The following is a 111,040-nucleotide window of genomic DNA, read 5'->3' as shown; positions in this document are numbered from 1 at the left end:
TAATAGATGTCGAGATTGCCGTCCTGGGCAAGCACAATGCCGCCGCTATCGGCGGCGCGGACGGCCGGCAGTGCGTTGTCCATAGTCGGCGATGCCATGGCGCTGGACGTGAGCAGCCCGGCGGCGAGCACCGAAAAGGCAAGGATCGTGCGGAACATGGTGGTCAAACTCTCCGGTACTTACAGCGCAGCGCGTCCGTTTGGACGCGCAAAGGACGCTGTAACACTTCATGTCTGCGCATGATCCTTTCCGAAAATCGAATTTCGATTTTCGGGGTCATGCGTAATTGCCGCCGCCCGGCAGTGTTCCCACCAGAACGTTCTCGCCACCGTTTGGATGCGCAAGGAACGCCCTGATCGTCAAAAGCCTGCAGGCAAACCCCTTCGCCAGCAAACCACAACATAAGCTTTCCAACATGAACCGGGCATGAAGATGGCGGATTACTGGTTGCTACAGGCCCAATTCCTTGCGCGTCTGCCTCGTCAGCTTGAGGACGACGAGGCGGTGGCTTTCGCCGAGATAGTCCTTCAGCGCATCATCATCCATGCTCTGGCTTGTCTGACGCTGGATCCATTTCATGCCGCGCGAGGCGAGATAGGGCGCCGGCCGGCAGCCGGGCTGATCCTTCAGCACGTCATATGCCATCTCAGAGCATTTGAAGGTGACGAAGACGCCACCCTCCCGGTCATGGCCGGCGATGGTGAAGACCTTGCCACCGACTTTCCAGACATCGGCCCCGCCCCACTGCACGACGTGCGTCGTCTGCGGCAGCGAGGCGCAGAAGCTGTTGTAGTCGTCCAGCGTCATCTGCACCCCCGTCAAAGGATTGTTGTTTCATAAGAAAATGCCGCGCGTCCGGTCGGACGCGCGGCGTTGGATCAGGCTGCCGCGTCGGTCGGCACCACAGTGGGCCTGGACCGGAAATTCAACCGGTCGGAGCCGGCGGTGACCTTGACGGTCGAGCCGTCGAGTATCTCGCCAAGCAGGATTTTTTCCGCCAGCGGATCTTGCAGGTCCTTCTGCATCACCCGCTTCAGCGGCCGCGCGCCATAGGCCGGGTCGTAGCCCTTCGCCGCCAGCCAGTCGATCGATTCCTGGTCGAGCGACAGTGTGATCTTGCGGTCGGCGAGCAGGCTTTCCAGCCGCTTGAGCTGGATCTCGACGATGCGGCCCATATCCTGCCGGCGCAGCCGGTGGAACAGGATCACCTCGTCGACGCGGTTGAGGAACTCCGGCCTGAACGAGGCTCTCACCACGCTCATAACCTCGTCGCGCACGGCATCGACATCCTGCTCTTCGCCGAGATTGACCAGATATTCGGCGCCGAGGTTCGACGTCATGACGATCAGCGTGTTGCGAAAGTCGACCGTGCGGCCCTGCCCGTCGGTCAGCCGCCCGTCGTCGAGCACCTGCAACAGGACGTTGAAGACATCCGGATGCGCCTTCTCGATCTCGTCGAACAGCACGACCTGATAGGGCCGGCGCCGCACCGCTTCGGTCAGCGCACCGCCTTCCTCATAGCCGACATAACCGGGAGGCGCTCCGATCAGCCGGGCGACCGAGTGCTTCTCCATGTATTCCGACATGTCGATGCGCACCATGGCGCTCTCGTCGTCGAACAGGAAATTGGCCAGCGCCTTGGTCAGTTCGGTCTTGCCGACGCCGGTCGGTCCGAGGAACATGAACGAGCCGATCGGCCGGTTCGGATCCTGCAGCCCGGCCCGGGCACGACGCACGGCCTTGGACACCGCCTGCACCGCTTCGCCCTGGCCGACGACTCGCTTGCCGATCTCGTCTTCCATGCGCAGCAGCTTGTCGCGCTCGCCCTGCAGCATCTTGTCGACCGGAATGCCGGTCCAGCGCGACACGATATGGGCGACGTGGTCGGGCGTGACCACCTCTTCGACCATGCCGGCCTTGCCGTCCTGGGCTTCGGCTTCCTTCAGCTTCTTTTCCAGTTCCGGGATCTTGCCATAGGCAAGCTCGCCGGCGCGCTGGAATTCACCCTTGCGCTGGGCAATGGCGAGGTCGTTGCGGGCCGCGTCGAGCTGCTTCTTGAGGTCAGCGGCGAGGCCAAGCTTCTGCTTCTCCGACTGCCATTTGGCAGTGATCTCGGTCGATTCCTCCTCGAGGCCGACGAGTTCCTTTTCGAGACGCGCGAGCCGGTCCTTTGACGCCTCGTCCTTCTCGACCTTCAGTGCCTCGCGCTCGATCTTGAGCTGCATGATGCGGCGATCGATTTCGTCCAGCGCCTCGGGCTTGGAATCGACCTGCATCCTCAGCCGCGACGCGGCTTCGTCGACAAGGTCGATCGCCTTGTCCGGCAGGAAACGGTCGGCGATGTAGCGGTTGGACAAGGTCGCCGCCGCGACCAGCGCCGAATCCGAGATGCGCACCTTGTGGTGCTGCTCGTACTTCTCCTTCAGGCCACGCAGGATCGACACGGTATCTTCCACCGACGGCTCGTTGACGAAGACCGGCTGGAACCGGCGGGCAAGGGCCGCGTCCTTCTCGACATGCTTCCTGTATTCATCGAGCGTGGTCGCGCCGACGCAGTGCAGTTCGCCGCGCGCCAGCGCCGGCTTCAACAGGTTCGAAGCGTCCATGGCGCCATCGGCCTTGCCGGCGCCGACCAGCGTGTGCATCTCGTCGATGAACAGGATGATGCCGCCGGCCGCCGAGGTGACTTCGTTGAGCACGGCCTTCAGCCGCTCCTCGAACTCGCCGCGATATTTGGCGCCGGCAATCAGCGCGCCCATGTCGAGCGCCATCAACTGCTTGTCCTTCAGCGATTCGGGCACGTCGCCATTGACGATGCGCAGCGCCAGACCTTCGGCGATCGCCGTTTTGCCGACGCCCGGCTCGCCGATCAGCACCGGGTTGTTCTTGGTACGCCGCGACAGCACCTGGATGGTGCGGCGGATCTCGTCGTCACGGCCAATCACAGGGTCGAGCTTGCCGGCGCGGGCATCGGCGGTGAGGTCGCGCGCGTATTTCTTCAGCGCGTCATAGCCCTGCTCGGCGCTCGCCGAATCGGCGGTACGGCCCTTGCGGACGTCGTTGATCACCTGGTTCAGCGCCTGCGCTGTGACGCCGGCCTTGGACAGGATATCGGCCGTCTTGGCCGACTTCTCCATCGCCAGCGCCTGCAGCAGCCGCTCGACCGTGACAAAACTGTCGCCGGCTTTCTTGGCCAATTCCTCGGCGGTCGAAAACACCTTGGCCAGCGGCTGCGCCAGATAAAGCTGGCCGTTGCCGCCTTCCACCTTGGGCATGGCCTCAAGGGCGGTCTCGACGCCAAGCTTGACGTCGCGCACGTTGCCGCCGGCGCGCTCTATCAGCGAGGCGGCCAGCCCCTCGTCGTCATCGACGAGGACCTTCAGCATATGTTCGGGAGTGAATTGCTGGTGATTGCGCGAGAGCGCCATGGTCTGGGCGGACTGAATGAATCCGCGGACGCGCTCGGAGTATTTCTCGAGGTTCATATCTGTCTCCTTCCATCACCGGCCCGCTTTGCGGCACCGGATCAGATTGCGGTGACGGACCCGCTCATCCGAGCCGGGTCCAGTTCACGCCAGATATGGGGCGCAAGCCATTGCCGCTCAAGACGTCCGGCTGATGATATTGCATGGCCGAGCAAACGAAAACGGCGGAGATTTCTCTCCGCCGTTTCATCGACTTATGTCTTGTGGGTCAGTTGTTGGCGTCGACGGCGAACGGGTCGCCGGCAGAGCTTTCGGCCGGCGCCGCATCAACCACGTCAACAGCGGCAGCGGTCTCGCCGGCGCCATCCACCACCTGGCCACCACCAGACTGTTCGTCACCGACCTGATCGGCATTGTTGCGCGGGCGGCGCGGACGCCGCGGGCGACGGGCAGCGCCGCTCTCGGCGGCTGCCTCATTGAGTTCGGCCCGGGCGGCAAGAGCCGCCGGCGACAGGTTTTCGTACAGCGGCGCCGGCTCAGAGAAACCACTCTCGGCTTCGGGCTCAACCGCGGAAACGGTTTCCGCCTGTGCCGGGGTTTCGGTGAAGCGCTGCTGGTCGCCGCGCTGGCCGTTCTGCTCGCCACGCTGGGCAAAGTCGCCACGCTGGTCGTTCTGGCCATAGCCGCCATTGGGGCGGCGGTCACGGTTGCGGCCATTGTTGTCGCGGCCGTTATTGTTGCGGCCATTATTGTCACGGCCACTGTTGTTCTCGCGGCCGTTTTCCTGGCCGTATGCGAGTTCGGCCGGCGTGCCCTCAATCGTCGGCTGCGGACCGTTGCCGTGGTTGGCCATCGGCGCTTGCGTCTCGCCGCCATTGCCGCTGCCGGCATTGTCAAAATCGTCGCGATCTTCATCGTCGTCGAATTCGTCGCGGTTCTGCGGGGCATTCTGGATCGGCATCTGCGCCTGTGCGGCGGCAATGATGCGGTTGTAGTGCTCGGCGTGCTGGAGGTAATTCTCCGCCATAACCCGGTCGCCGGAGCTTTGCGCGTCACGGGCCAGAGTGGCGTATTTTTCGGCGATCTGCTGAGCCGATCCACGGATTTTCACGTCCGGGCCGTTGCTCTCGTAGTTGCGCGTCAGGGGATTTGGGCCCTTGCGGTTGTTGTTATTGTTATTGTTGTTGCCACCGCCGCCGCCATTGTTGTTGCGACCGCGCATGCGCCTGTTCTGCTGTTGTGGCCTCATAAGACTCTCTTCATTTTGAAATTTTCGAAAAACGTTTCACGAACGGAGGCGCTCATGCAGCCAGCCGTTTCGTTTCTTCACCGGCGTTCGCCCGCATCAATTGCGTTGGCGCCACGTGTCATCCTGTTCCGGTTACATCACTTGCCGGACGATTCCCGCACGAAGCTTGGGCGTCGTTTGCGCAAGAAGGCAGCTATTTCCAAGGAAAACCGAATCGCTAAGAGCACTGCCTGCTTCGTCTCATCCGGTTAGGGCGGACCCTAGCCGCATTCCCCGGCATTGCCAAGCGCTTTTTTGCACTGCGTCAAGGCTTTCCCTGTTCAAACATAAGAACCCTGTCGTTTCCGCCAAGATCGACAAATGCCCCGGCCAGCCTGTAGCCGGCTGCCGCGAATATGTCTTTGACCTCATTGCGCTGCGTGTGGCCGATCTCGACCGCTATCTTGCCTTGTGCTTCCAGAAACTTTGCCGCCTCGGCAGCGATGATCCTGTAGGGGCCAAGACCGTCCACACCGCCATCAAGGGCTCTGTGCGGATCGAAATCGCGGACCTCGTCCTGCAGATTTCCAATGTCTCCAGTCGGTATATAGGGAGGGTTTGCGGCAATTACATGGTATCGGCCCGAAACTTTTTCGAACCAGTCGGACTGCAGCCCCACGAACCGGCCGGCGAGTCCGAGTTGCTCGGCATTGCGTATCGCGGTTGCCAGCGCGCCTTGTGAAATATCGACCCCGGTGGCCGTCGCGGCCGGAACCGCGCTGAGCAGCGCCAGCGCAATCGCGCCGGTACCGGTGCCGAGATCGAGGATACGGCATTCCCCCAGCCTTTCGGCCGTCGCGCCGGCAAAAGGCAGGATCGCCTCGACCAGCGTTTCGGTGTCCGGCCGCGGCTCCAGCGTTTCCGGCGACAGCGACAGCCGCAGGCCGTAAAACTCGCGAAACCCGAGGATGCGGTGCACCGGTTCGCCGGCCATGCGGCGCTGCAGAGCAGCGCCGATTGCGGCAACCGCACCCGCATCGACCGTCCGTTGCGGGTCGGCGATCGCCTGCGTACGGTCCGTGCCGGAAAAATGCTCGACGATCAGCCTGGCATCCAGCGCCGGGTCGGAAAGGCCGGCCGCGGCAAGCCGCTCCCGCGCCACCCGCAACAACGGCCCGAGCGCGCCGGGCAACATGTCAGCCATCGAGGCCAATATCGGCGAGCAGCTTCGACTGATGGTCGGCAATCAGCGCATTGATGACCTCATCGAGCTCGCCCATCATCACCCGGTCGAGCTTGTAGAGCGTCAGGTTGATACGATGGTCGGTAAGGCGGCCCTGCGGGAAATTGTAGGTACGGATGCGCTCCGAACGGTCGCCCGAACCAACCTGCGATTTGCGTGACTCCGAGCGCTCCTCGTCCGCCTTGCTGCGCTCGAGGTCGTAAAGCCGCGCACGCAGAATCTGCATGGCTTTCGCCCGGTTCTGATGCTGCGACTTCTCCGCCTGCACCACCATGATACCGGTCGGCAAATGGGTGATGCGCACGGCCGAATCGGTGGTGTTGACGTGCTGGCCACCCGAACCCGAGGCGCGCATCGTGTCGATGCGGATGTCTTCGGCGCGGATGTCGATGTCGACCTCTTCGGCTTCCGGCAGAACGGCCACCGTCGCCGCCGAAGTGTGGATGCGCCCGCTGGCCTCGGTCGCCGGCACGCGCTGCACGCGGTGCACGCCGGATTCGAATTTCAGATGGGCAAAGACGCCCCTACCGGAAATGGTGGCGATGATTTCCTTGAAGCCGCCGGCATCGCCGTCGCTGGCCGACACCGTCTCGAAGCGCCAGCCGCGTTCGGCGGCATAGCGCTCATACATGCGAAACAGGTCGCCGGCGAACAATGCCGCCTCATCGCCGCCGGTGCCGGCGCGGATTTCAAGGATGGCGTTCTTGTCGTCGGCCGCGTCCTTGGGCAACAGCAGGATCTGGATGTCCTTCTGCAGCTCTTCGATTCGCGCTTCGACGCCCGGCAAATCTGCCTCCGCCAGGGCCCGCATCTCTGCGTCGGTGCCCTTGTCGGCAAGCATCGCCTCGAGGTCGGCTTGCTCGCGCTCGACTGAGCGCAGTTCCCTGACCTTGGCCACCATGTCCTGCAGCTCGGCATATTCGGAAGCCATCTTCACATAGGCATCGGCTGCCGGGCCGGCCGACATCTGCGCTTCGAGCATCTCGAAACGCTTGACGACCTGATCCATACGCTCGCGGGGAAGATTGACCATGGCTAATGCTATAGCGGGATGGAGCGGTCGTCGGCGAAGGCCTGCAGCAGCGCCCGCATCGGCAGCCCTTGAGCTGGCGCCATCAGATTGTCGGCAAAGAAAGCCTCCAATTCCTCCAGTGGCAGTTCGGTCAACATCGCCTTGACCGGGCCGATCGAGGCTGGAGACATCGAGATCGAGCGGTAGCCGAGGCCGATCAGCGCCATGGCGGAAATGGGTTTTCCGGCAAGCTCGCCGCACAGCGTCACCGGCGTGTGGTTGCGAACCCCGGCGTCGGCGATCTGCTTCAGAACCCGCAGGAACGGCGTCGACAGCGTGTCGAAGCGGTCGGAGAGCTGCGTGTTCCCCCGATCGACCGCCATGACGAACTGGAACAGGTCGTTGGAGCCGACCGAGACGAAATCGACCGCCTTCATCAACTCGTCGAGCTGGAACAGCAGCGACGGCACTTCCAGCATGGCGCCCACCTTGAGGCTGGTCGGCAGATGGTGGGCAAAGCGGGAGAGATGCCGCACTTCGCGGTCGATGATCTCGCGCGCCTGGGCGATTTCGCCGAGCTCGGTCACCATCGGCAGCATCAGCTTCAGTTCGCGCCCGCCGCAGGCCTTCAGCAGAGCGCGGATTTGGGTCCTGAGCAGACCCGGCCGGTCGAGCGTCAGCCGGATCGCGCGCCAGCCGAGCGCAGGGTTTTCTTCCTGGACAGCGCCCTTGAAGTAGGGCAGCACCTTGTCGCCGCCGATGTCGATGGTGCGGAAGGTGACCGGCTTGCCACGCGCCGCGTCCAGCACGTCGCGGTAGAGCCGCTCCTGCGCCTCGGCGCGCGGGAAGGTCGAGGCGACCATGAACTGCAATTCGGTGCGGAACAGGCCGATGCCGGCCGCACCCGCCTCGGCCAGCTGCGGCAGGTCGACGGCCAGGCCCGCATTCATCAGCAGGTCGACCTGGACGCCGTCCTTGGTCACCGACGGCTTCTTGCGCAGTTCCCGGTAGACTTCCTGCCGGCGCGCCCGGAAGCGCACTTTTTCGGCATAGGCAGCTTCGAGGTCGGGCTGCGGCCGCAGATGGATGGTGCCTTCCTCGCCGTCGACGATGATGGCATCGCCGTTTTCCGCCATGGAAACGGCGCCCTTCATCTGGCCGGCGACCGGAATGCCCATGGCGCGCGCTACGATGACGACATGGCTGGTGGCAGCGCCGTCTTCCAGCACCACGCCGCGCAGCTTGTCCCTGGGATAATCAAGCAGTTCGGCCGCGCCCATCGAGCGCGCGACCAGGATGGCATCCTTCGGCAGTGACGCCGCGACGTCGTCAGGCCCGCGCCCCATCAGCTGGCGCAGCAGCCGGTTGGCGAGATCGTCGAAGTCGCTCATCCTCTCGCGCAAATAAGGATCGGTCATGTGCAGCATGCGGGCGCGCATGTCGCTCTGCACCTTTTCCACCGCCGCTTCCGCCGTCAGGCCGTTGCGGATCGCCTCTTCCAGCCGGCGCACCCAGCCGCGGTCGTTGGCAAACATGCGATACGCCTCGAGCACCTCGCGATGTTCTCCCTCGAAGGCGACATCGCGCCGCTCCAGCATGTCGTCGATGGAAAGCCTGAGCGAACCGAGCGACGTCTCCAGCCGGCGCACCTCTTCCTCACTGTCCTCGTTGAACAGATTGGTGACGACGATGCGTGGCTCATGCAGCACGACATGGCCGAGGCCGACACCCTCGTTGAAGGACAGGCCGGTAAAGCTGACGGGACGGCGCAGGTCGAGTTCGAGGCCGGGCCGGGTCAGGCGCGCGAGATCGCCGGTGGCGATCATCTCGGCGATCACCATGGCGGTCGTTTCCAGCGCCTCGACCTCGTCGTCGCGGTAGTGGCGCATGGTCTTGTTCTGCACCACCAGCACGCCGAGCGTGCGCCCTGCCCTTAGTACCGGCACGCCGAGGAAGGAATTGTAGATCTCTTCGCCGGTCTCCGGCAGGTAGGCGAAGGCCGGATGTTCCTGCGCATTGGAGAGGTTGAGCGGCCGCGCGCTGGCGGCAATGGTGCCGACGAGGCCCTGCCCCAGCCGCAGCTGCGCCAAATGGACGGCGTTCGGGTTCAGACCTTCGGTGGCATAGAGTTCGAGCACCGAATCGGCGCGCAGCACATAGAGCGAGCAGACCTCGGCGACCATGTTGGAGGCGATGTCGCGCACGATCCGGTCGAGCCGCTCCTGCGGCTCCAGCGGCTCCTGCATGAGCTCGCGGAGCCGTTTCAGCAGAACGCGCGGGCCACTGGCCGTATCACGCATCGCGGCTTCTTCTCCAATGGGCATTTTGCCCGCCGCAGTTTCCACTGCCACCGGCGCACACGCAACAACTCAAATCGCTCTCGCTACTGCTTATCCAGACCGTACACGGAATGCAAAGTGCGAACCGCGAGTTCCGTGTAGGGACCGTCGATCAGTATCGAAATCTTGATCTCGGAGGTGGTGATGGCGCGGATGTTGATCGCCTTGTCGGCCAGCGCCTTGAAAGCGGTGGCGGCCACACCGGCATGGCTGCGCATGCCGATGCCGATGACCGAAACCTTCGACATGCCGGCTTCCGACTGCACCACGTCATAGCCGATCGAAGCCTTCAGACGCTCCAGCACGGCCAGCGCCTTGTCCACGTCGCCGGACGGCACGGTGAAGGTCATGTCGGTGAACTTGCCGTCCTCTGAGATGTTCTGGACGATCATGTCGACATTGATGTTGGCCTCGGCCAGCGGGCCGAAAATGCCGGCGGCAACGCCCGGGCGGTCGCCGACGCGGCGCAGAGAAATCTGCGCTTCGTCCTTGGCGTAGGCAATTCCGGTGACGACCTGCTGTTCCACGATCTCTTCCTCGTCGCAAATGAGCGTTCCCGGAGGATTGAGCAAATCCCCCATTCCGGGCGCATCGGGATCGTCGAAGGACGACCGCACGAACGTACGCACCCTGTGCACCATGGCAAGCTCGACCGAGCGCACCTGCAAGACCTTGGCGCCGAGCGAGGCCATTTCGAGCATTTCCTCAAACGAAATCTTGTTGAGCCGCCGCGCCTTCGGCTCGATGCGCGGATCGGTGGTGTAGACGCCGTCGACATCGGTGTAGATGTCGCAGCGGTCGGCCTTGACCGCCGCGGCAATGGCCACCGCGCTTGTGTCGGAGCCGCCGCGGCCGAGCGTGGCGATGCGGTTGTCCGGGCCGATGCCCTGGAAGCCGGCGACGACAGCCACCTGGCCCTCGCCGAAGCGCTTGATCAGGAACGCGCCGTCAATGTCGAGGATGCGCGCCGCGCCATGCGCGTTGTCGGTCTTGATCGGGATCTGCCAGCCCTGCCAGGAGCGGGCATGGACGCCCATATTCTGCAGTGTGATCGCCAGCAGGCCGGCAGTCACCTGCTCGCCCGAGGCGACCACGGCGTCATACTCGCGCGCGTCGTGCATGGGCGAGGCTTCGCGCGTCCAGCCAACCAGTTCATTGGTCTTGCCCGCCATCGCCGAAACCACGACAGCGACCTCATGGCCGGCATCGACCTCGCGTTTGACGTGACGCGCCACATTGCGGATGCGGGCGATGTCGGCGACGGAGGTTCCGCCGAATTTCATCACGATGCGCGCCATGGAAGCGAAATGCCTTTGACTGAAGCCGGCCCAGGACCGAAAGGGGAAGTAAGCGCTCGACAGAAGCCGGCCGCTGAATGCGCGCCTCCTTAGCCAAATGATCACGGTTTCGCAAGGCTGGCGGCGGATGCCGGCTTCAGGATCGCGGCATATTGCGTTCGGCCCCGCCGCCGCTTACCAAATGCTGCCTGCGGGAAACTCCTTTTGGTCCGGCATATCGAATGATTGTTCGCCTTCGACGCGCCATGCGGTGGCAATCGCTGCCGCTGTTCATCGGCTTCGCCGTGCTGGCGTTGATCGTCGGCACACGCGCCGTGCTGGTCGAGACCCAGAGAGCCAATCGTGAGGCCGCGCGCGAGGCGGTCGAGTATCAGGAATTGCTTTCCGGTTTGCTTGCGATGGCTCAGGAGGCCGAGACCAGCCAGCGCGGCTATCTCCTGACCGGCGAGAAATCCTACCTCCAGCCTTATCGGCAGGCGGTCGACGCCATTCCGGGCCAGCTTGCCCGCATCGACGGCATGACCGCGCCGGACGACGAACTCGTGCAGCAGATCAACCACGTCAAGGACGCGCTTTCACAAAACCAGGCCGAATTGGCTGAGACGATTGCACTCTACGATCGCGGCGATGCGGCAAAAGCTCTGGAACTGGTCCGCAGCGGCCAGGGCAAGGCCGCCATGGACCAGATCCGGGCCAGCATGGACACGATCCGGCGCATTGGCGGCGCAGCCATCGCCGCGCGCGACGCTCATACCGACCGGGTCGAAAACTGGCTGCGAATCGGCTCGATAGCGGCGCTGCTGGCGATCTTCCTGCTTGGCGCCTACACGGTTCGCCTTTCGCGCCGCCGGTTCCGCGCAGTGGCGATCGCCCAGGAAGAGCTGATGCGCAAGAACATCGAGCTCGGCAACGAAATCCAGACGCGTGAAAAGGCCGAATCGCAGATCCGCCAGATGCAGAAGATGGAGGCTGTGGGCCAGCTGACCGGCGGTATCGCCCACGATTTCAACAACATGCTGGCGGTGATCATCAGCGCCATGAACCTCGCCCAGCGCAAGCTGACGCGGGGCGAGCACGACATCATGAAATTCATCGAAGCGGCGACCGATGCGGCGACCCGGGCCGCAAACTTGACGTCACGGCTGCTTGCCTTCTCGCGCCAGCAGCCGCTCGCGCCTCAGGTTGTAGACGCCAATCGTCTGGTCGCCGGCATGTCGGACCTGCTTCGGCGGGCGCTCGGCGAAACCATCCGCATCGAAACCGTGCTGGCTGGCGGCCTGTGGAAGACCCATGCCGATCCGAGCCAGCTCGAAAATGCCATTCTCAACCTGGCGGTCAATGCGCGCGACGCCATGGGCGAGGACGGCAAGATGACCATCGAGACCGCCAACAGCCACCTCGACGAGGGCTACGCCGCCACCCATGCCGAGGTCAAAGCCGGCCAGTATGTAATGATTGCGGTCAGCGACACCGGCGCCGGCATGCCGGCGGACGTCATGGAGCGGGCTTTCGAGCCATTTTTCACCACCAAGCCAGTCGACAAGGGCACCGGCCTCGGGCTGAGCCAAGTGTTCGGCTTCGTCAAACAGTCCGGCGGACACGTCAAGATTTACTCGGAACCCGGCCAAGGCACCACGATCAGGATCTACCTGCCGCGCTTCTTCGGCCCGGAAGAGGCCGCGATATCTTCGGAACGAGCCGGAAATCCTGCCGTGCCGGTCACCGAAACCATCCTTGTCGTGGAGGACGATCCACGCGTGCGGGCTTCCACCACGGATGCCATGCGCGAACTCGGCTACACCGTCATTCATGCCGCAAGCGGCCAGGAAGCGCTGGAAAAGCTGGGCGACAACCCTGGTGTGGCGCTCATGTTCACCGATATCGTCATGCCGGTGATGAATGGGCGCAAGCTCGCCGAGGAGGCGCTGGCGCGCATGCCGAAGCTGAAGGTAATCTTCACCACCGGCTTCACCAGGAACGCCGTCGTCCACAATGGCGTGCTCGACCATGACGTGCATTTCCTGGCCAAGCCCTTCACCATCGAGCAGCTGGCGGCGAAATTGCGCGACGTGCTGGACGCAAGATGACCGAGACCCTGGAAATCGTCACCTTTCGCCTCAAGCCTGGAGCGGAAGCGGCCTTTGCCGCCGCCAACAACCTGGTCGCCGACTGGCTGGCGCGGCAACCTGGTTTCGTAAACCGCTGCCTGGCGCGGCGGGACGATGGCGGATGGGTCGATGTGGTGCGCTGGCGAAGTCGCGAGCAGGCTCTCGCCGCCGCGGGCCGCATCATGGCCGAGATCGGCGATTGCGAAGCGATGCGGGCCATCGATCCCGCAAGTGTTGCGATGGAACATTCGGCAATTGTGATCTCGAGGCCATAGGTCGACTAGCCAGCAGTCGCAAAAACCGTCCTTGACTTTCTTGCCCCGGCACCCGACTTCCTAGCGTCCGAGGAGACCCGCACCATGCCAGAGGCCCGACGATCGACAATCGATGCCGGAGAAGTGGAACGCTTTTCCGCGCTTGCCGCCGAATGGTGGAACCCGAACGGCAAATTCCGTCCGCTGCACAAATTCAACCCGGTCCGGCTTGCCTATATCCGGGACCAGGTGGCGGCGCGCTTTGGCCGCGATCCGCGGGCGGCGCGGCCGTTCGAAGGCCTGCGTTTCCTCGATATCGGCTGCGGCGGTGGGTTATTGTGCGAGCCGATGGCAAGGCTTGGCGCCGAAGTGGTCGGCGCCGACGCCTCGGCAACCAACATCGAGGTGGCGAAGCTGCACGCGGCCGAAGGCGGCGTGACGGTGGATTATCGCGCTACGACCGCTGAGGATTTGGCCGATTCCGGCGAGAAATTCGACGTCGTCCTCAACATGGAAGTTGTCGAGCATGTTGCCGATGTCGACCTGTTCATCGGCAAGTGCGGCGAGATGGTCAAGCCCGGCGGCATCATGTTCGTGGCTACCATCAACCGCACGCTGAAGGCACTGGGCCTGGCCATCATCGGCGCCGAATATGTGCTGCGGTGGCTGCCGCGCGGCACCCACCAGTTCGGCAAGCTGGTGCGGCCCGAAGAGCTTGAAAAGGCGCTCGGCAGCGCCGCCATGACCATCATCGACCGTACCGGCGTGACCTACAATCCTCTCGCCGACCGCTGGGCACGCTCCAAGGACATGGACGTCAACTATATGGTGCTGGCGGAAAAACGATCGGTCTGAACGAAGGGGCGGCCGTGGACACTATGAGGGCCCGAGAGCTGGCGCTCGATCTGCCCGAAACGGTCGAGCAATCGCATTTCGGCAAGGCTGACTTCCGCGTCCGCAACCGTATCTTCGTCTCGCTGCCCGAAGCCGACCGTGCTGTCGTCAAGCTCGACCGCGACCAGCAAGAGATGATGGCCGCGGCTGAGCCATCGGTTTTCAGGCCCGTGACAGGCGGCTGGGGCCAAAAGGGATGGACGTCGATTATGCTCGAAGCCTGCGACGAACAGACATTCCGCAGCGCAGTTCGGACGGCCTGGCGAAACGTCGCCCCGCCGGCGCTACGGAAGCGCCTCGACGCGAGCCAAATTTGAGCTTGAGCAGTTCGAGCAAAGTGTGAAGCGGTTTTCCCGGGAAAAGCGCATAGCGCTTTGCCTAGGGAATTGCGTAAACCAAAGACCCTATGCCTTCTGGCTCTGCGCCTTGGTGGTGATGATCACGCCGATGGTGATGATCACCGCGCCGGCCCAAGTCAGCAACTGGTAGTGCTCGCCGAGGAAGATGGTTCCGGCAAACAGGCCGACGGCCGCCGCCACATAGCCGATCTGGCTGAGATAGACCGGACCGCCCACGGCCTGCAGCCGGAAGAAGAAGGCAAACATCGCCGAGGCCGAAGCGACTTGCGCCACGACAACCAGCGGCACGGCCCTGAGCGGGGCGAAAGCGCCAACGCCGAACAGCGTGAGAATGCCGATCAGCAGCAGCGTCGCCGAGGCCAGGTGGCTGCCGACGGCCAGTTCGATCGGACCGGTGCCTTCGGGCCAGTCGACGGTGCGATAGATATTGCCGGCGGCAAGGCTGACCGGGATCAAAAGTCCGACCAGTACCCAGAAGAAATCGGCCGGCTGGCCGGCCTCGCCGCGAGTCACCGCCACCATGACCGCGCCGATGAAGCCGACGGCGATACCGATACTGCCGAGCATATTTGGCCGTCGAACGCCGAGCAGGATCGAAAACACCAGTGTGATGACCGGCGACAGCGTGAACATGATGCCGGTATAGCCGGCGCCGAGATGCGGGATAGCCGAAAACATCAGCAGATTGGGCACGGCGTAGGACACGGCGGCGGTGATGAAGAAATAGCGCAGTCTGTGCGAGGTGAGCCGCATGCGCTCGCCGTTCGCGAGCAACGCGCACAGCAGCACGCCCCCGGCGCCGAACGAGATGACGAAGGCCCAGACCATGGCCGGAACGCCGGCAGCCGTCGCCAGCTTGCCGAACGGCAGGGTCAGGCCGAGCAGGCCGCCGGTGACGACCAGCAGGCCAAGCGCCGATTCCCAGAGAAATTTCATCGGATGGTCCCGTCACTCACTTGCGGCACTGGGTCGAAACTGTATCTTGAGGTAGCATACCACAAAGATTCTTAAGGTCAAGATACTTAGCGGTGAGACAGATGGATCGCGCGGCAAAGGCGGTGGAGCAATGGAAGCGGGAACGGCCGGACCTGGAGGTGTCGCCAATGCTGGTGCTTGGGCGGCTGAACGAAGCCTCGTCGCTAATCGCCCGCGAGCGCCTCGCCCCGCTGTTTGCCCGTTTCGGGCTGCAGGCCGGCGAATTCGATGTGCTGGCGACGCTGCGCCGCTCCGGCCAGCCCTACGCGCTGACACCGACCGCTCTATACGAGGCGACGATGGTGACCTCTGGGGCCATGACCAACCGGCTCGACCGGCTGGAGAAGGCCGGACTGATCCTGCGCGGCCCGCACCCCAACGACCGGCGTGGCATTGTCGTGCAACTGACCGAAAAAGGTCTGGCCTTGATCGACGAAGCCCTGACCGCCCACGTCGCCAACGAGCATGAAATCCTCGCCGGGCTCACCGGCACGGAGCGGGGGGCACTGGCTCAGTTGCTTGGCAAATTGATCGATAGCGCCAGCTGATCGCTCAATTGCGCTCCTCGGGAAAACTCGGGATCGGCATGAAATCGATGCCATCCTCGGCCAAGCTCTTGGCTTCGTCCAACGTCGCCTCGCCATAGATGCCGCGCGCATCGCTCTCGCCGAAATGGATCTTGCGCGCTTCTTCGGCAAACTTGTCGCCGACATAGTCGGCATTCTCGCGCACCTTCTCGGCCATCGCCTTCAGTTGCGCCAAAGCCTGCTTCTGGGTTTCGCCCATGGCCAGCGCAATTGTTTCCTGCTTCCGCGCGGTGGAGACGGCTGGCGCCATCAGCGCCTTTTGCACCTTGTGCGAGCCGCAGCTCGGGCAATCGACGAAGCCGCGCTTCCTCTGCGTGTCGAAATCGTCATTGCTGCGAAACCAGCCCTCGAATTCGTGCTCGTGCTCGCAGATCAGGGCAAAGCGGATCACGAAGCCGCGCCCCTGAGCCGCGGCACTTCAGCCGTGCCGGCATTGACGGCAAAATCGCGCGCATTCCTAAGGTTGGGGATTTTTTTGCGCGCGGCCGACGACTGTGCGGTATCGATCTCGCCGATAATCACGCCCGGCTCGGCATGGACGGCCTCGGCGATGATGCGACCCCACGGGTCGACGATCAGCGAATGGCCATAGGTCTCGCGGCCATCCTCATGCAGGCCACCTTGTGCTGCAGCAACCACATAGGCGCCGTTCTCGATGGCGCGGGCTCGCAGCAGCACATGCCAGTGCGCCTCGCCGGTCTGGCGGGTGAAGGCGGCAGGCACCGACAAGAGGTCGGCGCCGGCCATCGCCTCGGCGCGGAACAGCTGTGGAAAGCGTAGATCGTAGCAGACGGCAAAGCCGAGACTGGCGCCGTCGATCTCGGTGACGACGGCCTCGGTGCCCGGCTCATAGGCGGCGGATTCGCGCCAGCTCTCGCCATTGTCGAGGTCGACATCGAACATGTGGATCTTGTCGTAGGTGGCAAGGGTGGCGCCGTCCGGCCCAAACAGCAGCGCCCGGTTGGCGAGCTTGCCGTCGGTGCGCAGGATGGCGGTCGAGCCGATGTGCAGGAAGACGCCGAGTTCGCTGGCGAGCTTGCGCGCGGCCGCCACAACGATGTCCTTGTCTTCCAAGGTGAAGGAAGCAGCCCTGGCTTCCTTGTCGCGGATCAGCGCACCGGTCATTTCCGGGGTCTGGATGTAGGTTGCACCGAGGCCTGCCGCTTCGCGCACCAGCCGTTCGAGATCGACCGCGTTGCGCTCGGGGCTCTCGCCCGAACGCATCTGGATCGCCGCCGCCTTGAAAATACCCATCGTCACGTCCTCTTTGAGCAATTCCAGGAAAAGTGTGTAACGGTTTTCCGTCCGGAATTGCCTAAAAACAAAGACATAGAGCGGCGCTACGAACCGCTCTTTGTCGTCGAGCCGTTGGCAAGCAGCCTGTCCAGTTGGCCCCGCGCCTCCAATTCGTGGAGGTCGTCGGAGCCGCCGACATGCGTGTCGCCGATGAAAATCTGCGGAAAGGTCGAGCGGCCATGCGCCCGCGAAATCATTTCCTGGCGCAATTCCGGCGAAAACGAAGCGTCATGCTCGGTGTAAGCGACGCCCTTGCGGTCGAGCAGCCGCTTGGCCGCCGCGCAATAGCCGCACATCATACGGGTGTAAATCGTCACATCGAGCATCGGTCCGTGCCTTTCCTCGACCTTATATAGTCGCGGACTCGTCGGCCCGAAAGTCCCCCGGCAGGACACGCGCGAAGGTCAGCACATCGACCGCTCCGGCGCCGCCCTTCTTCAGCGCCCTGGCGACCGAGCGCACGGTGGCGCCGGTGGTGTAGACATCGTCGACCAGAAGCACGCGGCGCCCAGTGATCTCGATTTCGGCTTCCGCAGGCACACGGAAGGCGGCGCGGACATTGGCCTCGCGCTCCTGCCGCTCCAGCCCGACCTGCTGGCGCGTGAGCTTGACGCGCCGGACCGCCGAGGGCGAGAAAGGCAGCCCGCTAAGCTGCGCAACCGCCCTTGCCAACTCCGCCGACTGGTTGAACTGCCGGCGAAAGAAGCGCCGCCAGTGCAGCGGCACCGGTACGACGACATCGGCGTCTGCAATTAGCTCAGCGCCGGCGCGCAGCATCCAGCGCGCCATCCACGGCGCCAGATCGGTGCGATCCTGGTATTTCAGACCTTGCACCATCTGGCGGGCGACACCTGAATAGGCCACGGCCGCCCGCGCCCGCTCGAACGGCGGCGGATCGGCGATCGCCTCGGCCGACAGGAATCCCTCGCCCATATCGTGCGTGAATGGCGTGCCCATCACCGCGCACCATGGCCGCTCCAGCAGCCTGAGTTTCGGCCAGCAGGCACCGCACAAAACGCCGGGTTGCGAGACGTGCCTGCGACAGCCGGCACAGACCGGCGGGAACAGCATCCGCGCCGGCCAGTCCAACATGGCCAGTTTCAACATGGTTTGAGCGAGGCTCTTGATCTCCATCACCGGATCGGCCACGTGGTTTTGTCGTCCGCGCCAGGATATCACTAGACGGACAAACAGGGATGTCTACCGTTGCAGCCGATCATCGATACTGAACTTTGGCTGGTGCGCAAGCGCAGGGCGCTGGCCCACCCCGTAGCCGGCGCGGATTTTCTGATGCGGCGGGCGGCGGAAGACCTTGCCGACCGGCTCGGCGCGGTCGAGCGGAAATTCGGCAAGGCCGCGGTGCTGTTTTGCCAGACGCCGGACGCAACGGACGTGGTCGCTGCAAGCGGCAAGGCAGCGGAGATCGTGCGCGTCGAGGCAGATCCAGCGTTTCTGGACGGCCGGCCAGGGCTGATAGCACCGCTGGAAACAGTGCCGTTCCAGCCGGAAAGCCTCGACCTCGTCGTTTCGCTCCTGTCGCTCCAGGCGATGAACGACATTCCCGGCATGCTGGTGCAGATCCGCCGCGCGCTCAGGCCCGACGGGCTTTTCCTCGGCGCCTTTGCCGGCGCCGGCACGCTTTCCGAATTGCGCGAAAGCCTGCTCGCCGCCGAGACCGAACTCTATGGCGGCGCCAGCCCGCGTGTCATCCCCTTCACCGATGTTCGCGACGCCGGCGCACTGCTGCAGCGCGCCGGACTGGCGCTGCCGGTGGCCGACGTCGAAACGGTGACCGTCCGCTACGATACCCTCTTCGACCTCATTGCAGATCTCAGGGCGATGGGCGAAACCAGCGCGCTGACCGATCGCAGCCGGCGACCGGGAGCGCGAAAGCTTTTTACCCGTGCCGCCGAAATCTATGCCGAACGCTTTTCGGACGCTGATGGCCGCATCAGGGCAAGCTTTTCCATCGTCTGGATGTCGGGCTGGGCGCCCGATGCCTCGCAGCAAAAGCCCTTGAAACCGGGTTCGGCGAAGGTCTCGCTGAAGACGATACTGGAAAACCCCGGCGGGCGGTGACGGCGCTCCGGATCAGTGCTCGGCGAAGGCGTTTGCGAGCCTGCTGTTGTTGTCGCTGAACAGAAACTGGATCGCATTGCTGGCCTTGCCGACACCCCCGACGATGGCAAGCGACAGCACCGCAACGATCAGGCCATATTCAATGGCCGTGGCGCCTGTTTCGTCCTGCAAAAATCGGCGCAGCAATGGCTTCATGATCGTCGATCCCTCTCATCCCCGACCATATCGCCGACCTGTTAAGAAAGGTTAACGGCACAAGCTTAACAGGCTGTGAAATGGGCCTGCGTTGAGGAAGTTCTCAAGCTGGTGTCGACCTTGTTGGTCAGCAGTCGCCGCTGCGTTGGCCGTCGGCGCGGATGATGCAGACTGAGCTCGGTGAGGGCTGCAGCACGCTTCTGCGCAGCGTATAGGTGGCCCGCGAGCCGATCGAACCCGTGCTCATCGGGTCGAGACCGCCTGCAAGAGCATCGCGGCTGGATGATCGCGTCTGGTTGTCCAGCACGGGGACCGCGATCAGCGCCAGCGCCACTGCGGCCGAGCCGAACAACAGCGTGACGCGCAATAAGCCGACGCCGGCGGCGCGAAAGCTGCGATCTGGCCGGATCGAGTCCCATTCCCTGTCGAGGCTCATGCAATCGCTCCCCGCGAACCCGCTTTGCCGCAATTTTTCACGACGAGATAAATCTTCCATTAACGCTGGCTAGATCAGACCGCGAAATGGCTTTGTATCACAACAGGTCGATGAGGAACTGGATTAGCGGCGCGTCGGCCGGCGGCATGGGATAGTCGCGCATCTGCTTTGGCCGCACCCATTTCAACGCCTGCCCTTCCCTGGGCTGCGCGATGCCGCGGAAGCGGCGGCAGACGAACAGGGGCATCAGGAGATGGAAATCATCATAGGAATGGCTGGCGAAGGTGAGCGGCGCCAGGCAAGGAATGTCGGTCTCGATGCCGATTTCTTCCTGCAGTTCGCGGATCAGGCATTGTTCCGGCGTCTCGCCTGGCTCTACCTTGCCGCCGGGAAATTCCCACAGGCCGGCAAGCTGTTTGCCCTCGGGCCGCTGCGCCAGAAGCACCCGCCCATCGGTATCGACCAGCGCGCACGCGGCGACCAGCAGCAGGCGTTTGCCGGTGATCTCGCTCATGCGCCCGGCGGCCGGCGATAGTGGTAGCGATAGACTTCGTCGAAGCCCAGCGAGCGATAGAGCGCCAGCGCCGGCGCATTGCCGGCCTCGACCTGCAGCCAGGCTTCGCGAGCGCCACGCAGCCTCGCCCACTTCAGCGCCGACAGGATCAGGTTGCGGCCATGGCCCTGATTGCGCGCCGACTTGGCGGTGGCGATCTCGAACAGACCGGCAAGATCGCCGTCATGGACGCAGATCAGCACCGCCAGAGGGTCGGCCCCTTCCTCCAGCGCAAACAGCCCGACTTCGGGTTGGATAGCGCCGATGATTTCCGAAAGACCGGGCCGCAGCGATGCATCCGAGCCGCTGACCTTGAGCGACGCGCCGAGAAAGCGGCTGATATCCTTCAGCGGAATCTGGTCCATGGCCGGCGCCAGTTGCGCGTCCGCCAGCGGCAGCCGCATCACCAGGGATTCGTCGAATGTGCTCCAGCCCTCATTGTCGAGATGCTTGGCTAGGTCCGGCCCCGACAGCGGCGAGATGCGGAAGGTCAGCGGCCTGCCATAGGCGTCGAAGCGCCGGCTGGCGCGGCCGATGCGCTCGGCAATGTGCTGGGTGTCGCCGGGATCGAGCGGGTTGACCGAGTTCAGCCGCTTGGCCGGATGGCCGGCTGTCAGCCGCACCACCCAGGTGCCGTCATAGTGCACGGCCGCCGCCGGCCAGGCGCGAAACCCCGCAGCCTCGTAGCGGCGCACGATGGCGAGCATGCTTGCCGGATGCCTGGAAGCCAACTCCATCAGCTCCGGTAATCGCCATTGATGGCGACATATTCCTTGGTGAGGTCGCAGGTCCACACCGTCGCCTTGCCGCGGCCGATACCGATATCGGCGCGGATGCGAATGTCGTCGCGCTTCATATAGGCCGAGGTCGCTTCCTCGGAGTAGCCCGGGTCGCGTTCGCCCTCATGCGCCAGACGGTTGTCGCCGAACCAGATCGACAGCCGGTCGCGATCGGCCGGCTCGCCGGCCTTGCCGACGGCCATGACGACGCGGCCCCAATTGGCGTCCTCGCCGGCAACCGCCGTCTTGACCAGCGGCGAATTGGCGATGGACAGCGCGATGCGCTTGGCCGAGCGCGCCGATTTGGCGCCGGTAACGGTGACTTCGACCTGCTTGCGGGCGCCCTCGCCGTCGCGCACCACTTGCAGCGCCAGCGATTTGAGCACCTTGCCCAGCGCCCGGCGGAAGGCGCCGAGACGGGCATCCTTGGGATCGCTGATGGCGGGCGCGCCGCGCTTGGCAGCGGCTCCGGTGGCGAACAACAGCAGCGTGTCGCTGGTCGAGGTGTCGCTGTCGACGGTGACGGCGTTGAAGGTCTTGGCCGTGCCGCGCGACAACAAGTCGTGCAGCACGGGGGCGGCGATCGGCGCATCGGTGGCAATGAAGGACAGCATAGTCGCCATATCGGGCGCGATCATGCCGGCGCCCTTGGAGATGCCATTGATGATGACGTCGGTGTCGCCGAGCTTGACCGTCGCTGTCGCCACTTTCGGATAGGTGTCGGTGGTCATGATGGCCTTTGCCGCCTCGGTCCACAGATCCGGCTTGCCGTCCTTGACCAGTCCGGCCAGCAAATGGCTGAATTTGGTGGTGTCGAGCGGCTCGCCGATTACCCCGGTAGAAGCGAGGAACACTTCGCCTGGCGTGCAGCCTGCGGCCTTGGCCGCGGCCTCGCCGGTCAGTTGGGTGGAGGCGCGGCCCTTCTTGCCGGTGAACGCGTTGGCGTTGCCGGAATTGACGACCAGCACCCGCGCCTTGCCGGCGCCAAGGTTCTCGCGGCAGAAGTCGACCGGCGCCGAGGGGCATTTCGACTTCGTGAACACGCCGGCAACCGCTGTGCCGGCATCGAAGACCATGGCCAAGAGGTCGGTACGGTTCTTGTACTTGATCCCGGCCTCGGCGGTGGCGATGCGCACGCCCTCGATGGCAGGCATTTTGGGATATTTCTTCGGCGCGAGCGGCGAAATCGTTGCGGACATTGGAGACCTCGGGCGAGGGAAAAACGCTGGGCGAAGGCCGGTTTGCCCGATAGCACGGCCCGGCGCAAGGGCGTTTTCTTGGCCGCCGCTGTCGGCAAGCCACCAGGGATTAAGCTTGCATTTCAAATCCGTTGGCGTCGGCGGGGCCTCTGGCGTTATGATATCGGCCATGGGCAGGCTGGTGATCTTGGCGGTGGCGTTTATGGGGCTTTTGCTCCTGAGCGCCGATGCGCAGCCGGAACGGCGCGTGGCGCTGGTCATCGGCAATGGCACCTATGCCGAAGCCGGCACGCTCACCAATCCGGTCAACGATGCCCTCGATATTGCCGGCAAGCTGCGCTCGATCGGCTTCGACGTCATCGAGGGCAACGATCTCGGCAAGCGCGAACTCGAGCGCAGGATCGGCGAATTTTCCGATGCGCTGGAAGGCGCCGGGGTCGGGCTGTTCTATTATGCCGGCCACGGCCTGCAGGTCGAAGGGCGCAACTACATCGTGCCGGTCGACGCCCGGCTCGACATGCCGGTCAAGCTGCAGCTCGAAGCCGTGCCGATCGACGAAGTCCTCGACATCATGGAGCAGCAGACCAAGGTCAGCCTGGTGTTCCTCGATGCCTGCCGCAACAATCCCTTTGCCCGCAGCCTGAGCCGCACCGCCACCACGCGCTCGGCAACGGCGCTTGCCGGTCTGGCCCAGTTCGATTCGACGCGTGGCTCCTTCATCGCCTTCTCGACGGCGCCAGGCGCTGTCGCCATGGACGGCACCGGGCGCAATTCGCCGTTCGCCGCCGCCCTGCTGCGACACATGGCCGAGCCCGGCCAGAGCATCAACGACATGATGATCGCGGTGCGCCGCGACGTGGTCTCCGAAACGCGCGAGGGACAGCGCCCATGGGAACAGGGTTCGCTGCTCGAACGGTTTGAGTTTGTGCCCGGCGGCGAAACGGTTGCACAGCCGAAGCCCGCCGTCCCCCCGGCGCCCGAAACAAGGGTTGCGGCACTCGAACGGTCTGTAGGCGACGACAAGACCGCAATCGAGAAATTCCTGCGCGACGACTATCTTGCGCCCGATGCCGCGGCGATCGGCGAGACCGTCAAGCGGCTCTATGCGCCTTCCGCCACCATCTTCGGCACGCGCTATGACAGCGACGCCGTCGTCAAGCTCAAGACGGACTGGTTCGCGCAATTTGCATCCTGGTCGTTCAGTCTCGAGCCCGGCAGCCTCAATGTGACGCCGCAGGGCGAGAACCGCGCCGAAGCCGTGTTCGCGATGAGCTACGACTATATGTCGAAAGACAAATCGGCGGCGCGCATGACCGGCAAGGCACGAGTCACGCTTGGGCTGGTGAAGAGCGACGGCCAGTGGCGGATCGACTCGGAAACCTCGCAAGTGATGAACTGAAAATCCCCGCGAAGGGCGGATGTGAGACCCGCTTCTACAAGCGCTGGAAACGGGCCGTTTCGTTTGCCTGCCAGCTCACCTATATTGTCGGCGAGATTGTTGGCCAGGATTGCCGGCGAGATTGTTGGCGAGGACAGACATGGGCGAGGATCCGGCGCGCAGATCGATCGGGGCGCGGCGCAACCCAGACAGCGCCGAGGCCATTCTCGAGGCCGCGGAGGCGGTGCTGGTCGAGGCCGGCTATGCCGGCTTCTCCATAGAGGCCGTGGCGCGGCGGGCGCGCGCCGGCAAACCCACGATCTATCGCTGGTGGCCGAGCAAGGCGGCCCTGCTGTTAGAGGTCTACAAGCGGCAAAAGCGTGTCGACGTCCCCGATACCGGCAGTCTCGAAGACGACCTCGTCGGTTTCCTGAGGAACCTCTTCGCGCATTGGCGCGACACATCCTCGGGCAGCGTATTCCGCTCGCTGATCGCCGAGGCCCAGTCGGACGAAGCGGCGGCCGCGGCCCTGACTGGCTATGCCGATGGGCGCGTGTCCCACACCGCTCGGATCATCGAGCGCGCCAAAGCGCGCGGCGAGGTTGCGGCCGATATCGACGCAGCGCTGGTCGCCGACCTCATCGCTTCCTATGCCTGGAAACACCTTTTGACCAACCGGCTGGACGAAGATGAGGCGACAATCCTTGCCACTGTCCGCTATGTGATGTCAGGCATCTCCCGCAATTGAAAAGGGCGCCGAACGGCGCCCTTTGCATGTTTTCGGTGCCGGCCTTACTTGCCGGCTTCCATCGTGTCGACGGCCTTCTTCAGATTGGCGTCGGGGATTTCAACCTTTGCGGCGCCGCGCAGCTGCTTGACCAGTGCGAAATACTTGTCGCGGATCACCGCCTGCTTGGCCTGGTCCTTGACGTCGTCGAAGGCCGGCGGCTGTTTGGTGCGCTTGTCCTCGAGCTTGATGACATGCCAGCCGAATTGCGTTTGCACCGGCTCCTTGGTGTATTTGCCGATTTCGAGCGCAACTGCCGCCTTGTCGAATTCCGGCACCATCTGCCCCGGGCCGAACCAGCCGAGATCGCCGCCATTGGTTTTGCCCGAGGGATCGCTGGTATGCTCGTTGGCGAGCTTCTGGAAGTCGGCACCGCCATCGAGCTGCTTGATAATCGCCTCGGCCTCTTCCTTCGTCTTCACGAGGATGTGACGGGCATGAATCTCATTGACCGGCGGCGTGCTGGCGATTTCCTGATCGTAGCGGGCGCGCACCTCGGCATCGGTAACCTTGTCGACGACGCCCTTCTCGACCATCTCGCCATGCAGCGCGCGCTGCTGCAGGAACGCCATGCGGCGCTGGAATTCGGGATCCTTGTCGAGCCCAGTAGCGACCGCCTGGGCGGCCATGACGCGGATTTCGATGGCCGCCGAAAGGGCGGCGGCGCGGCGCTGCTCGGGTGGCAACTGCGAGAACTGCTGCGACAGCTCGCCCTCGGCAAGCCCAAGGTCCGCCTCGGTCAGCTTCTGGCCATTGACGGTAGCGATAACGGCGTTCGGATCGACGGGGGCTGCCGCCGGCGCTGCTGCGGCATCGGCCGGGGCGGGAGCGGCTTCCTGGGCCATCAGCGGAGACAGCGACAGGGCCGACAGGCCGAAAGCCAAGCCAAGGCTGGCGAGCGACGCACGGCGAAACAGTAAGGACATCAAGATTAACTCCAAGGGGGGATTGGTAGGCTTGCAGATCAGCCGGATTGTGGCGGAATTTGGCGCTGCCCATAGGGCTAACGCGGCGTTGACATCAGTTGAGCCCCCTCTTATCTGTCCAACGACTTTGCGTCCAGAACCGTTTTCCGGGCGCTTTTTGTGTTTGTCCGCGTTTCACGCGGAATTGATGGGGCCGGCCGGCGCTCATCTCAAAATTGAGAATTCTATCGAAAGGACCATCGGATGGTCAGTCTCGGCGGTCTCGCCCGTAAGGTTTTCGGTTCCTCCAACGATCGTCGCGTAAAATCGACCCGGCCGCGTGTCGAGGCGATCAACGCCATGGAAAACGAGATGCGGGCGCTGTCCGACGCCGAGCTTCAGGCCCGCACGGAAAAATTCCGCCAGGATATCGCCAACGGCGCCACGCTCGATGACCTGCTGGTGCCGGCCTTCGCCACCGTCCGCGAGGCATCCCGCCGCGTGCTCGGCATGCGCCCGTTCGACGTGCAGCTGATCGGCGGCATGGTGCTGCACAATGGCGGCATCGCCGAAATGCGTACCGGCGAGGGCAAGACCCTGGTCGCCACCCTGCCCGTTTATCTCAACGCGCTTGCCGGCAAGGGCGTCCATGTCGTCACCGTCAACGACTATCTCGCCACCCGCGACTCCGAATGGATGGGCCGCGTCTACAAATTCCTCGGCCTCTCGGTCGGCGTCATCGTCCATGGCCTGTCCGACGAGGAGCGCCGCGTCGCCTACGCGTCCGATGTTACCTATGCCACGAACAACGAGCTCGGCTTCGACTATCTGCGCGACAACATGAAGTATGAGCGCGCGCAGATGGTGCAGCGCGGCCACAATTACGCGATCGTCGACGAAGTCGATTCCATCCTGGTCGACGAGGCGCGCACGCCGCTGATCATTTCCGGTCCGCTCGAGGACCGTTCAGAAATGTACAACACCATCGATGCCTTCATGCTGCAGCTCGGCCCAGCCGACTACGAGATCGACGAGAAGCAGAAGACCTCGATCTTCACCGAGGAAGGCACCGAGAAGCTGGAAAACCTGCTGCGCGCGGCCGGCCTGCTCAAGGGCGAGTCGCTCTATGACGTCGAGAACGTCGCCATCGTCCACCACGTCAACAACGCGCTGAAGGCGCACCGGCTGTTCCAGAAGGACAAGGACTACATCGTCCGCAACGACGAGATCGTCATCATCGACGAATTCACCGGCCGCATGATGCCGGGGCGCCGCTATTCGGAAGGCCTGCACCAGGCGCTCGAAGCCAAGGAGCATGTGGCGATCCAGCCGGAAAACCAGACGCTGGCATCCGTCACCTTCCAGAACTATTTCCGCCTCTACAAGAAGCTGTCCGGCATGACCGGCACGGCGCTGACCGAGGCCGAGGAGTTCGGCAACATTTACGGCCTCGAAGTCACCGAGATCCCGACCAATCTGCCGGTCATCCGCAAGGACGAGGACGACGAGGTCTACCGGACGGTCGAGGAGAAGTACAAGGCGATCGTCAAGGAGATCAAGGAAGCGCGCGCCAAGGGCCAGCCGACGCTGGTCGGCACCACCTCGATCGAGAAATCCGAGCAGCTGGCCGAGCGCCTGCGCAAGGAAGGGTTCAAGGATTTCGAAGTGCTGAACGCCCGCCATCACGAGCGCGAAGCGGCCATCGTCGCCCAGGCCGGCAAGCCCGGCGCCATCACCATCGCCACCAACATGGCGGGACGCGGCACCGACATCAAGCTCGGCGGCAACGCCGAGATGCGCATCGAGGACGAACTGGGCGACATGCCTGCTGGTCCCGAGCGAGAGGCGCGCGAAAAGGAAATCATTGCCGATGTCGAGCGCCTGAAGGAAAAGGCGCTGGCCGCCGGCGGCCTCTACGTGCTCGCCACCGAGCGCCATGAATCGCGCCGCATCGACAACCAGCTCCGCGGCCGCTCCGGCCGCCAGGGCGACCCCGGCCGTTCGAAATTCTTCCTATCGCTGCAGGACGATCTGATGCGCATCTTCGGCTCCGAGCGCATGGACGGCATGCTGCAGAAGCTTGGCCTCAAGGAAGACGAGGCCATCATCCATCCGTGGATCAACAAGGCGCTGGAAAAGGCGCAGAAGAAGGTCGAAGCGCGCAACTTCGACATCCGCAAGAACCTGTTGAAATACGACGACGTCTCGAACGACCAGCGCAAGGTGGTGTTCGAGCAGCGCATCGAATTGATGGACGGCGAAGGCCTGTCCGAGACGATCGCCGAGATGCGCGAAGGCGTCATCGAGGAGATCGTCACCAAGAACATCCCCGAAAACGCCTATGCCGAGCAGTGGAACGTCGCCGGCCTCAAGGCCGAAGTCGCCGAATTCCTCAATCTCGACCTGCCGGTCGAGGACTGGGTCAAGGAAGAAGGCATTGCCGAGGACGACATCCGCGAGCGCCTGACCAAGGCCGCCGACGCCGCCGCCAAGGAGCGCGCCGAGCGGTTCGGCCCAGACGTGATGAGCTATGTCGAACGCTCGGTGGTGTTGCAGACGCTCGATCATCTGTGGCGCGAGCACATCGTCAACCTCGACCATCTGCGTTCGGTCGTCGGCTTCCGCGGCTACGCCCAGCGCGATCCGCTGCAGGAATACAAGAGCGAGGCGTTCGAGCTGTTCCAGGCTCTGCTCGGCAATCTGCGCCAGGCCGTCACCGCGCAATTGATGCGCGTCGAACTGGTCCGCCAGGCCGCCGAAGCGCCGCCGCCCGAAGCGCCTGAAATGTTCGGCAGCCACATTGACGGCACCACGGGCGAGGACGATTTCGAGGGTGGCGAGACCGCACTTCTGGTCCGCCAGGAGAGCAACGCCATCGTCGCTCCCGAAGACCGCGATCCGAACAACCAGGCGACCTGGGGCAAGATCGGCCGCAACGAAGCCTGCCCCTGCGGCTCCGGCAAGAAATACAAGCACTGCCACGGCGCGTTTGCTTGATCATTAGGTCGGCGGGGCAGCACCCCCCTCTGGCCTGCCGGCCATCTCCCCCTCAAGGGGGGAGATCAGCAGCTTCGGCGCCGTAACTTCTTTCAATTTCGACAATTGGCGAAAGCCACAGTGACAGCCAATCTCCCCCCTTGAGGGGGAGATGTCCGGCAGGACAGAGGGGGGTGCGAAGGATCGCGACCTCTCGGTCCAACCCTCGTCAAAACCTCACAACAACCCCGAATCGCGCGCGGTCGCTGTCGCCTCGCCGCGCGACACCGCATCCAGCTTGCCCAGCACCGCCGAGACATGGTGATCGACCGTCTTTGGCGAAATCGTCAATTGCTCGGCGATCCGCTTGTTGGAGAGGCCGCGTTCGATCAGCTGCAGCACCTGCATCTGGCGCAAGGTGAGGCCGGCGAGGTTGGCGCGCGTCGAGCGGCGCGGGCCGCGGGCGATGCCGCCAACGCCGTTCTTGCGCATGATATCGCGCAGGCGCTGGGCTGCCGGCCTTGCCCCCAGGCCGTCGAAAATATCCAATGCCAGACGCTGCCCCTCGTCATCGCCGAGGATGAGCGCCAGTCCGCGCTCGTATGGCGCATTCAATTCGGACCAGAGTGCCGAAGCCGAACGCCAGTCGCCGGTCAGGAGCAGCCGGTATGGTGTTGCCATCTCGGCGGTGTCGCCGGCCGGCATATCGGGAGAGAGCAATGTTCGCCACAGCGCCAGCTCCCCGACATGGGCACGCGAGCGCACCGGCGTTTCGGCGCGGGTGATCAGCGCCAGCGCCTCTTGCCTGTCGGCCAGGCCCAGCCATGCCTGCTCCGCTATCAAGGCCGCATAGGAGCTCAGCATCTGCAGGTCGCCGCCGCTTCCGACCAGGCGCGCCATTTCGGCGAACAGCGGCTCGGCCGAGGGATCGCCGCGCCTCAGGCGCAGTTTCGCCAATGCCAGCAGCGCCGGAAACCGGCCCACGGTGGTTGTCCGCTCATTGTCGATGACATCGCTTGCCGTCGCGGCGGCCTCATCCCATTGGCCCTGGCGCAGCTGCACATCGGCCAGCATGCCCCTGAGATAGTCGCGCCAGGTGCCGAGGTCGTTTTCGGTGCAATAGTGGATGCCGCTCTCCAGCACCGGACGCGCCGCGTCGTAGCTCATCTGGGTGATCTCGAAACAGGCGCGGTTGGTGAAGGCGCGCGCGGCATGTTCCTGGAAATTGCCTTGGAGCGCAATTTCAAGGCTTTCGTCGAGGCGCAGGCGTCCGGCATCCGGATTGAGCCACTGCTCGACGCAGCCGACATTGTTGAGGGCATGCGACGCGATGTCGGGACGGTTCATGCGCGCAGCCAGCGCCGCTGCCTTCTCGCCATAGAACAGCGTGTCCTCCACCCTCTCCGAAAGCATCGCCAGATGCGAAAGGTTCGAATAGGCCATGGCGAGTTCGGGACCGGCGGGAGCCGCTTCCAGCATCGCCACAGCCTCGGCGCCGAAGGCGGCCGCCGCCTCGCGGTCATCGCCCATTTCGCTCAGCCGGGAGAGCCATCTCAGGCTATCGCCCTCCTTCAGCCTGTTGCCGTCTGCCTGATGCAACCGGCGCGCCTCGCCCTGCGCTGCAAGCGCGTCGTCGATCTTGCCGATGAGATGGCACTCGAACGCATGACTTTCGTAGAGCGCGGCGCGCTCGATCACCGGCAGGCTGTCGGCCTGCTGCAAGGCGATCTCGTAGTAGCCGGCGGCATCGCGATGGGCGCCGACACGCGACGCTTCGCGCGCGGCGATTGGCGCAAGTTCGCGCACCGCCGCCAGATTGTGCGCCTCGACCGCATGATGCACCAGGCGGCCTGTGGAGACGTCGCCGTTTTCGAGCAGTGCCGCCAGCGCACGCTGGTTGAACTGCCGCCTGTGCGACGTCGTCAGCATCATTTCGATGGCGCGTCGCGCGATGTCGTGGCGGAAGGCGTAGCCGTCGCCGAGATCGTCAAGCAGGCCGTTGGCGACACACTCGGCCAGCTGGCCGGCGCTGGCGACGCCGCACAGGCCTTGCAAGGCCCAGGCATCGGCCCGGCGCGGAAACACCGACACCGCGTCGAGCATTGCGCGGGCGCCTGGCGACAGCCGTTCAGCCCGCGCCAGCACCGCGTCGCGCACGCTTGCCGGCAGCGCCATTTCGTTTTCGGCGCACAACAATTCGGTGACGAAGAAGGCATTGCCTGCGGTCGCCCGGTAGATGGCGTCGCCATCGCGGCCGGCCGCATCGGCGAGCGACAGCACGGCCGCCTGGCTGAGCAGCGGCACGTCGATGCGCGCCACGCTGCCGGCCGGGATTTCGCCCAGGGCGCGGCGCACCCGCATCTGTCCCTCGCTGCGGTCGGTGCGCGCCGTGAGCAACAGCAGGATGTGGGTGTTGGCGATACGCCGGCCGAGGAAGCGCACGAAATCGAGCGTCGCATCGTCGGCCCAGTGCAGGTCTTCGATCACCAGCAGGCTCGGTCCCTTGGCCGCAAAGGCGTCGAGCGCATCGGAAAACAGCGGCAGTCTCTGCCCATGCCGGGCGTCGATTGCGCGCGGCAGCGCCCATTGCGCCTCACGGGCCAGATCGTAAAGCGGCCCCAGCGGATCGGGGATCGACAGATCCTCGCAAGCGCTGCGCAACATTGCCGCGCTCTCTCCGACACGGGCCGCGAACGCCTCGACAATCGCCGTCTTGCCGGCGCCGGCCTCCCCCGCCAGCACCGCGACTCGGCCATGGCCGCCTATTGCATCGCCAAGCAGTGTCTCCAGTTGCTGCAGCTGCGTCTGCCGTTCCAGAAGCATCATTGTCATCGTCTCACAGGATCGGAGTTTTCCCACCATGGCGGGCCGCTCACGATTAGCCCGTGAAGAAAGCGCCGCAATGTGACTTTGCACACATTGCCGTGCCTCTTTCCACAAAGAACGACGCCAATATAGGGAATCGTCCCGTCCAATATGGGGAATCGTTCCGATGCGCGGGCCGGGCCGGCGTGGTCAACGTCCAGCCGCGCTCCGATCGAGCGTGAACCAATGGAAAAGGAAGTCTTCCATGCCTCGCTACCTGATTGAACGCACATTTCCGGACGGCCTCAACATACCGATGACCGATATCGGCGCCAGCGCGGTGGGCGGCGTCGTCATGCGCAATGCCGAAAAGGGCGTCACCTGGATCCAGTCCTTCGTCACGCCCGACAAGAAGCACAGCTTCTGCATCTACGACGCGCCGACGCCCGAAGCGATCCGCAGCACGGCTCAGAAAAACTCGCTGCCGGTCGACAAGATCACGGAGGTGCGGGTTCTTGACCCTTACTTTTACCTCTGATCCTGCGTTCGGTCGCCACGATGATGAGCATCAAACTGTCCTTCGCGGCCGTGGCGAACTGCCTGATGGGCTGCCGCTCGGCGGAATCGGGCCTGTCCTGGGAAAGACCGTCCGGCCAACCTCCGTGCTCGGCCGTCTATGGCGGTTCGCGACGAGGCTGCCTGCGTATCTGTCTGAAAGGCGGCGCTTGCCCCCGGAAGGCGACTATCTGAGGCGCGACATCGGGCTATCGGAGCGGGAAGCCCCGCAGGAATATTGGCAATATTACTTTTGGGATCGTTGATTTTGCTGAATTTTTTAGCGCGGAGGTCAAAGCTCGGCAACCGAAGCGGCATATCCATCGCACAGCCGGCAGGGACAAAACTGTCCCCAATTCTTAAACCACGCCACCGGCGTTTCGGCATCGGCCGCCGTCGCCTCAAGCGTCAACAAACGAACGGAAGACCATGACCATAATTCTTTGGAAGACACGCTTCGCGGCCTTCGCCGCCATCTCGATCGCGGCCGGTGCGGCGCAGGCACACGACGCCAATCCGCTGGCCGAAAAGGTGCGCGCCGCCAACAGCCGCTTCGAAAATGTGGCAGCCGCCACTGCCGAAGGCTATGCCCCCATCCCTTGCGCCAGCGGCATCACCGGCGGCGCCATGGGCATCCACTATGTCAACGGCGCCTATCTCAAGGACGATGCCGTCGATGTCGCCAAGCCCGAAGCGGTGATGTACGAGCCGACGGCCGACGGCAGCCTGAAGCTGATAGCGGTCGAATACATCACCTCGAAAGGCCCGGCCTCGCTCGAAGGCCAGCTGTTCAACTTCAACAGCGCCCCCAATCGCTACGGCCTCGGCCCGTTCTACGAACTGCACGTCTGGGCATGGAAACAGAACCCGACGGGCGCCTTTGCCGACATGAACCCGAACGTGTCGTGCGACGCCATGAAGGGGATGTAACGCCTCACATGTGACACCTCGGGCACCGGACATCCGGTGCCTGGCCATCCCCCTTGGCGGGGGAGGGGCGAGCGAAACGCCGACCGGCTCCCCAGTCTTCCCCGGCGTTCGCTCGCCTTTTATTATGCCCCGGCATACGATGACGCACCTTGCACACGCGGCCGTCCTTGGCCCCTCGGCGCACCCGCACCTGCCCACCCTTTCTTAAGGTGTTTCGGATACATCGAAAGCTTGGAAACAGGCGGAAAACGGAGAGACATCGGGGTGCGCTTTTCCGCGGCGACGACGGCCGGGCGGTTCTTGCCGCAGCGCTTGGCGCTGCGCATGAGGCCGTTGCTTGGCCGCATCGATGCGGTGCTGTTCACCGCCGACGAGCGCGGCGAAGCCGGCCGCATGTCGCTGATCGCCTTTGCCATCCGCATCGTCAGCGCCGTCATCGCCTTCATCAGCCAGGTGCTGATGGCGCGCTGGATGGGCTCGTTCGAATACGGCATCTTCGTCCTCGTCTGGGTGACGATGGTCATCGTCGGCAACCTCGCCTGCCTCGGCTTCCACACTTCGGTCATCCGCTTCATCCCCGAATACCGCGAACGCAACATGCTGGCCGAGCTGCGCGGCATCGTGGTCGCCAGCCGCCTGTTCGTGCTGATTGCCTCGACCGCGATCGCCGGGCTTGGCGCACTGGGCGTCTGGCTGTGCGCGAACTGGATCGAGAGCTACTATGTCATGCCCTTCATCCTCGGCCTGTTCTGCCTGCCGATGATTGCCATGGGCGACCTGCTGCAAGGCCAGTCACGGGCCAATTCCTGGGCGCTGTTTGCCTTGTCGCCGACCTATCTGGTGCGGCCGGTGCTGATCCTGGCGCTGATGGCGCTGATGCTGGCGCTGGGCTATGCGCCCGACGCCAGGACAGCCATCTTCGCTTCGATCGCCGCCACCTACGCCACCACGCTCGGCCAGCTCATCGGCGTGACCACACGCATGGGCAGGAATATCCCGGCCGGGCCGATGAAGGTGCATTTCGCCGAGTGGTTCATCGTTTCGCTGCCGATCTTCCTGGTCGAGAGCTTCTTCTTCCTGCTCACCAACGCCGACGTGCTGATGGTCGGCGCCTATCTCCAGCCCAATGACGTCGCCGTCTATTTCGCCACCGTCAAAACGCTGGCGCTGGTGCATTTCGTCTATTTCTCCGTCAAGGCCGGCGTCGCCCAGCGTTATGCGCAGTTCACCCATGGCGAACCGGAAAAGCTCGCCGCCTTCGCCCGCGAGACCGTGTCATGGACGTTCTGGCCGTCGCTGCTGATGGCGCTGCTGGTGCTGGCGCTCGGCGAACCGATGCTGGTTCTGTTCGGCCCGGAATTCACCGCCGGCTATCCGCTGTTGTTCCTGCTGGTGTTCGGCGTCGTGGCGCGCGCCGCCGTCGGCCCTTGCGAAAGCCTGTTGACGATGAGCGGCAACCAGAACATCTGCGCCGCCGTCTATGCCATGACGCTGGCCTTCAACATCGGTCTCAACGTGGTGCTCATCCCGCTCTTCGGCCTGTGGGGGGCGGCGATCGCCACCAGCCTCGCCATGGTCTTCGAGGCCAGCGCCCTGTCCTTCACCGTCTGGCGCAAGCTCGGCATCGTCATGCTGATCTTCGTGCCCGCTGCCGAGGGAGCCGCCTGATGGCCGCCATCCCGCTGATCGAGGAAACCAGCGGCGGTCCAGCCGGCGCAATGGTGTCGGGCCTTGCCGGCCTGGCGCGCGACGCCGATCCGGCGCATCTCGAGATCCTCGCCAACAACCGGCCGCTGCGCAAGCTGGCGATCTATCCGGCTTCGGCCGGCTTCGAACTGGTCGAGGAACTCGACTATCTGTGCACCCGCACGATCGAGCCCAACGTCTTCTTCAACCCGCGCTTTCTGGCGCCGGCCATGCCCCGGCTGGAAGATCGCGAGGTCAAGCTGGCGGTGATCCGCGACGGCGACGAATACCGCAACCGGCTGCGCCTGCTGGTGCCGTTCTCGGTCGAAAGGCCGGCCGTGCCGCTCGGCGTTCCGGTGATGCGCACCTGGTCGAGCCCGTTCGGCCCGATCGGCACACCGCTGGTCGACCATGACGACCCGATCGGCGTCGTCGAGGATTTCTTCGGCATGCTGTCGCGGCCGCATCTCAAGCTGCCGAAGGTCTTCGTGCTGCCCGACATGCGCCTCGACGGCCCGTTGGCCAGCGTGCTGGCCACCGTTGCCGAGACGCGCGGCCTGACAATGGTCACCACCGGCAAGGCGGACCGGCCGGTGCTCGAAAGCACGCTCGACGGCGAGGCCTATTTGAAAGCATCGCTGCGCGCGCACCACTACCGCGAGTTCCGCCGCCTGAAACGGCGCCTGGGGGATCTCGGCAGGTTGGAACATGTCGTAGCGCGGGGACCGGACGAAATCCGCCACGCCATCGAAAGTTTTTTGACGCTGGAAGCCGCCGGCTGGAAGGGCCGCGAGCGCACCGCCATGGCCATCGACCGCTACCGCGCCGCCTTTGCCCGCGAAGCCGTGCACCGGCTGGCCGAGCACGACATGTGCCGCATCCATTCGCTGACGCTGGACGGCCGCACGATCGCCTGCCTGGTCGTCTTCGTCGAGGCCGGCGTCGCCTACACCTGGAAGACCGCCTATGACGAGACGCTGGCGACCTATTCGCCCGGCACGCTGCTGATGATCGAGGTGACCAGGCAGCATCTCGACGACCCCAATATCATGATGACCGATTCCTGCGCCGTGCCCGACCACCCGGTGATGAGCCGGCTGTGGAGCGAGCGCAAGCCGATGGGCTCGCTGGTGATCGGGCTGACGCCGGATGCCGACCGCCTCGCCCGCCAGGCCGCCTCGCAGCTGCACCTCTACCGCGAAACCCGCAACATGGCCCGCCTGCTGCGCAATCGCGTGAAGAGTTTGCTGGGACGGCGATAGAGCCGATGGCCTGCGCGTTGTTATAGTGGCGGAGCGCGACCGGGCTTCTTGATCTGAGACTTTGTAGTAATCGCGGCAGCTGGCGGTTCCGGTTTTTGGACCGGCGGGAGGGGGCTGGAATTGGGGGGCTATCGGGCGCCTTGGGAGCGCTGGTGCCGACTTTGACCAACATGGCAGAAATCTTCCACTGCCGGTCGATAGGAGCGAAAACAAGTTCGAAGTTTAGCTGCATCGCGGCAGAGGGAAAAAACCCTGCCATATGCAGCATGCCGTTGGATTCGATTTGCGGCATCAACGTCAATTGCGGCTCGAGCACGGCTACACCGCTGAGATCAAGCCCTTCGTTGCGCTGCTTCGCGAAAATCTCACCCAGCCGAGCAGGGTTGTTGGCTTGAAAGTCCGGGGCGCCAAGCTCACGCAGCACGGAATAATTTCCGGTCCTGTTTGCATGGTCGAGTGCCAGCAATGTGGACCTGACCAAGATCAGGACGCCATTGTGGTCGATGTCCGCCGGTTTTGGGGCGTCGGACACCTTGGACGCCGAACGACCATCCTTCTTAGCCTGTGCGTGGGCGGGAAGCACTTGCAGGCAGCAGACGGCCATGACCAAGGCCAGCCACGTCAATCGGCGCATTTTTCACACCCTCCGGCCAAGGCCGCCGGCTCTTGCTCCATCCTCGGCTCTTGCAGGCAGGCGCTAAAACTCGCCGGCTAGACCGAGGCGGAAACCATGGCTGGTCCCACCGCCATAGGCATAACCCGCGGTGAACGCGAAAGGTTCATCGAAGTCGAGGCGATGAGCGAGCGAGCCACCGAACGCCGTTTCACCCTTGAAATAACCGACATTGCCGGCCCAGCTCGTGCGGCCCGGAACGGACGGCATTGGGGCAGTTGTCATTGCTATTGCCGCTGCGATGCCCTGACGGGCCTCGGTGCGATTCTCGGAAATCTCCGTCCCTAGTTCAGAGAAGCCGCTCTCCAGCGCGCCGACTCGTCCGTCGAGCGATGCGATATCGCTGGTGTTTGTCGTCACACGCGTATCGAGCGACGCGAGCATGGTGTCGTGTCCGGCAAGCCGGCCGTCTTGCTCCGTATCCTTCGCTTCCGTCTGCGTGATCCGCGTCTCGTGATTGGCGAGGGTGGTGTCCTGCTGGACGTTTTTGGTCTCGACGCCGGTGAGCCGAGTATCTTGCTGCGTGTTCTTGGCTTCGACATCGTCTAGTCGGCCATCCTGCTCAATGTTCTTTGCTGAAGCGTCGCCGACGACGCCGTCAACATAATCCTTGTTGGCCGCATCCGTTCCTGCCGTCGGGGTGCCGACGTTCGTTACGATGTTGCCACCCATATCAACCGCTCCACCGAAGGTCGCCGCACCCGTCGCCGCGTCGAAATTAATTTGGCTGCCGTTGGGGCCAATAGTGATACCCGGTGCGGGCACAAAATAATCGTCGGAGTCCGAACAATCGTCGTTTATTGTGGTGCCGATCACGCCGGCAAAGCTGCAGATCGTGTTCTCTGGATCTCCCGCGTCACCACCGAAGACGACCTGTGCCGAAGCTGGCGCTACCGAAGAAAGCATGAGAATGAGAAAAAACACTGACAGCGAGGCCACTACGCAGCCAAATCGGCTCTCGTGAGAAGCTTTGCAAGTTGAGTCCATCACGCCCTCCACCACCATTCCCTGCGTAAAGGTGATCGGCGGCCCAAGGTTGAGTCAATCGTCAATAGCGGTTTTCCTCCCGAATCCAGGCCCAGCTCGGCGACATGGCGTTCTCGATGTTGCTCCTGAGCAACAACTTATGCGGTCATTAGCAGGCAGTGTGTCAACCTGTGTGCAAGGTGGACGAGGAGATCCGAGGACGTTCGCAACGTGAGGTAATGATGGAAGCCATGCAATATTGCGAGCGAAATTGAGCGCTTCGGCGGCAGTCCGGACGTGGGCAATCTCAGTGCAGACGGCAGACAGCTTTGACTGTCCGGCCGCTTCGATGGCGGCGCTGTAGCGCGGTCAAGGCATCCGACGCGCCAAAGCAGGCTGATATTGACCGAAACGGATTTTGATCTTGGTTGCTATCGAGCCGCTTGTGCTCGCGATACAGGTCACCAATGACTGCGCCAACCGCGCGGGGAGCCTGAGAAAAGCCACTGGATCAACGGCAAGACACCAGCTATGGGTCGGCGCGGCAATTTCGGCCGGCCTTCACGACAAGCCATCCTGATGATCAGAACCTTTTTGCGTCACGCCGGTCCCCGTGCGGCCTTTTTGCTGCTTGCGCTGCTGCCTGTCCGCGCCTGGGCCGATAGCTGTCCCGAGGATTGCAGCGAGCCCGCGCCGTCCATCAACATCTACAGCCACACCGCCGCCGGCCATCTCAGCCCGGCCACGCTGGGTGCACTGCCGCGCGTCTATGTGCCGAACCGCTCCTCCAACAGCGTCACGGTGATCGACACCATGACACTCAAGGAAGTCGACAGGTTCCCGGTCGGCAGCAAACCGCAGCACGTCGTGCCGTCCTGGGATCTGAAGACGCTCTGGGTCGCCAACAATGGCACCGGCAAGAACGGCAGCCTGACGCCGATCGACCCGATGACCGGCAAGCCCGGCCCGCAGATCGCCGTGGACGATCCCTACAATTTGTATTTCATGCCGGGCGCGGCCATCGTCGTCGACGAAGCCCTGGAGCGGCTCGATTTCCGCGATCCCGACACCATGGCGCTGAAGTCGAGCCTGCCCACACCCACTTGCCCCGGCATCAACCACGCCGATTTCTCGGCCGACGGCGCCTACGCGATTTTCACCTGCGAATACGGCAATGGCGGACTGGCCAAGATCGACCTGAAGAACCAGAAGGTGCTTGGCCATCTCGACTTTTCGAAAATGGGCATGCCGCAAGACATCCGCCTCTCGCCCGACGGCAAGGTCTTCTACGTCGCCGACATGATGAATGACGGCGTGTTCCTCGTCGATGGCGACAGTTTCAAGGAGATCGGCTTCATTCCGACCGGCATCGGCGCCCATGGCTTCGTCGTCAGCCGCGACGGCAAGCGGCTTTACGTCTCGAACCGCGGCTCGCACAAGATGGAGCAGGGCAAGGCAAAGGGCCCAGGCAGCGTGAGCGTGATCGACTTCGCTACCCGCGCGGTCGTCACGCAATGGCCGATCCCCGGCGGCGGCAGCCCCGACATGGGCAACGTCAGCGCCGACGGCAAACAACTATGGCTGTCCGGCCGCTTCGACAGTGCCGCCTACATGATCGACACGACATCAGGCGCGGTGACCAAGTTTCGGGTTGGCTCAGAGCCGCACGGCCTGACGGTGTGGCCACAGCCGGGGCGGTATTCGCAAGGGCATACGGGGAATATGCGCTAAGTCCGTGTTCGAGGCGCGGCTCGCACGCAAAAGGTCGCAAGGGCAACCGCCCATCGGCCGGGACCCGGAACGAGCAGGGGCTTTCCTTGGAAACCGCGAAGCTGTAGCTCCACACACTGGTTTCGGATACTGCCAGAAGATGAACCTTCGCCGCATCGTCCTCATCGTCGCGCTTCTCAATCTTGCCTATTTCGGGATCGAGTTCGCTGTGGCGCTCGCCATTGGATCAGTGTCCCTGTTCGCCGACAGCATCGACTTTCTTGAAGATGCTTCCGTGAACCTCCTTATCCTGCTCGCACTTGGGTGGTCTGTGCGCTCCCGTGCGCGGGTGGGGATGGCATTGGCGCTCATCCTTCTCATGCCGGGTCTGGCAACGCTCTGGACGGCTTGGGAGAAGTTCAACGTGCCGGTGCCGCCGCAGCCCATCGCCTTGACCTTGGCGGGACTTGGCGCTCTCGCCGTCAACCTGTCCTGCGCCTACATGCTGGCCGCGCACCGGCATCGTGGCGGCAGCCTCACAAAGGCGGCCTTCCTGTCGGCCCGCAACGACGCCTTGGCCAACATCGCCATTATTGCCGCAGGGTTGGTCACGGCCTTGCTCTGGCATTCCGCGTGGCCCGATTTGGCGGTGGGATTGGGGATCGCGGTCATGAACGCCGACGCGGCCCGCGAAGTGTGGGAAGCTGCCCGTGAAGAACACCGTGCGGCGGCCTGAGAGCACGTAGAGCGGGGCTACCGGCCGCCGCTGATTGGCGCTATCGCTGTCATCCTCAGCAGCCGCGGTTGGCTCTGTGTTCGAGGCACTGTTCGAACCCGGAGGGTTCGCAAGGGCGACCGCCCGTCGGCCGGTCAGGCCGCCCCATCGGAGCCCATGAGCGAAGCGAACTGGCGTGAGATCAAAAATGGTGCCCCTAGCCGGAATCGAACCAGCACTCCTTGCGGAACTCGATTTTGAGTCGAGCGCGTCTACCAATTCCGCCATAGGGGCTCAGGCCAGGAGGCCTGGATGGGCGCGGACTATACGGTCGGAGGCCTGTTCGTCAACTGGCCAAATGCGCCGCCGTGCCCTGCTTGCGGCAAAAGCCCGCCTTTCTGTTTCATGACGCTCCTGCCATTGTGCGGCGCGGAAAATCTTTCTAGACAGACGCGTATCAAAGCGCGTTGCGTCTGGGCAACCTGCATCCAGGAGAGCCGATGCTTCGCGGACTTTACGACTGGACCTTGTCGCTGGCGGCCCGCAAATCCGCCGAATGGTGGCTGGCCTTCATCGCCTTCGTCGAAAGCTCGGTGTTTTTCATACCTGCCGACGTCTTGTACCTGCCCATGGCGTTGGCGCGGCCCGAACGCGCCTATCGCTACGCGCTGACCGCCACCGTTGCGTCCGTGCTGGGCGGCATTGCCGGCTGGCTGATCGGCTACTATGCCTACGACACGATAGCACGGCCGATGCTGGAGCACTTTGGCGGCCTTGACGCGTTCGAGAGGTGGCAGTCGGCCGGCACCGGGCTGATGCTGGTGCTGCTCGTCACATCGGGTGCCGCCCACCTGCCGCCGATCAAGGTGGTCACCATTCTGGCAGGCGCCCTCCACGTCAATCTTGTCGTCTTCATCGTCTCCGCCATCCTGGCGCGTGGCGCTCGTTTCCTGCTTCTTGCCTGGCTGCTGCGCCGCTATGGCGAGGAGATCAAGGAATTCATCGAGAAGCGTTTGGGATTGATCGTCGGCGCCGGCGCCGCCGCCCTGATTTTGCTCTATATCGTCGTCAAATACGCCTTCTAACCGCCCAAGGCGGGCGGTGGGTCAGGACTATGCCGGCGGACGGCGAATTCAACGGACGAAACATGACAGCCACGATGACAGCCGATACCGGACGCCAGCGGACGCGCACCGCTTTGTTTCTCGCCGTCGCCATGGCCGCCACGGTCGGCTCCGCGCTCGCCTTCCAGCACATAGGCGGCTACATCCCCTGCCATCTGTGCCTGGAGCAGCGCACGCCCTATTATATCGGCGCCCCGCTGATGCTGCTGGCGGTGATTGCCTCCATGCTTAGCGCGCCCGCATGGCTGACGCGCGGCCTGCTTGCCGTCGGCGGCCTGCTGATGCTCTATGGCCTCTATCTCGGCGTCTATCATTCGGGCGTCGAATGGGCCTGGTGGCAGGGCCCGGCCGATTGCACGGCCGGCGCCGGCCCGGTCGACACCGGCGGCAAGGGCGTGCTCGACGCGCTCGACAAATTCGTGCCGCCATCCTGCGACAAGGCAGCCCTTCGTATCCTCGGCCTGTCGCTGGCCGGCTGGAACGCCATCGCCAGCTTCATCCTCGCCGCCATCGCCTTCCGCGGCGCGCTGGCGCGCGATTGAGCTAATTCGATCGAGCGCCACGACGCAGAGTTCGAGCAAAAATTCTGCAGACTGGTTCGCGTGGCGCGGCTTTCGACGTCCGAGCCAGGTCGACCCCCACTCCGTCTCGGCTTCGCCGAACCACCTCTCCCCCGATCGACGGGGTAGAGGAAAGGCGCGAGCCTATTACAGCCGGCGCTACTCTACAGCCAGCGCTCCTCCAGCGGGGCTCCCTTCCTCTCCCTCCGGAGGGGGGAGAGGTGGCGCTGCGAAGCAGCGACGGAGTGGGGGAAGCCGGTCCTTAAAGGCGATGCCGCCGATAAGTGAGCGCAGCCGAGCTGTTCCGATATGGTCTGGCAGGCGTGTGAGCATCGGAAGCGCAAAATCGCTTCAGGCGGCCAGCCTTGCGAATTCTCGAACGATCCCTACGGTTCGAGTTCCACATCCCAGTAGAGATAATCCATCCAGCTTTCATGCAGATGGTTGGGCGGGAACAGCCGGCCATTGTTGTGCAGGTCGTGCACGGTCGGCTGGTAGGGCTTCTGCAACGGCCACATCTTGGCGTGCGCCGGCATCATGCCGCCCTTCCTCAGATTGCAGGGTGAACAGGCGGCCACGACATTCTCCCACGTCGTCGCCCCGCCGCGATGGCGCGGGATGACGTGGTCAAAGGTCAGATCCTCGGGCGTGCCGCAATACTGGCACTGGAAGCGGTCGCGCAGGAACACGTTGAAGCGGGTGAATGCCGGGTGCCTCGACGGCTTCACATAGGCCTTCAGGCTGACGACGCTGGGCAGCTTCATCGAAAAGGTCGGCGAAGACACCGCATGCTCGTATTCGGCGACGATGTTGACCCGGTCGAGGAACACCGCCTTGATGGCATCCTGCCAGGACCAGAGCGACAAGGGGTAATAGCTGAGCGGACGGTAATCCGCATTCAGCACCAGCGCAGGAAGCCCATCCGGAGATACGGCAACCGTCACCTTGTTGACCTCCTCGTTTTAAAACCGATCGGCGTGGATACTGTAAGCCCGACATGACAGGGATGTGAAGCGGATTGTCATCAGCCAAACGCGGCAAAAATGCAGGGTTTTCATGCTTTTTTGCGGTTTCAGGCCGGAGGTGCCGCGTCCCGGCCCCTGGTTTCGCGATAATAGGACCAGAAAAGCCGCGATGCGACACCTCGCCACGGGCTCCATGATTCGGCCAGGGCGATCAGCGTTTTCTCCGGCGGACGCGGCTCGATACCGAGCGCGTGGCCGACCGCGCTCTGCAGCGCGACGTCGCGCGCGGGGAAAATATCGGGGTGGCCGGCGGCAAACAGGAGATAGACTTCCGCCGTCCACGGGCCGATGCCCGGCACCGCGATCATAGCCGCGATCGCCTCTTCGGCGTCGAGCAAACAGAGGTGATGCAGGTCGAGCCCCTCAACCACGGCCTGCGCAACCGCGATCAGACCGCGCTGCTTCGGCCGCGACAGCCCGGCCTCGCGAAACATGTCCTCGCCGGCGGCAAGGATCGCCTGCGGCGTTAGCGGATCGACCAGTTTCATCAGCCGGCCGAAAATCGCATCGGCGCTCGCACGGGATACTTGTTGCGAAACGATAATGGAGGCCAGGCTTCGAAAACCGGGTTCCGACAGCCGCAGCGGCACCTCGCCAGCCATGCCGCGCACCTTTTCCAGGCGCGGATCGATTGCGCAAAGCGCATCCAACCCGCGCGCAATATCGTCCAGTGTCGCGATGCGTCGCATGTTTTCTTGTTCCTGAACCGACCGCACGGTAGCAATTGGCAAAACCGCTGCACAACCCGATTGCCGCTTGTGAGATGACGCTCCTGACATTCCGCTTCGCGCCGAGCCCGAATGGCGAACTGCATCTCGGCCATGCCTATTCGGCACTGCTCAACCAGCAACTGGCGCGTGCGGCCGGCGGCCGCCTGCTGCTGCGCATCGAGGACATCGACACGATCCGCTGCACGCCTGAATTCGAGGCCGGCATCTTTCGCGACCTCGAATGGTTAGGTCTCGAATGGGAACAGCCGGTGCGGCGCCAGGCCGAGCATTTCTCCGACTATCAGGCCGTGCTCGACCGGCTGGTCCGCGAAGAACTCGTCTACCCTGCCTTCATGAGCCGTGGCGAGATCAGGGCCTTCATCGCCGACAGCGAAAAGCGCGGCCGCGGCTGGCCGCGCGACCCGGACGGCGTGCCGCTTTATCCCGCCGCCGACAAGGCGCTGCCGGTCAGCGAACGCAACCGCCGCATCGCCGAAAATGCGCCCTTCGCCTGGCGCCTCGACATCGATGCAGCGCTGGCGCGCGTCGGCACGGATTTGTCCTGGCGCGAATTCACCAACGAGACGCTTTCGGCGACGCAGCGAGTCGAGGCGCGTCCGCAGGACTGGGGCGACGTCATTCTGGCGCGCCGCGACATCCCGACCAGCTATCACCTGGCCGTCGTCGTCGACGACGCTCTGCAAGGCGTCAGCCATGTCGTGCGTGGCCGCGACCTTTATTCCGCGACCGGCATCCAGCGCCTGCTGCAGGAACTGCTCGGCCTCGGCCAGCCGCAGTATTTCCACCACCGTCTCATACTCGGACCGGATGGGCGCAAACTGTCGAAGAGTTTTGCTGATACCGGCCTTGCCGCGCTGAGGCCGGCAGGCATGTCGCCGGACGATGTCAGGCGGCTGGTCGGGCTCTGACTAAAGCCGGGCCAGCCCCGCCTTGAGCAGCGCCAACGCGCCTATAAACGCGAAGGCGCCGCCCAGTCCCCAGGCAACCGCGAGCTTCAGATCTCTCAGGACGATGCCATGTTCGTTCGCGGCCATGACCGCGGCGAAAAAGCCGAGCGTGAACAGCAATGTGTTGCCGGTCGACCCAAAACCGTCCTCCTGCATGATGGCGTCGAGCGCTGAACCGAAGAAGAAGCCGAACACGGCCACACTGGCCACCGTCATCAAAAGCCAGCTTGTGTCGAGATGCAACAGCATGCGCGCTCCCTGTCGAAGCCAAAACGCCATGTCGCCGGATCCATCGACAGAAGTCGATTGCCCTGACGCCGCCCTTTGAATTCGGCCACCTCCTACATCAGGATGAGCTTATGTACCAATTGTTTCGCTTTGCTTGCCGGATTGAACCGCATTAGAGCAATTGCCGTATTTGTCTCTTCACCGAATCGGACCTCTCCACCGGAAACGGCTTCCCCGAAAATGCACAGTCTCAAGCGGTTCATCCCCGCCTCGTTTGTCGTCCTGTGGGCGACAGGTTTCATCGGCGCGCGCTACGCCATGCCCTGGGCCGAGCCCTTCACCTTTCTGGCGGCCCGCTTTGTCATCGCCGCCTTGCTGCTCGCCGGCCTGATGCTCGTGCTTGGCTCGAAGCGAGCCACAAGGGCAGAAGCGCTTCACGCCACGGTCTCCGGCATCCTCATGCATGGCATCTATCTCGGCGCGGTGTTCTGGGCGATCCACAGGGGCATGCCCGCCGGGCTTTCGGCGCTGATCGTCGGCCTGCAGCCACTGATCACGGCCGTGCTTGCCGGCCGGTTCCTCGGCGAGGCCATCCTGCCGCGCCACTGGGCCGGCCTTGCCGTCGGCCTTGTGGGGGTGATCATCGTGCTGTGGCCGAAGCTCGGCGCTCTCGGCGGCGGCGTTACGCCCGAAACGCTGGCGGCGTCGCTGGTCTCGGTGCTGGGCATGAGCGCCGGGACCATCTGGCAGAAGCGCTATGCCTCGGGTGGCGACCTGGTGGCGGCGACGATGTGGCAATATATCGGCGGCGGCTCGCTGATGATCCTGGCTTCGCTGGCCCTTGAGACCCACACGGTGATCATCAACGGCGAACTGATCTTCGCCATGGCCTGGCTGGTCCTGGTGCTGTCGATCGGCGCCATCTTCTTGCTGATGGTGATGATCCGCGACGGCGAGATGTCGAAGGTCGCGTCGCTGTTCTACCTGGTGCCGGCCGTCACCGCTGTCATCGCCTGGGCGCTGTTCGGCGAACGGCTCAGCCTCGTGCAGATCGTCGGCATGGCAATCGCGACGCTCGGCGTCGGGCTGGCCACGGCTCGGCCAGCCAAAACCTAGCTGCCGACACGCGCGCGCGCTTCGAGAAAGCGGCTGATCGCCGCATTGAGTTCGCCGCCGAGGATGAATATCGCCGACAGCATATAGAGGAAAACCACGGCGATCATGATCGAGGCGAGGCCGGCATAGGTCGTCACATAGGACGAGAAATGGTCGAGGTAGGTCGCGAACATCGTCGAGCCGACAAGCCACGCAGCCAGAGTGAAGATGATGCCAGGCACCAGCGAGACAAAGCGGCGCTTGCCCGCCGGCAGCCAATAGTGGACGGCAAACAAGCCACCAATGATGACGGTTGAGGCGATGACGTAACGCCACAGCGTGATCGTGCCCGTATAGGGTTTGATCCACTCGAAATGAGCTTCCGCCAGCCGCGCCAGCAAAGGCGCAAAGACCAGGAGCACGCTGATCGCCAGGAAACCGGCCGTCGCGATCAGCACGAAGAAAATGCTCTGCACCCGGCGGTAGATGATGCCGCGCGTTTCGGCGACGCGGTAGGCGCGGTTGAGCGAGGTGCGCAGCGCCTCGATGCCGTTGGAGGCGAAATAGGCCGCCAGAAGCACGCCGTAGGTCAAAAGATCGGTGCGCCGCACGGTCAGCACGTTGAGCACCTCGCGCGCGATAGGCTTGGCGATCTGTTCGGGCCAGGTGTCGAAGACCAGGTGCACGGCAGTATCGGCGAACGCCTGCGCGCCGAGGAAGCTCGCCAGCGTGGTGGCGAAGATCAGGAACGGGAACAGCGCCATGAGCGAAGTGATCGCCAGATGGCTGGCCATGGCCCAGCCGTCATCGGTGTTGAAATGGCCAAGCGCGTCATAGAGCACGCGGCGCAGCACGACGATATTCCGCATCAAGAGCCGCGTTCCCTTCGATTGTCTCGACGCCGCGAATATGGGAAGGGATTGTGGCAAATGGCAACCCTTGCTCAAACCACGATGCCGCCTGCCAAAGAGTTGCGCACCATCATCGTCACCGGCGCCTCGTCCGGGATAGGCGCCCACTGCGCCCGTGCACTGAAGGCGGATGGCTGGCGCGTGTTTGCAACGGCGCGCAAGCCGGATGACATAGCCGCACTTGAAGCCGACGGCATCGAGGCCTTTTATCTCGACTACCGTGAGCCGGATTCCATCGCAGCACTTGCGGCATCGGTGCTGGAGCGGACAGGCGGACGCCTCGACGCCCTGTTCAACAACGGCGCCCATGCACAGCCCGGCGCCGTGGAAGACCTGCCGGTTGCGGCATTGCGCGAGCAGTTCGAGGCCAATTTCTTCGGCTGGCACGACCTCACCCGACGCATCGTACCGGTAATGCGTCGCCAGGGACATGGCCGCCTCGTTCATTGTTCCTCGATCCTTGGGCTAGCGCCGGTCCCTTTTCGCGGCGCCTACTCAGCCTCCAAGCACGCGCTCGAAGGCCTGATGCTGTGCATGCAGCAGGAACTCAGGGGCAGCGGCATCCATGTCTCGCTGATCGAACCGGGGCCGGTGACCTCGAAAATCGCCAGCAACGGGCTGTTCTGGTTCCTGAAAAACATCGACCACGAGAATTCCGTCCACCACGTCGCCTATGCCACGCAGCTGGCGCGGCTTCGGGCCGGCGGCAGCTCATCACGGCTGAAAAAGGGGCCGGAGGTGGTCTATGCGGCCTTGCGCCATGCACTTCTGTCGCGGCGCCCGCGCCCGCACTATGTGGTAACAGTGCCGGCCAGGATTGGCGTGATGCTCAAGCGCATCCTGCCGGCATCGATGCTCTACCGCGTTCTGGCCGGACGCGCCTGATCGCAACAGAACTGGGAACAGATCATGGCAACCGTCATCAAAGTCCTCCTCGTCCTCGTCATGGTCGCCGTGGTGATCGTGCTTGTCCGCGGCCTCATCAACATGATGCGCGGCGGCTCCGGTGTGAGCTCGAACAAGCTGATGCAGGCACGCGTGCTGCTGCAGGCGCTGGCGTTGGCACTGATCCTGCTGGTGGTGTATTTCACCCGCAAGTGACGGCCGTTCGGGAGGCGACGTGGTCAAGCTCAACAAGATCTACACCCGCACGGGCGATGACGGCACCACTGGCCTCGGCACCGGTGAACGCAGGCTGAAATCCGACCTGCGCGTCGATGCCTACGGCACCGTCGATGAAGCCAATGCCTGCATCGGCATCGCCCGCCTGCACACAGCGGCAAGTTATCCCGCCATCGACGCCATGCTGTCCCGCATCCAGAACGATTTGTTCGACCTCGGCGCCGATCTCGCCGTGCCCGACGACGGCAAGCCGCTCGGCTACGAGCCGCTGCGCATCATCGCCTCGCAGACCGACCGCGTCGAAAAGGATATCGACCTTCTCAACAAGAATCTGCAGCCGCTCAAATCCTTCGTGCTCAATGGCGGCACGCCGGCGGCGGCAGCACTTCATCTTGCCCGCACCGTGGCGCGACGGGCCGAGCGGATCATGGTGGCACTGGCGCAGGACCCGGCCGAACATGTCAATCGCGAGGGGCTGAAATACATAAACCGCGTCTCGGACTTTCTGTTCGTCGCCGCTCGTGCGGTCAATGACAACGGAAATGCCGACGTGTTATGGGTGCCCGGCAAGAACCGCTGAATTTTCGAAGGCGGGAAAGGGCTTGGGGCATGTTCATCCCGCTTTACGACTCCAACAGGTTGCGCCACATCCGGCTGCAATATGTGACGATCGGCCTGATCGCGGCCAACGTGTTGGTCTTTCTCATCACGACGATCGGCGGCGAAAATTTCAACAACGCAGCCGTGCTCGGCTTCGGCTTCATTCCTTCGGTTGTCCACGACACGGCAGAACTCTCGCCCCAATTCGTCGTCATTCCCGAGAGCCTGAGTTACCTTACCTATGCCTTCCTGCATGCCGATATCTTTCATCTCGGCGGCAACATGCTGTTCCTGTGGGTGTTCGGCGATAATGTCGAGGACGCACTCGGCCACATCCGCTACCTCATCTTCTACCTGCTTTGCGCCATCGCCGGCGCCTTCTTCCAGGGGCTCGTCGCCTGGAGTTCGGAGGTTCCGCTGATCGGCGCCTCCGGCGCCATTGCCGGCGTCGTCGCCGCCTATCTGGTCCTCTACCCCCGGGTGAAAGTGTGGGTGCTGGTCTTTGCCCGGATTCCGCTGCGTATCCCGGCCTTCATCCCGCTGATCCTGTGGATCGGCTTCCAGGTGGTGATGTTTGCCGCCGGCGGCGAAAACCAGATATCCTGGGCCTGCCACATTGGCGGCATCATTGCCGGTGGCGTGCTGGTGCTCATCATGCGCAGCCGCGGCGTGCCGCTGCTCGCCGGTGACGACGGCGAGCCGGAACCCGCCGATCAGCCAGCCGCTTCTATTGGGCCGGCGCCAGCCGGTCCGGCTCCCGTGCAACCTGAGACGCGTTGGGGCCGGGGTGGCGCTTCCGGTCACAACTGAACCGATTTGAGTGGTTTGGCCGCTGCCGTGGCATATTGACGTGTTGCGTCGCCACAACTACGGAGAGCGCCACCGCTAGGCGGCAGAAGACCAGAATTCGTCCGGCCAGGATTCCGTTTGGCCGCAATTCAGTCAGGAATGTCGGCTTTCGACAACTCTGCGGAGGCGCACGCTGCTATAGCGCGCCCGGATATCTCAGGAGAGGTGACAGGCAAATGAAGATCCTTGTGCCCGTGAAGCGGGTTGTGGATGCGAACGTCAAGGTTCGCGTCAAGGCTGATGGTTCGGCGGTTGAACTCGCCAATGTCAAGATGGCGATGAACCCGTTCGACGAGATCGCGGTGGAAGAGGCACTCCGGCTGAAGGAAGCCGGCAAGGCCGAAGAGATCATCGTCGTTTCGATCGGCCCGCAGCAGGCGCAGGAAACGCTCCGCACCGCGCTCGCCATGGGCGCCGACCGCGCCATCCTGGTCAAGACAGATGAACAGACCGAGCCGCTCGGCGTCGCCAAGGTGCTGAAGGGCGTCGTCGACGCCGAGCAGCCCGGCCTCGTGATCCTCGGCAAGCAGGCGATCGATGATGACTCGAACCAGACCGGCCAGATGCTGGCCGCCCTGCTCGGCTGGGCACAGGGCACCTTCGCCTCCAAGGTCGTGCTCGACGGCGACAAGGCCAAGGTGACGCGCGAAGTCGATGGCGGCCTGCAGACGGTGGAACTGAAGATGCCGGCGATCATCACCGCCGATCTTCGCCTCAACCAGCCGCGCTACGCCTCGCTGCCCAACATCATGAAGGCCAAGAAGAAGCCGCTCGACGAAAAGAGCCCGGCCGATTACGGCGCCGACGTCAAGCCGCGCCTGAAGGTGCTCAAGACCGAGGAGCCCAGCGGCCGCAAGGCGGGCGTGAAGGTCAAGAGCGTCGCCGAACTGGTCGACAAGCTGAAGAACGAAGCCGGCGTGCTCTGAGACTGGAAGGAACAGATAAAATGACCATTCTCCTCATCGCAGAACACGACAACGCAACTCTTTCCGACCAGACCGCCAAAGCGCTCTCGGCGGCGCTGCAGATCGGTTCGGACGTGCATGTGCTGGTCGCCGGCAAAGGCGCCAAAGGCGCTGCCGACGCCGCCGCCAAGCTCAAGGGCGTGAGCAAGGTGCTGCTGGCCGAGGCCGACGAACTGGCCGAGCGCCTCGCCGAACCGCTCGCCGCACTCGTTGTCTCGCTGGCCGGCGCCTACGACACCATAATCGGGCCGGCGACCTCGTCGGGCAAGAACGTCGCGCCGCGCGTGGCGGCCCTGCTCGATGTCGCGCAAGTCTCCGAGATCATCGAAGTGGTTTCACCAGACACGTTCAAGCGGCCGATCTATGCTGGCAATGCGATCCAGACGGTGCAGTCTACCGACGCCAAGAGGGTCATCACTGTGCGCACCGCCTCCTTCCAGGCTGCCCCCGAGGGCGGCTCGGCAGCTGTCGAGACGGTGAAGGCCGCGGCCAATCCCGGCCTCTCCACTTTCGTCGAGAACAAACTCTCGGAAACCGACCGTCCGGAGCTGACCTCGGCAAAGATCATCATTTCGGGCGGCCGCGCGCTCGGCTCCTCGGAAAAGTTCCAGGAAGTCATCCTGCCGGTCGCCGACAAGCTCGGTGCAGCCGTCGGCGCCTCGCGCGCTGCCGTCGACGCCGGCTACGCCCCGAATGACTGGCAGGTCGGCCAGACCGGCAAGGTCGTGGCGCCGGACCTCTATATTGCCGTCGGCATTTCCGGCGCCATCCAGCACCTTGCTGGCATGAAGGATTCGAAGGTCATCGTCGCCATCAACAAGGACGAAGAGGCGCCGATCTTCCAGGTTGCCGATTACGGCCTGGTCGGCGACCTGTTCGTCATCCTGCCGGAACTGCAAAAGGCGCTTTGACGCTCTCTGCCAAAGCGTATTAAATTGTGAAAGGGTGGGGTAGACGAAGCTGCCCCACCCTTTTAGTTTGCACTGCACAAAAAGCAGGCCGCAAAGGCCTTTTCGACGGGATCGCTGCAAATGGCCAAGATCGAGACGATCGGCATCATCGGCGCCGGCCAGATGGGCGGCGGCATCGCGCATGTATCAGCACTTTCGGGTTTCAAGGTGCTGATCTACGACGTCTCGCCCGACCGTATCGAGAAGGGCATTGCCACGGTCAGCGGCAACATGGCCCGTCAGGTCGGCTCCGGCAAGCTTGAGGAAAAGCTGCGTAACGAAGCGATGGCGCGCATTTCCGCAGCCCCCACCATGGCTGATCTCGCCGGTGCCGATCTGGTTATCGAGGCGGCGACCGAGGACGAGACGGTCAAGCGCAAGATTTACGCGCAGCTCTGTCCCCAGCTCAACCCGGAAGCCATTCTGGCGACCAACACCTCGTCGATTTCGATCACCCGGCTTGCGGCGCAGACCGACCGTCCCGAGCGTTTTATCGGCATACATTTCATGAACCCCGTGCCGCTGATGAAGCTGGTCGAACTGGTGCGCGGCATCGCTACCGAGGATCAGACCTTCGAGGCGGCCAAGGCCTATGTGAAACAGCTCGACAAGACCATCACCGTCTCTGAAGATTTTCCGGCCTTCATCGTCAACCGCATTCTGTTGCCGATGATCAACGAGGCGATCTACACGCTCTATGAGGGGGTCGGCTCGGTCGATGCCATCGACACCGCCATGCGGCTCGGCGCCAACCATCCGATGGGACCGCTGCAGCTCGCCGATTTCATCGGCCTCGACACCTGCCTGTCGATTATGCAGGTGCTGCATGACGGCCTGTCGGATTCGAAATATCGCCCCTGCCCGCTGCTGGTGAAATATGTCGAGGCCGGCTGGCTCGGCCGCAAGACCGGGCGCGGCTTCTACGACTATCGCGGCGAGCATCCGGTTCCGACGCGCTAACCACCAGAACGAAAGTTCCGTGCTCCCTCAGGACGCCGCTGCAAGCGGCGGCTCTGCTTGGCCTCTTGACCCGGTATCGTCAGGCGCCACGGAAACACAGCCGCGGCCGGCGGCCTTGGCCGCATAGCAGGCAGCATCGGCCCGGGCGATGATCTCGTCGACTTCACCGCTGTTGCTGTGGATTGGCGCCAGCCCGATGCTGGCATCGATCGCATGCGGCCGGCCGTCCCAGCTGAACTGCAGGCCGCGGATGGCGTCGATGACCGAGCGTGCGGCAATCCTGGCGCCGGCGCTCGGCCCGGCTTTCAGGATGACCGCGAATTCGTCGCCGCCGAGGCGGGCCACGATATCCTCTGGCCCAAGCGCACCGCGAATGGCCTCGGCAACCCGCTTCAGCAAGGCGTCGCCGGCGGCGTGGCCGCCAGTGTCGTTGACCAGCTTGAAATGATCGAGATCGATGAACATGAAATGATGTTCGCCGGCCGGCCTGGCTGTGCCGGCCTTGCGGCTCCGGTCGACCAGTTCCTCCGTGGTGCGGATAAAGCTCGAACGGTTGGCAAGGCCAGTCAGCGCATCATGCGCGGCGGCATAGGCGAGCTGGCGCTGCAAGGCGCGCGCATCGGTGAAGTCCTGGAAGACAATGACAAGACCGCAGAACTCCTGGCGGTCGTTCATGATCGGCGACACCACCTGGCGGATGCTGCAGCGTGTGTCGTCGCGACGGATAAGGACGGCGCGACTGTTCTGGTCGACAGGGCTGGCGCTGCCGAGCGCCGGCCGCGTCATGCCGATCCTTTGCCCGGTTTCTTCGTCCACCGCCCAGTAGACATGGCCAAGCGTCTTGCCGAGCGCCTCCGCGCCAACAACGCCGGTGAGCTTTTCGGCGACCGGGTTCATGAAGGTGATGCGGTTGGCGGCATCGGTGCAGATGACGGCGTCGCCGATCGACTGCAGCGTCACCCTCAGCCGCTCCTTCTCGTCGGCCAGCATTGCCGCCGATACGATGAGGCTTTCCTCGGTTTGCTTGCGCTGGGTGATGTCGGTCAGGCTGCCGATGGCCCTGACCAGCCGTCCGTCCTTGTCGCGTTCGAGCGTCTTGCCGCGGTCGAGGATCCAGACCCAGTGGCCATCCTTGTGGCGCATCCGGAACTCGGCTTCGAAGAACGGTGTCCTGCCCTCCAGATGGGCACGATCGGCTTCGGCGACGTTTTCGCGATCGTCGGGGTGGATCATCGCCAGCCAGCGGTCGGGGTCGCCGTCCAGTTCGCCATCGGCATAGCCCAGCATCTTCACCCAGGTGGCGGAGTAGGTGGTGCCGCCCTTCCGCATATCAAGATCCCAGACGCCTTGTCCGGCGCTGGCCAGGGCAAAATTCCAGCGCGTTTCGGCCTCGGCTATGCGCGCCTCGGATTGCTTGCGCGCATCGATATCCTCGATCTGGGAGACCAGGTAGAGCGGGCTCCCGCTCTTCTCGTCGCGAATGACGGAACCGGCAAGATGGGCCCATACCGGCGTGCCGTCCTTCCTGAGGTAGCGCTTTTCGAAGTGGAAGGCGTTGACGGTGCCCGCCCGCATGCCGTCCATCGTCTCACGGCCGATCTGCACATCGTCGGGATGGGTGATCTGGAAGAAGGTCAGCGCCTCGATCTCCTGCTTGCTATAGCCGAGCATGGCGGCGAAGGCCGGGTTGGTTTCATGGATGCGGCCGTCGAGGCCGACAATGGCGATGCCGATCGCCGAATCCTCCATGGCGCGGCGGAAACGCTGCTCGCTTTCGGCGATCTGCCGGCGGTCGTCCAGTATCCGGTAAATGAACAGGGCGGCGAGAATCAGCGCAACGGCGGCGACCGGCACCGATATCTGCAGGCAGAGTTTCAGCACTTCGGCGCTGACATCGAGCCGCGACAGCAGGAGCGCGACCACGGCAGCGCAAAGCCCTCCGGCCGCAAGCACCAAAGCCACCTGACTGTCAGCCCGCAGGCTTTTTCGCTCTCGTCGCATCACTGTGCATGCCACCCCATGCGCAACACATTTCTGCAAAAAACACTGGATGATCGATTTTAAGGAAAGGTTGCGCCGGAGCCACCGGCAACACGGTGAACCCGCAAACAATTCCCGGCATGATTAAGGATCGGTGATTATTGGGCGATCTTGGACGGCCCGGTCACCAGCGCACGAAGAACCGTCCCCCGAGCGCGCCCAGACCGGCGAGGACGGCGATGGCGAGCGTGTACCAGGTGGCGACGAAAAGCGGCGAATCGTCGAAGCAGTGCGCGGCGTAGAAGGTCGCCGCCAGGCCGCCGGCGAGCAGTCCCGCGACCGCCCCGGCCAACACCGGCCGCGTCGGCGCTCCATAGCGCAGCATCCACAGGAAGACGGCAAGCGGGCCGATTCCGATCAGCGGGATGAAGCCCATGCAGATCATCATGTTGGAGCCGACCATGCGCGTGCTCCACATCGGCTCCGGCACCATGAACAGTTCGAGAGCCACCGCCACGGCCACCAGCAGCGGCGCCGCCAGCATCCAGGCCGCGGCTCTTGCCGTCGAAGCGCCCGGCGTCGACAACGCCCGGACCAGGCCAAAGGCGGTGACGGCGAGCACGATGGTGAACACGAACTTCGCCAGGAACCGCATCGTGTGCATGGCGGTCATGATGTCGGGACGCGGGCCGATGGTGAGAAAGAAGACCAGAGCCGCGATCACCGCCGCGGCTGCCGCCGCCATCAACCAGGCCGAGCGCAGCGGCATCGCCTTGCTGCTTGTGTCGGCGTCGAGTGCCTTGATGAGACCCTCCGTCCTCATGTCACTGCCGCCCGAAGCGCCCCTGCCCAAATCGCTTGGCGATCGCGGCAAGCCCGCGATGCAGCGACACCCGCACCGCCGTCTCGCTGACGCCGAGCCTGGCCGCCGTCTCGCCGATGGAGCGGCCGTCGACCGAGATCGAAGAAACGACGGAACGCTGCGCAGCCGGCAGTCCGTCCAGCGCCCGGTTGATGTCGCGTTCGCTGACGGTCTCGGTTTCCGGCTCGGCAAAGGTCTCGGCGATCTCGTCGATCTCGATTTCGATGCGCCGTCCGCGCCGCCGGAAAGCGTCGATCAGCTTGAAGCGGGCTATCGCATAGATCCATGGCAACACCGGCGCGTCCTGGCGCCAGGTATGCCGTTTCACATGAATGGCCAGCAAGGTTTCCTGCACGACATCCTCGGGATCGACCCCGCCCTGTACGATCTTGCGCCTCGCAAAGCCGCGAACCAGCGCGGCGATCCGGTGCAAAAAGTCGGCGTAGGCCCTTTCATCTCCCGCGATCGCGGCCCGCATCAGCCGGGAAAGCTCGGCCTCATCCTTGCCGCTCACAAGAGTTCACTCCCCGATCTTCGCGCCTCGGCACCGATTTGTTACGTGTCCGGCGAAATGATGTCCAAGCCAAAGTGCCGCAAAATCACGAAAGTTTGCGGGAGCGGCGACCGATTGAAGCAGCCGAGCAATGTTGACTACTGCTGTCAGGTATCGATAGGTGCAGCCTGCGAAACCAGAACCACCGAGATTGAGGATGACGCCATGAGATACACGCTCTCCACCCTAGCGGGCGCAACAGCGCTGGCCGTGAGCATGATCGCCGGGCCGGCGATGGCCGCGGATGCCGGCATCATCGTCTACAACGCCCAGCATGAGAGCCTGGCCAAGGAATGGGTCGAAGGTTTCACCAAGGAAACCGGCATCAAGGTCACGCTGCGCAATGGCGGCGACAGCGATTTCTCCAACCAGATCGTCGCCGAGGGCGCTTCTTCGCCGGCCGACGTGTTCCTGACCGAGAACTCGCCGGCCATGACCCTGGTCGAAGCGGCGGGCCTTTTCGCGCCGGTCGACGCCGACACGCTGGCGCAAGTCCCGGCCGAATTCCAGCCGAGCAGCGGCAAATGGGTGGGTGTCGCGGCGCGCAGCACCGTCTTTGCCTACAACAAAACCAAGCTCACGGCCGAAAAGCTGCCCAAATCGATGCTCGATCTCGCCGATCCCGCCTGGAAAGGCCGCTGGGCAGCCTCGCCTTCCGGCGCCGATTTTCAGGCCATCGTCAGCGCGCTGCTCGAGCTCAAGGGCGAAGCCGCAACCGCCGACTGGCTGAAGGCCATGAAGGAGAATTTCACCGCCTACAAGGGCAACGGCACGGTGATGAAGGCGGTCAATGCCGGCGAGATCGAAGGCGGAATCATCTACCACTATTACTATTTTGGCGATCAGGCAAAGACCGGCGAAAACAGCAAGAACGTCGAACTGCATTATTTCAAGAACCAGGATCCCGGCGCTTTCGTCTCGATCTCGGGCGGCGGCGTGCTCGCCTCGAGCAAACACCCGAAGGAAGCCCAGGCGTTCCTCAAATGGGTGACCGGCAAAGGCGGCCAGGACGTGCTGAAGACCGGCACGTCCTTCGAATACGCTATCGGCAAGGACGCGCAGTCCAATCCCAGGCTGGTGCCGCTGGCCGATCTGCAGGCACCGAAGGTCGATCCGGCGACACTGAACTCCAAGAAGGTGACGGACCTGATGACGGCAGCCGGCTTGCTTTAGTCCGCGTTCGTCCTAAAAGGGCAACGATTGCGCTCCTGCCGGACTTTCCGCAGGAGCGCTCTGTTTTCGAGATGGCATTGTCCATGACGACACATTGCGTTTCCGGCCGCGCCTGCGGCGCCCCCGCCCCGGCGGCATGGGCGCGGGTGAGGTGATGCAGTCTGTCGTCGATCTCGCACGTTCAGGCCAGGCAGCCAAGCGGTCCCGCCGGCAGCTCATGTCCTGGATCCCGCTTGCCGCCATAATCGTCTCGCTGCTGTCGCTGCTGCCGCTGGCCTTCATCATCTGGACCGGCGTGCAGACGGGCTGGGACACTGCTTCGGCCCTGGTCTTCCGGCCGCGCGTCGGCGAACTCCTGGTCAACACCGTGCTTCTGGTGGCGCTCACCGTGCCGATCGCCACCGTGCTGTCGGTGGCGCTGGCATGGCTGACCGAGCGCAGCGACCTGCCCGGCGCCCGCCTCTGGGCCTGGCTGTCCGTGGCGCCGCTCGCCATCCCCGCCTTCGTGCATTCCTACGCCTGGATCACCATGGTGCCGACCTTGCACGGCCTGTGGGCCGGCGTGCTGGTCTCGGTTCTCGCCTATTTCCCGTTCCTCTATCTGCCGCTGGCGGCGGCTCTGCGCCGGCTCGATCCTGCTTTGGAGGACGCAGCCGCAGCGCTTGGCCTCGGACCATGGCGGGTGTTTTGGCGTGTCGTGCTGCCGCAGCTGAGACTGGCCATTTGCGGCGGAGCGCTGCTGGTCGGCCTGCATCTGCTGGCCGAATACGGCCTCTACGTCTTCATCCGTTTCGACACTTTCACCACGGCGATCGTCGACCAGTTCCAGTCGACCTTCAACGGTCCCGCCGCCAACATGCTGGCTGGCGTCCTGGTGACTTGCTGCTTCGTGCTGCTCGCGCTGGAGGTGCTGGTGCGCGGCGAGGAACGCTATGCCCGCGTAGGCTCGGGTGCCGCGCGCCGCCAGCAGCGCACCAGGCTCGGTCGCGCCACCCTGCCCTGCCTGGCTCTGCCTGCCGTCACCACGCTTCTCGCCATCGGCGTGCCCTTCGTCACCATCGGCCGCTGGCTGGTCGCCGGCGGCGTCGATGTCTGGCGCTTCGACGAGATCGGCCTGGCGCTTGGCCAAACGCTGTTCCTGGCGCTCGCCGGCGCCGTGCTCGCCACTATCGCCGCCACACCTATGGCCTGGATCTCGATCCGCGCGCCGGGGCCGCTGCAGCGGCTGCTCGAAGGCTGCAACTACATTGTCGGTTCGCTGCCCGGCGTGGTCATCGCGCTGGCTTTGGTCACCATTACCGTGCGCATCGCCATGCCGTTCTACCAGACGCTGTTCACAATCCTGGTCGCCTATGCCCTGATGTTCCTGCCGCGCGCCTTGATCAGCCTCAGGGCCTCGATCGCACAGGCGCCGGTCGAGCTCGAACGTGCCGCCGCCAGCCTTGGCCGGCCTCCGCTGAAAGCGCTGTGGTCGACAACGATCCGCCTGTCGGCGCCGGGCGCGGCGGCTGGCATGGCGCTGGTCGCGCTCGGCATCATGAACGAGCTGACCGCCACCCAGATGCTGGCGCCCAACGGCACGCGCACGCTGGCCATGGCGTTCTGGTCCTATAGCGGCGAGATCGACTATGCGTCGGCCGCCCCTTACGCCTTCATCATGGTGGCGATGTCGCTGCCGCTGACCTGGCTGCTCTATGTCCAGTCGAAACGGATGGCCGGGCGATGAGCTTTCTCGAAATCAGCGGCCTTACCAAGCAGTATGGTCCGGTGGCCGCCCTTGCCGGGGTCGAGCTCAGCGCCGCCAGCGGCAGTCGCACCGCCATCGTCGGCCCGTCCGGCTGCGGCAAGACCACCTTGCTGCGGCTGATCGCCGGCTTCGAGGCGCCGGACCAGGGCCGCGTCGTGCTCGACGGCGAAGTGCTGGCCAATGGCGGCCATGCGGTGCCGGCGTATCGCCGAGGCATCGGCCTGGTGGCGCAGGACGGCGCCCTGTTCCCGCATCTCAGCATCGCCGACAATATCGGCTTCGGCATGGCCCGCGGCGAGGATGACCAGCGCGCCGAGCGCATCGCCGAGCTCGCCTATACCGTTGGGCTCGACAAGGCGATCCTCAAACGCCGTCCGCATCAGCTTTCCGGCGGCCAGCAGCAGCGTGTGGCGCTGGCGCGCGCCATGGCGATGAAGCCCAGGCTGATGTTGCTCGACGAGCCGTTCTCGGCGCTCGACACGGGGCTGCGCGCCTCGATGCGCAAGGCCGTGGCCGAACTGCTCGAAGCGGCCGGCATCACCACCATCCTGGTCACCCACGACCAGGCCGAGGCGCTGTCCTTCGCCAGCCAGGTGGCGGTCATGCGCGACGGAAAGTTCTCTCAGATCGGCACGCCGCGAGAACTCTATCTGCAGCCGAAGGACCGCATGGTTGCCGAGTTTCTTGGCGACGCCATCATCTTGCCGGCAAAGATTTCAGGCGGCTTCGCCACCTCCTCGCTTGGTCGCATAGCCGTCGACTCGAAGGAGCGGCGCGACATCGCCCGCATCATGCTGCGACCGGAGCAGGTGCAGGTAAAGCGCACGTCGCGCGAAGGCATGTCGGGTCCTGCGGGCACGATATTCGCCGAGGTGACGGACTCGGAATTCGCAGGCTCGATGTGCACCATTGCCGTGCGGCTGTTGAACAACCCCGATCCGCCGGACGCCGCGGCGATCGGCAGCACACCGCTGACCTTACGCAAGCCGGGAATCGACGCGCCTTCCGTCGGCGAGATCGTGCGCCTGACAGTTTCCGGCAAGGCGCATGTCTTCGCCTGAACTGCCGATGCGTCGGATTGGCGCGAGCGGCTGCGTCAATCGACTCGTTTCCCAGCATTGTCGAACCAATGCAGCTTCTCGGCCCTGGCCACGACGCGCAGTTGATCGCCGGGTTTGGCCGTGGCGCGGCCGGCCACACGCACGACGATGCGGTTGCCGCCGGCGGCACAGTGAAGAAAGCTTTCGGCTCCCACAGGTTCGACCGCCTCGACCGCCGCAGGCAGAATAAGCGCGCCGGATGATGCCTCGGCACTGAAGGTGACGTCGGCATCCTCAGGGCGGAAGCCAAGCGTGGCGGCGTTCGTAGGCGCGAAGTCAACCGTCTTGCCGTCGGTCAGCGCCGGACCAGCCGGTCCTTGCGAAAGAGGCAGAAGGTTCATCGGCGGCGCTCCGATGAAGGAGGCGACGAAGGTCGATGCCGGCTTCTCGTAGATGTCGAGCGGCGCGCCCGTCTGCTCGACCAACCCGCCATTCATGACGACGAGAATATCGGCCAGCGTCATCGCCTCAAGCTGGTCGTGGGTGACGTAGACCGAGGTGACACCGAGCGAGCGCTGCAAATTCTTGATTTCGACCCGCATCTGGCCGCGCAGTTTGGCGTCGAGGTTGGAAAGCGGTTCGTCGAACAGGAAGACTTTTGGATTGCGCACGATTGCGCGACCCATGGCCACGCGCTGGCGCTGGCCGCCGGAAAGCTCGCGCGGGCGCCGGTCGAGCAGCGCCGTGAGCTCCAGCACCTTGGCGGTCGAGCGAACCCTGCTGTCGATCTCGTCCTTGGGAGTACCCCGGTTGCGCAACCCGTAGGCCATGTTGTCGTAGACCTTCATATGTGGATAGAGCGCATAGTTCTGGAACACCATGGCGATGTCGCGCTCGGTCGGACCGATCGTGTTGACGATCTTGCCGTCGATGGCGACGGTGCCGGAAGAAATGGTCTCAAGCCCGGCGATCATCCGCAGCAGCGTGGACTTGCCGCAGCCGGACGGCCCAACCAGCACGCAAAGCTCCTTGTCGGGAATGGCGATGGAGACACCCCTCACCGCCTCGACGCCGCCGGGATAGACTTTCTTCACATCCTTCAGATCGACGGTCGCCATCGGCTTCTCACTTTTCGGAATCGACAAGTCCGCGCACGAACCAGCGTTGCATCAGCACCACGATCAGGATCGGCGGCAGTATGGCCAGCATCGCGGTGACCATGACCAGATGCCATTGGGTATCGGCATCGGCGAAGGAGACCATCTTTCTAAGTGCGATGACGATGGTGTTCATGTCGTTGCTGTTGGTGACGAGCAGCGGCCACAGGTACTGCGTCCAGCCATAGATGAAGAGGATGACGAACAGTGCTGCGATGTTGGTGCGCGACAGCGGCAGCAGGATGTCGAAAAAGAAGCGCCATGGTCCGGCGCCGTCGACACGCGCCGCTTCCACCAACTCACCTGGGATGGTCATGAAGAACTGGCGAAACAGAAGCGTGGCGGTGGCCGAGGCGATCAGCGGAATGATCAGGCCGGCATAGGTGTCGATCATGCCGAGATCGACCATCACCTTGTAGGTCGGCAGGATGCGCACCTCGACGGGAAGCATCAGTGTGATGAAGATCAGCCAGAAGAAGACCATCCGAAGCGGAAAACGGAAGAACACGATCGCATAGGCCGAAAGGATCGAGATGAAAATCTTCCCCACCGCGATGCCGAGCGCCATGATCGTGGTGTTGAGCAGCAATCGGCCGACACTGACGCCGCCGATGCGGCCGACACCGCCGAACAGCGCCTCGCTGTAATTGTTCCAGACCTGGTCGCCGGGCAAAAGAGGCAATGGCGGCTTGAGGATGGTCTGCAGCGTCTGCGTGGAGGCAACGAAGGTGTAGTAGATCGGGAAAGCGACGATCAGGATGCCCAGGATGAGCACGGCGTGGGCGATGAGGGCGCGAAGCGGGGACTGACCAATCATCGCTCGCGCTCAACCGTAGTGGACTTTGCGTTCCACATAGCGGAACTGGATGGCCGTGAGTGAGATGACGATGACCATCAGGATGACCGACTGCGCGGCCGAATCGCCGAGGATCAAATTGACGAAACCGTCATTGTAGACCTTGTAGACCAGCGTCTCGGTGGCCTTGCCCGGCCCGCCGCCGGTGACGGCATGAACGATACCGAAAGTGTCGAACAGCGCATAGACAGTGTTGACGACCAGCAGGAAGAAGGTCGTCGGTGCGAGCAGCGGGAAGACGATGGTCCAGAAGCGCTTCGTCTCCCCGGCGCCGTCCATGGCCGCCGCCTCTATCAACGTCTTCGGCACCGCCTGCAGCCCGGCGACGAAGAACAGGAAATTGTAGCTGATCTGCTTCCAGGCAGCCGCAGATACCAGCAGGATCATGGCTTGGTTTCCGTTGAGCAAGGGATCCCAGGCGATGCCGAGACCTCTCAAGGCGTAGGCCAGCGAACCGATCGAGGGGTTGAACAGAAACAGCCACAACATGCCGGCAATCGCCGGCGCCACCGCATACGGCCAGATCAGCAGCGTGCGATAAAGGCCTTTGCCGCGCACCACCTTCTCGGCCATGACGGCAAGCAACAGGGCCACACCCATGGCGACGATCGCGGTCGCCAGAGAGAACACCAGCGTAACTTTGATCGAGTTGAGGTAGGCCGGGTCGGCCAGCACCTTGCGAAAATTGGCGAGCCCGACGAACTTGCTCTTCAGCCCGAACGGGTCTTCCCTGAGCATCGACTGGTAGAGCGCCTGCCCGGTCGGCCAGTAGAAAAAGATCAGCGTAATGGCGAGTTGCGGCGCCACCAGCAGGTAAGGCAGGGTCTTGTTGGGAAAGACGACGCGTGGAGACAGGGTAATTCCCTCGCTATTCAGGAAATCGTCCACGCGGGTCCGCGTGGACGAGGTTCAACTGACAATCGCTTCAGTTTCCGATCGCTTCCTGAATCGCCTTGTTGCCGCGTGCGACCGCGTTGTCGAGCGCCTGCTGCGCAGTCTGCTGGCCGGCCAGCATCTTCTCGAACTCCTCGTTCTCGATGTCGCGCACCTGCGGCAGGTTGACGAGGCGCACGCCCTTCGAGTTCTCGGTCGGCGCCTTGCCCAGCATCTGCAGGATCGGCGTCTCACGGCCCGGGTTCTTGTCATAGAAGCCGGACTTCTTGGTCGCCTCATAGGCAGCGAGCGTCACCGGCAGATAACCCGACTTCTGGTGCAGATACTCCTGCACTTCGGTCTTGGACAGGTAGGAGAAGAACGCCGCGACGCCCTTGTATTCCTCGTCCGATTTGTTGCCGAACACCCACAGGCTGGCGCCGCCCGGCGTGGTGTTCTGGGGCGCGCCCTTGGCGTCACTATCATAGGGAAGCTGGCCGATGCCGTAGTTCATGCCCGACTTGACGATGTCACCGAGACCCCCCGACGATTCGGTGAAGATGCCGCATTCTCCGGCAAGAAAGATCTGCTTGGCTTCGGATGTACGGCCGCCATATTTGAAGGTGCCGTCCTTGGCCAGGTCGGCGAGCGCCTGGAAATGATTGACGAAGATCGGCGCATTGATCTTGAGCTCGACGTCGGTTCCGGCAAGTCCGTTCTGGTTGGTGCCATAGGAAACGTCGTTCCAGGCAGCGAAGGCCTCAAGGTGGATCCAGGTCAACCAGGTCGAGGTATAGCCGCAGGAAGCGGCGCCGCTCGCCTTGATCTTCTTGGCGGCTTCCCACACCTCGTTCCAGGTCTTTGGCGGATTGTTCACATCAAGCCCGGCCTTCTGGAAGATATCCTTGTTGTAGTAGAGGATGGGCGACGAGGAATTATAGGGGAAGGACAGCATGGTCCCGTCCGGCTTCGAATAGTAGCCGACGATGCCGGGCAAATACTGGCTCTTGTCGAAGGTCACGCCGGCGCTGGTCAGCACATCGGCCACCGGCTTGATCGCACCTTCGGCGGCCATCATGACGCCGGTACCCACGTCGAACACCTGGATGATGTCGGGCGCTTGCCCCGCACGATAGGCAGCGATGCCGGCATTCAGCGTTTCGGGATAGGTGCCCTTGAAAACGGGGAGAATTTCATAGTCGCTCTGGCTGGCATTGAAATCCTTGGCGATCTTGTCGACCACCTCGGCATTGGCGCCGGTCATTGCATGCCACCAACTGATCTGGGTGGCGGCGAAGGCGGAGGTGGTGGAAAGCAGGGTCAAGGTGGCGGCAACACCGGCCGCAAAGCCGAACAACTTCATGTTTCATCTCCCGTTTGTCATTGGCGAAAGGGGCGCTCCCGCGAACGCAATATGTGTCGCTGATGACAATCGGACAACGGATTTGTTGCTGTTTCGTGAATTTCATACCCGGCTAACTTCGCGCCCCCTCGCCTTGCAACGAGGACAGAGAGAAATGCCAAGCCGGCTCAGCGATAGAATGGGGCATGGTGGGCCTGCAAGGATCGCCGACCGCCCAGCGATGCGTGAAGGGCCCGCGTGACAGCGCCACGCACCTGCACCGTGCGGCCGCCAAACCGGCGCTCGGCCAGATCGAGATCGGCCGAGCGGCATCGCGCCAGGCGCTGCTGTAACCGTGCGTCTGGAATGAGACAGGATCGCCGCAACGTACAACCCGAAAAACCCGCTGTAGTTGTAGTTCGCATAACCGATTCTTCGTCAAGCGTGGCATACTAATCAAGTGGACGGCTTGATTGCTGTGGGAGAGCAGGTGGGGCGAGATGCTGACGTCTATAATTGTATCGTGCATGAGCACGATCTGAGACTGGTCGCACTGGCAGCGCTCATTTGCGGTATTTCTTCCTTCTCGGCGGTCAACCTGCTTCGCCATGTCGACCGCTCGAGCGAGCGCAACCGCTATACCTGGCTGATGATAGCAGCCACTTCCACCGGCTTCGGTATCTGGGCGACGCACTTCATCGCAATGCTTGCCTTTTCTCCCGGAATCCCCAACGCCTACAATACGGAAATGTCGGCGCTTTCGCTCGCCGGTTCCGTCGCCCTGACCGCTGCGGGCATGTGGATCGCCACCTTGCGCCGGGGCATCGACTACCCTCTGGTCGGCGGCGCGGTCCTCGGCGCTGGTATCGCCGCTATGCACTATATCGGCATGGCCGCCTTCGAGGTCGAAGGGCGCATCGTCTGGAACCCGCTGCTGGTCGGCGTCTCGGTGCTGACAGGCGTCACCCTCGCCGCGCTGGCGCTGCTGGTCGTGTTGCGACGGCCGTCCATGCAGGCCACAATCGCCGCCGCCATCCTGTTGACGCTGGCGATCTGCAGCCTGCACTTCATCGCCATGGGCGCGGTGTCGATCTTCCCGGACTCCTCCATCGAGATATCGCAGTTCACGGTCGAACCGGTGTCGCAGGCCTTCGCCGCCGCTGCAGTCAGCATGGCTATCCTGGTGCTTTCAGCCGCAGCATTGTGGATCGACCTTCGCTTCCGGCGTCACAAGCTCGAGGCCGAGCGCATGCACGGCCTCGCCAACGCCGCCGTCGAGGGGCTGATCGTCTGCGACGGCGCCCGCATCGTCAGCGCCAATGACAGCATCGCGGCACTCACCGGCATTGCGCCGGAAGTGCTGAACGCGATGCTGCTTGGCGACCTCTTCGGCGAACGCACCGCGGCCGGCATGTCCGACTGCAGCGGACAGGCACAGGAAGCCGAACTCAGAGCCCATGACGGCGCCACCATCCCCGTCGAACTTATCGCTAGAAGCATCGACTATTGCGGCAAGCGGCACAGCGTGGTCGCCGTGCGCGACATCCGCGAACGCAGGAAGGCCGAGCAGGAGATCCTGCGCCTCGCCCATTTCGACCCGCTGACCGGGCTCCCCAACCGCCGCAGTTTCTCCGGCCGGCTCGAGGCCGAAATTGCCGCAATGGACCGCGGCGGCAAGGGTGGGCATCTTGCGCTGCTGCTGCTCGACCTCGACCGCTTCAAGGAAGTGAACGACCTGTTCGGGCATGGCGCCGGCGATGCCATGCTGCAGAAGGTGGCGCTGTGCGCCTCCGCCGTGCTCCGCCACGGACAGATGCTGGCGCGTCTCGGCGGCGACGAGTTCGCCATCATCGCTCCGAACCTTCCCGATCCGCAGGCGGCCGGCCGCATCGCCGAGGCGGTGCTGGCGGCCATGCGCGAGGAAAACCGGCTGTCGGTCGGTGGCGGGCTGGTGTCGGCCAGCATCGGCATTGCACTTTATCCGCTCGACGCCGATGAGCCGACACTCCTGGTCAGCCACGCCGACACCGCGCTCTACCGCGCCAAGGCCGAGGGCAAGGACACCTACCGTTACTTCGAGGCCTCGATGGGCGCCGAGGCGCGAGACCGGCGCGTGATGGAGCACGAACTGCGCCAGGCCATGGCGCGCGATGAGTTTCGCCTCGTCTACCAGCCACAAAAGGAGATCAGCAGCGGGCGGATGGTCGGGTTCGAAGCGCTGATCCGCTGGCGCCATCCACAGCGCGGCGACGTGTCGCCGGCGACCTTCATCCCGGTGGCCGAAGACAGCGGCGTCATCATCCAGATCGGCGAATGGGTGCTGGCGACGGCCTGCGCCGAGGCAGCGCGCTGGAAGAACCCTCTCACCGTCGCGGTCAATGTCTCGGCGGTGCAGCTCCACAATCCGAATTTCAGCCGCAAGGTGCATGAAGTCCTGCTCGGCTCCGGCCTGACGCCCGGCAGGCTCGAACTCGAGATCACCGAAACGGCGCTGGTCAAGGACATGCCGCGCGCGCTGGCGACCTTGCGCCAGGTGAAGGCGCTTGGCGTGCGTGTGGCGATGGACGATTTCGGCACCGGCTACTCCTCGCTGTCCAATCTCCGCGCCTTCCCCTTCGACAAGATCAAGATCGACGGCTCATTCATCAAATCAGTCGACAGCAACGGCCAGGTGGCAGCCATCGTGCGCGCCGTTCTGGGGCTTGGCCGCGGTCTCGGCCTGCCGGTTCTGGCCGAGGGCGTCGAGACGCTGGGCGAGCTGAAATTCCTCGACGCCGAGGCCTGCGAGATCGGCCAGGGCTACTATCTAGGCCGGCCGAGCCCGATCGAGGCGTTCAGCGAACTGACCGGCGTCGCGGCGCCGGCGGCACACGACGACGCCAGCGTCAAACAACGCGGCGGCAGCATCTTGATGCTGCCGCCGGCGGCGGCCCTGCGCTCAGCCTAGAGCAATTTCAGGAAAAGTGTGAAACGTTTTCCGTCCGAAATTGCGTCGAAACAAAAAGTTAGCGCGGGTAGCCGTTTCGACGAAACGGTGAACCGCTCTAAGGGGCGAGTGCGGCCTCGACCAGGCGCTTGGCATCCGGTCCCGACCATTCGGCCGGTCCGTTCATATGCGCGACCAGGCAGCCTTCGCCATCGATCAGCATGGTGACGGGGAGGCCTAGCGCCAAGCCACGCGTCTTGACGTCGTTGAACAGCGCCAGCGTCGAATCGCGGTAGTAGCCGAGCGACCCGATGCCGATATCGGCGAGGAACTTCTTCGGCTTCACATCGTCGCCGGCATCGACATTGACCGCGACCACTTCGAAGGCATCGCTGCCCTTTTCCTTCTGCAAGGCGTCGAGCGCCGGCATTTCGGCGCGGCAGGGCGCGCACCACGTCGCCCACAGATTGAGCAGCACGGTCTTGCCGGCATGATCGGCGATCGTCATCGGCTGGCCGTCGGGACCGTTGAAGGCGAGACTTTTCAGCGATTGCGGCGGATCGGCGGGCAGCAATGCCGCCACCTGGCCCGTGGCCGCGGCGGCAACCTTTTTGGCGCGGTCGCTCTTGGCGGCGCAGGCGACATCGTCCTTGCTGTTGCCCGCGCCGGCCGCAGGTGCGCTGCCGGTGGCTGCGTTGTTGCCAGACCCGCTCTCGCTGACATATACCGCGACCGCGCCGGCCAGCACGCCCGCCACCAAAGCGGCGAGGATCAGGCGCGGGGCCGGGAAGTATCTGTTAACGTCTGCCATTTTCTAAGACTGCTCCGGAGCACGGGTTATAGCGATGAGCGACAAGAAGGCCAGCAACCAGATGTGGGGCGGACGTTTTGCCTCGGGTCCGGCCGCGATCATGGAAGCGATCAACGCGTCGATTTCGTTCGACCGCAAACTCTATGCGCAAGACATAAGAGGTTCGATCGCCCACAGCGAGATGCTGGCTGAAACGGGCATTATTTCGGCGGCCGATCAAGAAAAGATCGCTCACGGGCTGAACACGATCCTGAAAGAGATCGAGGCCGGCACGTTCGAGTTCTCGACCCGGCTGGAAGACATTCACATGAACATCGAGGCCCGCCTCGCCGATCTGATCGGCCCGGCCGCCGGCCGCCTGCACACGGCGCGGTCACGCAACGACCAGGTGGCGGTGGATCTCCGGCTCTGGGTCAAGGACGAATGTTTCCGCGTTGCCGAGGCGCTGAAGGGGCTGATCTCAGCCTTGCTCGAGCGCGCCGAGGAGCATGCGGCAACCGTGATGCCGGGCTTCACCCACATGCAGGCGGCGCAGCCGGTGACCTTCGGCCACCACTGCATGGCCTATGTCGAGATGTTTTCGCGCGACCTGTCGCGCGTCCGCGACGCCATCGAGCGGATGGATGAAAGCCCGCTCGGCGCGGCAGCCCTTGCCGGCACCAGTTTTCCGATCGATCGCCACAAGACCGCCAAGGCGCTCGGCTTCCGCGAGCCGATGCGCAATTCGCTGGACAGCGTCTCCGACCGCGATTTCGCGCTGGAGTTTTTGAGCCTGGCGGCGATCTCCGCCACGCATCTGTCGCGGCTCGCCGAAGAAATCATCATCTGGTCGACGCCGCAATTCGGCTTTGTCAGACTGTCGGACAGTTTCTCCACCGGCTCCTCAATCATGCCGCAGAAGAAGAACCCGGACGCCGCCGAACTGGTGCGCGGCAAGACCGGCCGCGTCACCGGCCATCTGGTCGGGCTGCTGACGGTGATGAAGGGCATGCCGCTGACCTACGGCAAGGACATGCAGGAAGACAAAGAATCGGTCTTCGATGCCGCCGAGACGCTCGATCTGATGCTGGCGGCGATGACCGGCATGGTGCGCGACATGACGGTTAATGCCGCAGCCATGAAGAAGGCGGCCGGCTCAGGCCACGCGACCGCGACCGATCTCGCCGACTGGCTGGTGCGCACGCTGGGCCTGCCCTTCCGTGAGGCGCACCATGTCACCGGCCGCGCGGTGGCGTTGGCCGAAGAGAAGAAGGTGAGCCTGGAAAAGCTGTCGCTGGAGGATTTGCAGTCGATCAATCCCGGCATCACGGCAGACATTTTCTCGGTGCTGGCGGTGCAGAATTCGATCAAGAGCCGCACCAGCTTCGGCGGCACCGCGCCATCGGAGGTCAGGAAGCAGATCCGCAGCTGGAAAAAGCGCATCGCCAAGGCATGATGCCGGGGTGCAATGCGCCTAAAACTCGGTTAAAAGCGCAGCACATAAAGTTTCGGACGGATGGATCGATGACCGCAAGCAGGATTTTGGTGACGCTGACGCTGCTGACGGCGATGGCTGCCGTGACCGCTTGCGGCCGTAAGGCTGGTCTCGACACGCCCTATGAAGCGGCCGTCCAGGCCCGCAAGGACGCCGAGCGCGCCAAACAGCCGGTGCCGCTGGAGCCGGAAAAACCGGTCGTGGACAAGAAGTTCATCCTCGACCCGCTGATCTAGAGCCGATGAGACCGGCTTGGTCTTTCTGACCAGGTCTCGTGCTAACCAGGTCTCGTGCTCCAACTTCCGGAAACACTCTCGTGAACCATTTCGATTACCGCGACGGCGTGCTCCATGCCGAGGACGTGGCGATACCAGACATCGCCGCAAGCGTCGGCACGCCGTTCTATTGTTATTCGACGGCAACCTTGACGAGGCACTACCGGGTGTTCGCCGGGGCCTTTGCCGGGCTCGACACGCTGGTCTGTTACGCCTTGAAGGCGAATTCCAACCAGGCGGTGCTGCGAACGCTGGCAAAGCTCGGCGCCGGCGCCGACACCGTCTCGGAAGGCGAAATGCGCCGCGCGCTCGCCGCCGGAATCCCGGCCAACAAGATCGTGTTTTCCGGTGTCGGCAAGACCGCGCGCGAGATGGATTTCGCGCTCGAGGCCGGCATTCTCTGCTTCAATGTCGAATCCGAGCCGGAGCTTGAATTGCTGTCGGCCCGCGCCACCGCGCTCGGCAAGGTGGCGCCGGTGTCGCTGCGCATCAACCCGGATGTCGACGCCAGGACGCACAGGAAGATCTCCACCGGCAAGGCCGAGAACAAGTTCGGCATTCCATGGCAAAGGGCGCGCCAGGTCTATGCCCGCGCGGCCGGTTTGCCGGGCACCAAGCCCATCGGCATCGATACCCATATCGGCAGCCAGATCACCGAGTTGCAGCCCTTTGACGATGCTTTCGCGCTTCTGGCGGAACTGGTCGGCGCGCTGCGCGCCGATGGCCACGCCGTCGAGCATGTCGATCTCGGTGGCGGCCTCGGCATCCCCTACCGCACCGACAACAGCCCGCCGCCTCTGCCCGATGCCTATGCCGATATCGTCAGGAAGCATCTGACAAAGCTTGGGGTGAAGGTGATGTTCGAGCCGGGCCGGCTGATCGTCGGCAATGCCGGCATCCTGGTCTCGGAAGTGATATTCGTGAAGGAAGGCGACGCCAAGAACTTCCTCGTCGTCGACGCCGCCATGAACGATCTGATCCGGCCGACGCTCTACGATGCCTTCCACGACATCAAGCCGGTGGTGCAGCCGCCGGCCGACACGCCGCGCATGGCGGTCGACGTCGTCGGCCCGGTCTGCGAGACCGGCGACTATCTCGGCCTCGACCGTGACCTTCCCCGGCTCAAGTCTGGCGACCTCATTGCCGTCACCACCGCCGGCGCCTATGGCGCGGTGCAATCCGGCACCTACAACACCCGCCTACTTGTGCCTGAGGTTCTGGTCGACGGCGACCGTTTCCACGTCGTGCGCCGGCGCCAGACCTATGACGAGCTGATCGGCCTGGATTCGGTGCCCGACTGGCTGAAATAGAAGCCGCAGCGCCGGCTGCGCTACAGCCGGTTCTGGATGAGCAACCTTGCGTCGGCGATGCTGTCCTCGTCGCGGCGGTAGAACGTCCATTGCTTGATGCGCTTGGGCCGCAGCAGGCCGGCCTGGGTAAGCACGCGCATATGTTCGGAGAGCGTCGCCTGCGTAATGCCGAGCTTCTCCGCGATCAGCAGCGCGCAAACGCCATCCTCGACCAGATCGCCGTCTGCCTGGGCCGGGAAATGCGCCTGCGGATCCTTCAGCCAGTCGAGGATCTGCAGCCTGCGTTCATTGGCGATCGCCTTGAAGATTTCAACCTCTTGCATTTAGCCATTTTGCCAAGTTACTAATTGCTGTCAATCCCAAGGAGATGGTCATGACGAACGGCAACACCGTCACGCGCGAACGCATCGCCGCGATGGAACCGCGCATCCGCCCCTATATCAGGCACACGCCGGTGCTGCGCGTCGACATGGCCGATTTCGACCGGCCGCCGCTGGCGGTCGACCTCAAGCTCGAATGCCTGCAGCATTCCGGCTCGTTCAAGGCGCGCGGCGCCTTCACCAATCTGCTCGAACGGCCGGTGCCTGCGGCCGGCGTCGTCGCCGCATCGGGCGGCAACCATGGCGCCGCGGTCGCCTATGCCGCCATGCGGCTTGGCCACAAGGCGACGATCTTCGTTCCCGAAGTCAGCCCGGCGGCCAAGCTGCAGCGCATCCGCGGCTACGGCGCCGAACTGATCGTCGGCGGCGCCCGCTATGCCGAGGCGCTGGCCGCCAGCGAGGCTTTTGCTGAAAAGACCGGCGCGCTGCAGATCCATGCCTTCAACCAGGAGGAAACATTGGTCGGCCAAGGCACGCTCGGCCTCGAAATCGAAAACGATCTGCCCGACATCGACACGCTGCTGGTCGCTGTCGGCGGCGGCGGCCTGATCGGCGGCATCGCCGCCTGGTTTGCCGGCGGCATCAGGATCATCGCCATCGAGCCCGAAGGCGCGCCGACGCTGCATCACGCCTTCGATGCCGGCCACCCCGTCGATGCGCCCGCCGAAGGCGTTGCCGCCGATTCGCTGGCGCCCAAACGCGTCGGCGAGATGATGTTCCCGATCGCCGAGGCTTTTGTCGAGCGCTCCATTCTGGTCACCGACGACGCCATCATTGCCGCGCAGAAGGCGCTGTGGGAGCGGGTGCGGATCATCGCCGAGCCGGGCGGCGCAGCGGCCTTCGCAGCGCTGCTGTCCGGCCGCTACACGCCGGCGCCGGGCGAGCGGATCGCCGTCCTTGTCTGCGGCTCGAATACCGATCCGGCGAAATTCTAAACCTTGCTTCGACTGAAGTGGGACGCAAACCCGTCAAAGCTTTTCAAGTTTTCCGGAACCGCCTCGCCTTTGCCGTGTTTGCTGGTAAACTTCTGCTTGTTGAGTCCGGGCCATCCCGCCCGGGCAGGAAGGGCCGATGACGGAACGCCCCATTTCCAGTGGCGATCGCAGCCTGGCCGGGCGGCTTGCCCTGAGCCGGCTGGCGACACGGGTCTCGATGACGGTCGAGCGCGGCTGGCCGCTGCTTCTGCCGCTGCTCATCATCGCCAGCCTGTTTCTCAGCCTCTCCTGGCTCGGCCTTTTCCCCCGGCTGCCTGACATTGCGCGCGTTATCCTGGTCACGGCGTTCGGTATTGCCACGCTGGCGGCGCTCTATCCGCTGCGTTTCTTCAAGCTTCCATCCGCCGCTGAAATCGACCGCCGTATCGAGGCCGCCAACCAGCTGCAGCACAGCCCGGTGCTGGTGCAGACCGACCGTCCCAGCGGCAAGGAAAGCATCTTTTCCCAGGCGTTGTGGCGCGAACACCAAAAGCGCATGGCCGACAAGCTCGGCAGCCTTGGCGCCGACCTGCCGCGTACGCGCGTGCCGGAGCGCGATCCGTGGGCATTGCGTGCCGTGGCGGCGCTGCTGTTGGTCACCGCTTTTGCCTTCTCCTTCGGACCGTCCGGCGGCAGGCTGTCCGATGGTTTCAGTGCCCATGCGGCGCGCGACATCGTACCGCCGCGCATCGATGCCTGGGTGACCCCGCCGGCCTATACCGGCAAGCCGCCCATCTTCTTGACCGCGCCAGTCATCGATGGCAACGCCAAGCAGGCGGTTGCCACCTTCACCGTGCCGCAAGGCAGCGACGTCTCGCTGCGCGTGACCGGCGGCTCCGGCGAGGAAACGCTAAGCTTTGCCGACAAGGGCGGCAATGCTCGCGCCATCGACCCGTCGGGACCACAGGTGGCGGCCGTCAAGGCAGCGGCGGTCAACCCGGCGACCCCCAAGCTGCGCCAGTTCACCGGCAAGCTGACCGCCGACGGCACGCTGACGCTGAAGTCGGGCGAAGCCGATCTCGGTCGCTGGGCCTTCGCGGTGATCCCCGACAAGCCGCCGACGATCCGCTTCGTCGGCGAGCCCAAGCGCGCCGTCAACGGCGCCTTCGAGCTCAACTACCAGATCGACGACGACTATGGCGCGGCCACCGCCAAGGCGGTTTTCGCGCTGGCCGATCCGGCGGCGCCCGATGCGCATCCGCTCTACGGTCCGCCTGACCTGCCGCTGGCGCTGCCGCGCCGCGGCGGCAAGGCGAACGCCGCCAAGACCACCAAGGACCTCACCGAGCACGTCTGGGCCGGCGCCAGCATCAAGCTGTCGCTTGTCGCCACCGACGATGCCGGACACACCGCGACCAGCGAGACCAAGACTATTGTGATGCCGGAGCGGCCCTTCGCCAACCCGCTGGCGCGGGCGGTGGTCGAGCAGCGCCGCCTGCTGGCGCTCGACGCCAATGCCAAGCCGCGCGTGCTCGACCTGATGGACGCCATCACGCTGCGGCCCGAGGACACGTTCAACAACATGTCGCATTACCTCGCCATCATGAGCGCCCGCAGCCGGCTGAAGATGTCGGACAGCGACGATCAGTTGCGCAACGAGGTTGCCTATCTCTGGGAAATCGCGCTCGGCATCGAGGAAGGCAATCTCTCGTCCGCCGAAAAGCGGCTCCGCCAGGCCCAGCAGGCGCTGCAGGACGCCATCAAGCGCGGCGCCAGCGACGAAGAGATCGAAAAGGCGATGAAGGAACTGCGCGAGGCGATGAACGAATTCCTGCAGGAATTCGCCGAGCGCGCCAAGCAGAACCCGAACGCGCCGCAGATGCAGCAGAATGGTCGCGAGCTGCGTCAGAGTGATATCGACCGCATGATGGACCAGATCGAGAACCTGGCGAAGTCGGGCGACCGCGACAAGGCGCAGGAGCTGCTGTCGCAGCTGGAAAACATGATGAACAACCTGCAGGCCGGCCGTCAGCAGCAGGGCGGCGAGCAGGACAGCGAGATGCGCCAGCAGATGGACAAGCTGGGCGAGATCATGCGCCGCCAGCAGGAGATGATGAACGACACCTACCGCATGGACCAGATGCAGCGCGGAGATAATCAGCAGCCCGGCGAAGGCAATGGCGACGACCCGGACCAGCCGGGCGTCGGCAAGGATCGCGATCCTCTCGCCCGGCCGAAGTCGATGACACCGCAGGAATTCGCCGATGCGATGAAGCAGCTGCAGGAAGGCCAGGGCCAGTTGCAGAGCGAACTCGACAAGCTGAAGAAGGGCCTGGAAGGCATGGGCATGCAACCCAATGAGGGGTTTGGCGACGCTGGCAAATCCATGGGCAATGCCGAAAAGTCGCTTGGCGAAGGCGAAGGCGACCAGGCAGTCGGCCACCAGGGTCGCGCGCTGGAAGCGCTGCGCAAGGGCGCCAAGGAGATGATGAAGCAGCTGCAGGCGATGCAGGGGGACCAGGGCGGCAGCCAGGAAGGCGGCCGCCAACAGGACGCCGGCCGCGATCCGCTGGGCCGGCCGCGCGCCAGCCGCGGACCCGATTTCGGCGATTCGGTGAAGGTACCCGACGAGATCGACGTGCAGCGCGCCCGCCAGATTCTCGAAGCGATTCGCAAGCGGCTCGGCAACGCGCTCAGCCCCGACATCGAGCGCAGCTACCTCGAGCGGCTGCTGGAGCTGAAGTAGCCTCCAAGGCAACATCCGTCGAACTGAATGGTATCAGCGCCATGCCGAAACTCGGTGCCGTCACGCCCATCCTGCGCATCTTCGACATCGCCAAGGCACGCGAATTCTATGTCGACTTTCTCGGCTTCAAGGTCGAGTTCGAGCACCGCTTCGACGACAATGCGCCGCTCTATATGGGTGTAATCCGCGACGGCTGTGTCCTGCATCTGAGCGAACATCATGGCGACGGCGCGCCGGGTATAGCCATGCGCATCAAGGTCGAGGACATCGCGGCATTGCACCGCGAACTGATCGGCAAGAGATACCGCTACGCCCGGCCGGGCCTCGAAACCACGTCGTGGCAGACCCGTGAAGTGTCGGTCGGCGACCCCTTCGGCAATCGCCTGCATTTCTACGAGGATGCAACAGACTAAGCCGGCCGGTTGACGAACGCCTCGCGGATCGCCTCCTGCATGCCGTCGATAGCCTCGCCTGAGGCATTTGGGCTGCGGTGCATCACCACATTCGAGGAATCGATATGACCGAACCCGTCAGCGGCGGTGAGTTCACGACAGCCATCCGGAATATTGCTGTGCGAGATCGGCGCGATCGCCAGGCCAGAGGTGACGGCGAGCTTCAGGCCGCCGGTGGTGTCGCTGGTATAGGCGACACGGTAGGCCAGCTCACGCTGCTCCAGCGATTTGATGGCGAAGTCCTTGCACCAGCCGGCCCGGTTGTAGAGCGCGATCGGCACCGGCCGCTCCTCATGCATGTGATGCAGGCTCGATGTCACCCACACGGTCGGATCGTGCATCAGCACCTCGCCGCCGGAAGGATCCTGCCATTCGAACACCACGGCGAGGTCGAGTTCACCGGCCGCCAACGCTGCCAGCTGGGCGCCCGAATGTGCATAGCGCACGGTGACCTCGACCTTGGTGTGACGCTTCGAGAAGGCGCCGAGCGCGCGCGACAGGATGGCGTGACCATATTCCTCGGGAATGCCGATGCGCACAGGCCCGCCAAGCGGTGCCGCCGCCATCGATGCCGCCGTCTCGTCGAGCAGCGAGACGATGCGGCGGGCATTGACGATCAGCTCGCCGCCACGGCGCGTCAGCGCCACGCCGCGCGAGCCGCGTTCGAACAGGCTGTCGCCGACCAGCTCCTCGAGCTTCTTCATCTGCATCGACACCGCCGACTGGGTGCGCCCGGCCTGCTCCGCCGCCCGGGTGAAATTGCCCGCTTCGGCAATGGCGACGAAGGTGCGCAGGAGATCGCTGTCGAGGGGTGGCCGCATCGAATCCGTCATAAGCAAATTTGATCTCTGGTATCATTCCAATTCGTTTGCAACATGTCAAACGCCGCAGCATAGTCCGCTCGCCCATTGGATATGCCGCCGCGAAACCGGCTGCGGACCAATCAAAGAGTCCTCACTCATACCCGCTGCCCAAAACGGTGGCGGGTTCTTTTTACCCCATGGCCGGGCGGCTGCGGGCAGTTAAGGCAAGGGCCGGCAGAACAATATGCGCAACCGGATCGTTCTCGGCATCATCAGCCTGTGCCTTGGCGTGCTGGTGTTCTCGCTCCAGGACCCGCTGGTCAAGGCGGTGTCGGCCGGCTATCCCGTGACCGAGGTGATGTGGATCCGCTCGATCGTCGCTTTGCCGATCCTGGTCGTTCTCGTTCGCGCCGATGTCGGCCTGCGGGCCATTGTCTCGAAGCGGTTCGGCCTGCTGACGATACGCGCCTTCGTCCAGTTCTCCTCCTATACGGTCTACTATCTGGCGATCGCTGCCTTGCCGCTCGCCGACGCGGTGGCGCTCTATTTCATGGCGCCCCTGTTCATCATGGCGATAGCCGGGCCCTATCTCGGCGAGCGGGTATCCTGGCAGGCTCTCGCCACCGTGCTGATCGGCATGCTGGGCGTGGTCGTGATGCTGCGCCCGGGCGCCGGCCTGTTCGACTGGGCGGCGCTGCTTTCGTTGGGCTCGGCTTTGCTCTACGGCTTTTCACAGCTGATGGCGCGCAAGATCGGCGACACCGAATCCTCCACCGTCATGGCCTTCTACCAGAACGGCGCCTATCTGGTCGGCGCCGCTGCGGTTGCCGGCACATTCTGGCTTGCCGGCATAACCCATGCTGTCCACCCCAGCCTCGAATTCCTGGTGCGGCCGTGGGTCTGGCCGACGACCCCGGATTTCCTCAAGATGGCGGCCTGCGGCTTCGTCGCTTCGGCCGGCATGATTCTGCTGTCGCAGGCCTACAGGCTGGCGCCCGCCAACCGCGTCGCCACCTTCGAATACACCGGGATTATCTGGTCGCCGCTGTGGGGCTTCCTGTTCTTCGACGAGGTGCCGCGCTCGACCACCGCCATCGGTGCGGCGCTGATCATCGGCGCCGGTCTGCTGGCGCTCAACACCGAACGGCGCCGGAGCGCTGCGCCTGTCCTCGCCGCGTCTCAGGATGCCGCCTGAAGCGTGTCAGGCGAAGCAGGCGAGCGCCTGGTCGACCCGCGAGCGGATTTCGGCCAGCGTGAAAGGCTTTTGCACGACGTCGATAATGATGCCGTTCAATTCCTCGGCGCGCTCGCGCTGGTCGGCATAGCCGGTCATCAGCAGGATCTTCATGTCAGGGAAAAGCCTGGCTGCGGCGATCGCCATCTCGATGCCATCCATTTCCGGCATGCGGATATCGGAGACGACGAGGTCGTAACCGCCGCCTGCAGCACTGACCATCGCCAGCCCCTGCGCGCCGTCGGCGGCGATATCGATCGAGTGCCCGGCGCGTTCGAGCGCGCGGGCGGCGAGGGTGCGGACGGACTCATCGTCTTCGACGATCAGAAGCTTTGCCATGGGCCGGAATTTGGCGGGCAAAAGTTGACTTTTTCTGAAAATTTGAAGCGTCGGGGGCCTTTTCTCAGGCATCGCCTTTGACGACACCGACAAACGGCAGTTCGCGAAAAGCGTGAGCGACGTCCATGCCGTAGCCGACGACGAAGTAATCGGGACAGTCGAAGCCGACATAGTCGGCGTTCAGCTCCGTCTGGCGGCGCATGCGCTTGTCCAACAGCACCGCGATGGCGCAGCTTTTGGCGCCCCGCGACAGCATCAGGTTGCGGGTGAAGGACAGCGTCTTGCCGGATTCCAGGATATCATCGATCAGCAGCACGTCGCGGCCGGCGACCTCATTGTCGATGTCGCGCAGCACCCTCACCTCGCCGCTGGTGGTGCCGGCGCCATAGCTGGAAATGAAGATGAACTCGACCTCCGGCGACAGCCCGACATCGTGCATGGCGCGGATCAAATCGGCGGCGAAGATGAACGAGCCCTTCAGCACCGAAATCACCAGCAGGTCGTGATAGTCGTGCTCGGCGATCTCCTTGGCGAGTTCGAGATTGCGCCGCGCGATCGCGGACGCCGAAAACAGGACCTCGATGTCCTTGCCGCGCACAACTGGCATCAACAACCTTTCCAGAGAAACCGACTAGCCGGCGAAGGTGACCGCCACGGCCTTGACGCCGTTTCTAGGCACATCGAGGCGGCTGGAAAAGCCGAATCTTTCGCCGGGCGCCAGAGAACGGTTGGATGTCCCCAGAGTATAGCGGGTGATGCGGCTGTCATTGCCGGTGACACGTATCTCCAGCGGCGGCAATTGTCCCGCCTTCAAACCGTCATTGACGGCCTCGCCATCCACGAACAGCACCGAGGTGGGTCCCGAGGCGTCGACACGCGAGGTGACGCCGGCAATGCTGAGTACGGCGCCCTCCGGCTGTTCGACTGACCAGAACGGCGTCTGGCGCACCAGCGCGTGACCACCCGAGACCCAGAAGGCGGCAAGCGCCGCACCGATGCCGGCAATCCAGAAGATCGGCCCGCCACGCGATGCCGGCCGCCCGGCTGACGCATCTGATTTGCGCAGCATCTCCATGCCTTCCATCGACGGCGTCGCGATGTCGCGCGCCGGCGTCGGCATGGCTTCTACCCTTGGGATCGGCTGCGGCAGCACCTCATAATCCGCATCGACGATGTCGGTCGCCACAGGACGCGATTCCGGTGCGACACTTGTCCCGGTCATGATTTCGCCGGAAACCAGGCGCGCGGTTCGTTGCTCAGCCATCATGGCCCCGCTGTTGCCTCTTCGTTTCTTTTGCGTAAATGGAAATGGTTAACGCTTCCCCACCGGAACCCTTGTGACGCACTCAAAACCAGCGAAAATTAACCGACGGTTAACCATGGCGGCCGATGGTCGTTGGACAGAAAGGGCTGGCACGTCGCCGCCACACACCTCAGGTCGTCGCACGTGATCCGCTTCGAAAATGTCGGCCTCCGCTATGGCATGGGTCCGGAAATCCTCCGCGACATCTCCCTGCACATTCCGGAGAGCTCCTTCCAGTTCCTGAGCGGGCCCTCCGGCGCCGGCAAGACGACGCTGCTGCGCCTTTTGTTCATGTCGCTGAAGCCGACGCGCGGGCTGATCACCATCTTCGGCAAGGACCGCTCGCGCATCTCGCGCGCTGAACTGCCGCATCTCAGGCGCCGCATCGGCGTGGTGTTCCAGGATTTCCGTTTGCTCGACCACATGACCACTTATGAGAATGTCGCTCTGCCGCTGCGCGTGCGCGGCCGCGAGGAAGCGAGCTACCGCACCGACGTCACCGAACTTTTGAAATGGGTTGGCCTGGGCGAGCGCATGCATGTGCTGCCGCCCGTCCTTTCGGGCGGCGAAAAGCAGCGCGCGGCAATCGCCCGGGCCTTGATCGAACAGCCCGAAATCCTGCTTGCCGACGAGCCGACCGGCAATGTCGACCCGCCGCTGGCGCGCCGGTTGCTCAGGCTGTTCATCGAGCTCAACCGGCTCGGCACCGCTGTGGTGATCGCCACTCACGATCTCGGCCTGATGGAGCAGGTCGACGCGCGCCGCATGATCCTGGCCGGCGGAAGGCTGGATATTTATGACTGAACTATCGGCCGAACAGTTGCATGGAGACGCCGCCGATCTCGCGACGACGACGCAGCGCGTCCAGCGCCGCATGGCGCCGATCGTGCCGGCGCAGAATATCGCCGGCCGCGCCTTGGTGCTGGTCATCGCCATCATGACCTTCCTGTCCTGCCTAACTTTCGGCGCCGTCACGCTGGTGCGCGACACTGCCTCGGTCTGGGAAAACCAGATCTCGCGCGAGGCCACGATTCAGATCAAGCCGGTCGACGGCCTCGACATGGAGGCAGCCCTTGCCCAGGCCTCGCAGATCGTCGGCGAATTCCCCGGCGTGAAGGAAACCCGGATCATCGATCGCGACGCCACCGCGCGCCTTTTGGAGCCATGGCTGGGCTCGGGCCTGAATATCGACGAATTGCCGGTGCCGCGCCTGATCATCGTCACCATCGACGAGACCAGCCCGCCCGACTTCAGCGCCATCCGTGCGGCGCTCACGCCCAAGCTGCCGAGTGCTTCGCTCGACGATCACCGTACATGGGTCGACCGGCTGGTCGCCATGGCCCGCACCACGGTCACCATCGGCATCGCCGTGCTGGTCCTGATGCTGTCGGCGACGGTGCTGACCGTAGTGTTTGCGACGCGCGGCGCCATGGCGGGTAACGGCCATATCATCGAAGTGCTGCATTTCGTCGGCGCCGAGGCGCGCTTCATCGCGCGCGAATTCCGCTGGCATTTCCTGGTCACCGGGATGAAGGGCGCGGCCGCCGGCGGCGCAGCCGCGATCCTGGTTTTCATCGTCTTTTCCTGGTGGTCGTCGCGCAACATGGCAACGCCGCAGGCCGACCAGGCCACCGCTTTGTTCGGCAATTTCGCCATCGGATCGGCAGGCTATCTCGGCGTCGGCCTGATGGTGCTGGTGATCGGCGGACTGACGGCGGCGACCTCGCACGCCACCGTCGTCGCCTATCTCAGCGACATCGATGTCCGCCAGCCGGATGCGGGGTGACCCGTGAGGGCAGAAGCGAAAACAGTTCGGGGGCAAGGACAGGAATGGAAGGGACGATCACGGATCGAAAACCGACGTAACGCAATGTGCGCTTTTTTCCTTACCAAAAAGGCATTTCAGGATTAACCATAGGATGATGAACGCGCGGGAGTCGACCGGAACGGCTGGACAGATGCCAGTGGTGCGTTTGCGTGTGCGTACCGGGCTGGGCCGTTTGCGCACCGCCCTGCGTCTCGCCTCCCTCTGTCTACTGCTGCTGGTGGCCCTGTTTGCCGGTGGCTTCGGCTGGTTCGCCAGCAAGGTCAGCCACATGACGACCCCGACCAACCCGGCCAAGGCCGATGCGATCATCGTCTTGACCGGCGGTCAGGCCCGCCTCGACGCAGCACTCGATCTGCTTGCCTCCGGCAAGGGCGAGCGGCTGCTGATCTCAGGCGTGCATCCCTCTGCCAGCCGCCGCCAATTGCAGGCTGCTACCGGCGGCGACAAGGCGCTGTTTTCCTGCTGTGTCGACATCGACCGCGCCGCGCTCGACACGATCGGCAATGCCGAGGAAAGCGCTAAATGGGTGGAGAGCCACGCCTATGGCAGCATCATCCTCGTCACCAACAATTACCACATGCCGCGCAGCCTGCTCGAGATGGGCCGCCTGCTGCATGGCGCCAGGCTTGAACCCTATCCGGTGGTCAACACCAATCTGGACAATGGCGACTGGCTGACCAAGCCGGAAGCGCTACGCGTGCTTCTGACCGAATACAGCAAATACCTGCTGGCGCTTGCGCGCGGCGTCGTCCCGGTCCGCCAGACTGCCGACAGCGTCGCACTGGCCGAGGTTTCGACCGCCAAGGACTAAAGCAATTCCAGGAAAAGTGTGTAGCGGTTTTCCCGGGAAAAGCACGTACGCTTTCCCTTGGGAATTGGAGAGACGACTCTGACGGCGCTCGATTACCCCTTGGCCGTGCCGTCTTCCGCGCCACGCAGCCGCGCAATCTCCTGTTCGAGGCTTTCAATCCGCTTGTCGCGTTCGGCGAGTGCGGCCGCGACATCGGCGGCCTCGAATCGCTGCGGAATGTGTTGCGGGCAATTGGCATCCCAGGCCGAGACGGTGAACAAGATGACCTGCTCGGGGCGCGCCTTGTAGTCCTGCGGCATCAGCCTTGCCAGAAGCTCGGCATCGTCCTCGACGACGCGCGCCGTGCCCCAGATCTTGACGCGCTGGCGATGCGCATAGTCGATCAGGAACAGGAATGCCTGGTTGTTGTCGGCGAGATTCCCCTGCGTGATGAACTGCCTGTTCCCGGAGAAATCGGCAAAGCCGATGGTCTTCTCGTCCAGCACCTTGAGGAAGCCGGCTGGCCCGCCGCGATGCTGGATGTAGGGCTGACCCTCGCCATTTGCCGTCGACAGGAAGACGCTGGTCTGCGCCGCGATGAAGTCGGCGAGGTCGGGCGTCATATGGGCGCGCCATCCGCCGCGCTCCTCGGCGCTGGCATAGCCCTTGCGCGAACCTTTGCGGGTCTGGATCGCCTTGACCGTCGGCGTGAAGGCGACATCGCTGGTGAAAGTATGAGCATTCATGGAAGCCTCCGCGAGGCCGAAACACGGCCATTGTACGCGAAGAGGTAGATCCTTCCATGTTTTGGATGTAGATGGCATAGTTGCAAGCTATCCTTCCAATTTCCGGAAGAAAGTATGGATCGTCTCGAAGCCATGTCGCTGTTCGTCGCCGCGGTGGAAGCGGGCAGCCTTTCCGCTGCCGGCCGCCATTTCGGCATTCCACTGGCAACGGTCAGCCGCAAGGTTTCCGACCTCGAAAAGCACCTTCAGGCGCGCCTGCTGAACCGTTCGACCCGGCAGCTCACGCTGACCGATGCCGGCCAGGCCTATCTCGCCGCCTGCCGCCGCATCCTCGGCGAGGTCGGCGAAGCCGAACGCACCGCTGCCGGCGAATACAGCACGCCGACCGGCGACCTGTTCATCACCGCGCCGGTCGTCTTTGGTCGCCTACACGTTCTGCCTGTCGTCACCGAATTCCTGGCGGCTTATCCTCAAGTCAACATTCGCCTGGCGCTGGCTGACCGGATAACCCAACTGGCGGAGGAACATCTCGACCTTGCCATCCGCATCGGCGAGCTTGCGCCTTCGAGCCTCATTGCCATCCGCGTCGGCGCGATCCGTCGCGTCGTGTGCGCCAGCCCCGCCTATATCGCCGCGCATGGCATGCCGCGGACGCCGGACGATCTGGCCGCGCATGAATGCATCAGTTTCGAAGGGCCTGCAGCGCTCGCCAGCTGGAGCTTTGCCGGCGACAAGGGCGAACTGATCGTGCCGATCCACTCACGGCTGCGCGTCAACACGGCGGAAGCTGCAATCGATGCCGCGATTGCAGGCGCCGGGATGACGCGGGTGCTCTCCTACCAGATCGCGGACGCAGTACGTTCCGGCGTGCTCGTCCCGGTCTTGCGACCCTTCGAGCCGCAGCCGTGGCCGGTGAGCCTCGTCCATGCCGGCCAAGGCCTGCTGGCGGTGAAACTAAGGGCGTTCCTCGATTTCGCCGCTCCGCGGCTGAAGCAGCGGTTATTGCAGGCGACGTGGTGAGTTGAGACTGGCTTGAGTCAGTGGCGAGCCGGCCTATGTCAGGCCATTGCGGCGTTTCCTTTTTGCCCGCGCTTGGTGTAACCAACGCACACCTCCTCAACGGGCCCTTCCCCGCATGCTCTATATCCGCTCGCTGGCGTTCAACTTCGTCTTCTATGTCAATCTGATCGTCCAGATGGTCCTCTGGACCCCTTACTACTTCCTCTCGCCACGCCATCGCGCCTGGTTCGTGCCGAAATTCTGGTCGCGCACCAGCCTGTGGCTCTACGACAAGATCGCCGGCACCAGGAGCGACATCACCGGCGTCGAGAACCTGCCGGAGGGCTCTTTCATCCTGGCGCCGAAACACCAGTCGTTTTGGGACGCGATCGCTTTCTTTCCCTTCCTCCACGATCCGCTTTATATCCTGAAGCGCGAGCTGACCTGGATCCCCTTCTTCGGCTGGTACATCCTGAAGATGCGGATGATCCCGGTTCACCGCGGCAGCCGCTCCAAGGCGTTGAAGCAGGTCGTTGCATCGACAAAGCAGGAGATGGGGCGCAATCCGCGCCAGCTGATTATCTACCCCGAAGGCACGCGCCGAGCGCCAGGCGACGAGCCGGCTTACAAATACGGCATTGTCGAGCTCTATACGCAGCTTGGCGTCCCGGTGGTACCGGTCGCCCATGTCGCCGGCCTCTATTGGCCTCGCCGCAAATTCTTGCGCTTTCCCGGCACCATCAAGGCCCGCTTCCTGCCGCCGATTCCGCCCGGGCTCGGCAAGGACGAATTCATGGACCGGCTGATCGGCGATACGGAAGCCGCCTGCGACCAGCTGCTGATCGAGGCATCGCAGGCTCCTAACCCGCCGCAAATGCCGCCGACGGCGGTCAAGCGGCTGGCCGAACTCGCCGCGGCCGCCAAAGCAATTCCAGGAAAAGTGTGAGCGGTTTTTTCCGTCCTGAATTGCGCCAAAACAAAAAAGACCAAAGCTTGATCTCTTCTGCGGGCCGGCTCAAGGCCACGCCGCCAGCGCCGTGGTCAGCACCAGCGTCGCCGCGAAGGCCAGATTGATGATCCGCGACGCCAGCGGCTGGCGCAGGGTGCGGGCGAAGGCCGCGCCGGCCAGCAGCCACAGCACATGGATGGCTACGATCATCAGGGTGAGAACCGCCAGCCTGGCCGGGATGCCGAGAGCATCGGCGCCGGCTGCGGTCGCGGAGCCAGCAAGGACCGCAGCAATCGCCACATAGGCTTTCGGGTTGGCAACGGCGAGCAGGAAGCCGCCGAGGAAGGTCGGCAGAACCGCGCTGCTGTCACGCGCGGCCAGCGGCGGCGCTGTCGCTATTCTGTAGGCGAGGTAGAGAATATAGGCGGCGGAAGCGACCGCCAGCACTGGCGCTACGCCCGGCATCGAGGTGAGGATAGCCTTGATGCCGGTGGCCACGATCAGCAGCACCGCGACCGTGCCTAAAATCATCCCCGATGTGTAGTGAAGCGAATTGCGCAGGCCGAAGGCGGCCCCTATCGCCGTGACGCTGATCGTCGCCGGGCCAGGACTGCCCATGACGACGGTTGCCGCCAGCACCAGCGCCAGCAATTGCTGCCAGGGCTGCGCCTGCGAAAGAATGTCTGCGGCCATGCTGCCTCTTCTCCACAATAATGGAGAACAGTGTGGCAAGGCGGAAAGCCGTCGTCTTGAACGATCGTGCCGAACCTGCGCGGCTAGGCGCTGGCCTTGTCCAGCGCCACGAGATCCTCCGCGCTGAGCTTCAGCGATGCGGCGCGCACCAGGCTGTCGACCTGGTCCAGCGTCGTGGCGCTGGCGATCGGCGCAGTGATGCCGGGCTGCGCCATCACCCATGCGAGTGCTACTTCCGCCTGCTTGGCCGAATGGCGCGCCGCCACAGTGTCGAGTGCGGCCAGAATGCGCATGCCGCGCGCATTGAGATAAGCCTTCACGCCGCCGCCGCGTTCACTTTTGCCGAGATCGGCCTCGCTACGGTATTTGCCGCTCAAAAACCCCTTGGCGAGACTGAAATAGGTGATGACGCCGATATCCTCGGCCACGCACACATCATGCAGCGGCCCGTCGAAGGATGAGCGATCGTAGAGATTGTATTCCGGCTGCAGCACGCTGTAGCGCGGCAGCCCGCGCAGGCTGGCAACATCGAGCGCGGCGCGCAGCTGGCCGGCGTCGAGATTCGAGGCGCCGATATGGCGGACCTTGCCGGCAGCGAGCAGCTTCTGGTAGGCGCCGAGCGTCTCTTCATAAGGCGTGGTCGGGTCCGGCCAGTGCGACAAATAGAGGTCGATGACATCGGTCTGCAGTCGCTTGAGCGACGCCTCGACTGCCCTTTCGATATGGGCAGCGGACAGATCCTTCTTGCCTTGTCCCATATCCGAGCCGACTTTGGTGATGACGATGATCTTGTCACGGTTGCCGCGGCTTTTCATCCATTTGCCGATGATGGTCTCGGACTCGCCGCCCGCGTGGCCGGGCACCCAGCGCGAATAGGCATCGGCCGTATCGATAGCGTTGAGGCCGGCGCCGCCGAACCGGTCGAGCAGGTCGAAGGAGGTCTTCTCGTCCGCGGTCCAGCCGAAGACATTGCCGCCCAGGACCAGCGGCGCGATGGAAAGGTCGGTTTGACCGAGACGGCGTTTTTGCAAGACGGGGCTCCGTGGGCTGGCGGCGGGCGACCCGAATGCTTCGGGCCGCAGCTAAGCTAGGTCTCGCCGCGCCGAGGTCAAAGGCCTCAGCCAATTTTCCAGCGGGCCAGCGCTTCACAAAGGCGCGAGCGCTTCGCCTGCAGGCTCGCCGTGGTCCACTGGCTCACGAGGCGATCCGCTTCGCCACCTCTTCCAGCCAGTGGTCGCTGATACCCAGCGCCGCGAGATGCTGCAGCGTGTTGAGCACATAGTCCTCGTTGTTTCCGGACTGGCCGACGGCGCCACGGATAACACCTGCCGCATGCGCGGGGTCGAGCCCGCCGGCATACTGCTCATGCTGGCGGTCGACGATATAGGCAACCGCTTTCACTCTCTCTCCCGCGGCCGCCCCATTCCCGTCGAGGCTGATATCGAGCACACGCTCGAGGTAGACGCTGGTCACCAATTCGCGCTCGCGCAGATAGGTCAGCACCTCATCGCGCAGCTCGCCGGGCACGCGAAAGGCCAGCCCGATGCAGGAGCCGCCACGGTCGAGGCCTAGCACCAGGCCCGGCCGCTGGCGCGTGCCGCGATGCACGAAGGAATAGACGCAGAGCGACCGGCGGTAGCCGTAAAGCCGCGCGCGCCGTGTCTCGACATGGGCGAATCCCGGTCGCCAGATCAGCGAGCCGTAGCCAAAAACCCAAAAATCGCCCATATCGCCAAGCCTGATTGTACGAGAGTGACGCCGCCGCATCGGAATCGGTGCTCTTCTGTTCTTTTTGCTTTTGCGTAAGCCACAGTCCACCCGCAACACGCCCGCGTTAATGAAAGCCGCAGCATGACGTCAAGTGACGAGCGTCCGTCGAAGTTTCGCCGCCGGCTGATGTGGCTCGCTGCCTTGCTCGTTATGCTGTTCGGCGTCTACAGCGCAGTCTGGTTCTATGTCGCCGGTCGCGTCAGCAGCGAAGCCGACAAGGCGGTGGCCTCGCTCAAGGACAAAGGCATCGAGGCCGGCTGCGCCAACCTCACCGTCAGCGGCTACCCCCTGAGTTTTGCCATCTCCTGTGACAATCTGGCTTACGAGGACGACGCCAGGAACGTTGCCGCCTCGGCAGGCAGCTTCAACTTCGTTGCAGAGCTCATCCGGCCTTTGTCGCCTGCCGCCGAGTTGCGTGGGCCGCTGCGCACCTCGGTGCCGGGGATGGCGCCGCTATGGATCGACTGGGACAATCTGCAGGCCAATGCCAAGCTCTTCTGGCCCCTGCCCCGGAGCATTTCGCTGCAGGCGGAGAGCTTGTCCGGCCAGACGGATCCGGCCGACGACACTGATCCGGTTTCACTGTTCAGCGCCGGAACCGCGGCGGGCGAGTTGCGGCCCGACGGCCAGGACATCGGCTACGTCGGCAGCTTCACCGATCTTGAGAGCGACCCCGCCGCGATCGGCGGGCGCGTGCGGCCGCCGCTCGACGGCAGCGGCGACGCGACGCTGAAGAACGGCGTCGCGCTGATGAAGACGCAGGCCAGGAGCCTGCGCGGCCAGGCGGCCGACATCCACAAGCTCGATCTGTCGTCGGGAACCGCGCGCATCACCGTCTCCGGCCCGGTGTCGGTCGACGCCAACGGCCTGGTCAATGCCGACCTGACGATCAAGCTGCAGGATCCCAAAGCCGTGGCGGCAATCCTCGCCACCGCAATCCCCGAGCAGAAGAGCCAGATCGAGCAAGGCTTTGCCGGTCTGGCGCTGCTCGGCAACGAACCGTCGATGCCGCTCAAGGTGGTGAAGGGCAAGGTCTCGCTCGGCTTCATTCCGCTGGGCAAGATCAAGCCGCTCGATTAGAGCAATTCCAAGAAAAGTGTGAGCGGTTTTCCGTCCGGAATTCCGTTAAAACAAAGAGATAGAGCATGATCGCAAAGAGCGGGAACGGCTTTTGGGGAGAGATCATGCTCGAGCAAGCCGACGCATGAACCGACCGGTGAAACTGCTGAGCGTTGGCGCGCTGACGCTGGATACCATCCTGCGCGTCGAAACCCTGCCCACGCATCAGGGCAAGTTCATCGCCTCGGACGGCATCCAGATCGCCTCGGGCATGGCGACAAGTGCTGCCTGCGCCGCCCGCCGTCTCGGCGCCGAGGTGTTCCTGTGGGCAAGTGCAGGTGACGATGCCGTCGGCGACCAATTGCTGGCCGGCATCGAGGCCGAGGGCGTCGATTGCGGCTTTGTCCGCCGCGTCGAAGGCGCCCGCTCGGCGCTGGCCGCGATCCTGGTCGACGCTCATGGCGAGCGCATCATCGTGCCCTTCTACGACCCAAAGGCGCAGGCCGACCCCGAGGCGGTGCCTGTCGCCGATCTTTCCGGCTTCGATGCCGTGCTGGTCGATGTGCGCTGGCCGGGCGCCGCCGCTCTTGCCTTGACCGCCGCGCGCGACGCCGGTTGCCCGGCAATCCTCGACGCCGACACGGCGCCGCTGGAGGTGCTGGAGCATCTGTTGCCGCTGGCGTCGCACATCGTCGCTTCGGAGACGGCTGCACGCATTGTCTGCGGCCACGCGCTGGATCCCGAAACCGCCTGCGCCGACCTCGCCAGCCGCACAGACGCCTTCGTGGCGGTGACCGGCGGCGCCTCGGGAAGCTGGTGGCATGACCGGTCCGCCGGATGCGTGCGCCACATCGCGGCGCCGAAGGTCAAGGCGGTCGACACGCTGGCCGCCGGCGACGTTTTCCACGGCGCCTTTGCCGTTGGACTTGCTGAGGCCATGTCGGTCGAGCACGCGTTGCGCTTTGCCAGCGCGGCGGCCGCGCTCAAATGCCAGCGCTTCGGCGGCCGGCTGGGCGCGCCGGACCGGGCCGAGACAATGGCCATGGTCGCGGCGACCTGGCCCGTCTGAAACAGATTTAACTTTTCACCGGGTGCTCGACCGCCTGCCGGCCGAAATCCGGCACGTCGATATCCTGGCCGGCCTCGATGATCGAACGGCGAACGGCCCGGGTGCGGGTGAACAGGTCGAACAGCTTGTCGCCGTCGCCCCAGCGGATCGCCCGCTGCAGCGAGGCGAGGTCCTCCGAAAAGCGCGCCAGCATTTCCAGGATGGCATCCCTGTTGTGCAGGCACACGTCGCGCCACATGGTCGGGTCGGAGGCGGCCAGACGGGTGAAGTCGCGGAAACCGGAAGCCGAATATTTGATCACTTCCGACTTGGTCACCGATTCCAGATCGTCGGCCGTGCCGACGATGTTGTAGGCAATGATGTGCGGAAGATGCGAAACGATGGCCAGCGTCATGTCATGATGCTGCGGGTCCATCGAGTCGATGTTGGAGCCGCAGCGCCGCCAGAATTCCGACAGCTTTTCCAGCGCGGCCGGATCGGTTCCCGGCAGCGGCGTGAAGATGCACCAGCGGTTTTCGAACAGGTCGGCGAAACCCGCATCCGGGCCCGATTTCTCCGTACCTGCCAGCGGGTGCCCCGGAATAAAGTGCACGCCGTCCGGTACATAGGGCTGCATTTGCGCAATGACGGAGGCCTTGGTCGAACCGACATCGGTGAGGATGGCGCCCTTTTTCAGCCCCGGCGCGATCTCTTGCGCCACCTCGCCCGACGATCCCACAGGCACCGAGACGATGATCAGGTCGGCGTCGCGGACCGCTTCCCTGGCGCCGGTGGTGTAGCTCTCGCCAAGACCGAGCTCCTTCGCCCGCGCCAGCGTGGCCGGGCTGCGCGTCGCGATGGCGACATGGCGGGCCAGGCCCTCGCGGCGGATAACGCGGGCCAGCGACGAGCCGATCAGGCCGATGCCGACCAGCGCGATCTTTTCAAACATCGGTGATGTCATTGTTTCAGCTTTTCAGGAACGTCGTGAGGGCGTCGATAACGCCGCGATTGGCTTCTTCGGTGCCGACGCTCATGCGCAGCGCATTGGGAAAGCCATAGCCGGTAACGCGCCGCAATATATAGCCGCGCTGGGTGAGGTAGTCGTCCGCCGCCTCAGCCGAATGCTTCTTGTCGTCGGGAAAGTGGATGAGGACGAAATTGCCGACGCTGGGCGTCACCCTGAGCCCAAGCTTCGTCAGCTCTTCATTCAGCCAGGTAAGCCAGGTCTCGTTGTGCAACGAACTGCGCTCGACATGGGCGCGGTCGCGGATGGCGGCAATGCCGGCCTCGATCGCTGTTGCGTTAACGTTGAAAGGGCCGCGGATACGGTTGATGGCATCGACGATGTGCAGTGGGCCATACATCCAGCCGATGCGCGCGCCGCCAAGGCCGAGCTTGGAGAAGGTGCGGGTCATGACCACATTCTGTGCGCTGCCCGCCAGCTCGATGCCGGCCTCGTAGTCATTGCGCCTGACATATTCGGCATAGGCCGCGTCGAGCACCAGAAGCACGTTGCCCGGGAGCGTGGAATGCAGGCGGCGGACCTCCTGGAACGGCAGATAGGTGCCGGTCGGATTGTTGGGATTGGCGAGGAAGATGATTTTGGTCCGCGGCGTCACCGCGGCCAGGATCGCGTCGACGTCGGCGCGCTCCTCGGTTTCCTTCACAGGAACCGGCTTGGCCCCCGCCGACTGAATGTAGATCTTGTAGACCATGAAGGCATGTTCGGTAAAAATCGCCTCATCGCCTGGCGCCAGATAGGTCTGCGCCAGCAGGCCCAAAATCTCGTCGGAACCGTTGGAGCAGATGATGTTTGCCGGGTTGAGGCCATGCACCTCGGCGATCGCCTCGCGCAGCCGGCGGGCGGTGCCGTCGGGATAGACATCGAGCTTGCCAGCCACTTCGCGCGCGGCCTCGATCGCCTTCGGCGACGGGCCGAGCGGGTTCTCGTTCGACGACAATTTATGGACCTTGGCGACGCCGGCCGGTGCCGTGCTCTTGCCCGGCACATAGGCGTCGATGTCCATAATGCCCGCGCGGGGCGTCGGCCGTGCCTTGTCCGCTGTCTTGTCCATGTCGCAAATCCATCGAGAATGCCTCCGTCCGGAGGCCGCAGCGGAAATACAAGCCGTAGCCGCGAATGTCGAGAGGCGGGCAATAGCTGGCCGTTGACGCCGGGCCGCACGAGTTCTAGAAGAACGCAACAGTTCCGTGGTGATTTGGCCGGTCGGCTTGCAGCCACGTTAAACAACTCGCTAAAGGGCCGTTTGCGTGACGTAACCGGCTTTGCGATCGCACTGCCGGTTTTTTATTGCCTGACGGCGGGCAAGGAGAGTCACATGGCCGCGCTCCGCGCTACAAAAACCAACAACGAGGCCGACAACCCGTCGAGCCCTGTGTTGCGTTTTGGCCCTGACAAGCCGCTGAAGCTCGACGCCGGCACGCTTTTGTCGCCGTTCCAGATCGCCTACCAGACATATGGCGCCCTCAACGATGCCCGCACCAACGCCATCCTGGTCTGCCACGCGCTGACCGGCGACCAGCATGTCGCCAGCACCAATCCGGTGACCGGCAAGCCCGGCTGGTGGGAAGTGCTGATCGGTCCCGGCAAGATCATCGACACCAACCGCTTCTTCGTCATTTGCTCCAACGTCATCGGCGGCTGCCTCGGCTCCACGGGTCCGGCCTCGACCAATCCCGCCACCGGCAAGCCCTACGGCCTCGACCTGCCAATCATCACCATCCGCGACATGGTGCGGGCGCAACTGATGCTGGTCGACCATTTCGGCATCGAAAAGCTGTTTTGCGTGCTCGGCGGCTCGATGGGCGGCATGCAGGTGCTGGAATGGGCATCGTGCTATTCCGAGCGCGTCTTCTCGGCCCTGCCGATCGCCACAGGCGCACGCCATTCCTCGCAGAACATCGCCTTCCACGAGGTCGGCCGGCAGGCCGTCATGGCCGATCCGGACTGGCATGGCGGCAAATATTTCGAGCACGGCAAGCGCCCGGAAAAGGGGCTCGCCGTGGCGCGCATGGCCGCCCACATCACCTATCTGTCGGAAGCCGCCCTGCATCGGAAATTCGGCCGCAATCTGCAGGACCGCGAAGCGCTGACCTTCGGTTTCGACGCAGATTTCCAGATCGAAAGCTATCTGCGCCACCAGGGCATGACATTCGTCGACCGCTTCGACGCCAACTCCTACCTCTACATGACCCGTTCGATGGATTATTTCGACCTCGCCGCCGACCATGGCGGCCGGTTGGCAGATGCCTTTGCCGGGACCAAGACCCGCTTCTGCCTGGTGTCCTTCACCTCGGACTGGCTGTTCCCGACCGAGGAGAGCCGCTCGATCGTGCATGCGCTCAACGCCGCCGGCGCCTCCGTCTCCTTCGTCGAGATCGACACCGACCGCGGCCATGATGCCTTCCTGCTCGATGAACCCGAACTGTTTGCCGCCATCAAGGGCTTCATCGGCTCGGCGGCCCGCGCAAGGGGGCTCGCCTCATGAGCGTCAATGGCAGCCAGCGCGTCGACCTCGAAGTCGTGGCCAACCTGATACCGACGCAGTCGCGGGTGCTCGATGTCGGCTCCGGCGACGGCCTGCTGCTCGAACTCCTGCAGGAGACCAAGCAGGTCGACGGCCGCGGGCTGGAGCTGTCACAGCGCGGCGTCAATGAATGCGTGGCGCGCGGTCTCTCGGTCATCCAGGGCGATGCCGATACCGACCTCGAATTCTATCCAGACAAGGGTTTTGACTTCGTCGTCCTGTCTCAGACGCTGCAGGCGACCCGCAACCCGAAGCTGGTGCTCGACGAGCTGCTGCGAATCGGCAACCGCGCCATCGTCTCCTTCCCCAATTTCGGCCACTGGCGGGTGCGGCTGTCGCTGTTCGTCAATGGCCGGATGCCGGTGACCGCGGACCTGCCCTATTCCTGGTACGACACGCCCAACATCCATTTCTGCACCATCCGCGACTTCGTCAATCTGGTCGAGGAACTCGGCGCTTCGGTCGAGAAAGCCACCGCGCTCGACGGCAACGGCCAGAAGATCGGACTGTCGATGCCATGGTGGTTCTGGAATTTCTTCGGCCAGCAAGCGGTGTTCTTGCTGAAGCGGTAGTTTGCCCCTATTCCAGCACGTCCGTCGCCTTGTGCGGGTGCTGAACGCCATCGGCGATGATCACATCGGCGTGGGAGTTGTCGGTGCGCAAGGCCAGAATCTCCCGATAGGCTGATGAATCGTACCAGCCCCACGCATGCGCCCTGTCCGGAAACTCGATGACGATCAGATGCCCGGGCCATTCGTTTTCGACCACGTCCATGTCGCCGCCGTGGACAAGGAAGCGGCCGCCGAACGGCTCCAATGTGGCGTCGATCCTCTGCAGATACTCGACAATCTGCGGGCCCATTGTGACTTGACGCATATGGGCGACGGCGTAGGCGGCCACGGCTGAACTCCCTGTGAGATCGAAGCCCGACGACCGGCTTCGTTGGCGCAATCTGCAGACATGATGGCCATCGGTCGATTACGTCTGGGGTAATCGGCCGGCTTACGGCGTCCTGGCTCAACAGTTTGTGATGACATTGCCGCTGGTTTTTTGTAGCGTCGAATCGAATGCCATCCCGGGGTAAGGCTTGGACGGCGACCATCAAAACCTCCGGCCTCCAGGCATTTCGGGGCACAATCGAAGCAACATGTCCAAGGCAACCGACCTCGCTCCGCTGATCTCGGTGATCACACCGACGCACAATCGCCGCAGCAAGGTGGTGCGCGCCGTGGAGAGCGTGCTGGCGCAGAATTTTCCCCGGTTCGAACACATTGTCGTCGATGACGGCTCGACCGACGGTACGGCAGCCGCACTTGCCGAAATCCGCGATCCACGGCTGATCTATGTTGGCTCGAAATGGCGCGGCGCCAATGCCGCCCGCAATGCCGGCATCGAGCGGGCGCAGGCGCCGGTGGTGACATTCCTCGATTCCGACGACGTCTATTTGCCGGATCGCCTGGCGCGGACGCTGGAGCAGTTCGACAACAATCCCTCACTCGAAGTGCTGATCAGTTCCTTCGTGTCGCTGAAGGGCAATCGCCGCACCAACTGCGTCAACCGCGAGGCGCTGCTGAGCCGCGACTCGCTGGAGCGGGCCCTTGTCGCGCAGACCATCTTCATTGCCGGGTCGGCAATCACCGCCCGGCGCGAGTCGCTGCTGGCCATCGGCGGCTACGACAGTGACGTCACGCGCATGCAGGATCGCGAATTGTTGCTGCGCTTTGCCCGTCGCAGCGGCGCGCAGCTGTCCGAAGTGATCGACTGGAAAAAGTACAACTCGGAGAATTCGATCTCCGGTCGCCGGGACGGCTATGTCGAAGCCTATGCGAGCTTGATCGACAAGCACCCCTATATCGCCGACCGCTACCCCTACATTCCGCCTTACATGATCGCCCGGCAGCTCATCGCCGATGCACTCAAGGGCAGGGTTTCGCAGGCGTTCTCCGGCTATATGGCCAACCGGTCGTCGAAGGCGCTTGGCTATTCGCTGCCGCAGCTGTTGCGTGGCTATGTCGGCGGCCGGCGCTGGCGCCGCGATCTCTATGCCGAATTTCGCGACAAATACGGTGCACGGCCGGCCTGAAGTTTGCCGACAAGCCGCGCAGCGGCTTTCCCCTCCGAACTGCCTCAAACCTCATTTGTCGAGTTCCGGCAGATATGGGTCGGAATATAGCCGCCGGTCGCGTTCGCCCTGTAGGCAGTCCATGGGTGCGGCGGCATCGATCGGGACCACGGTCGCATCGGCGATGCCGCTCACCTCCAGGATCAGCTTGCGGCGTATGGCGGTGGCGAATTCCGAGGCCGCATAGATCGGCAACACGAAGGAGCCTGGCCCACCGGTGACGCAGTCGTCATAATACTGGTCGAGATGGCTGAACGTCGGCGACGGGCTGATCAGGATCGGCAGGCCGTTGATGACGATGCCCTTGGCCACCGCCGCATCGCGTGTCGTGGCGACGGGCAGCCCGGTGTTGTTGGGACCGTCGCCGGAAATGTCGATGACGCTGCGTGGCGCATCGAACCCCGTGCCCTCGAACAGCCCGGCGCCGAAGGCAAGCGCACCGGAAATCGAGGTGCCGCGAAAGCTGCGGAACGGCCGCGCTTCTATTCTGTCGGCGAAGGCGTTGGCGCTCTCTGCGCTGTCGATCACCTGCCAGGCGATGACGCCATCCTCGCGCACGACGCCCGCCCATTCGAAATAGGCAAGCGCGATGCGCCCGGTGGTTGCCGAGCGCACGGCCTTGATGAAATCGGGATGCCTGAGCGCCTCGACATAGCCAGCGCGCTGCAGCGCGAACTCCCTCTCGTCCATCGACTGTGATATGTCGACGGCCAGCACCAGTTCGACATCCACGGCAACGGCCGGGGCAGCCACGGGCGTGGTGCAGGCAAGGCAGGCAAGCAGGCTGAGCGCATCGAGCATGGCCGCACCACGGATGTTTCGACCCGTGAATCTTCGCCGCGATCGCGGCGAAATAAAGCCCCTTCTACTTCTTTCGCCGCACGGCCGCTTTCGGCGGCGGGTCGATGGCGCCGGTCCTGACTCGGGCGGGTTTCAATGGCGCAGCACCCGTATCCTTCACGATGTTCAATGCGCGTGGAAAGAAATGACCATTGTGCAGTCCGCGCCCGATGTTGAGGATCGCGGTTTCCGGCAGGCGTTTCTCCAGCATGGACAGTACCCTTCGCAGCGAAGGACCATCGAACGCGTCCATCGCTTCGTCGATGATCACCCATTTCGGCTGCCGCAAGGCCAGCCTGGCGAAGGCCAGCGACCGCTGTTCGTCATCGTTGAGTTCCCGCTCCCAGCGTGCGGAACGGTCGAGCGAGGATGACAGCCGCTCGAGGCCGACCTCGGCCAGCACCGCCCCAAAATCAGCATCGCCAGCCGGCGCCGAGCCATTCGGATGCAGCACTTCGCGTAACGTGCCGGCAGGAAAATACGGAACACGCGGCACGAAAATCGGCGTTTCTCCGGCCGGCAAGCCGATCCGCCCGCTGCCCCAGGGCCAAAGGCCGGCAATGGCGCGGAAGAACAATGTCTTGCCGGCGCCTGGGTCGCCGGTGATCATGACGCGCTCACCGGGATGGATCTCGACATGGCTGTCTGAAAGTTTGGTGCGGCCCTCCGGCGAGGCCACTTGGAGCTTCTCGAAGGTCAGGCTGCCATTGGCGTTATCGCCGAATTCGATGCGCTTTTCCTTGTCGTGCAACACATCGGTTTCATCGAGCGCAATGCGGAAGTCGGCAACGCGCATCAGCGTGGCGCGCCAGTCGGCGATGCCGCCGATATTGTTGATGAACCAGCGCAGCGACGAGTGCACCTGGTTGAAGGCGCCGACCGCCATCATCAACCCGCCAAAGCTGATATCGCCTGAAAAATAGACCGGCGATGCCACAAGGATCGGCGCCACCACGGTGATCCAGCCATAGGTATCGGTCACCCAGGAAAGGTTGATCTGCGCTTTGTAGATGTTTCGCATCGCGCCCAGCACCGTGCCAAGGTCGATTTCGAGCCGTCTCTTGGCATCGGCTTCGCCGTGATAGAGCGCGATGGCGTCGACATTCTCGTTGACGCGCACCATCCCGGAACGCAGCTCGGCCTCGCGGGTGTAGCGGTCGCTGTTGAGGCGGATCAGCGGCCGCCCGACCAGCCAGCTCAGCCAGGAGGCGATGCCGGCATAGAGGAACGCGGCCCAGACCATGTAGCCCGGTATCGCCAGCGACCAGCCGTTGATGTGGAAGACGAAGCCCGACGAGAGTTGCCAAAGCACGCCGACGAACGACACCAGCAGGATGAAGGATTGCAGCAGGCCGACGCCGAGGTCCGTCGACAGATCGGACAGATGCGCGGCATCCTGCTGCATGCGCTGGTCGGGATTGACGCCGATGGCGCCGGCATTGGCGAGCCGGAAGGCCCGCGCCGGCCGCATCCATTGGTCGATCAGGTCGAGCGTCAGCGCCTCGCGCAGCTTCAGCCGGATCATCTGGTTGAGCCAGGTCTGAGCGATGTTGAGCAGGAGCAGCGTGCCGGCAATCACGGCAAAGATCATCAGCTGATGCAGGAAGGCCGCCATGTCGCGACGCGCCAGCGCATCGTAGAAAGGCTGGTTCCAGCGGTTGAGCAGAACCTGGCCGATCGACGTGGCGACGATGACCGCCATAATGCCGACCGACGTCCAGACCAGCCACTTGCGCACCGGTGAGCCTACCAGCGCCCGTTTGATCGTCGCCACCTGATCGCGCAGGCTGCTGGCTTCGACGGTTGCCGGCTGAGCGGTGGCGGACTTGTCCGGTTGATCAGCCATGCACGAGGTCCTTGCGTTCAGAAGCGTTGCTGAACCAGATGGAGAGACTTGAAGGCATCCGCCGCTCAAACGGACCGCGAATGCATCTGCGACAGATAGGTGGGAAAAACCCACGCAACACCAGTTTTCATGATGATCACGAAGGTGTCACCTGACGCGTCGTCGATGTCACCCCTTCCGCCCGGCGGCCAAGCCGCGTCGCACCGTGCGGTGACAGTACCGGCACGAAGACACGGCGCGAGGCGCGCTGCGCGACCGGCACGCCCTGATAGAGCCGCTTCTGCGCCTCGACCACGATGACGCCGGAAAAGATCGGCCAGAACCGCCGGCCGGCGCGCTCCAGCACATTGTGGAACCGCATCATGAAGCGCCGCGGCGATGGCGGGAAGAACAGCGCGTCGGACCAGGAAGCCGGTGTGAAATTCGCCTCGCGCAGCAATTCTGTCAGCTGGCCGCGCGAGAACGGCCGGCCATTGCCGAACGGCGTGTGCTCGAACCGCGCCCAGACACCGCGCCGGTTGGGCACGACGATGACGACGCGCCCTGCCGGCGACAGCACCCGCCAGATCTCGTTCAGCGTCTCGCGCGGGTTTTCGACATGTTCGAGCGAATGCACGAGCAGCATGTGGTCGATGCAGGAATCGACCAGCGGCAATTCCTCGTCGAAGACCAGCGCCGTAGCCGTCGGCCCGTTCGCCGGCCAGACGACGGCGCCTTGCGTAGCAGGCATGAAGGCAAACACCCGCTCGGCATCGGTGCCGAACCGCTCCAGCCACGGCAAGGTATAGCCGAGCCCGACCAGCCGCTCATTGGGCACTGTTGCCCATATTGAGGACAGCGCCATGGTGATCGAGCGTTCAGCCAGGCGGCCGAGCGTGGTCGAATAGAAGGAGCGGAGATCGACGATATCGGAATGCATGCGCGGGACGGTAGCTGCGATGCCGCCCAAGTTCAACAAAGCCCCCACGTTCTGCAAAGCTAGAGTGACATCGGCGGCCAAGCGCCCTATGTCTGCGCCAACAGATGGAGAGATGCCAATGCCCGTCGAAATCGAACAGTTCATGTGCCGCAGCGACAATTTCGGCGTGCTGGTGCATGACCCGAAAAGCGGCGAGACCGCCATTATCGACGCACCCGAAGAAGCGCCGATCATTGCCGCTATCGAGCGTACCGGCTGGAAGCCGACGATGATCCTGACCACCCACCACCATGTCGACCATGTCGAGGCCAATCTGGCGCTGAAGGAGCGCTTCAAGCTGCGCATCGTCGGACCGGAGGCGGAAAAGGAAAAGATCCCCGGCATCGACGAGACCGTCGGGCAAGGCTCGGTCGTCCATCTCGGCGGTGAGCGGATCGATGTCATCGCCACGCCCGGCCACACTGCGGGCCATGTCTCCTATCATTTTCCGGCCTCGAAAGTGGCGTTCACCGCCGACACTTTGTTCGCGCTCGGCTGCGGCCGGCTGTTCGAATGCAAGCCGCCGGTGATGTATGAGTCGCTGAAGAAGCTCGCCGCACTCCCGGCCGACACGGTCATCTATTGCGGCCATGAGTATACGCTTTCGAACGCCCGCTTTGCGTTGACCGTCGACCCGACCAATTCGGCGCTGAAAGAACGCGCCGCCAAGATCGAGACCCTGCGCGCCGACAACAAGGCGACGCTGCCGACCACGATCGGCGAGGAATTGTCGACCAATCCGTTCCTGCGCTGGCACGACCCGGCCATCCGCAAGCATCTCGGTATGGAGGCGGCCTCCGACGCCGAAGTGTTCGCGGAAATCCGCAAGCGCAAGGACAATTTCTGAGCATCGTTCCGGGATCAGCCATGACCAGCGCCGCTGAAATCATCGCCACGCTCGGCCTCAAGCCACATCCGGAAGGCGGCTGGTATGCCGAGACCTTTCGCGACGGCGCCGGGCGCGGCCATTCGACGGCGATCTATTTCCTCCTTGAACAGGACCAGATTTCGGCCTGGCACCGGGTCAAGGACGCGGCCGAGGTCTGGCACTTCCATGCCGGAGCGCCGCTGGCGCTGTCGATGTGCGAGGAAGGTAGTCCAATGCTTAACCAGGTGATCGAGCAGGTGCTCGGCATTGAGCTTGCGGCGGGCGAGCGGCCGCAGATCGTCGTGCCGGCCGGCTGGTGGCAATCGGCGCGCAGCCTCGGCGAATGGACGTTGGTCGGCTGCACCGTGGCGCCGGGCTTCGACTTCGCCGCGTTTGAAATGGCCGAGCCGGGCTGGCAGCCTTAGGCCAGAAGAAAACCAAGAGTTATGCAGAGCTGGGCGGCATAGTAGAGCACCCAGACCGCATAACGGATGCCGGCGCGATAGGGTGCTATTGCCGGAACCAGGAATTTCTCCGTGGCAAGCAGCCCGTCCGATGCCATGAACATAACAGCGCCGCCGATGACCCACGGATTGGCGAGCGTCAACGCCGAGATGCCCATCGCCAGAATGGCCGCGATATAGATGGCGATCGGCACCCGCAGGCCGGGACTGACACGGCGCCAGAGCGCCGCCAGCATGACGACTGCGAAGGCCGCCATGGCAAGCGCGATGGCGCCGCGCCATGTCTCGGTGCTGAGCACATCCAGCCCGCCGCCGCCGAGCAGGAAGAGCGGCACATAGAGGACATGCGCCGCAAGGAAGCTGGCCAGCCCGCCGAGGAAGGCCTTTTCGCCGTCACGCGACAGGAAGGCATCGCCGACGGCGCTGAGCGCCAGCGCAGAGACGAGCAACAGCGGCCCACCTTGCATGAAGGCCAGCGCCGCAAGCATGGCCACGGCCAGCGTCTTTGCCGCCGAGTGGGCCAGCGTCGGCCGCATGTCCAGGGTGAAGGCGTAGATCACCGCCGCCACCAGCGAAAAAATCAATGTTGCATTTGCGTTGGCGTCGATGCCGCCGGCAAACGGCATCGTCATGCGCTTGCCCCGCCAGTTGCCGCCTTGCGCAGGAACAACGATTTCGCCGCCAGCGCCGCGCCGCCGGTGATCAGTACGCAGGCCGCCAGGATACGCAGCGACGGCTCGGCAACGCCCGCCGCGATCAGCACCAATGTCGACAGCAGTGGCGCCGCATAGCTTGCCGCGCCGAGCACCTGGATATTGCCTCGTTTGACGCCGATATCCCAGGCGTAGAAGGCGGCACCCACCGGCATCAACCCCAAACCAACCACCGCCAGCCACTGGCCGGGGCCATCGGGCAGCACCGTCTTTTCCAGCAGAAGATGGCAGATGAGGGACAGGGCTGCCGTGGCGGCGCAGAACCAGGTGACGATTGAGGTCGGCACCGCCGGAAAGCGCCGCGACAGCAGCGAATAGGACGACCACAGCAGCGCACAGACGGCCGCCATCGCATAGCCGAAGGTGTAGCGAGCATCGAAGGCGAGGCCGCCACCCTTGGTGACGATCAGCACGGTCCCGGCGAGCCCGAGCAGCGCGCCGACGACATGGTTCCAGGCCAGCTTCTCGCCCGGCATCAGCGCTGATCCCAGCACGATCAGCAGCGGCCACAGATAGGCGATCAGGCTTGCCTCCACCGCCGGCGCGTTGCGCAGCGCGGTGAAATAGAAGAAATGGTAGCCGAACAGTCCGGCAATGCCGATCACCCAGACCTGGCGTGGGATCTTCAGGCTTTTATCGGTCGCCGGCATGAACAGCCGGGCAACCAGCCCGACCGCGGTGCCGATGGTGAAGGTGATGGCCGAGAGCAAGAATGGCGGCACGGCGCCCGACGCATCGGTGAGCAACGCCAGCAGCGCCCACATGGCGACCGCCGAGAAACCGATCAGTGTTGCGCGCCCCATGCCCGTCTCCGGCGACTCGCCCCATTTCTATTCGGGTGGGCGCGTCTATTCAGTAGCTTCGAACCGCCCCGCGCTGACAGTCAAGGTGCCGATCTGCGTCCCGACCGTGGCGTGGATCGGCGCATATATGCCGGTTTGGCCGAGCGGTGCAAACGTCACCATCATCTGGCTCTTCTTCTTCAGGTAATTCAGCGCCTTGCGGCCCTTGCGGTAGCCTGCCACCGGCTCGAAGCTCATCTTGCAGGTAACGGTGTCGCCCTTGTAGCCCTTGACCGAGATCGATCCTTTCGAGGCGTAGGTCAGCGTCAGGTCGGCGCGCATCTCGCCGTCATAGAATTTCACCTTGCGCCCGCAGACCTGGTCGAGGCTGTCGGCATGGATAACGGTAGCCGCCATGGGATCGAGCACAGATGCCAGATCGTTGCTGCCCAGCGGTATCCAGTTTTTGGGATTGCGCTTTTTCGGTTCGGGAATGACCTGGGTGGCGGTCACCGCGCCATTGGCAAAGCGGATATCGACCATGGAAGCCTTCTTACCGGACTTATAATCGGCGCGAAATACCTGCGGCTGCATCTGCTTGCCCAGGATCTTGCCCTTTGACGAGATCGTGCCGCTCGTGTCGTCGAACAAGGTGGCGAGACCGGCGCTGGAGACGGTGCCCTCTATGGAATAGCTATCGCCTTCGTAGTGGCTGGAAAATGTCGCCTTGGCCACGGAAAGGCCGAGGAACGACACCGTGTATTCGCCCTTGAAGGACTGTGCGGTGGCTGCGGGCGCGGCGGCAAGGATTGATGTCGGCAAAGCCGCGACAAGTATGGCGACAACGGCATGTGACGGGCGAAGCATGGCGGGCTCGGTCCTTGATTTTTTAACCGGAAGCGGGCGACTCCGGCTCGAAATGTCCCTGTCCGACCGCTTATAGGCTGAATTCCGGCCTTTATGTGAAACGCTCGTCACAGTCGTGGGCAAGCCGGAGCTTGACGCATTGGCGAAATGCAACTATGGAACGCCAACTTTTCCATAAGGCCGCCTGACTGAAACCGCGCGCCACCCGGCGCGGGCGAACAAGGTTTGGCAGGCTAGACAGAACTGAAGGTTAGAACCATGTCCCGCACCTGCGAACTCACTGCCAAGGCAGTCCAGACCGGCAACAATGTGAGCCACGCCAACAACAAGACCAAGCGCCGCTTCCTGCCGAACCTCGTCAATGTGACGCTGATTTCGGAAGCGCTGAACCAGAATGTGCGCCTGCGCATTTCGGCCAACGCGCTGCGTTCGGTCGAGCATCGCGGCGGCCTCGACGCCTTCCTGGCCAAGGCCGACGCCAAGGAATTGTCGCAGCGCGCGCGGCTGCTGAAGAAGCAGATCGCCAAGAAGCTGGCCGACCAGCCCGCCGCTTAACGATATCAAGGCGGGGGACGACCGCCCTGAGCATCGGAGCAATCCGATGCTCAAAACTTCTAAGGCAGCAGCATCGGAGCAATCCGATGCTCAAAACTTGCAAGGCAGCGCGATCCGGATTTCGGCTAGCGCCTGGCTGGTTCCATTACCCAGGATAAAAAAATGACTTCCTTCTCGCGATATCTGCCCTTTGTGGCCGCCATGGCGCTTGTCGTCGTGGTATCGAACATCCTCGTGCAGTTCCCGATGCAGGGTCAGGCCGGCGGTCTGTCGCTGGCCGACATCCTGACCTGGGGCGCCTTCACCTATCCCTTCTCCTTCCTGGTCACCGACCTTGCCAACCGCCGCTACGGCCCGACGGTGGCGCGCCGCATCGTCTTTGTCGGCTTCATGACCGCGGTGGTCTGCTCGATTCTCGTCCCGCCCTTCCTGTTTCGCCACGGCCTGATCGAGTTCGAGACATCAGCCGACCGGCTGGTGCGCATCGCCGCAGCTTCCGGCGCGGCCTTCCTTTGCGCGCAATTGCTCGACGTCACCGTGTTCAACCGGTTGCGCCGGCAGAGCTGGTGGCGCGCGCCGATCGTCGGCACGCTGGTCGGCTCGGTGTTCGACACCCTGGTGTTCTTCAGCATCGCCTTTTCGGCCGCCTTCGCTTTTGCCGGCCCGAACGACAGTTTTGCGCTGGAGACGGCGCCGCTGATGGGCGTGCTGCCGGTCGAGACCATGCGCTGGGTCTCCTGGGCGCTGGGCGACCTTTCGGTGAAGCTGATCATCGCTGTTGTGGCCCTGATCCCCTACCGGCTGCTCGCCGCCCACTGGAGCCAGCCGGCCGTGGCTGTCTAGGCCGTGATCCCTTGGGTCCAGCTCGGCTCGGCCAAAACGCCTGACGGCGGACAGGAACTGCGCCTTAAGCAGCGCGGCAGCGAATTCTCGATCATGCTCGGCACCAATGAGCTGATGAACAGCCGCCTCAGCGGCTCCGAAGAAGCGCTGGCCAAGCTCTCCTGTGAAAAGATCGGCGGCCGCGCCCAACCGAAAATCCTGATCGGCGGCCTCGGCATGGGTTTTACGCTGCGCGCTGCGCTTGCCCAATTGGGCGCCGACGCAGGCATCACCGTTGCCGAGCTTGTCCCCGCCGTCATCGCCTGGGCGCGCGGCCCCATGGAGGCGGTCTTCGCCGGCTGTCTCGACGATCCCCGTGTGACGGTTCGCGAAGCCGACGTCGGGCACATCATAAGATCCGACAAGGCAGCCTGGGACGCCATCCTGCTCGATGTCGACAATGGCCCCGAAGGCATCGTCTACAAGGGCAACGACGCCCTCTATGGCGCTGCCGGGCTCGGCGCGGCGCGTGCAGCGCTCAGGCCCGGGGGCGTGCTGGCTGTTTGGTCGCAAGGCCCCGATGCCGGCTTCACACTTAGGCTCAAGCAGGCGGGCTTTGTCGTGGACGAGGTGAAGACGCGCGCCAATGGCAAGCGCGGCGCGCGCCACGTCATCTGGATCGCCACCAAGCCTTAGGGCTCTCAATCCTGGTGCAGGATGAATTCCAGATAGAGGTTGCGCTGCAGGATCGAGTGGTTGTCGTCCGAGATCAGCGACACCATCAGCGCCCCGTCATCGCGGGTCCAGACGTCGAGTCCTTCCATATTGTCGATCTGGTAGCCCATGTCGGCTTCCATCAGCACCGGCCCGTCGGCAACCGCGCCCTTCTCGACGCTTTCGCCATAGATGCACCTTAGCCGCATCCTGACACCGCCGGCCATCGAGAAACTGCGCTCCAAAAGCAGCAGGTCGCCATCCGGCAGGAAGGCGCCGTCAGTGATGTCGAAATCACCGTTGCGCTTGACCGTGAAGACGCCCTTGTGCGGCCCTTCGATGATGGCGGCATAGATGTTGCCAGCCTTGTCCAAGCTCTTTTCCGAGACCACGACGAGGCCGCCCTCGTGCTGGCCGCTAGGATTGGTGTGGGTGACGGTCTCGAAACCGCGGTTCTGTCGCAGTTCGCGGGCTGGAATCAGAAAGTTCAGTTGCTTGAACGGCGCCGTCATGTTGCTGGGGTCGATCTTGAACTGGGCGACGCGGTGATCGCGCTCGAAGCCGACGGTGGCGATGCCGTCCTTGACTGCAAGGCCCTCGGCATCGACTTCCCATTTCCTGTCGATCGGCCGGCCCTTCTCATCGACCATCTGCTGCATGCGGAAATTCTGGATGCCGGACGGCCGCTTGTCGGCATCATGGGTGATCGAGCCGAAGAACCAGAAGCCCGTATCGGCGACGCCGATGAAATCGCTACCGGGTTTGACGAACCGAAATGCCGACAGCGCGCCGAAATCGCGCGTCGTCGAGTTCATCTCAAGACCGCCGACGAATTCCAGCGGCCCAAACTGCTTGTCGGCGCTGCCGATATGGAAGGTGGTGATCGGCCGCGCCGAGACTTCGACCGGCTCGACCGCGCTTGGGCCGGCGGCGATGGCCGGCGCAAACGCCATGCCGGACAAGGCAGTGACCGCGAAGAGCATCTGCCGAAACCCGCCGCGCAAAAAAATCATCCGGCGCGCCGGTAGCCGCCGCGGCGTGTATCGCGCACGTTTTCCTCGGCGAACAGCGAGGCCAGCTGCTCGGTCATGGCGCCGGCCAGTTCCTCGGCATCGACGATGGTGACGGCGCGCCTGTAATAGCGGGTGACGTCGTGGCCGATGCCGATGGCCAGAAGCTCGACCGGCGAGCGCGTCTCGATCAGCTCGATGACGGCGCGCAGGTGCCGCTCGAGATAGTTGCCAGGATTGACCGACAGCGTCGAATCGTCAACCGGCGCGCCGTCCGAAATCATCATCAGGATCTTGCGCTGTTCGGGCCGGGCGATCAGCCGGTTGTGCGCCCATAACAACGCCTCGCCGTCGATGTTTTCCTTGAGCAGGCCCTCGCGCATCATCAGGCCGAGATTGCGCCGGGCGCGGCGCCACGGATGATCGGCGGATTTGTAGATGATGTGGCGCAGATCGTTGAGCCGGCCGGGGTTCGGCGGCTTGCCGTCCTTCAGCCATTTCTCGCGCGCCTGTCCGCCCTTCCACGCCCGCGTGGTGAAGCCGAGGATCTCGACCGAGACGCCGCAGCGCTCCAGCGTGCGCGCCAGAATGTCGGCACAGGTGGCGGCAACCGTGATCGGCCGGCCGCGCATCGAGCCCGAATTGTCGAGCACCAGCGTCACCACCGTGTCGCGGAATTTGGTGTCGCGCTCCTGCTTGAACGACAAGGGCTGCATCGGATCGATGACGACACGAACCAGGCGTGCCGGATCGAGATACCCCTCTTCGAGGTCGAAATCCCAGGAACGGTTCTGCTGCGCCATCAGGCGGCGCTGCAGCCGGTTGGCGAGCCGGCCGACGACGCCGGAGAGATTGGCCAGTTGCTTGTCGAGGAAGGCGCGCAGCCGGTCGAGTTCTTCTTCCTCGCACAGCTCTTCCGCACCGACGGTCTCGTCGAAGGCGGTGGTGAAAACCTTGTAGTCGATCTCTTTCGGCAGGTTGGCGAAGGGGTTGTTGTTACGGCGCGCCTCGCCCGGCGTTTCGGCGTCTGCATCGTCATCGTCGGAAAGATCGTCGGCAGTGGCGTCGGAGGCCTCAGTCTCGGACGACTGTTCGTCGTCGGCCGAGGCCTCGGCATCCTCGGATTGCGACTGCTCGGAGCCGGAATCCTCTTCGCCGCCCTCCTCGCTCTGCTCCTCGCCTTGCGGCTGGTTGTCGTCATTGTCCTCGGAGTCTTCGGTCTCCTGATCGTCGCCGAGTTCCTCGGCCATCTCCATGGACGCCAGCATCTCACGCACGACGCGGGCGAAGGCCTGCTGGTCGCCAAGCTTGGCCGACAGTCCGTCGAGATCGGCCTTGGCTTTTTCCTCGACCCAGGGCCGCCAGAGTTCGACCAGCCGCTCGCCGCTCTTCGGGATCGGCCGCCCGGTCAGCTTCTCGCGCACCATCAGCGCCAGCGCTTCCTCGATCGGCGCGTCGGCCTTGTCCTTGACGTCGACAAGGTTGGCCTTGGCGTATTTGTCCTCCAGCATGGAGCCGATATTGTCGGCGACGCCCTGCATGGCGCGGCTGCCGATCGCCTCGACGCGGGCCTGTTCCACGGCGTCATAGATCGAGCGCGCCAGCTTGCCTTCCGGCGCCAGTTTGGTGTGGATACGCTGATCGTGGCAGGCGCGCTTCAGCGCCATGGAATCGCCCAGGCCACGAGTAATCGCGATGTCTGTCTTGGACGCTTTCTTCGGCAGTTCGGGCAGACGGGCGCGGCTGCCGGCGAGCGCCGGGCGGTCCTTGGCGAAACCGACTTCGAGCTCCTTGTCGCCGGCGATGGCGCGCATGCAGACGGTGACGGCACGCTTGAAGCTGTCGGCTTCAGACCCCGTCTTCGACTTGTTGCGCGTGTTGTCGCCCGGACCCGCCATCGAGGCTCTGCTCAGCCCAGCACCACGTTGGCGGCGCTCTCGGGCAAATCCTCGCCGAAGGCGCGCTGGTAGAACTCGGCCACCACCGAACGCTCCAGCTCGTCGCATTTGTTGAGGAAGGTCAGCCGGAACGCCATGCCGATATTGCCGAAGATCTCGGCATTTTCGGCCCAGGTGATGACGGTACGCGGGCTCATCACGGTCGACAGATCGCCATTGATGAAGGCCGAGCGCGTCATGTCGGCGACGCGCACCATCTTGTTGACGATGTCCTTGCCCTTGCCGTCGCGATAGTGCTTGGCCTTGGCCAGCACGATGTTCACCTCATTGTCGTGCGGCAGGTAGTTCAGCGTGGTGACGATCGACCAGCGATCCATCTGCGCCTGGTTGATCTGCTGCGTGCCGTGATAGAGGCCGGTGGTGTCGCCGAGGCCAACGGTGTTGGCGGTCGAAAACAAGCGGAACGCCGGATGCGGGCGGATGACCCTGCTCTGGTCGAGTAGCGTCAGGCGGCCCGACGATTCCAGCACGCGCTGGATGACGAACATCACGTCCGGACGGCCGGCATCGTACTCGTCAAAGCAGAGCGCGACATTGTGCTGGTAGGCCCAGGGCAGGATGCCGTCGCGGAATTCGGTGATCTGCAGGCCATCCTTGACGACGATGGCGTCCTTGCCGACGAGGTCGATACGGCTGACATGGCTGTCGAGGTTGACGCGCACGCAGGGCCAGTTAAGGCGGGCGGCGACCTGTTCGATATGGGTCGATTTGCCGGTGCCGTGATAGCCAGACACCATGACGCGGCGGTTGTAGGCAAAGCCGGCAAGGATCGCCAGCGTCGTCGCCTTGTCGAACAGATAATCCGGATCGATGTCCGGCACATGTTCCGAGGTCACCGAATAGGCCGGCACCACCATCTTGGACTCGAAGCCGAATTTGTCTTTCACCGACACCGTCGTGTCGGGCAAATTGGCGATGTCGCGATCGACCTTGTTCATCTCTATCCAAGTCTCCACGGGCGAAATGCCTGATTTCGCCGGCAATCGATTTTGTCCGGGGGCGGTCTTAGAGCCTTTTCCACCCTTATGAAAGTTGGAAAACGACACGAACCGTTAGGTTGCTCAGCACAAACCCGCCTGCTTGAGCACGCGATAGGCCTGCAGCACATCGCGGAACCGGTCTTCCGAACCTCTATCGCCGCCATTCGCATCCGGATGGTGGCGCTTCACAAGTTCCTTATAGCGCGCCTTGATGTCCTTGCCAGTCGCCTTCGTATCAAGGCCAAGCGTTTCCAGCGCCTTGGCCTCAAGCGGCTTGGCCTTGCGTTCGCGCGCCTCGCGCGGGTCCTTCGGCCCTTTGAACAGATCGAAGGGATCGCGCATGCGGTTGTAATAGCCGGCGCGACCGGAACGCTGCTGGGCGAAATCGGGCGAGGAGCGCGTCGAGGCGCCGGCGACGCCCATCTTCCATGTCGGCCGGTGGCCGGTCATCGCTTCCTTCTGGAAGCGGGCTATCTCGGTGTCCGGCACGCCGGAGAAGTAGTTGAAACCCTTGTTGTATTCGCGCACATGATCGAAGCAGAACTGAAAATACTCGCCTTCCTTCATGCGTCCGACCGGCGCCCGGTGGGTACCGGCCTCCTTGCAGCCGTCCCACTGGCAGATCGGCGAGTGCGACTTCAGCTCCGCATCCTTGTCGGGACGGACCCGAATTTTCTCGAAATATTTGGGGTACGGTTTCATCTCACCCATTTATGGGCTGTTCGCACGTGCGAAACAAGAATTGACATTTTCGCGATCATCGCCCTAACCGCTGAATCGCGGCATAAAGCAGGGCGAATGGCGATTTTTGAGGCGGCCCGGCGGGATCGATCCCGATTTCCCGATCACGCCTTGCAGATATGGTGAAGGGAGATGGCGATGTCCATACAGGCGACGATGGAAGACAAGCTGAACAAGGCGTTTTCGCCGGAGCGGCTGGCGATCGTCAATGAAAGCCACCTTCATGCCGGTCATCACCACCACGGCTCCGACGATCACGGTGCCTATGACGGCACCGGCGAGACGCATTTTCGCGTCCGCATCGTCTCATCCGTCTTTGCCGGCATGAGCCGCATCGACCGCCACCGCGCCGTCAACGAATTGCTCGCAGCGGAGCTGCAAGCCGGCGTCCATGCGCTGGCAATCGAACCGGCTGCACCCGGCGAAAAGACCCGTTGGTAAGTCTCTCCGCCTCAGATCACCGCTTCGATGAGAAACGGTCCCGGACGCGACAGGGCACTGTCGAGCAGCGCGTCGAACCGCTCGCACGTGTCGGCGCGGGCCGCCTCGACGCCCATGCCTTTGGCCAGCGCAACCCAGTCCAGCGCCGGATGGTCGAGATCGAGCATGCGCCTAGCGTTCTCGCCGATCTCATTGACCCCGACATTCTTCATTTCGCCATGCAGGATGGCGTAGGTCCGGTTGGAAAAGATGATGGTCACGACGTCAAGCTTTTCCCTGGCCTGGGTCCACAGTCCCTGCACCGTGTACATGCCGCTGCCGTCGGCCTCGAGATTGATCACCTTGCGGTCCGGGCAGGCGATCGCTGCTCCTGTCGCCATCGGAATGCCGCCGCCGATCGATCCGCCCGTACCCATCATGTAGTCGTGCGGCGCCGCAAAGGCGGATAGCGCGAAGAACCGTCTCGCCGAGGTGACCGCTTCGTCGCAGACGATGGCATTGGCCGGAAGTTTGCGCGCCACCGACAGCGCGATGGCATCGTCCGTCAGTCTGCCGCTCAGCGTCGGTTCGTCTGGAAAGGCGGTTGCGGCGGCGAATTGCTGCGTCGGCTTGATGCCGACCTCGGCAGCCAGCGCCTCCAGCGCCGCTTTCAGATCCTGGCCATGCGCCGCCAGCGAAAGCACCTTGCAATCGTCCCGAACCAGCCGCCCGGGCTTGCCGGGATAGGCGAAGAAGGCAACCGGCTCCTTGGCGCCGACCAGCACCAGCAAGTCGATATCCCGGAGCATGGCCGTCGCCGCATCGACCGGATAGGGAATGCGGGTCGGGGCGAACCGCCCGCGGCCGCGCTGCATGCGGGCGATCAGAACCTCACTGAACAGCCTGACATCGCTTCCCGATGACATTCTCCCTGCGATTTCAAGTCCATCGGCGCGCGCCGCCTGCCCACGCACCACCATGCCGACACGGCCCGGCGCGGCGCGGATTGCTTCGGCGATCGTGCGCACAACAGCCATGTCGACGGCGGGCGGCGGCTCCAGCTTCACCTTGCCAGGCGAAATCGCAGCAACTTCGCCCCAGGCGGCATCCGCAGGCAGGATCAAGGTCGTGACGCCAGGCGGCGTGAGTGAGGCGCGGAAAGCCGCCTCTGCGGCCGGCACAATATCGGCCGGCCCCTTGACGCGGCCAACCCAGTTCGACATCGGCGACGCCAGGCCTTCAATGTCGCTGGTCAGCGGGGCATCGAGCGGCAGATGGTAGGAAGCATGGTCGCCGACAATGTTGATCATCGGGCTGCGCGCACGCCTTGCGTTGTGCATGTTGGCCAAACCGTTGGCGAGACCCGGTCCGGTATGCAGCAACGTTGCTGCCGGGCGGTCGGTCATGCGCGCATAGCCGTCGGCGGCGCCGGTCACCACGCCCTCGAACAGGCCGAGCACGCAGCGCATCTGAGGTTTGCGGTCCAGTGCGGCAACGAAATGCATTTCGGATGTGCCAGGATTGGCGAAGCAGACCGTGACGTCATTGGCCAGGAGCACGTCGCACAGCAGATCGGCGCCATTCATGATTTTCTTTCCCAATCGACAACTCAGGAACAATTGCACCTGTAGCCGCCGGGTCGGCAATGTCCCGCCGGGGCTTTTGGTCTGATCCAGGACGCCTCGCGGGGATCGGGGATCAACCGACGGTCCATTCAGGAAGGCCAGCATCGCGGCGGTCAACGCGTCGCCGTCCTCGCCGAAGTCGTGATTGATCGACATATGCGTGTAGGCGTTGCCGTCGAACAGCGTCACTTCAGTGCCGATGGCGCGCAGGCGTTTGGCAAAGCCTTCGATTGGTCGTCGCGGCCTTCGGCGCGCGAATAGGCGATGAAGGTCGGCGGATGCTTGTGTCCATCGAGATAGCTGGCCGGCGACAACGCCGCCCATCAGCGCCGCAGCACCGGGCAACCCGCCATTCCAGCCACTCCGAATGTTTCCTCCCAAGCCTTCTACCCGGATTGCAGCCACTCTCCTTCATGTGAAGGGAACCAACAATGCTTTCCGACAGTTGAAGGTGATGAGGCGATTGGAATCCAGATCGGCTCCGAGGGCAGAACATCATGCGTGCAACCCAATCCGACGTCTTCGATCTTTTTTCGGAAATTTATGCCAATGCGGCGGACGAAGAGGTCAGCATCCAACAGTATCTTCTTGCCTGTCGGGAAGACAAATCGATGTACGCTTCGGCTCCCGAAAGGATGGTCGACGCAATCGGCGAACCAAAACTGGTTGACACCAGCAAAGACGAGCGGCTCGGCCGCATTTTCTCGAATCGGACCCTCAAGGTCTACCCTCATTTTTCCGACTTCTATGGAATGGAGGATACGATCGAGCGCATAGCCGGGTATTTCCGCTATGCCTCGCAGGGTCTCGAAGAACGCAAGCAGATCCTCTATCTCCTCGGCCCGGTCGGCGGCGGCAAATCCTCTCTGGCCGAGCGCCTGAAGAAACTGATGGAGCAGCGCCCGATCTACACGCTGAAGGTCGGCAACCAGATCAGCCCGGTTTTCGAGTCGCCGCTTGGGCTGTTCCATCCCGATCACATGGGTGATCTGCTAGAGGATAAATACGGCATAGCCCGGCGCCGGCTGAACGGATTGATTTCGCCATGGGCGGCCAAGCGCCTCGACGAATTGTCTGGCGACATCTCCAAATTCAGCG

111 protein-coding genes, 1 tRNA gene and 1 riboswitch (2 of these 113 cut by a window edge) are annotated in these 111,040 nt (G+C 63.7%); of the genes, 55 read left to right on the top strand and 57 right to left on the bottom strand.

The genetic code is table 11. From position 1 onward, the window contains the following. From NKI37_RS10000 to NKI37_RS09965, 8 genes are all read right to left on the bottom strand, one after another. Positions 1 to 158, bottom strand: the start of a protein-coding gene (locus NKI37_RS10000) for a L,D-transpeptidase family protein (protein ID WP_023712839.1). The gene continues 1,360 nt to the left of window position 1, outside the view; 158 of the gene's 1,518 nt are visible here — the first part of the coding sequence; the start codon lies at positions 156 to 158; its stop codon lies off the left edge, out of view. A gap of 292 nt (positions 159 to 450) precedes the next feature. Next, positions 451 to 807, bottom strand: coding sequence for an MmcQ/YjbR family DNA-binding protein (locus NKI37_RS09995; protein WP_352789890.1), 357 nt, complete (start codon positions 805 to 807; stop codon positions 451 to 453). 71 nt (positions 808 to 878) lie between these two features. After that, entirely contained in the window at positions 879 to 3,485 is a 2,607-nt protein-coding gene (gene clpB, locus NKI37_RS09990) for an ATP-dependent chaperone ClpB (RefSeq protein ID WP_023804568.1), read from the bottom strand. A 208-nt stretch (positions 3,486 to 3,693) separates the two neighbouring features. After that, positions 3,694 to 4,674, bottom strand: a complete 981-nt coding sequence (locus NKI37_RS09985) for a DUF4167 domain-containing protein (protein WP_023698975.1) — start codon at positions 4,672 to 4,674, stop codon at positions 3,694 to 3,696. A gap of 304 nt (positions 4,675 to 4,978) precedes the next feature. After that, positions 4,979 to 5,857 (bottom strand): peptide chain release factor N(5)-glutamine methyltransferase, encoded by an 879-nt coding sequence (prmC, locus tag NKI37_RS09980; RefSeq protein WP_023701435.1) that lies wholly within the window; start codon positions 5,855 to 5,857, stop codon positions 4,979 to 4,981. Further along, positions 5,850 to 6,929, bottom strand: a complete 1,080-nt coding sequence (gene prfA, locus NKI37_RS09975) for a peptide chain release factor 1 (RefSeq protein ID WP_023672971.1) — start codon at positions 6,927 to 6,929, stop codon at positions 5,850 to 5,852. The genes prmC and prfA overlap by 8 nt, the downstream gene beginning before the upstream one ends. An 8-nt stretch (positions 6,930 to 6,937) precedes the next feature. Next, positions 6,938 to 9,208: a phosphoenolpyruvate--protein phosphotransferase gene (ptsP, locus tag NKI37_RS09970; protein WP_023672972.1), complete on the bottom strand. Its 2,271-nt coding sequence runs from the start codon at positions 9,206 to 9,208 to the stop codon at positions 6,938 to 6,940. Positions 9,209 to 9,291: 83 nt separating this feature from the next. Beyond that, a complete protein-coding gene (locus NKI37_RS09965) occupies positions 9,292 to 10,545 on the bottom strand; it encodes an aspartate kinase (protein WP_023685777.1) in 1,254 nt (417 codons plus the stop codon). A 245-nt stretch (positions 10,546 to 10,790) separates the two neighbouring features. Here NKI37_RS09965 and NKI37_RS09960 point away from each other — a divergent pair, with 245 nt between their 5' ends. The 4 genes from NKI37_RS09960 (at position 10,791) to NKI37_RS09945 (ending at position 14,118) form a co-directional block, all read left to right on the top strand. Next, positions 10,791 to 12,632 (top strand): CHASE3 domain-containing protein, encoded by a 1,842-nt coding sequence (locus tag NKI37_RS09960; RefSeq protein ID WP_352887832.1) that lies wholly within the window; start codon positions 10,791 to 10,793, stop codon positions 12,630 to 12,632. Further along, a complete protein-coding gene (locus NKI37_RS09955) occupies positions 12,629 to 12,928 on the top strand; it encodes an antibiotic biosynthesis monooxygenase (RefSeq protein WP_023685779.1) in 300 nt (99 codons plus the stop codon). The genes NKI37_RS09960 and NKI37_RS09955 overlap by 4 nt, the downstream gene beginning before the upstream one ends. A gap of 84 nt (positions 12,929 to 13,012) precedes the next feature. Next, on the top strand, positions 13,013 to 13,762 hold the full coding sequence (gene ubiG / locus NKI37_RS09950; protein WP_023672976.1) for a bifunctional 2-polyprenyl-6-hydroxyphenol methylase/3-demethylubiquinol 3-O-methyltransferase UbiG: 750 nt from the start codon (positions 13,013 to 13,015) through the stop codon (positions 13,760 to 13,762). A gap of 23 nt (positions 13,763 to 13,785) precedes the next feature. Then, entirely contained in the window at positions 13,786 to 14,118 is a 333-nt protein-coding gene (locus NKI37_RS09945; protein ID WP_023685781.1) for an MmcQ/YjbR family DNA-binding protein, read from the top strand. 87 nt (positions 14,119 to 14,205) lie between these two features. Here NKI37_RS09945 and NKI37_RS09940 read toward each other — a convergent pair whose 3' ends face one another. After that, positions 14,206 to 15,096, bottom strand: coding sequence for a DMT family transporter (locus tag NKI37_RS09940; protein ID WP_023727011.1), 891 nt, complete (start codon positions 15,094 to 15,096; stop codon positions 14,206 to 14,208). 101 nt (positions 15,097 to 15,197) lie between these two features. Here NKI37_RS09940 and NKI37_RS09935 point away from each other — a divergent pair, with 101 nt between their 5' ends. Beyond that, positions 15,198 to 15,683 (top strand): MarR family winged helix-turn-helix transcriptional regulator, encoded by a 486-nt coding sequence (locus NKI37_RS09935; RefSeq protein WP_023672979.1) that lies wholly within the window; start codon positions 15,198 to 15,200, stop codon positions 15,681 to 15,683. Positions 15,684 to 15,687: 4 nt separating this feature from the next. On the opposite strand, the gene NKI37_RS09930 is transcribed toward NKI37_RS09935, so the two are convergent. From NKI37_RS09930 to NKI37_RS09915, 4 genes are all read right to left on the bottom strand, one after another. After that, positions 15,688 to 16,113: a DUF1178 family protein gene (locus tag NKI37_RS09930; protein ID WP_023685783.1), complete on the bottom strand. Its 426-nt coding sequence runs from the start codon at positions 16,111 to 16,113 to the stop codon at positions 15,688 to 15,690. Continuing rightward, complete coding sequence (locus tag NKI37_RS09925) at positions 16,110 to 16,976, bottom strand: carbon-nitrogen hydrolase family protein (protein ID WP_352789885.1); 867 nt, start codon at positions 16,974 to 16,976, stop codon at positions 16,110 to 16,112. Before NKI37_RS09925 ends, NKI37_RS09930 begins: the two co-directional genes overlap by 4 nt. Positions 16,977 to 17,062: 86 nt before the next feature. Further along, the gene (gene grxC, locus NKI37_RS09920) at positions 17,063 to 17,344 is read right to left on the bottom strand and encodes a glutaredoxin 3 (protein ID WP_023672982.1); all 282 of its coding nucleotides are present in this window, start codon (positions 17,342 to 17,344) and stop codon (positions 17,063 to 17,065) included. 22 nt (positions 17,345 to 17,366) lie between these two features. Continuing rightward, positions 17,367 to 18,152, bottom strand: coding sequence for a ComF family protein (locus NKI37_RS09915; protein WP_196814971.1), 786 nt, complete (start codon positions 18,150 to 18,152; stop codon positions 17,367 to 17,369). 72 nt (positions 18,153 to 18,224) lie between these two features. On the opposite strand from NKI37_RS09915, the gene NKI37_RS09910 reads away from it, so the two are divergent. Further along, entirely contained in the window at positions 18,225 to 19,097 is an 873-nt protein-coding gene (locus tag NKI37_RS09910; protein ID WP_023733657.1) for a methyltransferase domain-containing protein, read from the top strand. A gap of 12 nt (positions 19,098 to 19,109) precedes the next feature. Here the strand turns inward: NKI37_RS09910 and NKI37_RS09905 are convergent, their stop codons facing one another. From NKI37_RS09905 to argJ, 5 genes are all read right to left on the bottom strand, one after another. Continuing rightward, positions 19,110 to 19,292: a Flp family type IVb pilin gene (locus NKI37_RS09905; RefSeq protein ID WP_023672984.1), complete on the bottom strand. Its 183-nt coding sequence runs from the start codon at positions 19,290 to 19,292 to the stop codon at positions 19,110 to 19,112. A gap of 127 nt (positions 19,293 to 19,419) precedes the next feature. Beyond that, entirely contained in the window at positions 19,420 to 19,728 is a 309-nt protein-coding gene (locus tag NKI37_RS09900) for a hypothetical protein (RefSeq protein WP_023694000.1), read from the bottom strand. Positions 19,729 to 19,825: 97 nt separating this feature from the next. Then, positions 19,826 to 20,242 carry an 8-oxo-dGTP diphosphatase MutT gene (gene mutT, locus NKI37_RS09895; protein ID WP_023685791.1) on the bottom strand — a complete coding sequence of 139 codons (417 nt, stop codon included), beginning with the start codon at positions 20,240 to 20,242 and terminating at the stop codon, positions 19,826 to 19,828. Beyond that, entirely contained in the window at positions 20,239 to 20,988 is a 750-nt protein-coding gene (locus tag NKI37_RS09890) for a GNAT family N-acetyltransferase (RefSeq protein ID WP_023713717.1), read from the bottom strand. The genes mutT and NKI37_RS09890 overlap by 4 nt, the downstream gene beginning before the upstream one ends. 29 nt (positions 20,989 to 21,017) lie before the next feature. Beyond that, a complete protein-coding gene (gene argJ / locus NKI37_RS09885; RefSeq protein ID WP_023698964.1) occupies positions 21,018 to 22,259 on the bottom strand; it encodes a bifunctional glutamate N-acetyltransferase/amino-acid acetyltransferase ArgJ in 1,242 nt (413 codons plus the stop codon). A 169-nt stretch (positions 22,260 to 22,428) separates the two neighbouring features. Here argJ and NKI37_RS09880 point away from each other — a divergent pair, with 169 nt between their 5' ends. Continuing rightward, complete coding sequence (locus tag NKI37_RS09880; protein ID WP_023754197.1) at positions 22,429 to 23,658, top strand: caspase family protein; 1,230 nt, start codon at positions 22,429 to 22,431, stop codon at positions 23,656 to 23,658. A 139-nt stretch (positions 23,659 to 23,797) separates the two neighbouring features. Beyond that, on the top strand, positions 23,798 to 24,385 hold the full coding sequence (locus tag NKI37_RS09875; RefSeq protein ID WP_023714960.1) for a TetR/AcrR family transcriptional regulator: 588 nt from the start codon (positions 23,798 to 23,800) through the stop codon (positions 24,383 to 24,385). 44 nt (positions 24,386 to 24,429) lie between these two features. Here the strand turns inward: NKI37_RS09875 and NKI37_RS09870 are convergent, their stop codons facing one another. Next, the gene (locus NKI37_RS09870) at positions 24,430 to 25,350 is read right to left on the bottom strand and encodes a peptidylprolyl isomerase (protein WP_023686683.1); all 921 of its coding nucleotides are present in this window, start codon (positions 25,348 to 25,350) and stop codon (positions 24,430 to 24,432) included. Between the two features lie 243 nt (positions 25,351 to 25,593). Here NKI37_RS09870 and secA point away from each other — a divergent pair, with 243 nt between their 5' ends. Next, positions 25,594 to 28,326 (top strand): preprotein translocase subunit SecA, encoded by a 2,733-nt coding sequence (gene secA / locus NKI37_RS09865; RefSeq protein ID WP_023672992.1) that lies wholly within the window; start codon positions 25,594 to 25,596, stop codon positions 28,324 to 28,326. Between the two features lie 216 nt (positions 28,327 to 28,542). Here secA and NKI37_RS09860 read toward each other — a convergent pair whose 3' ends face one another. Next, positions 28,543 to 31,131, bottom strand: coding sequence for a helix-turn-helix transcriptional regulator (locus NKI37_RS09860; protein ID WP_352789883.1), 2,589 nt, complete (start codon positions 31,129 to 31,131; stop codon positions 28,543 to 28,545). 244 nt (positions 31,132 to 31,375) lie between these two features. Here NKI37_RS09860 and NKI37_RS09855 point away from each other — a divergent pair, with 244 nt between their 5' ends. From NKI37_RS09855 to NKI37_RS09835, 5 genes are all read left to right on the top strand, one after another. Further along, positions 31,376 to 31,648, top strand: a complete 273-nt coding sequence (locus tag NKI37_RS09855; protein ID WP_023673765.1) for a DUF4242 domain-containing protein — start codon at positions 31,376 to 31,378, stop codon at positions 31,646 to 31,648. 446 nt (positions 31,649 to 32,094) lie between these two features. Further along, on the top strand, positions 32,095 to 32,595 hold the full coding sequence (locus NKI37_RS09850; RefSeq protein WP_023731048.1) for a hypothetical protein: 501 nt from the start codon (positions 32,095 to 32,097) through the stop codon (positions 32,593 to 32,595). Positions 32,596 to 32,859: 264 nt separating this feature from the next. Continuing rightward, on the top strand, positions 32,860 to 34,263 hold the full coding sequence (locus NKI37_RS09845) for a lipopolysaccharide biosynthesis protein (protein WP_352713318.1): 1,404 nt from the start codon (positions 32,860 to 32,862) through the stop codon (positions 34,261 to 34,263). Then, on the top strand, positions 34,263 to 35,543 hold the full coding sequence (locus NKI37_RS09840; protein ID WP_023698693.1) for a GNAT family N-acetyltransferase: 1,281 nt from the start codon (positions 34,263 to 34,265) through the stop codon (positions 35,541 to 35,543). Before NKI37_RS09845 ends, NKI37_RS09840 begins: the two co-directional genes overlap by 1 nt. A gap of 259 nt (positions 35,544 to 35,802) precedes the next feature. Next, entirely contained in the window at positions 35,803 to 36,258 is a 456-nt protein-coding gene (locus tag NKI37_RS09835; protein WP_352789881.1) for a hypothetical protein, read from the top strand. Here the strand turns inward: NKI37_RS09835 and NKI37_RS09830 are convergent. Further along, a complete protein-coding gene (locus NKI37_RS09830; RefSeq protein ID WP_023735178.1) occupies positions 36,241 to 37,155 on the bottom strand; it encodes a hypothetical protein in 915 nt (304 codons plus the stop codon). The genes NKI37_RS09835 and NKI37_RS09830 overlap by 18 nt on opposite strands. Before the next feature lie 606 nt (positions 37,156 to 37,761). Here NKI37_RS09830 and NKI37_RS09825 point away from each other — a divergent pair. Together NKI37_RS09825 and NKI37_RS09820 are read left to right on the top strand one after the other, a co-directional pair. Continuing rightward, complete coding sequence (locus NKI37_RS09825; RefSeq protein ID WP_023673758.1) at positions 37,762 to 38,913, top strand: YncE family protein; 1,152 nt, start codon at positions 37,762 to 37,764, stop codon at positions 38,911 to 38,913. Between the two features lie 139 nt (positions 38,914 to 39,052). Further along, on the top strand, positions 39,053 to 39,628 hold the full coding sequence (locus NKI37_RS09820; RefSeq protein WP_023673757.1) for a cation efflux transmembrane domain-containing protein: 576 nt from the start codon (positions 39,053 to 39,055) through the stop codon (positions 39,626 to 39,628). A 188-nt stretch (positions 39,629 to 39,816) separates the two neighbouring features. Here the strand turns inward: NKI37_RS09820 and NKI37_RS09815 are convergent. Next, positions 39,817 to 39,901: transfer RNA gene (locus NKI37_RS09815), tRNA-Leu, on the bottom strand. Between the two features lie 206 nt (positions 39,902 to 40,107). On the opposite strand from NKI37_RS09815, the gene NKI37_RS09810 reads away from it, so the two are divergent. Both NKI37_RS09810 and NKI37_RS09805 read left to right on the top strand, forming a co-directional pair. Next, the gene (locus tag NKI37_RS09810; RefSeq protein ID WP_023685316.1) at positions 40,108 to 40,692 is read left to right on the top strand and encodes a YqaA family protein; all 585 of its coding nucleotides are present in this window, start codon (positions 40,108 to 40,110) and stop codon (positions 40,690 to 40,692) included. 62 nt (positions 40,693 to 40,754) lie between these two features. After that, positions 40,755 to 41,273, top strand: a complete 519-nt coding sequence (locus NKI37_RS09805; RefSeq protein WP_023731053.1) for a disulfide bond formation protein B — start codon at positions 40,755 to 40,757, stop codon at positions 41,271 to 41,273. Between the two features lie 404 nt (positions 41,274 to 41,677). Here NKI37_RS09805 and NKI37_RS09800 read toward each other — a convergent pair whose 3' ends face one another. Together NKI37_RS09800 and NKI37_RS09795 are read right to left on the bottom strand one after the other, a co-directional pair. Continuing rightward, on the bottom strand, positions 41,678 to 42,235 hold the full coding sequence (locus tag NKI37_RS09800; protein ID WP_008874122.1) for an HNH endonuclease: 558 nt from the start codon (positions 42,233 to 42,235) through the stop codon (positions 41,678 to 41,680). A gap of 128 nt (positions 42,236 to 42,363) precedes the next feature. Then, positions 42,364 to 43,005 (bottom strand): DNA-3-methyladenine glycosylase family protein, encoded by a 642-nt coding sequence (locus NKI37_RS09795; RefSeq protein ID WP_352789878.1) that lies wholly within the window; start codon positions 43,003 to 43,005, stop codon positions 42,364 to 42,366. Between the two features lie 74 nt (positions 43,006 to 43,079). Here NKI37_RS09795 and gluQRS point away from each other — a divergent pair, with 74 nt between their 5' ends. Further along, on the top strand, positions 43,080 to 43,955 hold the full coding sequence (gluQRS, locus tag NKI37_RS09790; RefSeq protein WP_023671678.1) for a tRNA glutamyl-Q(34) synthetase GluQRS: 876 nt from the start codon (positions 43,080 to 43,082) through the stop codon (positions 43,953 to 43,955). Here gluQRS and NKI37_RS09785 read toward each other — a convergent pair whose 3' ends face one another. After that, the gene (locus NKI37_RS09785) at positions 43,956 to 44,243 is read right to left on the bottom strand and encodes a hypothetical protein (protein ID WP_023671677.1); all 288 of its coding nucleotides are present in this window, start codon (positions 44,241 to 44,243) and stop codon (positions 43,956 to 43,958) included. Between the two features lie 219 nt (positions 44,244 to 44,462). On the opposite strand from NKI37_RS09785, the gene NKI37_RS09780 reads away from it, so the two are divergent. Continuing rightward, entirely contained in the window at positions 44,463 to 45,338 is an 876-nt protein-coding gene (locus NKI37_RS09780; protein WP_023671676.1) for a DMT family transporter, read from the top strand. On the opposite strand, the gene NKI37_RS09775 is transcribed toward NKI37_RS09780, so the two are convergent. After that, positions 45,335 to 46,186: a YihY/virulence factor BrkB family protein gene (locus tag NKI37_RS09775; RefSeq protein WP_023671675.1), complete on the bottom strand. Its 852-nt coding sequence runs from the start codon at positions 46,184 to 46,186 to the stop codon at positions 45,335 to 45,337. The two genes, NKI37_RS09780 and NKI37_RS09775, sit on opposite strands and share 4 nt — an antisense overlap. A gap of 60 nt (positions 46,187 to 46,246) precedes the next feature. Between NKI37_RS09775 and NKI37_RS09770 the strand changes: the two genes are divergently transcribed. The 7 genes from NKI37_RS09770 (at position 46,247) to NKI37_RS09740 (ending at position 51,674) form a co-directional block, all read left to right on the top strand. Beyond that, positions 46,247 to 47,113: an SDR family oxidoreductase gene (locus NKI37_RS09770; RefSeq protein ID WP_352498154.1), complete on the top strand. Its 867-nt coding sequence runs from the start codon at positions 46,247 to 46,249 to the stop codon at positions 47,111 to 47,113. 24 nt (positions 47,114 to 47,137) lie between these two features. After that, a complete protein-coding gene (locus NKI37_RS09765) occupies positions 47,138 to 47,329 on the top strand; it encodes a twin transmembrane helix small protein (protein ID WP_023671673.1) in 192 nt (63 codons plus the stop codon). Between the two features lie 19 nt (positions 47,330 to 47,348). Further along, positions 47,349 to 47,930, top strand: coding sequence for a cob(I)yrinic acid a,c-diamide adenosyltransferase (locus NKI37_RS09760; RefSeq protein ID WP_023828413.1), 582 nt, complete (start codon positions 47,349 to 47,351; stop codon positions 47,928 to 47,930). A gap of 29 nt (positions 47,931 to 47,959) precedes the next feature. After that, entirely contained in the window at positions 47,960 to 48,760 is an 801-nt protein-coding gene (locus NKI37_RS09755) for a rhomboid family intramembrane serine protease (protein ID WP_023671671.1), read from the top strand. A 215-nt stretch (positions 48,761 to 48,975) separates the two neighbouring features. Next, positions 48,976 to 49,725: an electron transfer flavoprotein subunit beta/FixA family protein gene (locus NKI37_RS09750; RefSeq protein ID WP_023671670.1), complete on the top strand. Its 750-nt coding sequence runs from the start codon at positions 48,976 to 48,978 to the stop codon at positions 49,723 to 49,725. Positions 49,726 to 49,745: 20 nt separating this feature from the next. Then, positions 49,746 to 50,675, top strand: coding sequence for an electron transfer flavoprotein subunit alpha/FixB family protein (locus NKI37_RS09745; RefSeq protein ID WP_023671669.1), 930 nt, complete (start codon positions 49,746 to 49,748; stop codon positions 50,673 to 50,675). A 120-nt stretch (positions 50,676 to 50,795) separates the two neighbouring features. Beyond that, the gene (locus NKI37_RS09740; protein ID WP_023671668.1) at positions 50,796 to 51,674 is read left to right on the top strand and encodes a 3-hydroxybutyryl-CoA dehydrogenase; all 879 of its coding nucleotides are present in this window, start codon (positions 50,796 to 50,798) and stop codon (positions 51,672 to 51,674) included. Positions 51,675 to 51,701: 27 nt separating this feature from the next. Here NKI37_RS09740 and NKI37_RS09735 read toward each other — a convergent pair whose 3' ends face one another. The 3 genes from NKI37_RS09735 to NKI37_RS09725 form a co-directional block, all read right to left on the bottom strand. Continuing rightward, on the bottom strand, positions 51,702 to 53,627 hold the full coding sequence (locus NKI37_RS09735) for a PAS domain S-box protein (protein WP_352789873.1): 1,926 nt from the start codon (positions 53,625 to 53,627) through the stop codon (positions 51,702 to 51,704). A gap of 211 nt (positions 53,628 to 53,838) precedes the next feature. Continuing rightward, positions 53,839 to 54,477: an NrsF family protein gene (locus tag NKI37_RS09730; protein WP_352789870.1), complete on the bottom strand. Its 639-nt coding sequence runs from the start codon at positions 54,475 to 54,477 to the stop codon at positions 53,839 to 53,841. A 1-nt stretch (position 54,478) separates the two neighbouring features. Next, positions 54,479 to 55,030: a sigma-70 family RNA polymerase sigma factor gene (locus NKI37_RS09725; RefSeq protein WP_023671665.1), complete on the bottom strand. Its 552-nt coding sequence runs from the start codon at positions 55,028 to 55,030 to the stop codon at positions 54,479 to 54,481. Between the two features lie 204 nt (positions 55,031 to 55,234). Here NKI37_RS09725 and NKI37_RS09720 point away from each other — a divergent pair, with 204 nt between their 5' ends. The 3 genes from NKI37_RS09720 to NKI37_RS09710 all read left to right on the top strand — a co-directional run bounded on the left by NKI37_RS09720 (position 55,235) and on the right by NKI37_RS09710 (position 59,050). Beyond that, entirely contained in the window at positions 55,235 to 56,242 is a 1,008-nt protein-coding gene (locus NKI37_RS09720; protein WP_352443944.1) for an iron ABC transporter substrate-binding protein, read from the top strand. 154 nt (positions 56,243 to 56,396) lie between these two features. After that, the gene (locus NKI37_RS09715; protein WP_352789866.1) at positions 56,397 to 57,968 is read left to right on the top strand and encodes an ABC transporter permease; all 1,572 of its coding nucleotides are present in this window, start codon (positions 56,397 to 56,399) and stop codon (positions 57,966 to 57,968) included. Continuing rightward, positions 57,965 to 59,050, top strand: a complete 1,086-nt coding sequence (locus NKI37_RS09710) for an ABC transporter ATP-binding protein (protein ID WP_352789863.1) — start codon at positions 57,965 to 57,967, stop codon at positions 59,048 to 59,050. Before NKI37_RS09715 ends, NKI37_RS09710 begins: the two co-directional genes overlap by 4 nt. Positions 59,051 to 59,085: 35 nt before the next feature. On the opposite strand, the gene NKI37_RS09705 is transcribed toward NKI37_RS09710, so the two are convergent. From NKI37_RS09705 to ugpB, 4 genes are all read right to left on the bottom strand, one after another. Continuing rightward, positions 59,086 to 60,147, bottom strand: coding sequence for a sn-glycerol-3-phosphate import ATP-binding protein UgpC (locus NKI37_RS09705; protein WP_023742882.1), 1,062 nt, complete (start codon positions 60,145 to 60,147; stop codon positions 59,086 to 59,088). Positions 60,148 to 60,154: 7 nt separating this feature from the next. Next, a complete protein-coding gene (gene ugpE / locus NKI37_RS09700; RefSeq protein ID WP_023698704.1) occupies positions 60,155 to 61,003 on the bottom strand; it encodes a sn-glycerol-3-phosphate ABC transporter permease UgpE in 849 nt (282 codons plus the stop codon). Between the two features lie 9 nt (positions 61,004 to 61,012). Further along, positions 61,013 to 61,897, bottom strand: coding sequence for a sn-glycerol-3-phosphate ABC transporter permease UgpA (ugpA, locus tag NKI37_RS09695; RefSeq protein WP_023731064.1), 885 nt, complete (start codon positions 61,895 to 61,897; stop codon positions 61,013 to 61,015). Between the two features lie 70 nt (positions 61,898 to 61,967). Then, positions 61,968 to 63,278 carry a sn-glycerol-3-phosphate ABC transporter substrate-binding protein UgpB gene (gene ugpB, locus NKI37_RS09690; protein ID WP_023743999.1) on the bottom strand — a complete coding sequence of 437 codons (1,311 nt, stop codon included), beginning with the start codon at positions 63,276 to 63,278 and terminating at the stop codon, positions 61,968 to 61,970. Positions 63,279 to 63,747: 469 nt separating this feature from the next. Between ugpB and NKI37_RS09685 the strand changes: the two genes are divergently transcribed. Then, entirely contained in the window at positions 63,748 to 66,204 is a 2,457-nt protein-coding gene (locus NKI37_RS09685; RefSeq protein WP_352789858.1) for a bifunctional diguanylate cyclase/phosphodiesterase, read from the top strand. Between the two features lie 97 nt (positions 66,205 to 66,301). Here NKI37_RS09685 and tlpA read toward each other — a convergent pair whose 3' ends face one another. Then, on the bottom strand, positions 66,302 to 66,994 hold the full coding sequence (tlpA, locus tag NKI37_RS09680) for a thiol:disulfide interchange protein TlpA (RefSeq protein WP_352789855.1): 693 nt from the start codon (positions 66,992 to 66,994) through the stop codon (positions 66,302 to 66,304). A 34-nt stretch (positions 66,995 to 67,028) separates the two neighbouring features. Here tlpA and argH point away from each other — a divergent pair, with 34 nt between their 5' ends. The 3 genes from argH to lysA all read left to right on the top strand — a co-directional run bounded on the left by argH (position 67,029) and on the right by lysA (position 70,053). Further along, the gene (argH, locus tag NKI37_RS09675) at positions 67,029 to 68,429 is read left to right on the top strand and encodes an argininosuccinate lyase (RefSeq protein WP_352794417.1); all 1,401 of its coding nucleotides are present in this window, start codon (positions 67,029 to 67,031) and stop codon (positions 68,427 to 68,429) included. A 68-nt stretch (positions 68,430 to 68,497) separates the two neighbouring features. Further along, complete coding sequence (locus NKI37_RS09670; protein ID WP_352789850.1) at positions 68,498 to 68,704, top strand: hypothetical protein; 207 nt, start codon at positions 68,498 to 68,500, stop codon at positions 68,702 to 68,704. An 80-nt stretch (positions 68,705 to 68,784) separates the two neighbouring features. Further along, positions 68,785 to 70,053: a diaminopimelate decarboxylase gene (gene lysA / locus NKI37_RS09665; RefSeq protein ID WP_023698709.1), complete on the top strand. Its 1,269-nt coding sequence runs from the start codon at positions 68,785 to 68,787 to the stop codon at positions 70,051 to 70,053. A 20-nt stretch (positions 70,054 to 70,073) separates the two neighbouring features. On the opposite strand, the gene NKI37_RS09660 is transcribed toward lysA, so the two are convergent. After that, entirely contained in the window at positions 70,074 to 70,376 is a 303-nt protein-coding gene (locus NKI37_RS09660; RefSeq protein WP_023748498.1) for an ArsR/SmtB family transcription factor, read from the bottom strand. Between the two features lie 50 nt (positions 70,377 to 70,426). Between NKI37_RS09660 and NKI37_RS09655 the strand changes: the two genes are divergently transcribed. From NKI37_RS09655 to NKI37_RS09645, 3 genes are all read left to right on the top strand, one after another. Then, a complete protein-coding gene (locus tag NKI37_RS09655) occupies positions 70,427 to 71,368 on the top strand; it encodes a threonine/serine dehydratase (RefSeq protein WP_352794415.1) in 942 nt (313 codons plus the stop codon). Positions 71,369 to 71,504: 136 nt separating this feature from the next. Continuing rightward, a complete protein-coding gene (locus NKI37_RS09650) occupies positions 71,505 to 74,093 on the top strand; it encodes a TIGR02302 family protein (RefSeq protein ID WP_352789845.1) in 2,589 nt (862 codons plus the stop codon). A gap of 41 nt (positions 74,094 to 74,134) precedes the next feature. Then, the gene (locus NKI37_RS09645; protein ID WP_023685340.1) at positions 74,135 to 74,506 is read left to right on the top strand and encodes a glyoxalase superfamily protein; all 372 of its coding nucleotides are present in this window, start codon (positions 74,135 to 74,137) and stop codon (positions 74,504 to 74,506) included. Here NKI37_RS09645 and NKI37_RS09640 read toward each other — a convergent pair. Then, entirely contained in the window at positions 74,503 to 75,366 is an 864-nt protein-coding gene (locus tag NKI37_RS09640; protein ID WP_352789843.1) for a LysR family transcriptional regulator, read from the bottom strand. The genes NKI37_RS09645 and NKI37_RS09640 overlap by 4 nt on opposite strands. Positions 75,367 to 75,592: 226 nt before the next feature. Here NKI37_RS09640 and NKI37_RS09635 point away from each other — a divergent pair, with 226 nt between their 5' ends. After that, a complete protein-coding gene (locus NKI37_RS09635) occupies positions 75,593 to 76,543 on the top strand; it encodes a DMT family transporter (protein ID WP_023673317.1) in 951 nt (316 codons plus the stop codon). A gap of 6 nt (positions 76,544 to 76,549) precedes the next feature. Here the strand turns inward: NKI37_RS09635 and NKI37_RS09630 are convergent, their stop codons facing one another. The 3 genes from NKI37_RS09630 to NKI37_RS09620 all read right to left on the bottom strand — a co-directional run bounded on the left by NKI37_RS09630 (position 76,550) and on the right by NKI37_RS09620 (position 78,188). Then, the gene (locus NKI37_RS09630; RefSeq protein WP_023673316.1) at positions 76,550 to 76,921 is read right to left on the bottom strand and encodes a response regulator; all 372 of its coding nucleotides are present in this window, start codon (positions 76,919 to 76,921) and stop codon (positions 76,550 to 76,552) included. Between the two features lie 64 nt (positions 76,922 to 76,985). Next, positions 76,986 to 77,528 carry a hypoxanthine phosphoribosyltransferase gene (gene hpt / locus NKI37_RS09625; protein WP_023673315.1) on the bottom strand — a complete coding sequence of 181 codons (543 nt, stop codon included), beginning with the start codon at positions 77,526 to 77,528 and terminating at the stop codon, positions 76,986 to 76,988. Between the two features lie 24 nt (positions 77,529 to 77,552). Further along, on the bottom strand, positions 77,553 to 78,188 hold the full coding sequence (locus NKI37_RS09620) for a hypothetical protein (RefSeq protein ID WP_352789840.1): 636 nt from the start codon (positions 78,186 to 78,188) through the stop codon (positions 77,553 to 77,555). A 180-nt stretch (positions 78,189 to 78,368) separates the two neighbouring features. Here NKI37_RS09620 and ftsE point away from each other — a divergent pair, with 180 nt between their 5' ends. The 3 genes from ftsE to NKI37_RS09605 all read left to right on the top strand — a co-directional run bounded on the left by ftsE (position 78,369) and on the right by NKI37_RS09605 (position 80,863). Beyond that, positions 78,369 to 79,028, top strand: a complete 660-nt coding sequence (gene ftsE, locus NKI37_RS09615) for a cell division ATP-binding protein FtsE (protein WP_023685344.1) — start codon at positions 78,369 to 78,371, stop codon at positions 79,026 to 79,028. Continuing rightward, positions 79,021 to 80,010, top strand: a complete 990-nt coding sequence (locus NKI37_RS09610) for a cell division protein FtsX (RefSeq protein ID WP_023824702.1) — start codon at positions 79,021 to 79,023, stop codon at positions 80,008 to 80,010. The genes ftsE and NKI37_RS09610 overlap by 8 nt, the downstream gene beginning before the upstream one ends. 133 nt (positions 80,011 to 80,143) lie before the next feature. Continuing rightward, complete coding sequence (locus NKI37_RS09605; protein WP_023824703.1) at positions 80,144 to 80,863, top strand: YdcF family protein; 720 nt, start codon at positions 80,144 to 80,146, stop codon at positions 80,861 to 80,863. 92 nt (positions 80,864 to 80,955) lie between these two features. Here the strand turns inward: NKI37_RS09605 and NKI37_RS09600 are convergent, their stop codons facing one another. Continuing rightward, positions 80,956 to 81,588, bottom strand: a complete 633-nt coding sequence (locus tag NKI37_RS09600) for a pyridoxamine 5'-phosphate oxidase family protein (RefSeq protein WP_023673310.1) — start codon at positions 81,586 to 81,588, stop codon at positions 80,956 to 80,958. 114 nt (positions 81,589 to 81,702) lie between these two features. Between NKI37_RS09600 and NKI37_RS09595 the strand changes: the two genes are divergently transcribed. Both NKI37_RS09595 and NKI37_RS09590 read left to right on the top strand, forming a co-directional pair. Continuing rightward, positions 81,703 to 82,608 (top strand): LysR family transcriptional regulator, encoded by a 906-nt coding sequence (locus NKI37_RS09595; protein ID WP_023673309.1) that lies wholly within the window; start codon positions 81,703 to 81,705, stop codon positions 82,606 to 82,608. 115 nt (positions 82,609 to 82,723) lie between these two features. Further along, a complete protein-coding gene (locus NKI37_RS09590; RefSeq protein ID WP_023673308.1) occupies positions 82,724 to 83,533 on the top strand; it encodes a lysophospholipid acyltransferase family protein in 810 nt (269 codons plus the stop codon). A gap of 69 nt (positions 83,534 to 83,602) precedes the next feature. Here NKI37_RS09590 and NKI37_RS09585 read toward each other — a convergent pair whose 3' ends face one another. The 3 genes from NKI37_RS09585 to NKI37_RS09575 form a co-directional block, all read right to left on the bottom strand. Then, a complete protein-coding gene (locus NKI37_RS09585; RefSeq protein ID WP_352789837.1) occupies positions 83,603 to 84,229 on the bottom strand; it encodes a LysE family translocator in 627 nt (208 codons plus the stop codon). A gap of 83 nt (positions 84,230 to 84,312) precedes the next feature. Further along, the gene (locus tag NKI37_RS09580) at positions 84,313 to 85,260 is read right to left on the bottom strand and encodes an aldo/keto reductase (RefSeq protein ID WP_023685347.1); all 948 of its coding nucleotides are present in this window, start codon (positions 85,258 to 85,260) and stop codon (positions 84,313 to 84,315) included. A 163-nt stretch (positions 85,261 to 85,423) separates the two neighbouring features. Then, positions 85,424 to 85,957, bottom strand: coding sequence for a gamma-glutamylcyclotransferase (locus NKI37_RS09575; protein ID WP_023673305.1), 534 nt, complete (start codon positions 85,955 to 85,957; stop codon positions 85,424 to 85,426). Positions 85,958 to 86,080: 123 nt separating this feature from the next. Here NKI37_RS09575 and NKI37_RS09570 point away from each other — a divergent pair, with 123 nt between their 5' ends. Together NKI37_RS09570 and NKI37_RS09565 are read left to right on the top strand one after the other, a co-directional pair. Next, positions 86,081 to 87,079 (top strand): DUF2125 domain-containing protein, encoded by a 999-nt coding sequence (locus NKI37_RS09570; RefSeq protein ID WP_352794413.1) that lies wholly within the window; start codon positions 86,081 to 86,083, stop codon positions 87,077 to 87,079. A 124-nt stretch (positions 87,080 to 87,203) separates the two neighbouring features. Further along, positions 87,204 to 88,127: a sugar kinase gene (locus NKI37_RS09565; RefSeq protein WP_023685349.1), complete on the top strand. Its 924-nt coding sequence runs from the start codon at positions 87,204 to 87,206 to the stop codon at positions 88,125 to 88,127. A gap of 7 nt (positions 88,128 to 88,134) precedes the next feature. On the opposite strand, the gene NKI37_RS09560 is transcribed toward NKI37_RS09565, so the two are convergent. Both NKI37_RS09560 and hisC read right to left on the bottom strand, forming a co-directional pair. Next, the gene (locus tag NKI37_RS09560; protein WP_352790752.1) at positions 88,135 to 89,070 is read right to left on the bottom strand and encodes a prephenate/arogenate dehydrogenase family protein; all 936 of its coding nucleotides are present in this window, start codon (positions 89,068 to 89,070) and stop codon (positions 88,135 to 88,137) included. Between the two features lie 4 nt (positions 89,071 to 89,074). Continuing rightward, positions 89,075 to 90,184 (bottom strand): histidinol-phosphate transaminase, encoded by a 1,110-nt coding sequence (hisC, locus tag NKI37_RS09555; RefSeq protein WP_352790754.1) that lies wholly within the window; start codon positions 90,182 to 90,184, stop codon positions 89,075 to 89,077. A gap of 126 nt (positions 90,185 to 90,310) precedes the next feature. Continuing rightward, positions 90,311 to 90,388: riboswitch (SAM riboswitch) on the top strand. Between the two features lie 60 nt (positions 90,389 to 90,448). On the opposite strand from hisC, the gene metX reads away from it, so the two are divergent. Together metX and metW are read left to right on the top strand one after the other, a co-directional pair. Continuing rightward, complete coding sequence (metX, locus tag NKI37_RS09550; protein ID WP_023685352.1) at positions 90,449 to 91,618, top strand: homoserine O-acetyltransferase MetX; 1,170 nt, start codon at positions 90,449 to 90,451, stop codon at positions 91,616 to 91,618. Next, positions 91,615 to 92,229, top strand: a complete 615-nt coding sequence (gene metW, locus NKI37_RS09545) for a methionine biosynthesis protein MetW (protein ID WP_023726965.1) — start codon at positions 91,615 to 91,617, stop codon at positions 92,227 to 92,229. Before metX ends, metW begins: the two co-directional genes overlap by 4 nt. A gap of 7 nt (positions 92,230 to 92,236) precedes the next feature. Here the strand turns inward: metW and NKI37_RS09540 are convergent, their stop codons facing one another. Continuing rightward, on the bottom strand, positions 92,237 to 92,557 hold the full coding sequence (locus NKI37_RS09540; RefSeq protein ID WP_023694041.1) for a DUF1330 domain-containing protein: 321 nt from the start codon (positions 92,555 to 92,557) through the stop codon (positions 92,237 to 92,239). Positions 92,558 to 92,804: 247 nt separating this feature from the next. Between NKI37_RS09540 and NKI37_RS09535 the strand changes: the two genes are divergently transcribed. Then, positions 92,805 to 93,740, top strand: a complete 936-nt coding sequence (locus tag NKI37_RS09535) for a glycosyltransferase family 2 protein (RefSeq protein WP_023673297.1) — start codon at positions 92,805 to 92,807, stop codon at positions 93,738 to 93,740. Between the two features lie 51 nt (positions 93,741 to 93,791). Here the strand turns inward: NKI37_RS09535 and NKI37_RS09530 are convergent, their stop codons facing one another. The 3 genes from NKI37_RS09530 to NKI37_RS09520 form a co-directional block, all read right to left on the bottom strand. Next, the gene (locus NKI37_RS09530) at positions 93,792 to 94,580 is read right to left on the bottom strand and encodes a DUF1194 domain-containing protein (RefSeq protein ID WP_352790756.1); all 789 of its coding nucleotides are present in this window, start codon (positions 94,578 to 94,580) and stop codon (positions 93,792 to 93,794) included. 64 nt (positions 94,581 to 94,644) lie between these two features. Next, a complete protein-coding gene (locus NKI37_RS09525) occupies positions 94,645 to 96,465 on the bottom strand; it encodes an ABC transporter ATP-binding protein/permease (RefSeq protein WP_352790758.1) in 1,821 nt (606 codons plus the stop codon). A gap of 136 nt (positions 96,466 to 96,601) precedes the next feature. After that, positions 96,602 to 97,384 (bottom strand): class I SAM-dependent methyltransferase, encoded by a 783-nt coding sequence (locus NKI37_RS09520; protein WP_352790805.1) that lies wholly within the window; start codon positions 97,382 to 97,384, stop codon positions 96,602 to 96,604. A gap of 118 nt (positions 97,385 to 97,502) precedes the next feature. Here NKI37_RS09520 and gloB point away from each other — a divergent pair, with 118 nt between their 5' ends. Then, positions 97,503 to 98,270 (top strand): hydroxyacylglutathione hydrolase, encoded by a 768-nt coding sequence (gloB, locus tag NKI37_RS09515; protein ID WP_023706326.1) that lies wholly within the window; start codon positions 97,503 to 97,505, stop codon positions 98,268 to 98,270. A gap of 20 nt (positions 98,271 to 98,290) precedes the next feature. Then, positions 98,291 to 98,716, top strand: coding sequence for a cupin domain-containing protein (locus NKI37_RS09510; RefSeq protein WP_023706325.1), 426 nt, complete (start codon positions 98,291 to 98,293; stop codon positions 98,714 to 98,716). Here NKI37_RS09510 and NKI37_RS09505 read toward each other — a convergent pair. The 3 genes from NKI37_RS09505 to NKI37_RS09495 are packed head-to-tail and all read right to left on the bottom strand — an operon-like array spanning position 98,713 to position 101,117. Then, on the bottom strand, positions 98,713 to 99,387 hold the full coding sequence (locus tag NKI37_RS09505) for a lysoplasmalogenase family protein (RefSeq protein ID WP_023711709.1): 675 nt from the start codon (positions 99,385 to 99,387) through the stop codon (positions 98,713 to 98,715). The genes NKI37_RS09510 and NKI37_RS09505 overlap by 4 nt on opposite strands. Then, a complete protein-coding gene (yddG, locus tag NKI37_RS09500; RefSeq protein WP_023670684.1) occupies positions 99,384 to 100,271 on the bottom strand; it encodes an aromatic amino acid exporter YddG in 888 nt (295 codons plus the stop codon). Before yddG ends, NKI37_RS09505 begins: the two co-directional genes overlap by 4 nt. Before the next feature lie 45 nt (positions 100,272 to 100,316). After that, the gene (locus tag NKI37_RS09495; RefSeq protein ID WP_023686727.1) at positions 100,317 to 101,117 is read right to left on the bottom strand and encodes a DUF3108 domain-containing protein; all 801 of its coding nucleotides are present in this window, start codon (positions 101,115 to 101,117) and stop codon (positions 100,317 to 100,319) included. 258 nt (positions 101,118 to 101,375) lie between these two features. On the opposite strand from NKI37_RS09495, the gene rpmB reads away from it, so the two are divergent. The 3 genes from rpmB to NKI37_RS09480 all read left to right on the top strand — a co-directional run bounded on the left by rpmB (position 101,376) and on the right by NKI37_RS09480 (position 103,190). Further along, a complete protein-coding gene (gene rpmB / locus NKI37_RS09490) occupies positions 101,376 to 101,672 on the top strand; it encodes a 50S ribosomal protein L28 (RefSeq protein ID WP_023670682.1) in 297 nt (98 codons plus the stop codon). Between the two features lie 162 nt (positions 101,673 to 101,834). Then, positions 101,835 to 102,515, top strand: coding sequence for a queuosine precursor transporter (locus tag NKI37_RS09485; RefSeq protein ID WP_023711707.1), 681 nt, complete (start codon positions 101,835 to 101,837; stop codon positions 102,513 to 102,515). Positions 102,516 to 102,518: 3 nt separating this feature from the next. Continuing rightward, positions 102,519 to 103,190, top strand: a complete 672-nt coding sequence (locus NKI37_RS09480; protein ID WP_023711706.1) for a polyamine aminopropyltransferase — start codon at positions 102,519 to 102,521, stop codon at positions 103,188 to 103,190. A 5-nt stretch (positions 103,191 to 103,195) separates the two neighbouring features. Here the strand turns inward: NKI37_RS09480 and NKI37_RS09475 are convergent, their stop codons facing one another. The 4 genes from NKI37_RS09475 to NKI37_RS09460 form a co-directional block, all read right to left on the bottom strand. Further along, the gene (locus tag NKI37_RS09475) at positions 103,196 to 104,221 is read right to left on the bottom strand and encodes an esterase-like activity of phytase family protein (protein ID WP_023711705.1); all 1,026 of its coding nucleotides are present in this window, start codon (positions 104,219 to 104,221) and stop codon (positions 103,196 to 103,198) included. Beyond that, the gene (cobT, locus tag NKI37_RS09470; RefSeq protein ID WP_023714985.1) at positions 104,218 to 106,116 is read right to left on the bottom strand and encodes a cobaltochelatase subunit CobT; all 1,899 of its coding nucleotides are present in this window, start codon (positions 106,114 to 106,116) and stop codon (positions 104,218 to 104,220) included. Before cobT ends, NKI37_RS09475 begins: the two co-directional genes overlap by 4 nt. Positions 106,117 to 106,127: 11 nt before the next feature. Then, positions 106,128 to 107,114, bottom strand: a complete 987-nt coding sequence (cobS, locus tag NKI37_RS09465) for a cobaltochelatase subunit CobS (protein ID WP_023670677.1) — start codon at positions 107,112 to 107,114, stop codon at positions 106,128 to 106,130. Positions 107,115 to 107,237: 123 nt separating this feature from the next. After that, the gene (locus NKI37_RS09460) at positions 107,238 to 107,867 is read right to left on the bottom strand and encodes a J domain-containing protein (RefSeq protein ID WP_032887126.1); all 630 of its coding nucleotides are present in this window, start codon (positions 107,865 to 107,867) and stop codon (positions 107,238 to 107,240) included. A gap of 168 nt (positions 107,868 to 108,035) precedes the next feature. Here NKI37_RS09460 and NKI37_RS09455 point away from each other — a divergent pair, with 168 nt between their 5' ends. Next, positions 108,036 to 108,338: a BolA family protein gene (locus NKI37_RS09455; protein WP_023670675.1), complete on the top strand. Its 303-nt coding sequence runs from the start codon at positions 108,036 to 108,038 to the stop codon at positions 108,336 to 108,338. Between the two features lie 11 nt (positions 108,339 to 108,349). On the opposite strand, the gene NKI37_RS09450 is transcribed toward NKI37_RS09455, so the two are convergent. Beyond that, positions 108,350 to 109,903 carry an acetolactate synthase large subunit gene (locus tag NKI37_RS09450; RefSeq protein ID WP_023701378.1) on the bottom strand — a complete coding sequence of 518 codons (1,554 nt, stop codon included), beginning with the start codon at positions 109,901 to 109,903 and terminating at the stop codon, positions 108,350 to 108,352. A gap of 536 nt (positions 109,904 to 110,439) precedes the next feature. Here NKI37_RS09450 and NKI37_RS09445 point away from each other — a divergent pair. Then, positions 110,440 to 111,040: the 5' portion of a PrkA family serine protein kinase gene (locus NKI37_RS09445; protein WP_023714986.1), read on the top strand. Its footprint extends 1,349 nt past the window's final position; only the first 601 of its 1,950 coding nucleotides appear in the window; the start codon lies at positions 110,440 to 110,442; the stop codon falls past the right edge of the window.

It is taken from the genome of Mesorhizobium sp. M0626, assembly GCF_040320665.1.
GTDB lineage: Bacteria > Pseudomonadota > Alphaproteobacteria > Rhizobiales > Rhizobiaceae > Mesorhizobium.
This window is presented reverse-complemented; position numbering and strand designations above follow the sequence as displayed.

Excerpts from the sequence above, each read along its gene's own strand:
- prfA (WP_023672971.1), bottom strand. The coding sequence starts at position 6,929 with ATGGTCAATCTTCCCCGCGAGCGTATGGATCAGGTCGTCAAGCGTTTC.
- NKI37_RS09945 (WP_023685781.1), top strand. The coding sequence starts at position 13,786 with ATGAGGGCCCGAGAGCTGGCGCTCGATCTGCCCGAAACGGTCGAGCAA.
- NKI37_RS09890 (WP_023713717.1), bottom strand. The coding sequence starts at position 20,988 with ATGCTCGCCATCGTGCGCCGCTACGAGGCTGCGGGGTTTCGCGCCTGG.
- NKI37_RS09825 (WP_023673758.1), top strand. The coding sequence starts at position 37,762 with ATGATCAGAACCTTTTTGCGTCACGCCGGTCCCCGTGCGGCCTTTTTG.
- NKI37_RS09880 (WP_023754197.1), top strand. The coding sequence starts at position 22,429 with ATGGGCAGGCTGGTGATCTTGGCGGTGGCGTTTATGGGGCTTTTGCTC.
- NKI37_RS09575 (WP_023673305.1), bottom strand. The coding sequence starts at position 85,957 with ATGGGCGATTTTTGGGTTTTTGGCTACGGCTCGCTGATCTGGCGACCG.
- NKI37_RS09530 (WP_352790756.1), bottom strand. The coding sequence starts at position 94,580 with ATGCTCGATGCGCTCAGCCTGCTTGCCTGCCTTGCCTGCACCACGCCC.
- NKI37_RS09795 (WP_352789878.1), bottom strand. The coding sequence starts at position 43,005 with ATGCGACGCATCGCGACACTGGACGATATTGCGCGCGGGTTGGATGCG.
- NKI37_RS09565 (WP_023685349.1), top strand. The coding sequence starts at position 87,204 with ATGAACCGACCGGTGAAACTGCTGAGCGTTGGCGCGCTGACGCTGGAT.
- NKI37_RS09605 (WP_023824703.1), top strand. The coding sequence starts at position 80,144 with ATGATGAACGCGCGGGAGTCGACCGGAACGGCTGGACAGATGCCAGTG.
- NKI37_RS09520 (WP_352790805.1), bottom strand. The coding sequence starts at position 97,384 with ATGCATTCCGATATCGTCGATCTCCGCTCCTTCTATTCGACCACGCTC.
- NKI37_RS09835 (WP_352789881.1), top strand. The coding sequence starts at position 35,803 with ATGCAGCATGCCGTTGGATTCGATTTGCGGCATCAACGTCAATTGCGG.
- clpB (WP_023804568.1), bottom strand. The coding sequence starts at position 3,485 with ATGAACCTCGAGAAATACTCCGAGCGCGTCCGCGGATTCATTCAGTCC.
- NKI37_RS09595 (WP_023673309.1), top strand. The coding sequence starts at position 81,703 with ATGGATCGTCTCGAAGCCATGTCGCTGTTCGTCGCCGCGGTGGAAGCG.
- NKI37_RS09720 (WP_352443944.1), top strand. The coding sequence starts at position 55,235 with ATGAGATACACGCTCTCCACCCTAGCGGGCGCAACAGCGCTGGCCGTG.
- NKI37_RS09600 (WP_023673310.1), bottom strand. The coding sequence starts at position 81,588 with ATGAATGCTCATACTTTCACCAGCGATGTCGCCTTCACGCCGACGGTC.
- NKI37_RS09985 (WP_023698975.1), bottom strand. The coding sequence starts at position 4,674 with ATGAGGCCACAACAGCAGAACAGGCGCATGCGCGGTCGCAACAACAAT.
- NKI37_RS09935 (WP_023672979.1), top strand. The coding sequence starts at position 15,198 with ATGGATCGCGCGGCAAAGGCGGTGGAGCAATGGAAGCGGGAACGGCCG.
- ubiG (WP_023672976.1), top strand. The coding sequence starts at position 13,013 with ATGCCAGAGGCCCGACGATCGACAATCGATGCCGGAGAAGTGGAACGC.
- secA (WP_023672992.1), top strand. The coding sequence starts at position 25,594 with ATGGTCAGTCTCGGCGGTCTCGCCCGTAAGGTTTTCGGTTCCTCCAAC.
- NKI37_RS09820 (WP_023673757.1), top strand. The coding sequence starts at position 39,053 with ATGAACCTTCGCCGCATCGTCCTCATCGTCGCGCTTCTCAATCTTGCC.
- argJ (WP_023698964.1), bottom strand. The coding sequence starts at position 22,259 with ATGTCCGCAACGATTTCGCCGCTCGCGCCGAAGAAATATCCCAAAATG.
- NKI37_RS09840 (WP_023698693.1), top strand. The coding sequence starts at position 34,263 with ATGGCCGCCATCCCGCTGATCGAGGAAACCAGCGGCGGTCCAGCCGGC.
- NKI37_RS09620 (WP_352789840.1), bottom strand. The coding sequence starts at position 78,188 with ATGATGGCTGAGCAACGAACCGCGCGCCTGGTTTCCGGCGAAATCATG.
- NKI37_RS09635 (WP_023673317.1), top strand. The coding sequence starts at position 75,593 with ATGCGCAACCGGATCGTTCTCGGCATCATCAGCCTGTGCCTTGGCGTG.
- NKI37_RS09645 (WP_023685340.1), top strand. The coding sequence starts at position 74,135 with ATGCCGAAACTCGGTGCCGTCACGCCCATCCTGCGCATCTTCGACATC.
- mutT (WP_023685791.1), bottom strand. The coding sequence starts at position 20,242 with ATGAGCGAGATCACCGGCAAACGCCTGCTGCTGGTCGCCGCGTGCGCG.
- NKI37_RS09505 (WP_023711709.1), bottom strand. The coding sequence starts at position 99,387 with ATGACGATGCCGTTTGCCGGCGGCATCGACGCCAACGCAAATGCAACA.
- argH (WP_352794417.1), top strand. The coding sequence starts at position 67,029 with ATGAGCGACAAGAAGGCCAGCAACCAGATGTGGGGCGGACGTTTTGCC.
- rpmB (WP_023670682.1), top strand. The coding sequence starts at position 101,376 with ATGTCCCGCACCTGCGAACTCACTGCCAAGGCAGTCCAGACCGGCAAC.
- NKI37_RS09585 (WP_352789837.1), bottom strand. The coding sequence starts at position 84,229 with ATGGCCGCAGACATTCTTTCGCAGGCGCAGCCCTGGCAGCAATTGCTG.
- NKI37_RS09925 (WP_352789885.1), bottom strand. The coding sequence starts at position 16,976 with ATGGGTATTTTCAAGGCGGCGGCGATCCAGATGCGTTCGGGCGAGAGC.
- NKI37_RS09965 (WP_023685777.1), bottom strand. The coding sequence starts at position 10,545 with ATGGCGCGCATCGTGATGAAATTCGGCGGAACCTCCGTCGCCGACATC.
- gluQRS (WP_023671678.1), top strand. The coding sequence starts at position 43,080 with ATGACGCTCCTGACATTCCGCTTCGCGCCGAGCCCGAATGGCGAACTG.
- NKI37_RS09560 (WP_352790752.1), bottom strand. The coding sequence starts at position 89,070 with ATGACATCACCGATGTTTGAAAAGATCGCGCTGGTCGGCATCGGCCTG.
- NKI37_RS09655 (WP_352794415.1), top strand. The coding sequence starts at position 70,427 with ATGACGAACGGCAACACCGTCACGCGCGAACGCATCGCCGCGATGGAA.
- ugpB (WP_023743999.1), bottom strand. The coding sequence starts at position 63,278 with ATGAAGTTGTTCGGCTTTGCGGCCGGTGTTGCCGCCACCTTGACCCTG.
- NKI37_RS09810 (WP_023685316.1), top strand. The coding sequence starts at position 40,108 with ATGCTTCGCGGACTTTACGACTGGACCTTGTCGCTGGCGGCCCGCAAA.
- NKI37_RS09590 (WP_023673308.1), top strand. The coding sequence starts at position 82,724 with ATGCTCTATATCCGCTCGCTGGCGTTCAACTTCGTCTTCTATGTCAAT.
- NKI37_RS09765 (WP_023671673.1), top strand. The coding sequence starts at position 47,138 with ATGGCAACCGTCATCAAAGTCCTCCTCGTCCTCGTCATGGTCGCCGTG.
- NKI37_RS09855 (WP_023673765.1), top strand. The coding sequence starts at position 31,376 with ATGCCTCGCTACCTGATTGAACGCACATTTCCGGACGGCCTCAACATA.
- ugpE (WP_023698704.1), bottom strand. The coding sequence starts at position 61,003 with ATGATTGGTCAGTCCCCGCTTCGCGCCCTCATCGCCCACGCCGTGCTC.
- NKI37_RS09705 (WP_023742882.1), bottom strand. The coding sequence starts at position 60,147 with ATGGCGACCGTCGATCTGAAGGATGTGAAGAAAGTCTATCCCGGCGGC.
- NKI37_RS09630 (WP_023673316.1), bottom strand. The coding sequence starts at position 76,921 with ATGGCAAAGCTTCTGATCGTCGAAGACGATGAGTCCGTCCGCACCCTC.
- NKI37_RS09450 (WP_023701378.1), bottom strand. The coding sequence starts at position 109,903 with ATGAATGGCGCCGATCTGCTGTGCGACGTGCTCCTGGCCAATGACGTC.
- grxC (WP_023672982.1), bottom strand. The coding sequence starts at position 17,344 with ATGCTCGATGTGACGATTTACACCCGTATGATGTGCGGCTATTGCGCG.
- NKI37_RS09660 (WP_023748498.1), bottom strand. The coding sequence starts at position 70,376 with ATGCAAGAGGTTGAAATCTTCAAGGCGATCGCCAATGAACGCAGGCTG.
- NKI37_RS09495 (WP_023686727.1), bottom strand. The coding sequence starts at position 101,117 with ATGCTTCGCCCGTCACATGCCGTTGTCGCCATACTTGTCGCGGCTTTG.
- NKI37_RS09730 (WP_352789870.1), bottom strand. The coding sequence starts at position 54,477 with ATGAGGACGGAGGGTCTCATCAAGGCACTCGACGCCGACACAAGCAGC.
- NKI37_RS09475 (WP_023711705.1), bottom strand. The coding sequence starts at position 104,221 with ATGATTTTTTTGCGCGGCGGGTTTCGGCAGATGCTCTTCGCGGTCACT.
- tlpA (WP_352789855.1), bottom strand. The coding sequence starts at position 66,994 with ATGGCAGACGTTAACAGATACTTCCCGGCCCCGCGCCTGATCCTCGCC.
- NKI37_RS09905 (WP_023672984.1), bottom strand. The coding sequence starts at position 19,292 with ATGAAGCCATTGCTGCGCCGATTTTTGCAGGACGAAACAGGCGCCACG.
- NKI37_RS09870 (WP_023686683.1), bottom strand. The coding sequence starts at position 25,350 with ATGTCCTTACTGTTTCGCCGTGCGTCGCTCGCCAGCCTTGGCTTGGCT.
- yddG (WP_023670684.1), bottom strand. The coding sequence starts at position 100,271 with ATGGGGCGCGCAACACTGATCGGTTTCTCGGCGGTCGCCATGTGGGCG.
- NKI37_RS09710 (WP_352789863.1), top strand. The coding sequence starts at position 57,965 with ATGAGCTTTCTCGAAATCAGCGGCCTTACCAAGCAGTATGGTCCGGTG.
- NKI37_RS09640 (WP_352789843.1), bottom strand. The coding sequence starts at position 75,366 with ATGCGGCCACCCCTCGACAGCGATCTCCTGCGCACCTTCGTCGCCATT.
- NKI37_RS09995 (WP_352789890.1), bottom strand. The coding sequence starts at position 807 with ATGACGCTGGACGACTACAACAGCTTCTGCGCCTCGCTGCCGCAGACG.
- NKI37_RS09860 (WP_352789883.1), bottom strand. The coding sequence starts at position 31,131 with ATGATGCTTCTGGAACGGCAGACGCAGCTGCAGCAACTGGAGACACTG.
- NKI37_RS09510 (WP_023706325.1), top strand. The coding sequence starts at position 98,291 with ATGACCAGCGCCGCTGAAATCATCGCCACGCTCGGCCTCAAGCCACAT.
- NKI37_RS09455 (WP_023670675.1), top strand. The coding sequence starts at position 108,036 with ATGTCCATACAGGCGACGATGGAAGACAAGCTGAACAAGGCGTTTTCG.
- ptsP (WP_023672972.1), bottom strand. The coding sequence starts at position 9,208 with ATGCGTGATACGGCCAGTGGCCCGCGCGTTCTGCTGAAACGGCTCCGC.
- NKI37_RS09750 (WP_023671670.1), top strand. The coding sequence starts at position 48,976 with ATGAAGATCCTTGTGCCCGTGAAGCGGGTTGTGGATGCGAACGTCAAG.
- NKI37_RS09670 (WP_352789850.1), top strand. The coding sequence starts at position 68,498 with ATGACCGCAAGCAGGATTTTGGTGACGCTGACGCTGCTGACGGCGATG.
- NKI37_RS09745 (WP_023671669.1), top strand. The coding sequence starts at position 49,746 with ATGACCATTCTCCTCATCGCAGAACACGACAACGCAACTCTTTCCGAC.
- NKI37_RS09785 (WP_023671677.1), bottom strand. The coding sequence starts at position 44,243 with ATGCTGTTGCATCTCGACACAAGCTGGCTTTTGATGACGGTGGCCAGT.
- hisC (WP_352790754.1), bottom strand. The coding sequence starts at position 90,184 with ATGGACAAGACAGCGGACAAGGCACGGCCGACGCCCCGCGCGGGCATT.
- NKI37_RS09955 (WP_023685779.1), top strand. The coding sequence starts at position 12,629 with ATGACCGAGACCCTGGAAATCGTCACCTTTCGCCTCAAGCCTGGAGCG.
- NKI37_RS09780 (WP_023671676.1), top strand. The coding sequence starts at position 44,463 with ATGCACAGTCTCAAGCGGTTCATCCCCGCCTCGTTTGTCGTCCTGTGG.
- metW (WP_023726965.1), top strand. The coding sequence starts at position 91,615 with ATGAGCGTCAATGGCAGCCAGCGCGTCGACCTCGAAGTCGTGGCCAAC.
- NKI37_RS09775 (WP_023671675.1), bottom strand. The coding sequence starts at position 46,186 with ATGCGGAATATCGTCGTGCTGCGCCGCGTGCTCTATGACGCGCTTGGC.
- NKI37_RS09740 (WP_023671668.1), top strand. The coding sequence starts at position 50,796 with ATGGCCAAGATCGAGACGATCGGCATCATCGGCGCCGGCCAGATGGGC.
- NKI37_RS09940 (WP_023727011.1), bottom strand. The coding sequence starts at position 15,096 with ATGAAATTTCTCTGGGAATCGGCGCTTGGCCTGCTGGTCGTCACCGGC.
- NKI37_RS09770 (WP_352498154.1), top strand. The coding sequence starts at position 46,247 with ATGGCAACCCTTGCTCAAACCACGATGCCGCCTGCCAAAGAGTTGCGC.
- metX (WP_023685352.1), top strand. The coding sequence starts at position 90,449 with ATGGCCGCGCTCCGCGCTACAAAAACCAACAACGAGGCCGACAACCCG.
- hpt (WP_023673315.1), bottom strand. The coding sequence starts at position 77,528 with ATGCCAGTTGTGCGCGGCAAGGACATCGAGGTCCTGTTTTCGGCGTCC.
- NKI37_RS09715 (WP_352789866.1), top strand. The coding sequence starts at position 56,397 with ATGCAGTCTGTCGTCGATCTCGCACGTTCAGGCCAGGCAGCCAAGCGG.
- NKI37_RS09850 (WP_023731048.1), top strand. The coding sequence starts at position 32,095 with ATGACCATAATTCTTTGGAAGACACGCTTCGCGGCCTTCGCCGCCATC.
- NKI37_RS09900 (WP_023694000.1), bottom strand. The coding sequence starts at position 19,728 with ATGAGCCTCGACAGGGAATGGGACTCGATCCGGCCAGATCGCAGCTTT.
- NKI37_RS09915 (WP_196814971.1), bottom strand. The coding sequence starts at position 18,152 with ATGGAGATCAAGAGCCTCGCTCAAACCATGTTGAAACTGGCCATGTTG.
- prmC (WP_023701435.1), bottom strand. The coding sequence starts at position 5,857 with ATGGCTGACATGTTGCCCGGCGCGCTCGGGCCGTTGTTGCGGGTGGCG.
- NKI37_RS09535 (WP_023673297.1), top strand. The coding sequence starts at position 92,805 with ATGTCCAAGGCAACCGACCTCGCTCCGCTGATCTCGGTGATCACACCG.
- NKI37_RS09805 (WP_023731053.1), top strand. The coding sequence starts at position 40,755 with ATGACAGCCACGATGACAGCCGATACCGGACGCCAGCGGACGCGCACC.
- NKI37_RS09650 (WP_352789845.1), top strand. The coding sequence starts at position 71,505 with ATGACGGAACGCCCCATTTCCAGTGGCGATCGCAGCCTGGCCGGGCGG.
- NKI37_RS09610 (WP_023824702.1), top strand. The coding sequence starts at position 79,021 with ATGACTGAACTATCGGCCGAACAGTTGCATGGAGACGCCGCCGATCTC.
- NKI37_RS09960 (WP_352887832.1), top strand. The coding sequence starts at position 10,791 with ATGCGGTGGCAATCGCTGCCGCTGTTCATCGGCTTCGCCGTGCTGGCG.
- NKI37_RS09755 (WP_023671671.1), top strand. The coding sequence starts at position 47,960 with ATGTTCATCCCGCTTTACGACTCCAACAGGTTGCGCCACATCCGGCTG.
- cobS (WP_023670677.1), bottom strand. The coding sequence starts at position 107,114 with ATGAACAAGGTCGATCGCGACATCGCCAATTTGCCCGACACGACGGTG.
- NKI37_RS09875 (WP_023714960.1), top strand. The coding sequence starts at position 23,798 with ATGGGCGAGGATCCGGCGCGCAGATCGATCGGGGCGCGGCGCAACCCA.
- gloB (WP_023706326.1), top strand. The coding sequence starts at position 97,503 with ATGCCCGTCGAAATCGAACAGTTCATGTGCCGCAGCGACAATTTCGGC.
- NKI37_RS09570 (WP_352794413.1), top strand. The coding sequence starts at position 86,081 with ATGACGTCAAGTGACGAGCGTCCGTCGAAGTTTCGCCGCCGGCTGATG.
- NKI37_RS09460 (WP_032887126.1), bottom strand. The coding sequence starts at position 107,867 with ATGGGTGAGATGAAACCGTACCCCAAATATTTCGAGAAAATTCGGGTC.
- NKI37_RS09525 (WP_352790758.1), bottom strand. The coding sequence starts at position 96,465 with ATGGCTGATCAACCGGACAAGTCCGCCACCGCTCAGCCGGCAACCGTC.
- cobT (WP_023714985.1), bottom strand. The coding sequence starts at position 106,116 with ATGGCGGGTCCGGGCGACAACACGCGCAACAAGTCGAAGACGGGGTCT.
- NKI37_RS09485 (WP_023711707.1), top strand. The coding sequence starts at position 101,835 with ATGACTTCCTTCTCGCGATATCTGCCCTTTGTGGCCGCCATGGCGCTT.